Source organism: Marinomonas profundi (assembly GCF_020694005.1).
GTDB classification, from domain to species: Bacteria; Pseudomonadota; Gammaproteobacteria; order Pseudomonadales; family Marinomonadaceae; genus Marinomonas; species Marinomonas profundi.
Map to the genome: position 1 here is coordinate 519,044 of NZ_CP073013.1, position 115,343 is coordinate 634,386.

A 115,343-nucleotide genomic window follows, 5' to 3' on the forward strand; every position below is an offset into this window, starting at 1 on the left:
ATGTGATAGCTAAAAAGGGTCATGAATCGATTGAACATGTCGAAAAAGCCATTGAGAGCGTGAATGAAAGTATTAGCGAGCTTGTTGCAACAGTTGAAGCATTGAAACCCTAATTTTTATACCAACAATCCTTTATTTATTGGATTTGTTACCAGAGCGCTCCTGATTTGTTGGAAGGTGTTTTACTTCTTCATCAGATAGCGCTATTAACGATGAATGAAAAATGGACAGCTCACATCAAAACAAAAATCTAACAATTAAAAAACAATGCGTTTAAATAAAAATTTTTAACCTAACCATCCGCATAATTACCAGAGACTAAATAGAAAGCGTTCTTTTTCTTTTTTGCGATATACATAGCTTGGTCAGCTTTATTAATAATCTCATCTGAACTAAGTTTTTCGCCTTTATAAATGTAGGCTCCAATACTTGAAGTACAAATATAAGGTTCGGCCCCTAGATCGTAAGGATACCTTAGTCGTTCTCTTATTTTTTTGCCTATTTTTTTAACCCAAGCATCAGAAGAGAAAATTTGGTTGCGTCCAGAGAGCATAATTAAAAACTCGTCACCTCCAAACCGGCAAACCGTATCGCTATCACGAACAGATTCTATTAATCGATTTGATACGGCTTTAAGTAAATGATCTCCTGCCTCATGACCTTGAGTATCATTTAGTAACTTGAAATCGTCGAGATCTATATACATCAATGCAATAGGAAATTTATCTCTTTTAGCTGATAGTAGTAGTTGCCCTAATCGTTCTTGCAACAATCTTCTATTAGCAAGACCTGTTAACGAATCATAGAATGCAAGGCGCTTAATTTCTGCCTCTGCCGCTACAGCGGCACTAATATCTCTCGCTATCTTGGAAGCACCTATTACCTGCCCCTCAGAATTATATATCGGCGAAATACTCACTGATAAATCTATTAGTTGACCATTTTTGTGTTTGCGTTGCGTGACAAAATGATCTACTTTCTGTCCACTTGAAATTTTATTTAGAATTTCAGCCTCTTCGTATGACCTCTCACTTGGAATTATCAATGTCATTGATTGACCGATTATCTCCTCCTCTGAGTAGCCAAAAATCTTTTCAGCCCCTCTATTCCAACTTGCAATAATTCCATGACTATTCTTACTGATAATCGCATCGTCAGAAGATTCAACTATGGCTTTGAAATACGCAAGGTTTAGTTCTGCAAGTTTCCTTTGAGTTCTTGCTATCCAACTGATAACACTTTCCCGTGAATTTCCTTTAACTATAATTGGCGTTAAAAAATTCCCTTTCCCTAACTCATGTAAATGGCCTTCTAATTCAGGAATAGAACAGCCGATTATCTTACGAAGCTGCACGCCAATTTTAAAAATAAAAATAATCAGAAGTATCGAAAGTAAACATAGACTTCCTATAACTAGCATCAGCCTATTTTTTGCTATATTTACAGTGGATTGTGTCCTGTCAAAAACCATCTGTTCAGTTTCGATAATCGGTCGCATGATTTCTGCCTTTGTTGAGATAAAGAAATCATTTGCTAGCATTTCTAAAGCTTTTTCGCGTTTTTTAGGATCTGTCGGTACGTTTTCTTCAAAAAGGTCAATTGCTTTATTTTCTACCGCCACTAATAAGTCTGACTTTTCCTTAGAAAGCTTTAAATTTTGTAATTCAATTTCAGTAAAGCCAGCTCTTTGCATTAGTTCAATAATCGAAATTCCGTCACCGCTGGCGTCATGCTTCGACTCTGAAATATCGGGGGCTGCTCCATTAACATCCCAATAAGCAAGAGAATAATTCTTCGGTCGCGTTCTCAACCCGTCACGTATTTCAACGACAGTCTGAAACTGATGTTTATAAAGAGGGTTAGCAGTAATGATATAAGTTCTTACTAACCTTGCTAAATCGTTAGATGACTGGCGAAGCTCCGCAGCCAACTTAATAGACTTCTCTCTCGTATCAACAGCACTCTGATAACGTAATTGTTCAAAAACAAGTACAACGATACTCGTACCTAACAAGAAAACAATAGCTAGCATCGAATACAAATAAATTTTGAATGCTTTAGGTTGTTCCTTCCATTCCATGTGCTAATAAATCCTGTCTATAATTTTGATGTTAAGGTTAAAAAAATAACAAATTCAGAGATTAATCATACTGGAAACGCTTGAATATGTCGAAAAGTGAGTGTGAAATAATATTGTGTAGAGAGGTCCGTCTAATGCGTCAGACATAAGTCGCTAGCCTGATGGCACACTTTATTTATATGAAACGTTATCATGGTAAGCGTCCGGCAAACCACACATTTTAATTATCTTCAAACACCTTAAAGTCTGTTGTCTTTTAAATCAGAGCAACAGTCTCATGTTTACCGCGTCTTCCCAGCTTAACGTTACACTGATTTGTGGGCCTACCGACATGCGTAAAGCCATTGATGGACTTTGCAATATTGTCGCCTACGATCTTAAAAAAGAACCTTGTAGTGAGCACATTTTTGTCTTTTGTGGTCGAGCACGTGACAAGATCAAAATATTGCAGTGGTCTAATAATGGTTTTTGGTTGCATTACAAACGATTGGAAAAAGGGCGTTTCCAATGGCCTGGCATTGAGGATGAGCATTTATCGCTGCACATATCTCATCGACAACTGAATTGGTTGTTGGACGGCCTACCCATTTGTTCCCAAGGGGCACATCCGCATTTAACTTACCGATATCATGACGCATAGCCCATTAGGTTGGTATAATCCAACCTATGAAAATACTTCCAGAAGACTTACCCAATGACGTTGAAGCGCTTAAAGCACTATTGCTTGAGCAAGCTTTACTATTGGGTAAAAAAGACAGCCTTCTGAGTGAAAAAGACTCGCTGCTTGCGCAGTGGCAATCTAAATACACGTTCATTTTAGAGCAGTGGCGTTTGGCGCAGCAAAGTAAGCGTTCATTCTAGGGAGTCATTGACACTCAGAACAATGGCGATTTCAGAGGATTATCTGCGAACAGGTGTTTCCATCGTCTCGGTGTTAAGTCGGCGACGTCTTTGGCTGGATGCTGGCTGACGCGTTGCAGTACATCCGTCAGGTAGACGTTGGGATCGATGTCGTGCAGTTTGCACGTGCAGATCAGGCTTTGGATGAGGCCAACGTGCTCGGCCCCCAGTTCTGTCCAACAGAGTCGAGTCAGCAAGGGGGAGTTTCGCCCCCAAGCTGCTCACAGAACCGTACGTGACAGTCTCCCGTCATACGGCTCTTGGTCGCACATTTGATGCACGAAGTAATTCCCAATGAGCAAAGAGCGTTGGCATGCGTTTTCGTACTTGCTCAAGCTTTCGCTCCGCCTCTCGTGTTCCTATCTTCAACTTGCATCTTGCCCATTTAATCAACCTTGATTGAAAAACAGACCAGATACGATAACTGAAGTGTCGGTACCAAAACTTGCCATAGTAGTGTATCCACCCTCTTAACGAGGCATTGTACCTCTGCGCAAGCTCTTTCAATGTCGCTCCAGATGATCGATGTATTCGCCACGAAGTAATCGTTTTCGTGATTCGCTTCATGGCGGTCATTGAGGCACCCGCTGCACATTTTCTAAACAAACAACCGTCTTTTCTCCTAAGCGTTCTAACCTTAAAGTCATAGCCTAGGAACGTGAAGACTTTCTTTACGTTATGGCGTGGAAATGTATCTATATAGACCACATTCGATTTGGCCTCATTGATACTCAATCCCACTTCTTCCATTCGTCGTTGGATCGCTTCCTTTAGATTCACCGCCTCTGACATTCGACTACAGTGACATACAATGTCGTCTGCGTACCGTTCAAACGGCACATAACGCCAATGTTTGTCCATCCATCGATCAAAAGCATAGTGAAGAAATAAATTCGCCAAAATGGGCGAGATAACGCCGCCTTGCGGCGTACCACGCGCTCTCTTTGTTAGGGTATCAGCCTTGCTTGAGTCCGTCATGGGGGCTTCCATCCACCTACGACAGTACAATATTACCCAACGAGGCATATCATGGTGTTCTAACGCTTTCACCACCAAATCATGGTCAACATGATCAAAGAAGGCCTTGATATCTATCTCTAATACCCAACTTTTAAAACGACAGTTACGCTCACATTGCGTTAAAGCCATATGCGCTGATCTATTGGGACGATAACCAAATGAACTATTATGAAATAGCTTATCTAGTCGCGTTTCCAGATAGATCTTGACTGCCCCTTGCGCGATACGATCACTAATTGTTGGAATACCCAGTATTCTGTCTGAACCATCCGCTTTAGGAATTCGCTTTTCACGAACCGGTGGCGGCAGGTAACTGCCAGAACACAAACGGTTCCATATCTTGTAAAGATTACGGTCTCTGTTGTTATCAAATTGCTTCATTGTTTGGCCATCGCAGCCCGGCGCACCTTTATTGCGTTTGACCGATTTATACGATTGCCACACGAGAGACTTAGGAATCTCAAATGCTTTGCCTTGCATTAAAACGTCATCCTCTTAAAAAAAGTTGTGTTCTAACCAATTCGGCGACCCAGACCCCTTCGCTCCAGCACCATTACAGCGCATTCGACACTACTACGAGCCTGTCCGTCCCTACTGCACGATACGTGCTAGCAGTAGGTTCTCACGTTCCCTAAGCTGGCCTGTCTGGAAGTCCCGCTGCCTTAACACCGGATGCCATGTAGTCAGTAATCAGGTATCCTCTACACTTATCAGGGGGTGGCTGTACAACCCCTTTTTGACATCACCTAAGATTTCGATGCTTCTTCGAACAGTTCACTTTCGTTCGACTCTTCCAGACTTACTTGACGGTAGTATTTCCGCCTTTTCCTGAATCGCTCACTACCGAAGACCTTAGCCAACAGCAGCATCAGGTAGTTTGATCAGTGCGCCTGAACGCCCTGACCGGAGGGCCTTCCTCCATCCAACTTAGAGCATGGATTCATTATGCTGCAATCAGTTCTACTTCATAATGTCTCCTTCGTGACACACAGAGCCAGTTTTTCTTACCCATGGGGATGGGTCTTATCTCTCGCTCTAGGTGGTTGGTGTCCATGGCGACATCGGGATTTTCTAAGAAGACCATGAGTTGGCGTTTGCGCTTTAAGGTGTAGTTTAACGCTTTCATCCAGCTATCGTCTGGTAATAGGTCGGCCCGTTGACTTTGCTCTTCACAGAAGGCAAAAAACTGATTCACTAAGGGCTTGCTGTGTTGCGCTCGATAGTCTTGTTTTTTCTCATCTGACCAACCTTTTTGTTTGATGTGGCTTTCGTGTTGGTACAAGACGGCAATCAGGTTGAGGGCGTGTGTCACGGCCTCGGTTTCTTCTGCTTCGGCTTTCAATAGTTGACGACGCATATGCACCCAACACTGGGCATGAGTGATGTCCGGCGATTTTGCTTCGTAGCTGCTGTAAGCGGCATAGCCATCGGTCAGCAAGGTGCCTTGCCAAACATGGTCCAATAAGTCTTGGATGTGTTTCATGCCACGACTTTGAGAGAAGGTAAACACCACTTCGTCTTTGTCACCATACACCGGCCAAAAATACGCTTGTTTCATTTTGCCGGGTTTATTGCCTACCCCAGGCTGTCGAGTAACCTTTATCGGCGTTTCGTCCATGGCCAGTGTGTTGCTGTCCAGTACACTGATAAGTTGCTCTATCACGATGGGCCGTAGCAGTTCGATCCCTCGTTTGGTGAGATTGGTGAGGGTGGCTCGACTAAGGGTGATGCCAGCGGCACTAAGCTGTTGATGCTGGCGATAGAGCGGTAAGTGGTATAAGAACTTATTGACCAGCAACCCCACGATGAAGCTGACGTCCGCGAGTGAGCTATCAAAAATCACATCGGGCTGTGACGCGGTAATAAGCTGTTTGCTGATTTTGTGCTTCACTACCTGACGTTTGGTAATCACCACTTCATAGGCACTGGTTTTTTGCACGATGCGGCTGACTTCTTTGAAGCCCACTTCTTCGTATTCGTGCGCATTGGGGCCTTGTAGTTCGTCCGCTAGAATCACCTTTTCACGAACGGGTACGGATTCGTCAAAACGCAGTCCGGTGATATTGATTTCATTGCCTTTGCGGGACTTGGGGGCTTTGCCTCGAACACTGGAAGACTCAGATTTAATCGGCACAGATGATGAGGTTTCTTCTACTAACGCGGGGTTAGCTGGCATCGGGCCCACGATATCGGCGAGGGCTTGTTGTTCAGGAGTGAGTAAGCCTCGGCGTTCGCTTTTTGGTCCAAACAACTCACGTTTTAGCATCCACACTTCGGCTTCATATTGGCGGATTCTTGAGGACATGGCCTCGACTTCAGCGCGCAGTTTTTCGACCTCATTCGTGTGAAGCAAGTCGGTGTGTTCGAAGGGTAAAATAGGTCGGTAAGTCGTGTCATTCATGGGGTTGGATTATACTATCCACCCCCTTAAGATGCGCGTTTGTAGCGCTTAAATTGGCGATATTTTTCAACTTTTATGCCCGCCAACAGATGTTGTAACTCCATGGTGCTTAGAGCGTGTTTAGCCTTTTCTGATGACGCATAGTTGAACTGCCCCTGAGACAGTCGTTTGCACCAAAGGCAGTACCCAGAGGTTTCAAAATAGAGGATTTTCATCTGGGTTTTGCGTCGATTAATGAACACAAAATACCCGGTGAGTGGACTCTCTTTGATCTGTTGTTTGATAAGTCCCAACAGACCAGTATAAGACTTGCGCATATCAGTGGGTTGGGTATAGAGCCAAATTTTGGCATTGGGATCGGGCATAAACATCAGTCACGACTCAGTCGAAGCTCAACACCATCCCCTAGGCGCAGAGTAATGTTCCAGCGCCCAGAACCAGAGAGAGCAGGAACTTGGCTGAGATCGATGAAGTCTGAGTGCATGGAATCTGATGGTTTTTTGGTGCCTGAAAAATGCTGTCGCCATTTGCTAAAACTGGCGTAACTCACCTGATGCTGTTCACAGTATTGAGGAGCTGATAAACCAGACTCGGCTTGATCGCCAATGATTTGTTGCCATTCAGAGGAAGAACGACGAGCATAAGGTTTGGTCATTAGATGAACTCCGTTATGAAATAAAAACGAAGTTCAGTTTAGAGTGTGAATGGATTGGGGTGAATAACGGCGTAGAATGAACGCTTACCATTTAAAATCCGTCAGGAGCAAGCTCCCGAAGTACTAGCGACCTATAAAGCTTGGCTTGAGAAATCGGCTCAACAAGTGCCACCGAAATCTTTATTGGGTAAAGCCATCCAATACAATCTCAATCAATGGGACAAACTTACCGTTTACTTGACCGACTATCGCGTCAACATCGATAACAACCGAGCAGAACGCGCCATCAAACCCTTCGTGATTGGACGCAAAAACTGGCTGTTCTCGAATACGGGTAATGGTGCAAAATCCAGTGCAACGCTTTACAGTATAATAGAAACGGCCAAAGCCAATGGACTTATCCCGTATGATTACTTAGTAAGATTGTTTGAAGAGCTGCCGAGAAGAAAGGAAAACGATGTCATAAACGATTTATTGCCGTGGAATATCAAGCTGACTTAAGTTTGAGAATAAAGGGTGAGTCTTCCCGCTGCATCCATGCAGCCTTGAATCTTCCTGAAAAGTGACAGAGCCTCCGTCCTGGAGGCTCAGATAAATCCATTTACCCTCTGTCTAACCATAAATTATTACAATCACGTGTCAGATACAAGTTTTATGGCTATAAAAAATTAACGCTGCCTACGTGTGGTTTACCGCACGCTTACTAAGAACCTACCAATGAACAAAAGCTAAAACAACATTGGCAGAGACTGCATGAGGATGTTCGAGTTTGATACTGTCTAGTAAAATGAGGGAAGTCCACATCAACATAAGAAATAGATAAAAAATACCGGCAATTAGCCGGTATTTTAAGAAAGATGCCCCAACTATTAGCTAGGCATTTTTGTAGTACGTAAGTAAGGTAGCTTAACGTTTATTTCACCAAATTTTTCTTTCGCTTGTTCATCATTTAACGACAAAGAAACAATAACATCTTGTCCAACTTCCCAGTTTGCAGGCATTGCAATCGGCACACCGTAGCTTGCTTGTAATGCATCAAGCGCTCGTAACACCTCTGCAAAATTTCGGCCGACAGACATTGGATAAGTCATAGAAAGCTGCAGTGGTATGGACCCACTTTAATAGACATCTCATAGCTATATAATAATAGGTAAAAATGAGGTGAATTATGAGTGGAAAACGTTATACTGATGAGTTCAAAATTGAAGCCGTTAAACAAGTCACTGAGCGGGGCTATAAGATTGCAGAAGTGGCTGAGCGACTTGGCGTTAGTTACAAAAGTATGCATGATTGGATAGCCCGATACAGCAAGCCTGAAGCGAGCAGAAAAACGGAAGATTCAGCTCTGTCAGAGATCCAGCGGCTCAAAGCTGAACTTAAACGTGTGACCGAAGAGAGGGACATTCTAAAGGAGGCCGCCGTGTACTTTGCCGGGGAGTCAAAGAAAAGTACACGTTCATAAAATCACGGCTCCACGACTATTCTATTGTTGCCTTGTGTCGAACACTGCAAGTCCATAGGAGCGGTTTTTACGCTTGGCTGGACTGTCCAAAAAGTCGACGAGAGCAAGAAGATGATGAACTTGCCATCACCATTAAAACGCATTGGCTTGAGAGTGGTTGTGTTTACGGCTACCGCAATATCACCAAAGACCTAAAAGGAGAAGGTAAGTCTTGTGGGAAGAATCGAGTGCTAAGGGTGATGCGCCGAGAGGGCCTAAAAGCGCTAATAGGCTACAAACGCCACCCTGTTTTTTATCGTGGATCTGAACGTAATACAGCCCCCAATACACTAAATAGAGAGTTTATTGTCCCAGAACCAGATCAAGTATGGGTAACCGATTTTACGTACATCCGGACAAAAGAAGGCTGGCTTTATGTGACCGTCGTTGTTGATCTATTTTCTAGATTGGTCGTAGGATGGTCAATGAGATCAAGGGCGACAGCGGAGTCAGTTATTGATGCTTTACTCATGGCGATTTGGCGACGACGCCCCACAAAAAGAGTACTGGTACACTCAGATCAAGGCGCTCAATATACCTCGAAAGATTGGCAAACCTTCTTAAAAGATAATAATCTGGAAGCCAGTATGAGTCGACGTGGTAACTGTCACGATAATGCTGTTGCGGAAAGTTTTTTCTCGTTATTAAAAAAAGAAAGAGTTCGCAATCGGACCTATCAAACAAGAAGTGATGCTCGCTCAGAGATTTTTGATTATATCGAATGCTTTTATAATCCAAAGCGACACCATGGATCAAATGATGGATTATCGCCATTGCAATATGAGAGGCGATATTTTACGGAGCTAGAAACTGTCTAGGAAACTGGGTCCATACCACAGTCTTCTCCAGCATCGTCACAAGGGACGCTGTAACCGTGAGATACCTCATAACAACGAGGTGAAGCCTGAATCGAAACATCGCCAAATTCTTTTCTGTAATTTTGATTCGTAGCTAATATTTGATAATCCAGAGACACCAAGATCGCTGGGCAATCATAACCATCTAACATCTGAGCTAGGTGTTTATAAGAATAAGCATCAGTCGCAATAACCTGCATCATAAAACCGCCATTTTTGTCAAAACTTATGTCATTTATGTCAATTTCTGCGCTATCAGTCAATTCTAAATTCATAAATAACAGGAAATTAAAAAATAAAACACATATATCAATAACTTATATAGTTATATTAAATTGGCATACATCGTGCTATGTTTTAAACATGCAATATTTCTAATATTCAAATTAAAACCAGAGGAGATACTATGATGGACACTTCAAATAAACCGCATGTCGCTGCTTTTTTTGAAAAAGACTCAAATACTTTTTCATATGTCGTAAAGGATCCTAAATCAAATAACTGCGCAATCATTGATAGCGTACTTAACTTTGACTATGCCTCCGGTGGCACCTCGAACTCCAGTGCCAACGAAATCATCGCCTATGTAAATGAACATAATTTACATGTTGAATGGATCATCGAAACTCATGTGCATGCAGATCACCTTTCTGCCGCACCTTATTTAAAATCAAAACTTGGCGGAAAGATCGGTATTGGTAAACAGATAACCATCGTCCAAGAAACATTTGGCAAGGTGTTTAATGAAGGCACCGAATTTGAACTTGATGGTTCACAGTTTGATCACCTATTCCACGATGGCGAACAATATCAAGTTGGCGAATTACAATGTACTGCAATGCACACACCGGGACACACTCCGGCCTGCTTTACTCATGTGCTAGGTGATGCAGTTTTTGTTGGTGATACCTTGTTCATGCCAGATGCTGGAACAGCGAGAGCCGATTTTCCTGGCGGAGATGCGGGCGTGTTATACGACTCTATTCAAAAAATACTGGCTCTTCCTGAAGAGTATCGAGTCTTTATGTGCCATGACTATTGCCCTAATGGTCGCGAGTTGGAATACGAAACAACGATTGCATCACAAAAAAACGACAACATTCATGTGAAGAAAGACATTGAGAAAAGCGCCTTTGTTGAAATGCGCGGAAGTCGCGATAAAACCTTGTCGATGCCTCGCCTGATTCTGCCCTCTTTGCAAGTCAACATGCGAGCAGGGGATTTCCCAAAAGCTGAAGAAAATGGCTTGGTGTACCTAAAAGTTCCAGTTAACGCGTTCAAATAACGATAACAACGACAACAATAATCGAGAGGACAGCAACATGCTTCGCAAACAAATAACTGAGAATTTTTCTGTATCTGAACAAATCACCTTAAATGACGTTGAAACCCTTGCTCAAGCAGGGGTTTCTCTGATCATTTGTAATCGACCGGATAATGAAGAAGCAGGACAGCTTGCTTTTGCCGACGTGAAAGCATTTGCAGCCACTAAAAACATACAGGCCGTTCACATCCCTTTTTCTGCTGGTCAGATGCAAGACTCAGATGTTGCTCTGTTTAAACAAGCTATTAGAGAAAGCCATAACATACATGCGTATTGCCGAACGGGAAATCGTTCATCTATTATTTGGCAAGCTGCTCAGCAAACAGAAAACAGCGACAGTCAAACACAAAATGAAACCTTTGATGTGGTTATTGTAGGAGCAGGAACCGCAGGTATTGCAACGGCTGCAAGTATTCTCAAACGTCAATTGAATACTCGAATCTGTTTAATTGACCCTTCCACAAATCACTATTATCAGCCGGGTTGGACATTGGTTGGTGGCGGCGTTTTTAAAGCCAATACTACTCGCAGAAATATGTCTGACGTTATTCCCAAAAATACCAAGTGGCTACGAGAGTCCGTTGAGCATTTTCAACCTGAAAACAACACCGTCAGCCTAAGCAATGGAAAAACCATTGCTTACAAGCAACTCGTCGTCGCAGCCGGCATAAAATTAAACTGGGAGGCGATTGAGGGTCTGACGGATACCTTAGGTTATAACGGAGTTACGTCAAATTATCGCTATGATTTGGCTCCGTACACTTGGGAGCTAACCAATAATTTGAAGAGTGGTAAAGCCATTTTTACTCAACCACCTATGCCGATAAAATGCGCCGGAGCACCACAAAAAGCCATGTACTTATCCTGTGACCATTGGTTGAAAACAGGCAGATTAAACAAACTTAATGTGTCGTTTTACAATGCTGGGGCAGTTTTGTTTGGCGTTTCCGAATATGTTCCTGCTCTTATGGAATATATTGAGAAATACCAAGTCGATACACACTTTAAGCATGAGCTAGTAAAAGTAGATGGTCCTAATAAAAAAGCCTTCTTCTCCTGCGTTGATGAAGAAGGGAATACCAGTATTATCGAAGAAAGCTATGATATGCTTCATGTCTGCCCACCACAAACAACGCCAGATTTTATAAAAAACAGCCCTTTAGTTGACAATGCAGGCTGGGTCGATGTTGATAAAGAAACCATGCAACACAAGTCTTTCTCTAACATTTGGTCTCTTGGTGACGTATCAAATACGCCCAATGCAAAAACCATGGCGGCGGTTCGTAAACAAGCCCCTGTTGTCGCACAAAATATCGTTAATGCCTTACAGAGCAGACAAGAAATCGCTATTTATGATGGTTACGGCTCCTGCCCTCTAACGGTTGAAAAAGGCAAAATTGTCTTGGCAGAATTCGGATATGGCGGTGTTCTCATGCCAACCTTTCCGAATTGGTTAAACAAAGGGACCAAAGCAACCAAGTTGGCTTGGATTTTAAAAGAAGACCTTTTACCTTCTTTCTATTGGCATGGAATGCTTAAGGGCCATGAATGGTTTGTAAAACCTAAAATGCGTAAATAACGGAGAATATAGAATGTTTTTAAGCTTGCTCCCAATAACAGCTTGGTTAAAGAGTTATAACCACAGTAAGTTTGGTCAAGATGCCACGGCGGCGTTTATCGTCACCATGCTATTAATACCTCAGTCGTTAGCATATGCACTTGTCGCTGGCGTTCCGCCAGAAGTCGGCTTGTACTCCAGTATCTTACCTTTAATTCTGTATGCTATTTTTGGAACAAGCTCTTCATTATCCGTCGGTCCAGTGGCAGTCGCCTCTTTAATGACAGCCTCTTCCTTGGCTAACGTTGCAGAACAAGGCACCGCCAGCTATTTAACAGGAGCGATTACACTCGCACTGTTATCTGGCATCATATTACTTGGGATGGGAATGATGAAGTTAGGTAAAATTACTAACCTGCTTTCCCATCCTGTCATTTCAGGCTTTATCTCTGCCTCTGGCATCATCATCGCCTTAAGCCAGTTAAAGCATATCATGGGCATTAGTGCTCACGGAGATAATGTTGTTTCTCAGATTATCAGCATGTCTGAGAGCATTACTGAGATAAACCTTTATACTTTGGCGGTTGGTCTATCCGTTATCCTGTTTTTATTGCTCGCAAAACGCTATGCCAAGTCATTTTTTATGGCACTAAAGTTACCTGAAACATACGCTGCTCCTCTAGCCAAAACCGCACCTATTATGGGGGTTTTAGTCAGCATTATCGTGGTATACTTATTTGATTTGCAATCTCATGGTGTCGCGATAACAGGAAGTATTCCAGCAGGATTGCCTCAATTCGGTTTATCATTACCATCCTTGTCACTGTTACAAGAGCTTACTTTGCCAGCCCTGATGATTTCTATTATTGGCTATGTTGAATCCATTTCTGTTGGTAAAACACTGGGGGCAAAACGCGGCGAGAAAGTAAAACCAAATCAAGAGTTGATTGGTTTAGGAGCAGCAAACCTAGCATCGGGATTTTCTGGAGGCTTCCCTGTAACAGGCGGTTTTTCTCGTTCTGTGGTCAATTTTGATGCAGGAGCTGTGACCCAAATGGCGAGTGTCATGACGGCGATTGGAATCTTGATTGCTTCTCTTTTTCTAACCCCGATACTTTATTTTTTGCCAAAAGCTACTTTAGCAGCAACGATAATTGTTGCCGTATCTGGCTTAGTCGATTTTTCGATTCTAAAGAAAACTTGGCATTTCTCACGCAATGACTTCTATGCTGCTTTTTCTACCATTGCGATTACCTTATTGCTGGGTGTGGAAATAGGTGTGGCTTCTGGCGTCATTTTATCAATTTTATTGCGTTTATCTCATTCGTCTGAACCTCATATTGCCGAAGTTGGACTTATTGAAGGCACAGAGCACTTTAGAAACGTGCAGCGCCATACAGTAAAAACCTTTCCTCATTTATTGAGCTTGCGCCTTGATGAAAGTATTTTCTTTGCTAACTCGGCGTTTCTCGAAGAAAAAATTATGAGCACAGTTCAAAATAGGCCTGGAATCCAACACATTATTATTCAATGCAATTCAATCAGTGAAATTGATTATAGCGCACTTGAGATGCTCGAATCCCTTAACCAACAGCTCCTAGAGAAAAGCATCAAGCTTTCCTTATCTGAAGTGAAAGGCCCTGTCATGGACAAGCTAAAAGAAAGCGATTTTATTGAGCATCTAACTGGAGATGTTTACCTAACGCATTATCAAGCGTTCAAAACATTGTCTTGAATATCAATTAAATTATATGAAGACAGAAACTATAAGATTAAAAAAGTATCACCAACTCATAAAACAAGGCGATGCTTTAAAAAATCTTTTCATTTTAAAAAGCGGTTCAATAAAAGAAGTTAGCATTAATGAAGATGGTAGTAGTTTTATCACTAAATTTCATTTTAAAGGTGACGTTCTAGGCTTAAATTCAATCGACCTTGAGTATCACCCGACGTCATTTTTAACTTTAGAAGACACAATCGTTGAAAAATTTAATTTTCAAGAACTGCTATCGAACAGTGTGTCATTTCATTATTTTTTTACCAAGATGAGTGAGAGTGTTACCGAATATACAATAAGGAAAAGAGTTTTCACTCAAAAATCCGAAGGTAAAATATCTTCTTTACTGTTAGAGCTCTTTAATAAAAACCCAGATTCCCCCGACTACTTTAATATGTCAATGACAAGAGAGGATATAGCAAACCACCTAGGCCTAAGCGAATTTACCGTCAGCAGAATATTAAGCAAACTACAAAAAGAAAGCATAATTGAAATAAAAGCAAAAAGCAGAAGTATTAAACTCATTGACAAAAAGAAATTGGAAAATAGGAGTCTCTAACATGATCCCCAAAAAACACCTAAAAATTGTCACTCCATTACTGATGTCAATATTAATGGTAACCATAATGACGGCAACCATAACAATAATAAATACAGGTATCACAGAAGGTTTCTTAGAGAGATGGGGGAAAGCTTATTTGATTTCTTGGCCTATCGCATTCTGCATCATCTTTATTTTTGGGAAAAGAATACAAACGCTATCACAAAAAATCTGTAGTAAATAATCTATTAAATTAACTCAAGGATAAAATAATGAAATACACTGAAAAATTTCAAACTATGGCCACCTTCGCTCAGTCTCAAGTTGAAGGCATAACACCCGACTCTGTAGATGATCGCATTCTAGCAGGCGCTATTGCTCTAGACATTCGGGATTCTGATGAACATATCAATGGTCACATCAAAGGCTCAATGAATATTAGCCGAGGGAAGTTAGAAATGCTAATTGAAGATCAAATCCCAAATTTAAACACAGAAATTTTATGCTATTGCAATGCCAATAACCGAGGAGCACTGTCTGCGGCATCACTAAAATCAATGGGTTATAAAAATGCAAAATACATTGCTGGTGGATTGAACGCATATAAGAAACTAGCTTAAACTAAAGTCTTCTTTGTCGATGCAGTCAAATTAAACTCCATGCTTTGAGACTCTAAAAAGCTAAATACACGTCTATAATGCAGCTGAATTCTAAATTTTCTTCTACTAAACAAGATAATTAAACCTTGTTTAGTCGCTTTTAAAGCGGCTTTACTTTTGAAAAGCTTTCCTTTCGAAGAAAATGGGAAGGAACACGAGAAAGGCTTTTTAATCGCCCTTTTACGTTTTCCTATAATATAGTTTTGCGGCGCTAGGCAAAAGTTACCCGCTCAGCCTTTCCCAGAATTAAAAATCGGAAAAATGCTCCCTCACCAAAGCCAATCAGAGGAAACAAAAATCAGACACATAAAAAGTCTCGACCTTTTAAAAAGATCGAGGCTTTCAAATATGGTAGGACTAAGCAGATTCGAACTGTTGACTGAATGGCCATCTCTATGCACTTACACTAATCATTAAGCCCGAAAAAAAGAAACTCTTTAGTTGCCTTAAACCAAAATAGCAACTAATATGTTTCTATATATTAAAAAGCAACTTATTAGTTTCCTTATGATAAACCTACTACAGCAAATCAAAAATCGCCGTTTAGCACTGAAACTCAAGCAGAATGACATGATAATGCGTATTGGTATTTCTAGGCAGCAATACCAGCGGCTTGAAGCAAAGGGCAACCCAAGACTCGATACGCTTGAACTGATTGCTAAGGGCCTAAATAGCGACGTCATGCTGATTCCAAAAGAAAAGCTGAATGCTGTTTTAGCTGTTCTTGAAAATGATGGTAACAACACATCTTTACCAAATAAACAGCCAACTCATGCTGACGAACAAAAAAAACTATCGGATGATCCATGGAAAGGACTATTAGAAGATGGAGACGAATATGACAACGGAAATTAGTGTTCTTAAGTTGACGTTACATGGCCATCTAGTGGGATATTTGGCGGGGGCAAAAAATGGACGTAATCTTCTTCATTTTGCTGAAAGCTTTCAATCTAGTACAGCTCGCCCTACTTTTAGCTTAACCACCCATCCAAATTTTCCACGTGCCGATAAAATGCTATCTGAGCCATGGGCGACAAACCAACGTCTGCACCCTATTTTGTCCAATCTATTGCCTGAAGGTTCTTTGCGAGAACTGATCGCTCAAGGGCTCAAAACTCATGTTGATAATGAGTTCCATATTTTGTCTTATCTGGGTATGGATTTACCGGGTGCATTAGTCGCTGAACCGATGGAGCCTGAAGATGTTCCTGTCCATTTATTCTCATCTCATGGTCAAGTAAAAGCGGTTAAATTCGACAAACTCAGCCAAGAGAACAAGTTCTCCTTGGCAGGCGTTCAGATGAAGTTTTCCATGAAAGAAAAAGACGGTCGATATAATCTTTCGAAAGATAATGTGCTGGGTGATTGGATTGTGAAAACACCCTCCACTAAACACAAAGAAGTGCCCGCCAATGAGTTTACTGCCATGACTCTCGCTTCTCTCATTGGCGTGGATATTCCTGAAATAAAATTGGTCGAGATAGACCAATTAGACAACCTTCCTCAAATCAACCTTCCGGATGAAAAATTAGCTTTCGCCATAAAACGGTTTGATCGGCGTGACGACCAACGCATTCACATGGAAGACTTTGCTCAAGTTCTTGTGAAGTACCCACATGAAAAATACAGTTCTGGCAACTACGAACAAATAGCAAAAATCCTGTATCAGTTTTCTGGTAATGGTTTAAGTGATGTCCAGCAACTTGCTCGTCGTATACTCACCAACATCCTATTAGCAAACGGCGACGCCCATTTGAAAAACTGGAGCTTACTGTATACAGATCAAGTCACACCCAGACTTTCCCCTGCTTACGACATAGTCACCACCAGTGTTTATATTAAAAGTGAGCAACACTTTGCCCTTAATCTAGCTAAGACAAAAGCTTGGTACGATGTCTCATATAAGCACTTTGAACATTGGGCTACTAAATCAGATATTCCATGGCGAGCGATCAAACCGCATCTGGACGATGCGATGGAAAAAGCCAGAAGCCTTTGGCCTCAGGCTTTGCTCGACTTACCGATGAATGAAGAGCACAAACAACAGCTAAAAGCGCATTGGCAGAGACTTCATGAAGATTTTCGAGTTTAATACTGTATAGCAAAGTCTAATAAATCCAGATTAATCATATTCTTTATAGACATATAGATAGGGATATATACCGAAGTATGAGAATTGAACGTCTATTGTACTTAGACATAAAAAGACCCCCAGTAATTGGATAGTCCAACTATTGGGGGTCACTTCATAGCTCGGCTTTTTCCTTTCAGCTTGATAACCTGTTGGATTTGATGGATTTATCGTTTATCAATATTGTTGATAAACTGTCATCGTTCCTTTTTGGCTAAACTGAATCACATTAAAATCTTTGTATTGCTGACCTTTTGCAGCCATGCCAGGAGAATACCTTGGCATTCCAGGCACAGCCAACCCTGATACATTTTCAGGTTTCTCAAGTATTAAACGTGCCACATCTTGTTCTGGCACATGCCCTTCAATTAAGTAACCGTCGATTACAGCGGTGTGACACGATTGTAGTTGCATGGGCATACCCACATCTTTTTTTAAAGAGGACCAGTCTTCTGTGTGATGATAATTAACGGTATATCCCTCTGCCTTCATTAGCTCCCCCCATTTAACACAACAACCACATGTCGGAGACTTGTAGAGATCTATTATAGGTTGTGCAAACACGCTTGCACTGACTAACGTTAAGATTGAAGTTGCAATGCTTTTATTTATTACCTTCATATATTCACCTCTTTCAAAATTAGCTATTTACTATTAATTTGGCTATCTGATAATTTTACCGCCCGCAGCCTTAAAGCATTTAGTATGACACTCACCGAGGACAACGACATAGCTACAGCGGCAAAAATAGGCGATAAGAGAATACCTGTAAACGGATAAAGTACTCCTGCAGCAATCGGTACTCCTGCCATGTTATAAATGAATGCAAAGAACAGGTTCTGCCGAATATTACGCATGGTTGCCAGGGATAATCGCCGTGCCTCCACGATGCCCATCAGATCGCCACGTAATAGAGTAATACCCGCACTTTCGATAGCCACGTCGGTTCCTGTCCCCATGGCAATACCTACATCTGCGGTTGCCAAGGCTGGCGCATCATTAACACCATCACCAGCCATAACAACAACACGACCCTCATTTTTAAGCTGTTGAATAACATTGCCTTTATCTTCCGGCAATACTTCTGCCTTCACTTCATCAATGTGGAGTTTTCGAGCTACAGCTTCGGCAGAGGTACGATTATCTCCGGTCAGCATCACCACACGAATCCCTTCATTCTGCAGAGCGGCTATTGCCGCTTTAGTGGTGTCCTTGATCGGGTCTGCAATCGCCAGCAAACCACAAACCTTTCCATCAACTGCGGCAAAAATTACTGTTGCACCGTCCTCTCGAAGTTGATTGGCTTCTTCCTCAAAGGCGGATGTATCAACATTTTCTGACTGCATTAACAATCGATTACCAAGCAGAACCCTTTTTCCATCGACTTCACCAGTAACGCCTTTGCCGTTTGGAGAGTCGAAATCTATGGCGTCTGGTAATGTTAGGTTCATTGTTTTAGCTTTATCCAAAATAGCATGTGCCAAAGGGTGCTCGCTGCCCTTTTCAAGGCTACCGGAATAACGCATCAAGTCCTCATCGCTGAAACCGTTTGCCAAGACCAGTTTTGTCACCTGAGGCTTACCTTCGGTCAAGGTCCCGGTTTTATCCACTACCACTGTGTCTACTTTTTCCATCCGCTCCAACGCTTCAGCATCTCGGATCAAGACACCGATCTGAGCGCCACGACCAACACCGACCATGATCGACATAGGAGTCGCCAGACCCAAGGCACAGGGACAAGCAATAATCAGCACACTCACAGCTGCGATCAGACCAAAGGCCATGGGTGGCGTTGGACCGACGATAGACCAGACTCCGAATGCAATGATAGAAACCAACAGAACCACCGGAACGAACCAACCAGCCACTTTGTCAGCCATTCCCTGAATAGGTGCACGACTTCGCTGCGCACTGGCAACCATCTGGACGATCTGGGACAACATTGTGTCTCGTCCGACTTTGTCGGCTCGTAAAATAAAACTGCCTTGCTGATTAATGCTACCACCAATTACCTGATCTCCAGTCTTCTTAGTAATAGCCAAGGGTTCACCAGTGACCATGGATTCATCAACGTTGGAACGGCCTTCAAGCACTTCGCCATCTAGAGGTACCTTATCGCCTGGTCGAACTCGCAATCGATCGCCAACCTTAACTTGATCGAGCGCCACATCAGACTCACTGCCGTCATCGTCCAGTTTTCTTGCCGTGGCCGGAGCTAGATCCAATAGAGCTTTGATAGCGCCAGAGGTTTTTTCTCGAGCTCGGAGTTCAAGTACCTGACCTAACAACACCAGCACAACAATGACAGCGGCCGCCTCGAAATACACTGCGACTGAGCCATCGTCAGCGTGAAAAGCGTCAGGAAATTTCTGCGGAGCCAAGGTTGCGACAAAACTGTACAACAGAGAAACACCCGTACCGATGGCAATAAGTGTGAACATATTAAGGTTACGATTAAGTACAGATTTCCAACCACGCACAAAGAATGGTCCACCACACCAAACGACCACTGGAGTAGCTAAAGCCAACTGAATCCAATTGGATATTTGTGGCGACACAATATGGTCAATCTTAAAGAGATGGCCTCCCATTTCGATCAAAAAAACCGGAAGTGCCAGAGCCAGACCAATCCAGAATCGACGAGTCATGTCGGCGAGCTCTACTGAAGGGCCGTCGTCGAGGCTTACTTCCTCAGGTTCCAGCGACATGCCACAAATCGGGCAGTCACCGGGGCCTTGTTGACGGACTTCTGGATGCATAGGACAGGTAAACATGGTTCCGGCCGCAACCGGCTCTGTTTGCTCATTTTCTTCGCTGAGATACTTCTCTGGATTATTATCGAACTTCGACTGACAGCCGGAAGAACAGAAATACCAAGTTTTATCTACATGCTGACTACTATACTTTGCGGTTTGAGGATCTACCGACATTTTGCACACAGGGTCATGCACCCCATGGCTTTTATGTTCATGATGATTCGTGTGCTCACTCATATTGTGCTCCTTTTTTACTCGCGGGCCAGTCAGAAAAAGCAATGAAATATAACAAAGCCATATTGACCATTGGGACCAATATCAGCAGTCCCAGCCAGCCAGAATATCCAGCTCGCTTGCATATTCTATAGACAGGTATAACGACTAAGATCACAATCACTAACATCCACATCCAGTGTCCTACCCACATAGTGCTACCAAACATACTTTCGCTCATCATGGTATTGTCCTTTCTTTTATATCGTAGAAATTAATGGTGATGTTAGTGAGACTTTTATCTTTCATCTCACTGACATCCCTTTTACTTCTTGTAAAAAAATTAAAACCAAGCCGTTACGCCAATGACAAACTGAGAGTTGCTAATGCTATCTCCATTATCACGAGCAAGATCAGCCGTAGCACCGAGCTTTTTACTCCAGTCTATACCTATATAAGGTGCAAACTTACGTGTTATTTCATACTTTAGTCGAAGGCCTGCATTGATATCAGTAAGACCAGCACCCATGCTTAACTCGTCATCACTCTTACCATAGGCGTTCATTTCAAATTCAGGCGTTAATATCAGTTTTTGAGTGATTAACCATTCCTGTTCGATGCTTAAACGAATGGAGGTTTGCCCTTTTTCTCCAACAAAGAAAGCACCGTCAATGTCGAAAAAATACGGAGCCAAACCTTGGAAACCAAGCACCAACCAATCACGAGATGGGGACGGTTTAATATCTCGCCTTACGCCCATCTGCATATCCCAATACGGCGCTACGGCATGACTGTATAGAGCCTGTACTTCTAGGTCCTGGTCGTCACTATTCTGGTATTCACCTGACGTTTTAAGCCAGATTTTATCCATATCATAACCAACCCATGCTTGAAAACTAAAGCTGATTGGATCGTCTGACTCAAGGCCTTTTTCTAATTGGTCGATGGCGACATAACTTAATAAAGGGTCATCTTCCGCACCTGCATAAGACAAAGAGCTCATAACAGAAGCCGTTGCCATCACTAATGTAAAGCCTAGTGAATTAAAGTTTTTCATTTATTACTCTCCTTATTTGATGACCACTTTTCTAAACATGCCAGGCATGTGATATAGCAAATGGCAGTGATATGCCCATTGCCCCAAGGCGTCTGCGGTGACTAAATAGCTGATTTTTGAACCAGGCTGAACCATCACAGTATGCTTACGTGGAATGTAATCAGGGTCTCCTGTTTCTAACTCGCTCCATACACCATGTAGATGCATGGGATGAATCATCATGGTGTCGTTCACCAAGGTAATTCGCACTCTTTCGTTATACGCCAATTCAAGTGGAGCGGAATCAGCAAAATTGATTCCATTAATTGACCACATATAACGATTCATATTGCCCGTTAGATGCAGCTGGATTTCTCGAGTGGGTTGACGTTTATCATGAGTAGGATGCAAGCCTTTTAGGTCTGCGTAGGTCAGTACTTTACGGTTATAGTTCGCTTGATGATCCCTTAAGCCAATACCTGGGTCGTTAAGGCCGCTTTGAGGCATGCCTGATTGCATGTCTACTTGAGGACCATTTTCTGAATCTAGATGCTTAATCTCATTGTCACTGCCGTAACCTGCTAAACCTAAAGTAGGCATAACCATACTTGGCTGACTGAGATCCATCCCTTCCATGCCAGTCATTGAGCCTGAACCCATTGCCATTTTGCTGTGATCCATGCCTTCCATGCCAGCCATTGAGCCTGAACCCATTGCCATTTTGCTGTGATCCATGCCTTCCATGCCAGCCATTGAGCCTGAGCCCATTGCCATTTTGCTGTGGTCCATGCCTTCCATGCCCGACATAGAGTCTGAACCCATTGCCATTTTACTGTGGTCCATGCCTTCCATGCCCGACATAGAGTCCGAACCCATCGCCATTTTACTGTGGTCCATGCCTTCCATGCCCGACATAGAGTCCGAACCCATCGCCATTTTACTGTGGTCCATGCCCTCCATATTCATGCCCATATCGCCATGCCCTAAGATCGGCATAGGGTCCATATCAGGGATTTTGGCCGTGAACATTTCATCTGATGTGAAGTTACCAACGGTATAACCAGAACGGTCAATGCTCTGAACGAAAATACAATAAGCATCCTCCATCTTCGGCTCGACTATCACATCGTAAGTTTCCGCAACACCAATTCGAAATTCATCGATGGTAACAGGCTGAACATTTTGTCCATCACTCGCTACCACGGTCATTTTTAAACCTGGAATTCGCACATCAAATATCGTCATCGCAGAGCTATTAATAAAGCGAAGACGAACTTTTTCTCCTTGTTTAAAGAGTGCTTGCCAAGGTTGTGCCGGTGGGTTCCCATTCATTAAATACGTATAGGTGGCGCCCGTGACATCAGAAATATCTCGGTCACTCATACGTTCCTGATTCCACATGGAGCGTGCTCTCCATGTGTTCACCAACCCTTGTTTTTTGATATCAGAAAACAAATCAGACATCGTTCTTTCACTGTAATTGTAATAGTCTGATTGCTTCTTTAAATTCGCATATATCGTTTCAGGCGCCTCATCCGACCAGTCCGACAGCATGATGACATGCTCCCGATCAAACACAACAGGGTCTGCTTCTTTAGGGTCTATAACAATCGCGCCATACACTCCCGTTTGTTCTTGAAAACCTGAATGACTGTGATACCAATAGGTACCACTTTGCTTAACTGGAAATTTATATTCGAATGTTTCTCCCGGTTTGATGCCCGCAAAACTAAGGCCAGGAACGCCATCCATTTCTGTCGGTAAAATCATCCCATGCCAGTGCAAAGAGCTGTCATGATCAAGATTGTTTTTTACTCTTAGCGTGACCGTTTCACCTTCTTTCCAGCGTAACAAGGGTCCGGGAAACAGTTGATTAATGACCGTTGCTCTAGCAGGCGTTCCCGTAAAATTAACGGTTTTATAATCAATGCTTAAATCAAAAACTGTCCCAGATAACTGAGTTAAAGATTGGCCAATGGCACTTGCTAGTGCATTTTTTGAAAACGGAATGGTAGTTAAAGCCAGCATGGCAGAAGCACCAAATACAAACTGACGACGGCTAAGCACTGTACCGCTCGATGATTTGTTCTGCTCTTCGTGTGAAGGTTTGAATACTGTCATAAACTGAACTCCCTTAATCTAATTAAACCCACAACACCTGTTTGCAGGTGCAACCAAATAATGTAATGAATAAAAGACATAATTGTCTCCAACAATGTTCTTGAGAAGATCCAATACAGGCATTATCCCTGTAGTGGATAAAAGGTTAATAATAGAAAATAACGGTTAGTGACCTTGGAGCGTCCGACAAAACGACGGAATCATCCAAAGATTAAGAAAGTATCGGAGGGCGATATAAAGAAGAGCTATTCAACGGTAGCTCTTGTTGAACTAGATGAGTACTACTCTGACTCAGTTGAGAGCCGCAATAAATCCACTGACGATCAATGATCGCGGCCATCGACATGCAAACGCTCATCGGACACGAGCTTTTGTCTTTGCAACAATCTAACGCATTCGTGACCGGCAATATTTGAACATACTGATCTGTGTGTGTTTCAACAGACGCGTTGTGCAACGAAGCCTTATGATCGACCATCGAGCCATAAGTAGCAGTAGCAGTAAGTTGCATTGAGTGATATGCCATTGGACCAGCCACAGAAGTCATTGTCTGGCTAACAAACACGAGCAAAACAAATATAATGATAACGATTTTATTTTGTCTCATTATTCTTCCCCCAATCAACTTTCACCCCAAACAACATCACTTTAAATACACTTCTAATTAATGCATTGGAGGACCAACAAACGTCGTAAATATCGCCGTGACCACCAAAATAGAAGAAGCGATCATTTTTTCCATTAAAATAGATTTTTGAATAAGAAATGTATTACCGCGTTTCAGTATTAACGGCACAAGATGTAATTTATGGTATGCCGTCATCACCAGAATAACAACGACCAAAGCAAGTTTCACCAACAACCAGAAACCATAGTCTGACGAGAATAAGTCTTGCCATCCTGTCAGAACATAGCTCATCCATGCTCCACAGATAATCAAAATCAAAACAGCAACCGCTGCAAGTTCGCCAAAACGCTCTAAGATTCGATTAGATTCCTGGTGCGTGGATTTTCGCGCAACCAACCACAAAGGGAATAGCAACCCTAACCACCAAGCAGCAATCAAGATATGAGTAAAGAATATAATTTGATAATACCAAGCTTGCTCTGTCGCATGACCCGTGAATGAAAACGAATAAATCAAACTGGCTATGCCCAAGGAAGCGACCATTAATGCAAGGCGTGAAAATGGCCACAGACTGAAGGCACGATCCGACCCAAGGGTAAATGACGCTATGATCACCAAGCAATAACCAATCACATTAGCGATTAAGGTACTGCCCGCAGGCGAATCCCAATAGATAGAGACCATCATAGGGTCAAACATGAGCGATAGACTCTCTTCCATCGCCCCACCAACGAGGATAAAAAAATAAGCTATTGTCGCCGCTAAACCAATCAACGCACCTCCTCGTACGTACCTTTTTATACTACTCAATAAAGCAGACTGATGACGCAACAAACAAAATGCAAATAGCCCACCTACAACGCTTGATATACCAAAATACAATACCAACGTGTCAATAATTGCGCGATTTCCCAGTTCGTTAACATCATACAGCCCCTTTTTTATAAAATGGGGTAAGCGGATTAAATGGTTGATCTTACCTTTGCATGAGAGTGAGACAAACCGGCATCTCATCGGATTATCTGGTTGATGCTTCACCTACTGCTGGTGCATGTTTCCTTCGCTAATTCCAGCAAGAACCCCACACGCCTCAACTTCCCGGTCATCGTTGCAACTCGCTCTCAGTGAAACGAGTTGTTTCTCAAGCGCTTGCAGAGCGGTTATCTGCGACCGCACATGAGAGATGTGATCATCGAGCAAGGCGTTGACGGCGGTACAAGGCTGATGAGGGTCGTCCTGATAGCTCTGTAGTTCCTGAATCTCAGCCAGTGACAGGCCCAGGATTCTGCAGCGACGGATGAAGGCCAGCCCCTCACCATGCTTCTCGGTATAGACACGGTAACCGTTGTCCTGCCGATCAGGCGGCGGCAACAAGCCCTGCTGTTCATAGAAGCGGATCGTCTGTGTTTCGACCCCTACCAACTGCGCCAACTGACCAATGCGCATCAGCCTCCTCCCCAACGGATTCTTTACTCTATTGACCTTATAGTAGCTTTATAGTTTAAAATGGTACCACAACATTGTTCAAGTGGAGTAGTATCATGAGCAAATCCTGTGGTGGCGCCTGTGGCGCTGATGCAACGTCCGCAGCGGATACCGATATACAGGCCTCCTCCGAGGCGCCAGGGAGATGGGTCAGTGTTTATGCCGTGCCGAAGATGGACTGTCCATCAGAAGAACGAATGATTCGCCTAGCCCTGAACGGCTTTGAGGAGATTCGGGCGCTGTCCTTCGACTTGTCGAACCGCCGGCTGAAGGTCGTGCATGACGGCGAGGTCGAGCCCGTCACCTCGAAACTGAAGACCTTGGGGCTAGGCGCCTCGCTTCAGGAAACCGTCGCTGCAAATCCGGAGACCATCAAGGCCGCCGAGTTTTCGGCAGCTTCTGCTAAGCAAGAATCCGGGACCCTGCGCTGGTTGCTCGGCATCAATGCACTTCTGTTCGTGGTGGAAATGACTGCCGGTCTGATCGCCCAGTCCACCGGCCTGATTGGAGAATCCCTGGACAATTTTGCCGATGCGGCGGTGTACGGGCTTGCCCTTTATGCGGTTGGACATAGCGTGAAAATGCAGGTACGTGCCGCGCATCTTGCTGGTGTACTGCAACTGATCTTGGCTGTGGGCGTGCTCGTAGAGGTGGTGAGACGCTTTGTATTCGGTAGTGAGCCTGAATCGCTGGTGATGATGGCTATCGCATTCGTCGCATTGATTGCCAATACCAGTTGTCTGCTGCTCATATCCAAACATCGGGAAGGCGGGGCGCACATGAAGGCAAGCTGGATATTCTCGGCCAACGACGTGGTGATCAACCTGGGGGTCATCACCGCCGGCGCCCTGGTCGCGTGGACCGGTTCCAATTATCCGGATCTGATTATCGGCACCATCGCGGGGGGCATTGTACTTAACGGTGCCAGACGCATTTTGGCGTTGAAGGGTTAAATAATGCTCATTATTGGCAAAAAGCTCTCGCCGTATGCCCTATTGTCCATATCGGGCCTGCTGGCAGCGTCTGATCAGGCTGTAAAGTGGCTGGTGCAGCAATCAATGGCCTATGGCGAGTATGTTTCGGTGACCCCGTTCTTTAACTGGGTGCACCTATGGAACACCGGTGCCGCATTCAGTCTTTTTGCGAATGGTGGAGGCTGGCAGCGCTACTTTTTTATCGGAATCGCGGTAGTGGTCTCGATTTTTCTGATCAAGCTGATCCTTGAAAATCGTCATAAAGGAGAAGCCATCGCTTACAGTCTTATCCTCGGTGGCGCCATGGGCAACCTGATTGACCGGGTCTTTCGCGGCTATGTTGTGGATTCCTTTGATTTCTATTGGCGAGACTGGCATTGGCCGGCCTTCAACCTGGCTGATATTGCAATTGTCCTCGGTGCCTTACTTTTCGTTTCCAGCAGCTTGTTGGGTAAAAAAGCAAACACCAATGCCGAGCCGGATGGATCTGACTGACACCTACGCCTATACAACACCATGACCGAACTTCCCGACAACATCCTTCACCTGCCGCAATACCAAGTACTGGGCTGCAAATCAACCGACGACGAAATGCACTTCCAGGTGGACGTGCCCGATCCCATCGCCTGCGAGGAATGCGGTGTGCAGGGTGAGTTCGTACGGTTCGGCAAGCGTGACGTTCCCTATCGTGATCTGCCCATCCACGGCAAGCGGGTCACTCTCTGGGTGGTCCGCCGCCGATACACCTGCCGGGCCTGCAAGACAACATTCAGGCCCCAGCTACCGGAGATGGTGGACGGATTCCGTATGACACTGCGGCTGCATGAGTACGTGGAGAAGGAATCCTTCAACCACCCCTACACCTTTGTGGCGGCACAGACCGGCCTGGACGAGAAGACGGTGCGCGACATCTTCAACGCCCGCGCCGAGTTCCTGGGGCGCTGGCACCGCTTCGAGACGCCCCGCATCCTGGGCATTGACGAGCTATACCTGAACAAGCGCTACCGCTGCATTCTGACCAACATTGAGGAGCGAACCCTGCTCGACCTGCTGGCCACCCGCCGCCAGGACGTGGTGACCAACTACCTGATGAAGCTGAAAGACCGGCAGAAGGTCGAGATCGTCAGCATGGACATGTGGAACCCCTACCGGGCAGCGGTCAAGGCTGTGCTGCCCCAGGCCCGTATCGTGGTCGATAAGTTCCATGTGGTGCGCATGGCCAACGATGCCCTAGAGAGAGTGCGCAAGGGCCTCAGAAAGGAGCTGAAACCGTCCCAGAGCCGGACTCTCAAGGGAGACCGGAAAATCCTGCTGAAACGCGCTCACGAAGTCTCAGACCGGGAGCGCCTCATCATGGAGACCTGGACAGGCGCGTTCCCGCAACTGCTGGCCGCCTACGAGCACAAGGAGCGCTTCTACGGCATCTGGGACGCCACCACACGGCTCCAGGCAGAAGCCGCCCTGGACGAGTGGATAGCCACCATCCCGAAGGGCCAAAAGGAAGTCTGGAGCGATCTGGTCAGGGCAGCGGGAAACTGGCGCGAAGAGACCATGACCTACTTCGAGACGGACATGCCCGTCACCAACGCTTACACGGAGTCCATCAACCGACTGGCCAAGGACAAGAACCGTGAAGGGCGCGGTTACTCCTTCGAGGTGATGCGGGCACGAATGCTCTACACCACGAAGCACAAGAAGAAGGCACCGACTGCGAAGGTCTCTCCTTTCTACAAGAAAACCATCGGTTACGGACTGCCGGACTTCGCAGAGGAACTCAACTACGGAGTCGATCTATCAACCATCTGAGGGTGGTATCAGATTGATGGGGTGAAGGTGCCCCATCAACCATTAAGTCCGTATACCCAGAAAAAATACTTCCATGTTGAAGGGGCAAGACACTGGGTGTTTGCGATCTGATGATCGGATTAATGGCATAAGCCAACGGTTGCGGCTGTTTTCAGCATCGACCGTTCTGATCGTAAGGCACATTAAAATACGTAGTGCAGTGAATCCCTACAATCCGACATGGAACGCTTATTTGGAGCGCCGCCATCGATCGATTTCCCCATTGTGAAGCTCGGTCATATCAAGGCTGTTGAGAGGCTTGAGCCGTATGAGGGGTGACTCTCAAGTACGGTTCTTAGGGGAGGATGGTGTGGTAACACACTGTCCTTACCCGACTAAAAGCACATATTGGAGTCGATGCCAAACGTGGCTTGGTGCATAGTTTCACCACCACTTCTGCCAATGAACATGACCTAAACCAAATCACTGAGCTCATGCATGGCGATGAGACGTTTGTCTCTGCTGACTCAGGCTACCGTGGCGTGGAAAAACGTGAGGAAACCAAAGATAAGACGTTGGAGTGGTTGATTGCGGAGATGCCAAGCAAGGTTCGGGAATGGAAAAAGCATCCCCGTATTAATAAAATCCCCATCAATACTGAGTACATAAAAGCGAGCATCAGAGCAAAAGTAGAGCACCCGTTTCGGATACTGAAGTGCCAGTTTGGGTTCCGCAAAGTGGTCTATAAAGGTCTATCAAAAAATGACAATAAGCTCGCGGTGTTGTTTGCACTGGGAAACATACTGCGAGTGGATCAGATGATAAGGTCTGCACGGGGTTAATCCGTCTTGATGATGGTAGTTGGAGCTTTTAAGCCTCCAACTAGGGAATAGACACACTAAAAACCGAGGTTTTAAGTAAATTAAAGAGCGAATCAGGCCAGCTGCGACTTAGTGCTAATAATCTGACTTAATCGCACGTTCCCTAACGTTGGGTTGACATTTCACTACAGACCATGCTAAAAAATTAGAGTCGAAATTCCGAATCAAGGACTGATTTTCATGGAAAATATTCAAGCACTTTACTATTCTCTCGAGCTTATATCCTTTCAAGATCTTTCGAATATTCCTCATCAATCACAGGCAGAGTTAGCTATGAAAATCGAGGATCTTCAAGACCACTTAAAATTAGTCATAGATGAGCATCCACCCTCTTCATCAAAGCAGCAATTAGATTTACTCTAAAAGTAACATTACACCTATTTTTCACAATATATCTCACTGTTCAACTAGAGATTAAAACTAGCGACACTAAAGAATGTGTGACTGTTGTCACACTCAAAAGCAAGCTTGTACCCACTGTTAACCAAAATTCACGCGCCCACGCTGTTCACGATATCAGCATGAATGATTTACTCAATGTGCTATAACGAAGTGATATTTCGGATAAACTAAAGGCGCTACTCACTGGCCGCTCACTCGTCATTTTTAATTCTGTATACGACATTCGCCCGAATGATGATGCAAACCGAGAACGCGTTTTATAAACCCACTGAGTGGACAGCCGACATTAAAAGACATTGCGCCATAGAGATAGCCGCCCAAAAGTACGGTCCCACGAATAAGTGCGGCACGATCTCATTGATCAATGACGCAGCTCATGCTGGCGTGAAATGGAAAGGGTCGGCACACAGTGCGGTTGCAGACACACTGGCTTTGGTGGATTTAGTTAACACAATAGGGTGATTGACTATAAGTGATGTACAAACGGAGTATGAGGCTTATTGGGACTGCCCAAAATGCGCCCAGCACGCATCAGAACACGACAAAGCGGTTGACGATGATAGGGAACTTTTTTACGTTATATACCCATAGGAAGACGATATAGATGACGACGAACTCGAACAGTGCGGTCACGAATATAGAGTAAAAAAATAAGGACGAGCTATGTTTAAACGTATTTCTTTTGCGATCTTTCTCGCTGTTTTTGTTCATAATCTGGCTAATGCGGCCCCAGCCAATTTTGACCAAGCAAAAACCTTGCTACGCCAACACGTCTATTTCGATCAAAACACCCAGGGCGATTTGTATTGCCGCTGCCAATGGGATTGGCGAGGTCGATCAGGCGGGTCTATATCCAGCCAAAACGCGGCCGCGTGCGGACTGGATCAATCCTATCAGCCAACCCGTGCTCAACGCACTGAATGGGAGCATGTCTTTGCGGCAAGCAATGCCGCCAACCATTTTCCTTGTTGGCGCGAAGACGGTCGCAGCAATTGTCAAAAAACAAATCCCACATTCAATGCCATGGAAGCCGACATGCACAACCTCACCCCGGTCGTTGGGTCTTTAAATGCCGTTCGTAGCAATTACAAATGGGGATTGATACCGGGTGAGGCACGGGAGTTTGGACGTTGTGATTTTGAGGTTGATAGAGCTCAACGAGTGGCTGAACCGCCCGAATCCGCACGAGGAATGATTGCCAGAATTAAGCTGTACTTTGCAGATAGATACAACATTAGATTGTCTTCACAGCAGCGCCAGTTATTCCAGTCATGGAATGCAATACACCCTGTTACTGATTGGGAACTTGAACGCGATCGTCGAATCGCTAAATACCAGGGTTGGCACAATCCATACGTTCTAGAAAGAGCAAGGCTTGGCACCGTATCACCTTCTAATAACGTGCCTCAGTCAACGGACGTGCAAGCGCACCAGACCGCTCCACCCACTGATACTGAAGTAGTAAGAGGAAACCGTCGTAGTGGCGTCTACCATCTCGCTAGCGGGTGCCCTAGCTACCACTCAATAAGCAATGCCAATATTGTGGAGTTTGACAATGAGAGCAACGCAATAGAAGCAGGGTTTCGTAAAGCTGGCAATTGCCGATAGGTGCATTGAAAGTAAGCGTTCATTCTAGGGATTCATTGACTTTCAGAGCAATGGCGATTTAACGGATTATCTGCAAACAGGTATTTCCTTCGCCTTGGTGTTAAGTCGGCGACCTCTTTGGCTGGATTGCTGGCTAACGCGTTGCAGGACATCCGTCAGGTAGACGTTGGGGTCGATGTCATGCAGCTTACATGTGCAGATTAGGCTTTGGATGAGGCAAATGTGTTCGGCACCCAGTTCTGTCCAAAAGAAGAGCCCGTTTTTCTTACCCATAGGGATGGGTCTTATCTCTCGCTCTAGGTGGTTGGTGTCCATGGCGACATCGGGTTTTTCTAAGAAGACCATCAGTTGACGTTTGCGCTTTAAGGTGTAGTTCAGCGCTTTCATCCAGCTATCGTCTGGTAATAGGTCTGCCCGTTGTCTTTGCTCTTTGCAAAAGGCAAAAAACTGTTCCGCAAAGGGCTTGCTATGTTGTGCTCGATAATCTTTTTTTTCTCATTTGACCAACCTTTCTGCTTGATGTGGCTTTCGTGTTGTTTCAAGACGGCAATCAGGTTAAAGGCGTATGTCACGACCTCGATTTCTTCCTATTCGGCTTTGAGTAACTGACTGCGCATATGCACCCAGCACGTCAGACAGTTCTCAGCTATACTACATACCAGCAATCAATGATATTTTTGGGTAACAGACAATGGCCTTAATTAAGTTTACAAACATTTTTGAAGTAGTTACGGCAAACGAAGAGGAAGCTCTGAGTCTAAAGACTCAAGCAGACATAATTACTACGATTCGTGATATGGCTACTCAACATGGTTGGTCGCATGTCGAAGTCTGTGCTGAAGGAAACCATATTGTGATTAAACAGGCAAACAGTCGAATAAATCAAAATCGACTAAGTGAAGCAGAGCTAATTGAAGGGCTAGATTCCCATACAGCTCACGCAGATGAGCTGTTTCTTAATGTGGATCACGAACTCGCTGAAGCTCTAATAGATCAACTCAATGAGTTAGAGCTGCCTTTTATTGTTCGATCTCATAAAATCTCATAGGAAGCGAACAGAAATTGAAGTCAACCGTTCCAGGCAAAAGCTGCCCCCGATTTTATGACAGACCGAAGAGATATCGTTGAAAACGTTGGGGGGGGGGATCCAGATTGATTGAGCGGTTGTCTAGTCAATATCTAAGAACTAAATATCAACCCAGCCCCAATTAATCCTAGTAACCATAGGTAAATGAAATGTTAGTGACAAATGAAATAACACAAATGGCCAAAGCCATAGTAACCCAGTTGCCTATTCTGAATGGTATATCGAACTCTGATGAGCACCAACAAGCCCTCATACTTTTAGAAGACTTGATAGAACACTATGATGACAACCTGATCATCATTGAAGCCTTGAGCAATGTTATTGCTCGATATGAAGATGAGTCAGCCGAGTTTGATGCTTTCAATAAACGACAAATAGCTCTTAACTCAGCAGCTGAAAACTAAAATCATCTTAACCTTTGATATCAAATAGCTACACTGTTTATTTAAACTATAACCCCGTGGACGATTTTTCCCAAAAGGTCACTTACCCGCTGCATTCCTTCTTTAGTCCCCATCACTGATTCAGGCGATTGACCATTTAAGGCTAAGGCAGGTTTTTTCATCCATGACGTCCAACTGTCTTCGTCACCAAACAGCTTTAGACCCAATTGATGAACCCTTTCATTCAGCGCTCTCATTTCTGACGCTTCAACTGCCTCTAAAATAGCGGCATAAGTGTCAGCAGGAACACAGTAAAATACGGGGTTACCATCCTGCATTACAGCAACTGGGCTGCCTTTTGAATCATTCATAACAAGATCAAGACTGCTCTCAATATCATGAATATCAATGCATTTTTCGGCATAATTTTTTCGTTTATTGCTCATACATATCCCCTAACATGACTGATAAGTACAATGATGATCAACTGTCTAGGAAACTAGGTCCATACCAGCTATCAGGATAAATGAACCTATAGTTCTTCACTTATCTGCTGCATATGGTCATTCACAGAGCTATCAAAATAGCGTCCAGCCTCAATATCAGCCCTAGCTTCTAGCAAGGCAATCTCAAGCTCATACTCTCTGAACTTAGTGTATTTATGCAAATCCATCACTACATATGTATTTCTACCTCGGACAGATATAATCACTTCTTCATCTTCTAACAAACCGGCCTCAACAGCAGCCACACCCTTGGCTTTTAAGTCAGTAGCAGTAACACCCCTCATAAGCTCACCTCTTTTTTCTTACGAATAGTGCTATTAAAAGTACAGTCTGAACTTCCCAGACTTTACTAGACCACCAAAGTATGAACACCTAAAAAAACCACAAAAAAATGACTCATCATTGTTCTAGTACACCAATTATATGCAATTATATTTTTTCTTATAAATTATATGTTTTCTTATAATTGGGCACTTTTCACTAGAAGTATGACGACACTTCAGCAACAGGCGCATCTTTAGACTCACTCGACTCGATCAAGTTTTTTATAACATCACTCTGCTTTGAAAATAATTTCTTACCTTGAGAAAATCGTCAAGTGAAGGGTTCTCTAGCATAAACTCCCTGGCTGATTTGCCATTAAATGTCGGATGATGTATTGGCCTTTTGAAAAAATCATACTTAAAGCCAGGTGGTGAACTTAGGTGAATCATCTTGTATATACTTACCAGCATCGCCAGTATATCAATAGTGTCTTGGTCAACTTGAAGACTGTCATTAGTCTGTGCGGTCTCTTTCCATTGATTCCAAGTTGAAACCGTAATACCGCCTAGAAGAACACACATCTGTTCATCTGATAAATCCCAACGCCCTTGTGGACATTGTTCCTCTAGCCATAATACAACCGTTGCTATTATCTTGCCTGCTGTCTCTTTACTGACATTTTTATTGATACCTTCATCGTTCATGGAACACCCCTCCACCACTATCGTTTGAATTTTTCATTCGTCGCTGATTTCCATTTTCTACATTTCGAGTCAATACACTTTCGGTAACTCATCCCACCTGGTCGTATACGCTGGAGATAAGTGTTCTCTTTTCATTGACCATTGTGGTGACACGCCTTGAGAGGCAAAAAAAACCTTGCCGAGGCCGCTGTGGTTGATTTTGTCCACGACACTCATTAATGCTTTTGAGTTGATTTTTGTATTATCTGCTTGGAATAAATCTTGCTGAAAAGCGCCATGTTCATAAAAATCCGCCAACATTACACCGCCTTTGGCGTAGCGATAACCTGAACGATAGATGCGACGAAACAGCACGTCGGCCACTTCTAATAAGTCTCGCGTGTCGTCGGTTGGGTTAGGCAGTTCTGCAGAAAGGGTTTTCGAATACTGCGGTTCGTTTGGAATGAATGGACTGGTACGAACGAACACACTCACCACGCGACAAAAGCGTTTTTCACCGCGTAATTTCTCGGCGGCTCTGGTTGTGTACTTGGCAATTGCTTCCCGTAGTTCGCGCTTGTCTGTCACTTTATGGCCAAATGAGCGACTGCAAATGATTTGCTGCTTTGTTGGCCTGACCAATTCCAAATCCAAACAGGACACTCCATTTAATTCTCGAATGGTTCGCTCCAACACCACTGAGAACTCACTTCGAATCGATTTAGGGTCTGCATTCGCAAGATCCAAGGCGGTATGAATTCCCCTCGTCTTTAGCTTAGCCGTGGTGCGTCGACCAACACCCCACACGTCACTCACATCAACCAACGCTAATAAACGCTTTTGCCTGTCTGGGTCCATCAAATCCACCACGGATCCCGTGGCTGGATATTTCTTAGCAGCATGGTTAGCCAACTTCGCCAACGTTTTGGTTGGCGCAATGCCGACACCAACAGTAATGCCCGTCCACTGATCGACCTTGGCCTTTACTTGTTGGCCAAATGCCAGCAAATCCATCACATTATTAACACCGGTTAAATCCATGAAGGCCTCATCGATGGAGTACACTTCCAGCCTTGGCGCTTCCTCTTCTAAGATCGTCATCACACGATTGGATAAATCCGCATACAAGGCATAATTCGACGAAAAGCACACAATGCCATGTTCCTTTATCTCGTCCTGAATTTGAAACAGAGGCACACCCATTTTAATGCCTAGTGCTTTTGCCTCTTTGGAACGCGCAACGATACAGCCATCGTTATTTGACAGAACTACGACAGGCGTGTGTTTTAAATCTGGCCGAAACAACTTCTCGCAGCTGGCATAAAAGTTATTGCAATCGACCAAGGCAAAAACCGTCTTCATCAACCACGCTCGTACTTACGAACCACGCCCGTAACAACACCAAAGATTTCCAATTCGGACTCTTCGGTAATCAGAATCGCCTTATAGGCTTTATTCTTCGGTCGAAGCAACACATGTGGCTGAAGCTCCAACGTCTTCACCGTCATTTCCCCATGAATACAGGCAATCACAATATCCCCATGGCGAGCGGTTAACGAACGATCCACCACCAACACATCACCAGAGTGAATGCCCACATCGATCATCGAATCCCCTTGCGCACGCACATAAAACGTCGCGTTCGGGTGAGCGACACAAAACTCATTTAAGTCCAAGGATTTTTCAACAAAGTCCTGAGCAGGCGAAGGAAATCCCGCCGACACCGAATCCACATACAAAGGAATTCGTACGCTATTGGCCGCGATAAACGCCACCGACTCAGACACACCAAGATACGTCACACGCATAATTAGAACCCAAAAATACTGTATATACATACAGTATAGTTTTAAGCAGATCGAATGGCCAAATAAATTTTCAGAAGAAGGACATACAATATATGCATTGCACTCATCCTAGGGGTGTGACAGGAGTCACACCCTGTTTGCAGACCCAAGTTCTACCCAACTGCTTAGGGGGTGTGACAGGTGTCACACCCTGTTTGCAGACCCAAGTTCTACCCAACTGCTTAGGGGGTGTGACAGGTGTCACACCCTGTTTGCAGGCCCAAGTTCTACCCAACTGCTTAGAGGTGTGACTGTAGTCACACCTTGTTTGCAGAGCCAAGGTCTGCACTATCGCAATTAAATCTACCCATTACGCTTAGAGCCAGCCCATCAAAGAAATCGAATTAAATAAGGTTAAACTGAACATTAAAAATTCAGAATGATAGTAGATTATTAAGCATGCAAAAGAGACTTCAAGTGTGTCTTGGCCATAACGATAAAATAATATACAGAAAATGTTTGATCCATTTTATTAGGAATTTAATTGTTTACATTGATTAATGCGATCAATCTGTAATTTTTTTTCTGACACTAAACCTAATATTGTATTCCATGACATAGTCCGATGACATCGCACGTTGATATGATATGAAGTTAAAATGAAAAAATTATTGTAAGTAAATCGTAAAATATATTGACCCACATACCTTAATAAACAAATACTAATAAAAAACAGATTGAGCTTATTAAGTATGATTTTTGCTAATCCAACATTCACTACACTACTCAGTAAAACTGAATTTGATATAGAGCATATTAATGTAGGACATTTCTGCAAAGATTTTTCACATCTAAATACAGTTGACAAAGAAGTTTTTCTTGATAGAACCCCAATCCTATTCAATGATAGAGTAAAATATACATTACTCAACGATACTGATGAAACTTTAGTAAAATCGATCAAATCATTAAAATCAAATTGCAAAATACTATCAATCAAGGTAATTAAGACAGACTTAAATAGCAGTGAGTTGATAGATACTTTCAAATTACTCAACTTAAAAAATCAATCTCACAGACAATTAGAGAACAATATTAAAGATTTAATTATTAGCGGAAACTATGCGTTAAATTATCTCTGCAAATTAAGACAAAAACAGTTAGGGTACATCAACAAAAATCTGTTGACACAAAAATTTTCATCTCAGACTTTAGCTAGAATAAATAAAGAAATTGATTTAGAACTATGCAGAAAAAAAATAATTGAAAAAGAGTTATTTGAAATAAACGAAATCAACCTAATAGAGACATTAAAAAAATTAAAAAATATTAATCGAAAAATTTTTCTATCGGAAATAATAGAAAACTCAGCAGATTTAGAAATTGATTGTATTAATGACATCGCCCTAATATTTAATTATATTATAAAAAACAATTTGACTAAACCAATTCACATTTCTCTAATGAAAGAATTATTTTGCAATTTAAAAAATGAATTTAAATCACCTCCATCTGCAAAATTTTTATTTAAATTAATTTCAGAAGTAGAGAAAAAGAAAAAAGAAAAAATGGAAAACTATAATTTTCTCATCGATTCATGGGGTAATAGAAAAGAAAGACACACCATAATGAACTATTTTATAGAAAAAATGGGGATTCTTAATGAGCGATAGTAACCGGAATAAAACATTAGGCATCAACATGGCATTATGCGTAACGATAAATTACTGGGATGAGGTTGGTATTTGGAGTAAAAATAAGTCTATATTGAAAAAATTTTTAACATTACTTACTCCTCCTCCAAGCAAATCGGTACAAAGAAATTTGCTAAACAACATTATAAAATACTATCATGATGAGTTCATTATCACATTAGATGAACTAAAAACTTTACTTTCTATTATTGATAACATCTCTAATGTACAAACAACTAGTGTGGAATACAATGAAGGTGTTGATTATCCAATATCTTTTGGTATTAACAAACTCATCAACACTAAAAAAAACTTAGGACATGAATTTTTAACTCGCTTTATTTCAATATTCGTAACCTCTACTTACTCAAATCTAAAATCAATTAGTTATGAAGAAAGTGACAGAAAAATATATAATGCAATTTTAGGAACCAGAGAACTAGCACTCGTAAATATAATAAAAAAAATGCAATCTGAAAATAAACTACCCGATAAAATAAAACCTCATTATCAAAAGGATATTGACAGATATTACGATTACATTAACAATACTAAAACGTGCTACATTGATGACGAAAGCTTTTGGAGAGTATTTAATTATTCTCCGATAAAAACAGTTGACTCAAAACATATAAAAATCCAAGAGAAAAACAAAAAAACAAAACAAAAGAAAAATACAAATAACAAATCATCAACTTCTGATAATTATATCCCAAGAATAATAACAACAAAGAAAAAATCCTGGAACACAGCAAAGAAAGAAATAGAATCAAGCTTTGATTATTCTGCGTTATCTCTTCAATCCGTATTGAGTTTCATGACATTCGTAAACCAGAAAAAACCTGAATTATTAAAATTATTAATTTTGTGTTTTTTGACAGGATTAACTCTTAAAAAAGCCATTTCAGCTATACGTACTAGCACTCATGAAAAAACATTAAATGTATTTATTACTAACACTCCAACAAACTCAGATCTATGCTCGGAAATTAAACTTAAAATCTCACCCGAAAGCTTTTTTCAGATTGATGAAAAACAACTATCAATAGATAATCTAGTCGAAAAAATCGCAGACAAATTTGCTTATCTCACCAGACAATTTGCAGAATTTAACGGGGGAAACACTTTACACTTTGATCGGATTGCATCCAATTCCAACCGCCTACTAACATCTCATCACGATGATATAAGAATTCACTATTTAAGAGCAAAAATCGGTTTCTCTATGAGTGCCCCATTCTCTTATATTTCTACAACAAATGAAGAAATAGGGACTCTATACCAAGAAAGATTTAATTTTTTGTCAGAGCGCCTTGAAGATACATTAAAAAAAACACTGCAAGAAATTAAATGGGATTCAACGTTAAATTTGCAACATCTAGGTAGCCAACGTTTACCCAAATATCCTATTGAAAACTTCTTTAAAAGCATTTATTTAAAATGCCAAAAAACACATGAAAAATTCCTTTTATTAAGATCCGATCAACTTCGTATAGACCTTATTAATCTGCATGAAATCTATACATACTTCTTAGAACAAATCTTATTCTCAAACCGACCTAACGGAGAAAAATCAATCTCGATTTTATCCAATGTCTGTAAGCGCCCTTAAATCTGCATTCTTGCTGACCTTCTCGTAATATCAGAACCTAACACCTGTTTACTTTAACCATGAACAGGTGTCTTTATGAATACTTTTTCGGATCCTCAATCCCGTGCTGACTTTTGGCGGGCGCAAGTCACAGCTGCTGAGGCAGCGGCCATGTCCAGTGCTCGGTTCTGCAAAGAAAACGATCTCAATTATTCTCAATTCATGTATTGGCGGCAGAAATGTCAGACACCATCAGCCCCAATATCGGAGGACAAGTCGTCCAGTTTTATCAAAGTGGAACCTTCATTGGGCCAGTTAGGGTCAGGCTTGTCGGTGTCTTTGCCAAATGGCATGCAAATCCACGGTATTGATTCGACCAATGTGACCTTGGTTCGTCAGTTGTTGGAGTGGGCGTTATGACACGTTATTTTCGCCCGTCGGTCGACATGCCTAAGATCTATCTTTATCGTCAGCCAGTGGATTTTCGTAAAGCCGCTGTGGGGCTGGCAGCGATTGTGGAGCAGGAGTTGGCGCAGAATCCTTTTGATGGTGCTTTGTATGCGTTTACCAATCGGCACCGGAACAAAATTAAATGTTTATTTTGGGAGGACAATGGTTTTGTGCTGTATTACAAAACCCTTGCCGAGGACAAGTTTCGTTGGCCCAAAAAGGGTGACGAGGTGATCTCTCTTACTGGACAACAGATTAATTGGCTGCTGGATGGCTATGATATAACGGCGATGAAAGGCCATAAAAAATTGCATTATGAGTCTGTTTTTTAACGCGTTTTAGGGGCTGTTATGATAAAATAACGTACATGAAAACAGCCCCTAATACGCACAACATCTCGGTCAATTATGCGACTCTGTCACAGGCGGAGTTGTTGTCGTTGCTGGTCAAAAAAGACCAAGATCTCGTGCAAAAAGATCAGGTGTTAGCGCAAAGAGATCAGGTACTAGAGCTGAAAAATCAGCTCCTTGATGATCACCATCAGGTTATTCAGCATCAAAAAGCCTTGCTGGATGAAAGAGACCGTAAAATTGCACAGTTAGAGGAGCTCCTGCGCTTAGCCAAGGCTCAGAAGTTTGCGGCAAGCAGTGAAAAGTCCGTCTATCAAATCGATCTGTTTGATGAGGTGGAATTGGAAGCGGCCATTGCGGCTCTGATCGAACAACTGCCCGAAGACGTGCTTCCAGAAGCGGTTCGATCTCGTAAACGCCAACGTGGCTTCTCTGACAAACTGACTCGCGTACGGGTGGAACTGCGTTTGTCAGAAGAAGAAAAAGCCGGTGCCACGTCTACCTTTTTCAGCAAGGTCAAAGAAGAACTGGACATCATACCCGCCCAGGTTCGAGTGTTAGAGTACTGGCAGGAAAAAGCCGTCTTTAAAACACAAGAGGACCAAGCAGACCACATCGTTGTCGCCAAACGTCCTCTTCACCCACTCGGTAAATGTGCCATTAGCATCAGCGCGCTGGCTTACATCATCGCTGGAAAATATGCGGATGGCCTGCCCTTGTATCGCTTGGAAAAACAGATCGAACGTTACGGAGGGCATTATGACCGCACCAGCATGGCCCACCACGTCATCCTGCTGACTGACAGAGTCCAGTCCCTACTGAATCTTGCTTGGGAAACCCAATTGGAAGCGGGGTACCTACAGGGTGACGAAACCCGTATCCAAGTGCTCAAAGAAGACGGCAAAACCGCCCAATCGGATAAATGGATGTGGGTGATACGCGGCGGACCGCCAGACAAACCTATCGTGCGTTTTGAATACAACCCTTCCCGAAATGGGGAGGTACCCGTGCAGCTGCTCGATGGGTTTAAAGGTGTCCTGCAAGCCGATGGCTATGGCGGCTACAATGCCGTGTGCCAGAAATACAACCTAACTCGCATTGGTTGCTGGGATCACGTGCGCCGTAAATTTATTGAGGCCAGCAAAGGCGCTGACACCAAAAAGAAAAACAAAAACTCACCCCCTACCAAAGCCGAGGTGGCATTAAGCCATATCCGTAAACTCTACAGGATTGAAACACAGATAAAAGACCTGAGCGACGCTGAGAAACATCGCGTGCGCCAAGAGCAAAGCCTTCCGGCCCTCAACACCTTTAAAGAATGGCTCGGCAATAATGTCGATAAAACCCCAAAAGACCAGCTGACCTACAAGGCCATCCGCTACGCCCTCAACCAATGGGAGACACTCACGGGATACTGCGAGGATGGGCAATTGCACATCAGCAATGTCTTGGCTGAGAACGCCATCCGCCCCTTCGCAATTGGACGTAAGAATTGGTTATTCGCCGACACCTCACAAGGGGCCAAAGCCAGCGCGGCTTGGTACAGTCTTGTCGAAACCGCCAAAGCCAACGGCCTAGAGCCTCATGCGTATATTTTGCATATCCTGCAGCACATCGCTAGCGCCGACACCGTTGAAAAATTAGAAGCCTTATTGCCTTGGCGTGTTAAAGCGGCGCTGTAAAGGCACACGCCCATCAAGCAAACGGACACAACAGCAAAAAGCACGGGATAAAAAAGAAACGGGTAGGCGTAAAATAAAAAAGTAAAATAAAAAAATAGAAATCGTAAAAGCAAAGAAGAGAAATCAAAGAAAGGCTTTACCGCCGCATCCCTGCAGCCACTGAATCTTCCTGAAAAGAGACAGAGCCTCCCTCCTGGAGGCGTAGGCAAATCCGTTCGCCCTCTGTCTATATTTACCCTAGCCTTTTTTGACACCTGATGCAACCTCACGTATCAATTTACATTATCGATGGATGATCACTACAAGGTCATTTACAACAACACAAAACAAATTAAACGACAAGAATGCTGATTTAAGGGCGCTTACCAATGTCTTTATTAGAAAGGATAAAAATTCGATTAATTATATAGAATATAAAACACTTCCTATCCCTAATCTCTATTCTGAGCAAAAGAAGATAATTAACGATTTACGTATTAATGTTCACCGTCACTTCGACTATAACTATGGATCAGTTGATAGAAATTCATGCATGCTACATTCTGTTAAAAATGGAAAGTATCATCCAATATATCCAGCACTTAATCGACAAATTTTAGATATTTTGAAATCATTTAATATAGAATCCTTGTCAAATTCCAGTAATACATTGAGACATTTTTCCGGAAACTCTTTAAGACATGATCCAATTACATCAAGAATTTTGCTTGGTCATAACGAAGATGGCTTTTATTACTCCTCACCTGCTTCTTCATCAAATTTCGCAAGCAATCATCAAAATGTATTAGCATATCAGCATAGCCTTATTAAAAATTTTAACTTAAAGGTTTTAAAATATGATTTCAATTGACTTATTGAACAGGTGGCAAAATTTAGAGCAAGTTATATTTTTAGATAAAAAAAGTGCCACTCTAGCTGAGATAGTTTTAGAGGCAGTTGATGACAAGAAAATCATTACTAATTCGACTCTAATGTTGATCAAAAAAAACTTAGTTGAACATTACAAACTATTTGATGAGAAGCAACTTACTCGAACTCATCTAAAGGAAGTAAATAATGTCATCTCAAAATTGGAAGCTGTAATTTCTTCTGTTGTTTTTTTTGATTTAATAGATAAAGTGGTAAGGCCAACAGTTATTTCTCCTGATCTAGATCAATCAGAATTTAGAATAATAATACAGGAAATCGCATCAAGCACTCAAAGTATTTTTAAATCTAATACTTTTTATGAAAGTGAAGCTCTTTATATTTTGCTATTGATAGATGTAGCTATGACCACTGGACTTACGCTACCGAGAGCTGAGATATACATTAAAGGACTTCTAAGAAGTCCGTTTGAAGATAAAATACTTATTCCATCAGGTGAGTCAGAAAGGCCTGACAAATGTTTGCCTATCATTCCATCTAACATAACACGTTTTCTCTGTGTTTGTTTACGAAACAGAAACTATACTCCACCTAAAAAAACAAAGTACGAAAGACATATAATCTCTGTCATTAATAAAAGCACAAATATTGCAATAGAACCACCGAAAATTAAGATGAAGGCTTTCTACTCTGCTGCAACTAATTTTTTTACTATTAATGGAACAGAAGCAATTTTGTATAGCAGGCTGTCTGGGAGAACTTTGCCAGTAGCTCCCCCTTGGGGCGATGAAAAAAAATCTATTATCGGAAAGCCATCTACACATATTAATCATAGAAATCGAACTAAAAAGACATTAGTTCCAAGCGAGAAAAAAACAATAGTACAGAGAGATAAAGAGTTGAAATCTTATTCAGATGAATTTTTAGATGATGAAGAAATGCATAGAAGGTTTCTTGCTTGGCAAGAGATCGCGTATTTCTACCTCGGACACTTAAGGTATTGGATTAAGAACCAAACTCTAAAATTTAAAAGTCATGAAATTGAAATACCTAGATTAATTTCACATTTAAACAGGTCAAAAACTAAAACCTTGTTTAAAATGATAGCCAAAAAAACAAAATGTAATCCCGTGTACATTGAAAATTTGAATGATAAAATTGAAGACAAAGCTCATAAATCTCTCCATGCAGTTCTAATTAAAGGGTTCCCTTTAGATAAAGACGTATATCATTATAATGATAATGAAAGACCTTTTTGTGCTATAAGCTTAATGTTTTTATTTGTACATTATGAATTAGTAGTAAGAAAAAACAAAGTAAGCACAGTGTTATCAAAACTAACCAATTTATTCTCAAGAGGTCTTTTTGACTATGAACCATCAATAAATATAGAGGACTGGGATGAGGAGGATTCAAGCCTATTTATACATGAAATCTTAATCAACCCTGATTTGGCCGAAAATACCAACCATTCTAGGCTTTCTCAATTCTCTACGTTGTTGAACTTTAACCGCTCTAAACTAGACTTATGGACAGAGGTGTACTTTCCCGTATCTCAAAGCGGTGAACTCACAACTACGAACCGACATCAAGTCCTCGGACAGCAAGAATTCAACCTTTTTATGGACGCATTTACATGTCACCACAATGTTAAGTCTGATATCACTGTGTCGACAGTCATTTTTAAAATCCTTTTTTATGCAGGTCTTCGCCCTGGAGAGTTAGCGCGGCTAACGCTGGGCGACATCTCTGCAAATAGTGAGGAAGAAATACTCATCAGAGTGCGCCGATTTAAAACACCGGCATCAAGACGTACCATTCCATTGCATCTATTAGCGCCACCAGAGGTTTGTTTGGAGATCTTCGAATATATTTCTCAGCGCTTAAATCTATTCAGCAAACTAAAGATGACCAGAGCATTTGGCAAAGACAGGAAATCGAGTGAAGCAAGGGAAAGACTATTGGCAATTGCTGAAGTTAACGATGAGCAGGCACAGTTTTTAAGGACATTTCCACTTTTTAGCAATGCTGAAAAGGTCACAAGAATTGCTCGCGAAGAGATGAAGCTAATCTTAGGAGAAGGAGCGGACTTGTACCTTCTTAGGCACAGCTATGCCACACATATGTTCTTACGTTGGTATGCTATGCGCTACCCTGGTGTCATTAATGAGTTAAGGGATCGAAATGAATGGTTCTACTCTAATGAAGCCTTAGCGTTACAGCGTCATATTTATCGTCATGGAAGCTTGGTCAACCATTCAAAAGAGACGGACATGGTTCACCTTATGAAATCAATGGGGCATCGATTTGTCGACACTTTTTTCGCAGTCTATTGCCATTCTTATTTTGTTGTTTATAACCATGCCCAGAAGAAATATATGGCACAACGTGGATGGGAAAATTTGCCGGTGAGCACTGGTTTCATTCAGGCCAATATTCCTAAAATGAAGTCCAGAACAACGATCTCTCAAATAAAAGAAAAAAGTTTAGTTGGGGTACTGGAGTTCTTTCAATCTAAAGAAATCTGATGGTATTTAGGTGGTCAAACTACCCAGATTTGGCTTTACAACGCTTTCATGAGCCTCGAAGATTCATGCAAAAGGGCTTGTTTGAAAATCAAACAAGCCCTTTATAGGATTAAAAGATTCTACTTCTAAAAAAGAGCATAATTTTATTCAAATTATCCATGGAGTTGTCTAATAATAAGCTTTCCTTAGCCGATTTCCCTTCAAACGTTGGATGACTGATTGGTCTTTTAAAAAAATCATAAATTGCACCAGAAGGCGCACTCATAGCAATGCTCTCATGGATCTTCAACAGCAGAACCAACCTATCGATCACATCTTGATTTAGTTCAAACTGCTGTTTTCCCTTTGCCACTTCCTTCCACTCATGCCATGAAGATAAAGGAATGCCACCCAAAAATTGACACACTTCTTCATCAGATAATGCCCATTTTTCATCTGATGCTTGATCAGCCAACCAGCTAATGCAAAACGTGATCGCTTTTAAATACTGTGCGGTTTCATTAGTCATATTTTCAACCTCATTACACATTCATTTTTAATAAATAGTCCTGTTTAAATTATCTCAATAAGATAATGCGCCCCATTTTTAATGCCTTTTACGCATTGTATTGAGCCGCTTTTGACCTTCAAATGGCCTGAGCTTAATAAAACAGACAGCTCACCGCTCGCATCACAAATTTTAATGGGAGTTGTTTCGTTGAAAGCACTATTACCCAATCCTTCAAGGCGGTAACTTCCAATAAAAGCATTGTAAGACGGGATACTTTTCACGGATGGATATAAACCAATTACATTATTAAGATGCGGTGGTTTGAAAAAGGCCTTATTACCGTGTATCTCTAAATTCAGTCTCCCGAGAAGAAAGCTGAGCCCTACCATCTCCTCTTGTTCATTTAAGCTGTTTATATGCGTAGAGACCCAAGAGCTAAAAGCCAATTCATCAACAATGCCCAAACCTGTACCAAACTTTTCAACAACCTTTTTTAGTTCATCGTCGTTCAATGAGTGCAACAGGTCGAACATAACATCCTGGACTGAACGGTGGATCAGAGGTAATTCACTAACAATACTGCTCATAGTGCATCTCCACTTACTTCAAAACCACTGGACATCAAAAGTGTTTCAAACGCAGAACCATCACGACGAGTCAGGTTGGGGACATAGCGCGAATACACGGTAAATAACATTTGGGTGGTTGTATGACCCATTTGTCTAGCGATCCACTCTGGGTTCTCCCCTGCTGCTAACCATAATGTGGCGGCTGTGTGTCTTGTCTGATAGGGCTTTCTACTTTTGATGCCAATTTTTTCAAGTGTTGGATACCAAATACGCTGAGTAACATTTCGGTGTTCATAGCTACCACCTGCACGATTACAAAACACGAACTTAGAATGCCCAAACGAGACTTTCTTTTGTTCTAATAATGCCTCGTACACAGGTGGAGACATTTCAACTTCACGACGTGATTCAGGTGTTTTAGTCGTATCAATACGTCCCTGCACAACGGTTTCTCTCACTAAAATCTGTCGGTTTTCAAAATCAACGTACTGCCATTGCAGCCCATCTATTTCCCCAGTACGTAAACCCGTAAAAAAGCGAACAATGTAGTAATTACGAAAATCTGGACGTACATAGCGAATAATCTTCTTCACTTCATCCAGCGTAAAAGGCTCAATATCCACTCTAGGCACTTTTAGGGGTTTTAATCCAATAGCAGGCGACGTAAACTCGTATCGGTCGGCGGCATCATCTAAAATCATTCTTAGTGGCGTCATAATGTGGTTAATCCTATCGTTAGAAAGCTCACTGTCCCCTGTTTCGTGACTCACTTTGGCGAGGGATGCACGAAATTTCAGGATCATGGCTTTGGTTATGTTGCCGACTCTTTCTTCCCCAAAATATGGGATGAGACGGGTATCTAAAGTTCCTTTTATAGAAGTCCGGTAAGACCGTTTCCATCGTAAAACATTCTCTTCAAGCCACTCTTGTGAGAACTCAGAAAACAACGGCGTATCCGGTCGTTTTTGAACCTCAGTGACAATGTGCTGAACCACCTCCTTTTTTACTTTCGGTACTTTTTTACTGCCCGGAAAGAACTTCTCATAATCGAACTCTCCAGTTTTCAATGCTAATTCAATCTTCTTAACTGCCGCCTCCATACGCTTCATATTGGCAGGCGTATTTTCTAACTTCGTGTATTCTTTAAAACGCTTCCCCTCATAACGAAAGTTGAAATACAACTTTCCATCTTGCCGAACTCCAATACTAGCCACGGTAAACACCTCCTGAGGCCATTGGGATCAAATCATCAACTTCATTTTCTCTTGCACTTGTCATCATCTGCTCTTCGATTGCCTCCCATAAATAAAGAACCTTTCTTGCGTTGAAAGGGCGAATATAGTGCTTGCCTTCAATGAAAACGTTATCTCTAAGAACGTCATTGATGTACTTAGGGTGGTACTTAATACGGTTTCCTAGCTCTTGTGCCGTAAGATATGTCGCCATGTTTCCTCCAGTGAGTTTTATTGCTCATGAAGAAACTATATAGCAAATAAGTTTCCTGACAAGCACTTTTTAAACTTTTTTGCTTTTTAAACAGCATAAACGGTATTATTGCTGAAAATTAAAGAGACTATGCAGATGCTAAGATTCAGGCTGAAAGAGCTAATTCAGGATAAATCCTTCAAAGAAGGCAGAAGAGTGACACTAGGGGAAGTTTCTGAGGCTACAGGCATCCATAAGACGACCTTGTCGCGGTTGCAAAACCCAACAGGCTACAACACGACAACAGAGACGATAAATTTACTTTGTAAGTATTTTCAGTGTGAGGTTGGGGATTTAGTGGTGTATATAGAAGAATAAAAATTCAGTCTACTGAAACTGACTACAAGGAGACTGTAACTAATTTTGTAAAGTTAAAGTAACGTCTGGTTTGGCTAAATTAACTTGTTGTGCTTAGTGAGTTAATAGATAACAGACTGCGTTTTTAATATCAAAAGAGGCAAATGACTCGATATTTTTGCAAGGTTTTTACTCAGGCTTCTCTTTGAACTATTCGGAACTTTCAGATAGTTTCATTTTGTACAATGCTTGCCATTATTGGCCTTGAGTACCTGCTCATACAGTTTCAACCTCAACGGCCTCACCAACACTTCTCATTAATGAAGAAAACTGGTCATTATCTTGTTTGAGTCGCTCAATGATTTGTCTGGCGGCGGTTTGCATTTCTGGTACATCTACAGGTATCGAGCCACTTTCGAAGCACCCCTTTAAATGTGAAAACTCGTTATTGATTCTATCAACTAACACTGCTGGGATTTTTTCATCACCAAAAAACAGCTTTAACTTATCTTCATCAGATGTTTGATCGGGGTACTTATAGTAAAGATAAATCTCAAAAAATTTGCGCGCATTATTCGCAAAGTTATAAAACGAGTTGAAGTTTGCATCATTAACACTTTCGACATTGGCGCACTTGTAGATTTGATGAAAAAGATAATTGAACTCTGTGATGTATTTTTTTAGGTAATCAGGCATAGACTGAATTGTAGAAAATTTACCTTGCCTAATCACAACAAAGAAATCTTTCTGGTAGCTTTTTAACTTTCCAGAGCCTGCTGGATCGATATACTTGCCATTCAGCATTCTCAGATACTTCAAAAAATCAAGGTTGTGTGTTGAAACAAACAGTTGTGCAAATTTGCCCTTTTCGACCACTTCCGCATTCAACAAGCTATAAATAAAGAAAATATGATTACCATCGAGCGACGAGATAGGATCATCAATCCAAATAATGGGTTTTGAATCTTTGGTTGCGACATCATCTAACTTGGCTAAAAAGTAGCAGAATGCCAGCAAACTGCATTCCCCTTCACTAAGATGATAAGCTTTTTTACCATCACGGATCACTTCAAACCGAATACGTTTTGCCTCTTGCGTTGGCCCTTCATCCTTTTTAGCCTCCAACGTCAAAAACTGATGCCCGAAAAAATTATTCAGATATTCATTTACCTTTTTAGCCCCTTTTTCTTCGTCATTCAGTTCACGTTTCTTAGCCGTAACTTGTGCTTGTTTTTCGGTAATGTCCGCATTAATAGTCGCCTGCGCTTGTTGAGCCTCGTCTCTTTTTTGCTGTAAGGTTTCAATTGAATTGAGCTGTGTTTGGTAATCAATCGTAAGCAAATACTCAGCGACCTCTTTCAATCGCAAGTCGGCTTTAGCCTTGGTTTGTTCGTCGGCTAATGAGCTACTAAATAGCTCTGATTGAGCGCAAAGGTCACTATAATCCTGCCAGATTTGCGTTAGTTTCGCGGTACCATCAGCGGGGCTCTCATAGTCTTTAACGTTTAAAATATCACCTTTTCGCGCCTTCAGTTGCTTGGTTAGATTACCTAAAGCAAGCTGATAGTCTTTGGTTGCAGCTTTTAACCTTAAATTTAAGGCAGTTAGTTGTGAGTGAAACTTGGAATAAAAAGCAGATTGATCTATGGTGAGTGCGGATTGAATTGTTTGGTTTTCGGTTTCTATCTTAGCAAGTAACGCATCAATCGACTTTTCTAATTGCTCAGATTCTTCATCAAAGTGCTTATCAAGCTCTGCCCACCGCTCAGTCGAAATTTCATTGTCACAAAATGCGCATTTTTCATGCTTATTTCGATGATGAGAACGACCTTCATTGACCCAGCGGTTAAGTACAGCATCTTTTACTAACGCCTGAATTTTATCAGACTCACTGATGGGCTTGGTTACCAACGTTTCAACTTGTCGTGCCAAGCTTAAAAAACTTAGCTGAGGTGAAGAAAATTTAGGTATTGCAGGCAAAACCTTTTCATCAATCAGCTTTTCGTGCTCGCTCACTTGCTCTGATGTTAACGGCTGAAAATCAGGGCTACTAACAGTTGTGATATCGGCCTTTAATTTGGCAATGTTGTAGTTTTGGTCACCAAAACGCTCAGGCTTGTATTTAATACCGATGTCTTTATTAGTCGCTTTATCACCCAATTGTTTTTCTAGACTTTCATTCGATTGTTTATGAGAGGCAAAGGCATTGCTGTATGCAACTGCGGCCTGCTTTTTGTCGGCAAACAAACCGGATTCTTGCCCTTCAATACTAGAACCGAGTTCTGCCTCAAGAGCTTCAATCTCTTTTTCGATCTTATTATTGTCATCGCCTAAAATGGCAAATGGCTCAATGCTGTCGTCAGGATTAGTGATAAATCGAAGGTTATCTCTAATAAAGTCTTCATTGAAAACGCGAATGTTCTTGTCGTGGGTGGTTAAGGCCGCGAGTGTTACATCTGAGTTGTCAGCAAATTTTAGTTGAAACGAAGGCGCGCCATATTTGTCTGATAAAGTGCGTGTCTCTAGAGCACGAGCAATACGCGACAGTGTGGTCTTACCGGAATAGTTGCGCCCATAGATGATGTTGATATCAACAAAGTTCTGAACGGCGCCGCCTTTGTTTTTAACTTCACTATCCCAGCTAAAATCGTCAAACACACCAAGCTTTTTAATGTGCTGAATTTTCTTTAGCATTATAAACCTCCTTGTCGTTGTTCACTCGGTGGCAAGCTACCATCAATAATGCTCTTCTATATACCCATACGCCTTGGCGAACAGCTCTTTATCTTTACCCAAGCCAAACTGGGCAAGTGTTACCAGCAGCGCCTTTTGAATTTCACGCGGGCCGCTGTTGGAGTTTTGCCAACCTTCAAACCGGGTGGCTTTAACGATCTTGTCGATCTGCTCTACCACATCGCCGATTAACTTGGGCGTGGTTTCGGGGCGGGTTTCCAGGAAGAGTTTGGTTAAGGCCTGTTTGTTGTCTTCTTCAGTTACCACATGCTCGCCGGTTTCGCGCTCGGCTTGAACCGTGTCTTTTGCTGCATCTAACAGGCCTTTTAACCAGTCGATAGCTTTGATGACACCGGCTTCGTAGTCTTGGCGCAGTTTTTCTAAACGTTCACCCAGTTCGACAAACTTAGGGTCGTTGCTGCCGCGCAGGCGGCCCATCAGGTCAATTTCGAGGCGTTTCGCGCGCTGCTCTTGTTCTTTGTCGGTCAGCGTAAAAATGGCGTGCTCATCCATGATCAGCTCGTCGATATCGTCGCGAATGCGATTGATGTCGGTGTGTTCGTGGATCATCTTGATGGTTTCTGGGCCGAGGGCAGCCCACACCAAAGCGCCGGTTTGGCCGACTGGGCGCACTGATTCATAAATCTGTGCCAGCCATTTATAGTCTTTGCGATACGGGGCTAAGAAGGTGTCTGGGTTAATAGCTGACCATAGCTTGGCTAACACGCCAAAGCTGGCGGCAAATTCATCGCGCTTTTCATTGGTTGGCAGGCATTCTTGCGCCGCCATAATGCCTTCGAAACCTTCCAAGGTCCGGTCAACACCCGGGAAGAAGGACAAACATTTATCTAACTGGGCGGGTAATAATTCTTTAAAGGCTTCAATGCCTTCTACCACGCCATCGATTTCTTCCGGGTTGTAGGCCAGTGCGGTGCGCAGGTTTTCAAATACGCCAAGGTAATCAATGATCAGGCCCATGTCTTTGCGCACATCGTCTGTTTCGTACAAGCGGTTGGTGCGGCACATAGCCTGTAGCAGCGTGTGGTCGCGCAGCGGTTTATCTAAGTACATGCAGTAGCAGATTGGCGCGTCAAAGCCGGTGAGCAACTTGGCGGTGACGATGATCAGCTGCAACGGATGCTTGGGATCTTTAAAGCTTTCGATTAAGTCTTTCTGGGTTTGATCTTCGGCATCTATGTGCTGCCAACGCTCAAAATCTGCTTGTTTAATCGGCAGTTCTAAATCGTCGTGCCATTTACGCCAGTCTTTATTGAGCTTGTCTTTTTTACCGCCTTCTTCGGCTTTAACGGGTGCCTGGTCGACGTTCATCACCACTTCAACGGCATCAAAGCCAAGTTTTTCACCTAGCAAGCAGTACATCTGCACGCAGGCATCGCGGTCGTACACCACCACCATGCCTTTCATCTTTTTCGGCTTTACGTGGCTGGTAAAGTGCTCGGCAATATCATTGCTAACGGCAGCCATGCGCTTGGGGGCTTTGAGCATTACTGCCAATTTGCCCGCACGTTTTGATAGCGCGGCTTTTTCTTCGTCGTCGAGATTATTGTCTTTGGCAAGCTGCTCAAATTCTTGGTTGATGGCATCACGGTCTACCCGTAGTTCCGCCAAGCGTGGTTCAAACTTCACAGGGTTGGTAGCGCCATCGCGGATCGACTGCTTGTAGCTGTAGCGATTCATGTAGCGGCCGGGGTCTTCTTCGGCACCGAACAGTTTGAAGGTATTGCGGTCGATACCGGAAATCGGCGTACCGGTTAAACCATAGAAGTGCGCATTGGGAAGTGCCCAGCGCATTTTCTCGCCCAAGCCACCTTCCTGCGTGCGGTGGGCTTCGTCCACTAACACAATAATGTTGTCGCGGCTGTTAAGGCCGTTTGGGTTGCTATCGTCTATCTCGACATCTTTAAACTTAAAGATGGTAGTAATTAAAATGCCGCGGCTATCTTGCTCGATATGTTCGCCGAGCTTTTTGCAGCTTTGTACTTTGATAAGGTTTTTAACGTCGGCACCGCCAAAGGTCTCGCTAATTTGCGAGTCCAAGTCACGGCGGTCTACCACGATCAATACAGTAGGGTTTTTTAGGGCGTTATCGCTACGCAGCATTTTTGCGGCGTAGAGCATCAATAAGGATTTACCGGAGCCCTGGAAATGCCAGATCAGGCCTTTTTTCGGGTAGCCTTTGCGCACACGGTCAACAATCTGCTTGGCCGCTTCAAACTGTGGGTAACGCGGCAGAATTTTAATGCGCTTGGGTGGCGTGTTTTTACCGGTTTTAACCGTCGAAAACAGCGCGAAAGATTCCAGTAACTGCAATAAGGTTTGCGGGTTTAACAAGCCCTCACAGCTATCCAGTACCGATGCCAAGCCGGGTAGAATCTCATCACGCAGGTCGGTATTGTGCCAAGGGCCCCAATCTTTTACCCGGGCATTGATGGCGCCATAAGCAAAGGTTTTGCCTTCGCTGGCAAAACACAGCAGGTTGGGTACAAAGTAGGGTTCAACGTTCTTCCAGTAGTGTTTTTTTCCGCCCATAAAATCGGCGGCGCCATCTTGCCAGGTCACGCTCGGGCGGGTAGCGGTTTTCACTTCGCCCACCACTAAGGGAATACCGTTCACATAGAGCACAATATCAAAATAGACTTCGGTGGCCGCGATATAGTGCACCTGCTGCGACACCACAAAGTGATTGTTGTCGATATTGTCGAAATCAATCAGGTTAATGGTGATATGGTCGCCATTCTCACCAAAGGGTAAGGTTTTTTCGGCCATTAACCATTCGTGAAAGTTTTCATTGGCTTTTACTAGGCCGGTATGCCGCGCTTCCAGCACTACACCACGCAGCTTATAAATCACCTCATCGGCGTAATCCGGCTGTTTGGCAATATCGGGGTTTAACGAACACAACGCGTCTTTAAGCCACTCATCAACGAAGATATCCTGCGCTTGTTTAGGCAGGCTCTCACCGTGGCAGTAAGTCCACTTTACGCCGCTTAAACCCTTTAAGCGGTCGATAATTCCATTTTCTGTGACGGTTTGTTCGTTAAACATTAGATATCGCCTTTAATAAAAATTGACTGCTTTATACTTGCCATTTTTTTGTTTTTCTCAGAAATAACCAACTTCAAGCTTTCAATTGTTGCAATTGAACTAATTATCGCCTTTTGTTCGACCAAGCTTGGATAAGATACAGGAAGCTTGATTAGCTTTTCTCTTGGGATATGCGCAATTGTAGTTGCCATGCTTTGAGAGGAAAATTCACCCGAAATATTGAACATGTAATCCATGTATATGAGCATAAATTCTGGAATTATTGTTTCTTCGTCTAGCCGCCGTAAGCGGTGCAGAGCCTTTTGGTAGTAACACTCCTCAATATCTTCTGCCCAAACGGCAGACCTTCCTATCTCGCCTCCTTCGCAAACTAAAACATCCCCTTTTTTTAGTCTAAATTTGCTCATTTCTTTTTCGTTGAAGTCCATGACTTTGACTTCAGAAAAATCAAATCGTCCCCACTGCACATTGAAGTTGGCTAAGTACGGCTTTGGATTTATTCCCTGCCTAGCTTTTTGGGAAAGCATTTTCCCTAGTTGCACATCGAATAGATCACCCAGCGGCCTAGTCTTCCAATTATCATTTTTTGTTTTAAATAGCTGAGACAATAATGATTTCTTTGTTGCATCTAGTGAGGCGCTGCAAAAATATGATGTGTCATCAATTTTCTGTATGGATTTAAAAATAGTCAGCAAGGATTTTTGCAAGTTTATCGAAGGAAATTTGAAGCGCTGCTGTTCTAGGACCTTCCATTTAATTGTAGGAGATAAAGACCCTTCTGAAACAGAAATAGCCCTATTCATAAACACATCAGTTTGCATAAAGAACGGCAAGAATTCGGGCAATACATTTTCAGGATTCGCCTCAAGAACCATGGCATGTGCCGAACAAATGCAATCCCAGTCTGCCACGGCCACTTTGCGCTGATAGGCGCGACGCTTGCCAAAAATGATTTGCCCTTTCTTAACCAGTAATTTTTGCCCGGCTACATCACTAGGTACACCGTGACGCTTAATTTTCAAACTGTCTGGGTCCAAATGTTCCAGCCCGACATAGATTTCAAGGTCGGTTTCACTGGGCTCGACACGCTTGGAGATATGTTTGGCAATATCGCCAAACTTCACCATTTGCCAGCCTTCAGGTAATTGTTGCTCAGTCATTTACTGCTCCACCTTGCTTTCAACTTCGGTCGCTCCCGGCGTCCTGCCTTCCGCGACACTCATACTTCCTTGTATGTCGTATCCCAGCTCAGCAAGGCTGTGGAATAATTTATTGGTCTGCTTTTTCAATTGCACTCTACTGATCTTCCATGCCTCGATGGCATGTTCAATCTCGTGCACTTCGCCATTGGTTTGTGCCTGCACATAGAGCGGAATCGACAGGTTGTAGAGGTTCTCTTTGATGGTTTCGATATCGACCAACGCAGTAATGTCGCTTTGCTTTTCTGGCGTAAAGTAAGCCTCGCATAACACGGATAAATCCTCATCCGATAAGCGGCTATGGGCGCGTTCGCGGGTAACGTGTTCGACGCCATTAATAAACAACACCTTGTTTTTGCGCTCGGCGGGTTTATTGCAATTGAGCACCACCACACAGGATTCCATCGGCGAGTTGTAAAACAGGTTTGGCCCAAGGCCAATCACCGCTTCGATGATGTCGGACTCAATCACTTGTTTGCGAATGCTTTGCTCGGAATCACGGAACAAAACGCCGTGAGGCCAGAGCATAGCGGCGCGGCCGGTGTCGGGCTTCAGGCTTTTGATGATATGGGTGTAAAACGCATAGTCGGCGCAGCCTTGCGGTGGTACGCCGTAGAGGTTGCGGCCATAAGGGTCGGCGGCAAACTTATCGCGGTTCCACTTTTTGATAGAATAAGGCGGGTTTGCAAATATCACATCAAACTGCTTGAGCTGATCGTTTTCAATAAACTTGGGTTCAGCCAGGGTATCGCCGCGCAGCACATCGAATTCTTCAATGTCGTGCAGGAACATATTCATTCGGGCGATGGCTGAGGTGAGCAGGTTCACCTCTTGGCCATAGAGATGCACGGATCTCCATTGCTGTTGATCCGCTGAAGGCTCTCCCTGCGAACGTAAATCCATCACTGCATTTAGCAGCATTCCGCCGGTGCCGCAGGTTGGGTCATAAGCGGTTTCACCAGGCTTTAAGCCCATGATGCGGGTCATCAGATGCACGACGGTACGGTTAGTATAAAACTCGGCGGCGGTGTGGCCGGAGTCGTCGGCAAATTTTTTGATGAGGTACTCGTAAGCCTCACCCAGATCATCCTGAGCGACCGACTTAATGCCCAGCGGAATTTTACTGAAGTGCTCAATCAGATCGGACAACAGGTGATCGGGCAGGCGCTCTTTATTGGTCCACTGAGCATCACCAAACACCCCATGTAAGCGCGGGTTGTTGGCTTCAATTAAACGCAGTGCGTTTTGAATGGCTTCACCAATGTTTTTGCTGGTGTGGCGCACCTTTTCCCAGCGGGCTTCCTTGGGAATATCAAAACGGTGGAACATGGGCATGGCAGCGTATTCGGCATCGCCTTCATGGATCTCCAATGCTTCGGTGTATTCTTCCAAATACACATCCGACAGGCGCTTATAAAATAGCAGCGGGAATATGTACTGCTTGTAGTCTGAGGCGTCGATTTGGCCGCGCAAAAACTCGGCTGCACCCCAGAGTAAATCCTCTAATTTTTTCTTATTTAATGCGCTCATGATGTCTTCTTATCGCTTAGTTGCTGCTTTAGCTGCTGACCAAGCGCGGTTAAACGGTATTTTTGGTTACGGCTGGTTGGCTTGTCTGGAATGGTCATTTCTACCAAGGCTGGGGTGATCTCCAGTGCCGGTTTTAAGTAGTGTTTACGGAAATGCTCGGCGTTTTTCAGTGCCATTAATGCCATTAATTCGTCGCGGCTGTGCTCTTGGCTCATGAGGCTGATCATCCGTGCGACTCCCGTGGTGACTTCCGTGGTGACTTCCGTGGTGACTTCCGTGGTGACTTCCGTGGCGAACAGGGTCAAAGTCACGCCGGAGCTGCTATCGGAGTGCCATTTTGGCGCTGGTAGGCCCGCTGCTTTGCAAGCATCTTGGATCACCACACTGCCGCGGCCAAGCTTTTCCATATAGCCTTGCAGGTATAAGCCGTGGGCGATGTCGGGGTTACGCAGTACCGAGATATGGCCTTGCTGAATCTTGTGCTCGTCGATGCCTTGTGGAAACGCACCTGAGTTCCATATTTTCAGATGCGCTGGGCTAACTTCAACCTTAATGCCCCCGGCAAAGTTGCTGTAATCACGGTGGGCAAAGGCATTTACAATGGCTTCGCGTACCGCTTGTTCTGGGTACATCGGGATGTCTTCGCGCTGATTATTAGCGCTGCTAAAGCGTGCGCGCGATGGCGTATTGCGCATCACAAAGGTAATCAGCTGCTCTATTACCTCGGCCATTGGGCCATCGAGGTGCTGTAAATCCTGATATTCGTCGTCGGCCTTATGGCGATAACACACCGCACGCACGCGGGCTTGCGGATGGCGTTTACCCGGCGCACTGGCCAGTAATACATCGGCGGCATTGGTTAAGCGGCCGTATTTGGCCAGCGATAACAATTGCAATTGGTGCAGTAGGCCTTGTTCGGCTTGCGCGACTTCTTTGGGAATGCGTTTGGCGGATAGCAGTTTTTTACAAGCGCTGGCTGATAGACCTTGTTCGTCGAGTTCAGACGAGAACAAACGCTCCCAGCGGGTAGGTTCTACTTGCTTGCGCATGACCATGTCGCGGATGGTATCGACTTCGGCCTTTTGGGTTTGCTCGCCGGCACGTATGTAGATGTCACTGTTAAAGGCGTAAGGAATGTCTTTGCCGGCCGGCACTTCAACCACTAATAACTGTTTGTTTTCAACTTGCTGTACTTCTACCGAAAACAGTACTGGCGGTTGAATGGTCGATTTAAGCTGGCTTTCGAGCTGTTCAGCTACTTGTTCGGCATTTTTTACGCCCTTGATTTGGCCGTTATCATCGACTCCACAAAGCAGGTAACCGCCTTGGGTATTTAAAAAGGCGCAAACTTGCGGACCGCAATGTTTTAAGTCGCAGCTTGTAAGGTATTCAAGGGTTTGGTTTTCGCCCAGCGACAGTAGTTGCTTGAGTTGTGCGGCCGTTTTACTCATGGCTTGCTCCTACTGAGGCGCTCACTTGACTGACATTTTCAAAATGTTCGGTCAGGCGTTGCTCTACGTCTTGATAGCGAGAAAATTGCGCAACCACAAAAAGGTTGGCGTCGTCATCGCGATCGAATTTTTGTACCCAGTTGCCTTGGCGATCATCCATTGGCAGTTGTTCCATGGTGGCGTCTTCGTATAAGTCGATCACCTTAATATTCGAAATAGACGCAGCGCCTTTGCGCAGTGTTAATGCTGAGCGCTGTTCTTGGGTTTTGTAACCCAAGTCCATTAATAAGCGACGGGCAAACACAACTTGATCGTGCGCTAAAAACCAGCGAGGTTTATTGATCTCGATGGCTTTTTTCATCTCTTGGTGGGTAATGGACAGGCCAGTTGCATCAACGCCACTACCGTATTGTGGGGTAATGATGCCTAAAAATAGGTCGCATTTTTCTACAGATTTTAAGCAGCTTTCAAAGGCGGTTTCGTTAGACGATACCGGTACTGTGCCTTTATGCGACATCCAAACTTCATAACCAAAGGCGGTTAGTAGTGAATATACGCGGTCGAGCAGCTCTTCTACGCCATAAACGGTGGATGACACCATCACCGTGAGCTTTTTGCTCATAGTTCAAACCCTTCCTTGACCAACAGTGCTTCCAGTTCATTTTCGGCGTGCTCCAGGGCGGCCAGCTTTTGTTGGAAGTCTTTTAGCGCTTCTTCCACTGTGATGGTTTCTTCTTCCAGTGGTTTTTGTACATAACGTGCGATATTGAGGTTGAAGTCGTTTTCTTCAATCTCGGCTAACGCCACCCAGCGCGCAACGCCTTCGATTTCTTCAGCTTTAGGACCTAAGGTTTCTTGCTGACGATAGATGTTAAAAATGTCGTCGGCTTGATCATTAGACAAGGTATTTTGCGCACGGCCTTTGGTGAAGATTTCTTCTGCATTAATGATCAGCACGTGATCTTGATGGTCGGCTGGGCGTGATTTGCGCAGCACTAAAATACAGGCCGGAATACCTGTGCCATAGAACAGGTTTGACGCTACGCCGATGATGGCTTCGATGCGGTTTTCTTTTAACAACTGTGTACGGATCTTACCTTCAGCGGCGCCTCTAAATAACACACCATGCGGCAATACCACTGCCATGCGCCCTTGCTCGTTTAACGAGGCAAACATATGTTGCACCCAGGCAAAGTCACCGTTGGTTTTAGGCGCTAAACCATATTGCTTACGGCCATAAGGGTCGGCAGACCAGAGATCATAGCCCCACTCTTTGAGGCTGAATGGCGGGTTGGCAATTACGCAATCAAAGGTTTCTAAGCGATCATTCACCAAAAACTTCGGCTCGCGCAGCGTGTCGCCGCGAACGATGTCAAAATCTTCCTGGCCATGTAAAAACAGGTTCATGCGGGCAATGGCCTCGGTGGTGAGGTTCTTCTCCTGGCCTTTGATTTTGAGCAGGCGTGGGTCGCCACCGTTTTCTTTTACGTGATGGATGGTTTCAAGCAACATACCGCCCGTACCACAGGCTGGGTCGTAGACGCTTTCACCAGCTTGTGGGTTTAGGATGTTAACCATTAAACGAACAATGGTGCGCGGGGTGTAGAACTCACCGGCTTTTTTGTTGGCCTTATCGGCAAAGCGCTTGATGAGGTATTCGTAGGCTCGGCCCATATCATCGTCACGTACAGACGCTACACCCAGGTTCACTCTGTTGAAATGGTTAAGCAAAGTAGCTAAGAGTTCATCCGACAGGCGTTCTTTATTGGTCCAGCTGGCATCGCCGAATATACCGTGTAGCTTTGGGTTAGCCAGTTCAATACCGCGAAACGCATCTTTTAAGGCCTGGCCAATGTCTTTAGTTTCGGCAAAAACGTCTTTCCAGTGGCACTCTTGTGGAATTTGAATGCGGTGAAACATGTCGCCTTTGGCAAGCTCTTCATCGCCCACTTGTTCCATGGCGTCGATAAATTCCTCGTCGTACACATCGCAAATGCGCTTAAAAAAGAGGATCGGGAAAATATAAGTCTTGTAGTCCGATGCATCGATAGGCCCGGTAATAATGTGGGCTGCATGCCAGAGATGTGCTTCGAGGTCTTTAATGTTAATTAGGGTCATTTTTTATTCTCATTCACAGCGGAGGCCGCAGGCGATTTTTCGAGTAGTTCGTGTATATCGCAGTTAAATAAATCGCACAGCTTATCTAATGCTTCTAAGTCCACCTTAAGCGCAGTTTCTTTGTACAGTAGCGTGACGGTGGTACGGCTGAGGCCGGTTTCTCGCATCACGTCGCTAATGCGCATTTTTCTCTCACCCATTAATCGGGCTAGGTGGCAGCGGATCATGCTCTCTCCACGGTGTTTTCTTAACCATAAACTTGGGGATTTTTCACTGTTGCTTCCCCTACCACGATTATGGTTTTTCTCAACTTATTGAAGTTAAATCAAAAAAGTTTGAGAGAGACGGTAACATAGAGAAACATTTAGATAGATATTACTATCGAAAGTAATTAAAAGGCATATCCATCAATTACAATTACTGTAAAGGTCACCTACTTTACTACTTTTAATTGGCATGGGACACAAACGGGCCAAAGGTGGGGCAAAAATGGGCCAAAATTAGATACAAAAAAGCCGAACACTGGGTTCGGCTTTCGTAACTTACTGAGGAGTAAGTATAAATTTTGGTAGGACTAAGCAGATTCGAACTGCTGACCTCTACCATGTCAAGGTAGCGCTCTAACCAACTGAGCTATAGTCCTAAAAAGTGTTGGCTATTATACGCAGAGGCTGGCTTTTGACAAGCCCTAGCGCAAACTTTTTGAAGCCTTTGTTTTAAAACTGTTTATTCGTCCAATGGGACGAGCAGTTCATGACCGATCACTTCGTCTATTAAGGCGTATGGCACTTTGTATTTTTTGTCTTTGAACTTAACCAGTGCGTAGTCGTAGCACATTTCAATCACGGTGCAGTTGACGATCACGCCGTTGTCGATGACACGCACTATGTTGTAGTTTCTTAATGTAATGGCCATGTTTTTCTCGCTGTTAGGATTCACCGACGTCTTTTAATTTTCGTTGTAGCTGACGAATTTGATCTCGATAGCCCGCCGCCAATTCGAATTTAAGCTCTTCCGAGGCTTGAATCATTTCTTTTTGCAGTTGGATCATGGCTTTACGCACTTGCGCCACGTCTTCCATGCTCTCCACTTGGTAATCTTTTGCGGTCTCGGCCACTTTCTTGGTTTTGTTACCACGCTTGCCCGCACCTGGGTTGTAGGCTCCTTCCATGATGTCTTCAACCGACTTAGTGATACCAACCGGGGTGATGCCATGCTCTTCGTTGTGGGCTTTTTGTTTTTCACGACGACGATCGGTTTCGCTGATCGCGCGCTCCATGGAGCCAGTCATGCGGTCGGCGTACAAAATAGCCTTACCATTGACGTTACGGGCGGCACGACCAATGGTTTGAATCAGTGACTTTTCTGAACGTAAGAAGCCTTCTTTGTCGGCATCAAGAATCGCCACTAGGCTGACTTCTGGAATGTCCAAGCCTTCTCGTAATAAGTTGATACCCACTAAGACATCAAATTCACCCAGACGTAAATCGCGAATAATTTCCACGCGCTCAACGGTATCAATGTCGGAATGCAGGTAACGCACGCGAATGCCATGCTCACTTAGATAATCGCTTAGATCTTCCGCCATACGCTTAGTTAAAGTGGTGACCAACACACGCTCGCCAATCGGCGTGCGCAAATTGATTTCAGAAAGCAAGTCATCCACTTGAGTCGCCACCGGACGAACTTCTAAAATAGGATCGATCAAGCCCGTCGGCCGCACAATTTGCTCAACCACCCAATCTTGATGTTCTGCTTCGTATTTACCCGGCGTGGCCGATACAAAAATAGTCTGTGGTTTAATCTGCTCCCATTCCTCAAATCGCATAGGACGATTATCCAAGGCGGAGGGCAAACGGAAACCATACTCAACAAGGTTCTCTTTACGAGACCGATCACCCTTGTACATGGCGCCAATCTGCGACACGGTAACGTGGGATTCATCGATCACCAGCAAGGCGTTGGCAGGCAAATAGTCAAACAAGGTCGGCGGCGGCGAGCCTTCTTCTCGGCCGGATAAATAGCGCGAGTAGTTTTCGATACCGTTGCAATAGCCCAACTCTTGCATCATTTCTAAATCATAGCGAGTACGTTGATCAAGACGCTGCATTTCAACCAATTTATTCAGTGATTTTAGCTGCTCAAGACGCTGATCCAATTCCACTTTAATGCGCTCGATGGCCGCTTGTACGGTTTCTTTTGGTGTCACGTAGTGGGTTTTCGGATAAATGGTGACACGAGGCACTTTGCGAAGGGTTTTGTTGGTTAATGGGTCGATCATCGACAAAGTTTCAACTTCGTCGTCAAACAATTCGATACGAATCGCGGTGTCTTCTGAATCAGCCGGAAAGACTTCAATCACATCACCACGCACCCGGAAATTACCACGCTCCAGTACCAAATCGTTGCGGCTGTATTGCAGTTCAGCCAAACGACGTAACACATCACGCTGATCAATTCGATCACCACGGTCTAAGTGCAGCATCATTTTTAAATAGGCTTGCGGGTCGCCCAAACCATAAATCGCCGACACAGTCGCGACGATAATAACGTCTTCACGTTCTAACAAGGCTTTGGTAGCAGATAAGCGCATTTGCTCTATGTGTTCGTTGACGGAGGCGTCTTTCTCAATAAAAGTATCCGACGCGGCCACATAGGCTTCTGGCTGGTAATAATCGTAGTAGGAAACAAAGTATTCTACGGCGTTATTGGGGAAAAATTCTTTGAATTCGCCATACAGCTGTGCCGCTAAGGTTTTGTTGTGCGCCATTACAATGGTCGGGCGTTTTACTTGTGAAATCACATTGGCGATGGTGTAGGTCTTACCAGAACCGGTTACCCCAAGTAAGGTTTGATGGGCCAAGCCCGCTTCGACACCACGCACCAGCTTTTCAATGGCTTTTGGCTGATCGCCCGCGGGTGAATAAGATGAAACAACTTGAAACTCTTGCGACACGGGTTTTTCCCTTAGCTATACAATCGACGCAATAGGTTAGCAAATTTTGCAGAAAGCGTCTGGTATAATTTGCGCCCCCAAACAAGATCGACTAAGCACAAAAACAATAAAAAACTCAGCGCTGGACTTTATTAATCCCCACACCACATATAACATAAAGAAATATTCTTATAATCAAATAAACAATACATCTATCATGATCTAAGCGGGTGAAATGAATAAATTGGAAAAGTACTTTCCAGCACGGGTCTGGCTTAAAAGCTACTCACGAAACGACCTAAAAACCGATGCGGTCGCCAGTTTTATTGCCACGATTTTGCTCATCCCGCAAAGCATGGGGTACGCCATGCTCGCAGGGCTTCCCGCGGTGACTGGATTGTACGCCAGCATTCTGCCTGCGATTGCCTATTCACTGTTTGGCTCAAGCCGCACACTGGCGGTTGGACCTGCGGCCATTACGTCCATGATGACCGCCACGATTGCACTGCCCTTTGCCCTTCCTGAAAGCCAAGACTACGCGATGGTGGCCATTTTACTGGCCTTGCTGTCTGGTATGTTTTTGATGTTAATGGGCTTATTTAAAATGGGGTTTCTGTCTAACCTACTAAGCCATCCTGTCATTTCGGGTTTTATCAGCGCCTCGGCTATTTTAATTGCCTTGGGGCAATTCAAACATCTGCTGGGCATTGAAGCCCACGGCAATAACTTTCTTGAATTAACCCAAAGCATGATACGTAATCTTCATCAGACGAATTTACCAACGGTAATATTAAGTCTGGTATCAATCACATTTTTACTGCTCCTAAAAAAATACCTCACCACTCTTTTAATCGCATTAAAGTTGCCACTCAATCTATGTCAATTATTTGGCAAGGCTGGTCCTGTGTTAGTGGTCGCCACTACAACCAGCTGCGTGGCGATTTTTTCACTAGACGAATTAGGCATTAGAATTGTTGGCAACGTGTCTGAAAGCTTACCCAAGCTGAATTTGACCGGTATTGATTTTGATACCGTGACCGCACTGCTTCCAGGAGCCTTTTTAATCAGTATTGTGGGTTTTGTTAGTTCGGTTTCCGTGGCGCAATCGTTTGCGGCGAAACGCAAAGAAGACCTCAACCCCAACCAAGAGCTGGTGGGCCTCGGCATGGCAAATTTAACCGCAGCATTGAGCTTTTCCTTTCCGGTAACAGGAGGATTTTCTCGCTCTGTAATCAATGTCAGTGCCGGCAGCCGAACGCCCATGGCAGGTATATTAACTGGGTTACTGATGCTGCTTACCTTGCTGTTTTTAACCCCGCTTTTTTACTATTTACCCACGGCCGTGCTGGCCAGCAGTATTACCGTCGCCATTTTGCAATTAATCGATGTCAAAGACGCGATACGCCTTTATCGCTTTTCCAAGCAGGAAGCCATATCGCTTGCAGTGACTTTTTTTGTGGTGCTTTTTATTGGCATGGAAGCGGGTATTGTCGTCGGGGTTGCTTTGTCCTTACTGTTCTTTCTTTGGCACACCAGCCACCCTCATATTGCAGTGGTTGGTCGGCTACCAGGAACGGAAAACTTCCGTAACGTGAAGCGTTTTGATGTCGAAACAAACCCAGAAATAGTGACCATTCGAATTGACGAAAACCTTTTCTTTGCTAACGCCAGAGTATTGGAAGATTACGTATTAACGTTAGTTTCTCAGCACAGAGAAATGAAGCACCTTGTTCTCATGTGTAATGCGGTCAACCTGATCGACGCCAGTGCACTGGACAGCCTAGAAACCATCGATGATCGGTTGAAATCCGCAGGCGTCATACTGCATTTTTCCGAAATTAAAGGCCCCGTCATGGACAAATTAACGGATTCAAGTTTAATAAAAAACCTGCGGGGCAAGGTCTTTTTAACTCAACATCAAGCGATGAAAGCCTTAACAAAACAGCAAACGGACGAATAATCCGTTTGCTGTTGTCTTTAAAAGAACCGCTTGCAGAAAATCATTTGCTAAAGACCAAGATGCTAGTTTACCGAGCTCTCTTCATCCGTCGAGACCTGCAATAGACCCTTATTGCGCGACAGCAATACATCACCAATGCCCTTCACTTGCGACAATTGCTCGATAGACTCAAAACGTCCATTGGCTTCACGGTACGCAATAATCGCTTCTGCTTTTTTAGCACCAACCCCCGACATAACAGCAGAAAACTCCGCCGCTGTGGCCGTATTGATGTCCAAAGGCGTTGCAGCAAAAAGCGAGAAAGGCACAAAAGCGAATGAGATAACAAGAAGGGAGCGAGCAACACAAACACGGAAAATACGAGAAAAATTCATCATAGAAAAAGTCCTTTTCAAATTCATTTTAAAAACGAAAGATGGCATCTTGCCAATAAAAAACCACTTAATGCGTCGACATGAACATCAAAGCAAATAAGTGGTTTTAGAATAAAAGCTTTTTTATCAGACTTCAAGCGCCTTTTTTACCAGACCTTAAAGCTTTATAAAGACGATTTACGCTATCACGCCTAAATCCCTGTTTACCTGAGTCAAAACGGCAATAGGATCAATCGCTTGGGTGATAGGTCGCCCCATCACTAGATAATGACTACCGGCCGCCATAGCGTCAGCTGGCGTCATAATGCGCTTCTGGTCACCTTGATCAGAACCCGCAGGACGAATCCCCGGAGTCACTAACACAAAGTCTTTGCCCAGATCCGTCGACAACATGCTGGACTCTTGTGCAGAACACACCACACCATCCATACCAGAAGCTTTTGCCAAGGCAGCAAGACGCTTAACATGTTGCTCTGGGGTCGCATCAATCCCAATTTCAACTAAATCAGATTGATCCATGCTGGTTAGTACCGTCACTGCGATCAACAATGTTTTATGATCAGGCAACTGTTGCAGTGCATTCGCAGACGCTTCCATCATGCGACGACCGCCAGAAGCATGCACGTTTACCATCCACACGCCTGCTTTCGCAGCCACACTAACCGCATTAGCGACTGTATTAGGAATATCATGAAATTTAAGATCCAGAAAAATTTCAAAACCCAGTGCATGCAGTTCATCCAAAATCACTGGACCAGCGGTGGTAAACAGCTCCTTACCGACTTTCACTCGACACTGTTTAGGGTCAAGTCGTTTCGCCATCTCAATAGATTGCGCCATGGTTGGGTAATCTAGGGCAACCACTATAGGGGATTGGCAGCTCATTCAGTGTCCTCTTTGTTTCAGTTTCTACGTTTGTTTCGATTTCTATCGTTGATAAGATAAGTGTCACAATACTCAAAGGGTTTATTCGCCTTCCAAACCATGAATCGGCTTCACCACACCCCAATTTTTGCAGCTTGGACATTGCCAATGTAATTGATGACCAGGAAAGCCACATTGACGGCATTGATATTTGGGCTTCGCTTGCACCAGCTGATCAATCAACTCGAACAAAACCACCAAATGCTGTTGGTTATAACCTTGGGAATCGGCAAGCTGTAAGCTGATTAACTCTTTAAAGCCTTTAATCGTTGGATGCAGCCTCAGCTGCTCGACTAAAAACATTTCAGCGTAGTCTTTGTCCGTTTCCATATAATGCTGTACCAACGCCATGATCAAGGCAGTAGTCGGCTTTTTCTGGTTTTGTTCCTGCAAAAACTTGACATACCCACTGCTTCCCCAGACTTTCTGGTAGCACTCTCTAAGCTTGGGAATGATAATAGACACAAACTCTGGATCCTGATCCGCCGCATGCTTTAGCTCTTTGATGGCATCGCGATAACGAGCTTGGTTATTAAGCACATCCGCCGCCCCAATGCTGGCACGCACACAGCTAGAGTCGACATCCAATGCTAATTTATAATGCTGAAAAGCCAGCTTCCATTGCTCTTTCTTCTGAAACTCTTGCGCCATTTCACAATGAAAATGCGCCAGCCTTTTTATTTCTTTTTTCGTTGGCGCTTCTTTTATCAGCTCAGTACCAATCTGAATGGCTTTATCCCAGCTTTGTTCAAATTCATAAAGGTCTACAAGCAAGGCTAAAATCTTGGGTTGGAACTCTGTTTTTCGTGATGTTGATGCCATGTTGAGCAATAAACGCCCCGCCCGGTCTAACAAGCCTGCAGACATGAAATCACTGGCCAACTCCAGCTGCACCATACGCATTTCTCGTTGCGATATTTCTGGGCGCGCCAGTAATGTTTGGTGGATGTTTATCGCTTTTTGTATTTCGCCTTTTTTGCGAAACAAATTACCTAATGTAAGGTGAATATCGAAAGTATCAGAATTGACTTCTAAGGAATCAACAAAAGCATCAATCGCCTCAGAATGTTGATCGTTAAGCAGATGGTTAAGACCACGGAAATAATCGGTTGGGATACTTTTTTTGAAGGGTTTATTTTTTTTAGTCGGATTTTTTCGCCCCATTGCCCAGCCGACAAAAAGCGCGACAAAAAGCACCAAAAATAACCCGATTTCGGTCAACTCAATTACTCCTTCCCAACAGAAAGTTCTTGGGCAATAGAGGCTTTACGTAGAGCGTCCACATCTTCTAACGCTTTTTCATATTTTCGGGTCAGCACCCGAATCTGACGCTCGCTGCGCAAGTAAGCAACCGAGCTAACCAGAAGCGCCACACAGGCACCAACCGTGAAAGAAAGAATGGTATACAAGGCAACACTTAGCTCAGGACCTTGCCAAAAAACGAGATCAAGAGAAATAAGTTGTGGATTTCGTAAGGCAAAGAACACACCAACGGCGAGAAAAAACACAATGAGTATGGTGTATATCACTCTTTTAAGCCATTTAAGCATAAAACAACCTACCAAAAATAGAATGGCTATATTATGCCGTGATAGCTCAAAAATTTCGAGGCATAAGACGTAAATTAGTTCAGTTCGTTAATCTCATCGTTAGGTAAGTTAACCAACTCTCTCAATTCTTTACCGGGCTTGAAATGCGGTACGTATTTGGCGCTTAACGCTACGGACTCGCCTGTTTTCGGATTTCGCCCTATTCTAGGTGCTCGATAATGCAGAGAAAAACTACCAAAACCTCTTATCTCTATGCGCTCACCGTTCGCCAATGAATCAGACATATGTTCAAGCATCGCCTTGATTGCTTGCTCTACATCTTTCACTGGCAAATGGGATTGCTGATCGATTAGCAGTTCTATCAGCTCAGATTTTGTCATTACTGTCCTCGCGACTATAATTTGATCACTGTGTAAGACTAGCTAAATTTAGAAAGAAAGCAATAAGTTAACGCGATTTAGGGTGTTTTTTACGCGTTTTATTCTACCGAAATAGAGAATATTACGAATGGATGCGTTACACAACTAGCATAGAAGCAGTCTAGCTTTTATAATATTGCCCATATTCAACACATTGGAAGAAACTATAATGAGCTACAGCCATATTCCTGCAGGCAAAGATGCACCAAACGACATTAACGTCATCATTGAAATCCCAGCACAAGCCAATCCAGTAAAATACGAAATCGATAAAGACATGGATGCGCTTATTGTTGATCGCTTCATGACCGCGCCAATGTTTTACCCAGCCAACTACGGCTACGTAAACAACACCTTGGCGGATGACGGTGATCCAGTTGACGTTTTGGTAATCACACCTTACCCAGTAGTACCAGGTTCTGTCATTCGTTGTCGCCCAGTTGGCGTATTGAACATGTCAGACGAAGCCGGCATGGACGCTAAATTGGTCGCCGTTCCTCACGAGAAGCTAAGTAAAGAATACGGCCATATTCAAGATGTGAACGATATTCCACAATTGCTACGCGATCAGATCGAACATTTCTTCGAAAACTACAAAACCCTTGAAAAAGGCAAGTGGGTAAAAGTAGAAGGCTGGGCAAACGCAGCAGAAGCGAAAAAAGCCATCGTTGAAGGCATTGAAGCGTACAACGCTCAATAATTCATTTTAAACGAATTCTAATAGACATAAAAAAACCGATCCTAGGGTCGGTTTTTTCGTTTAAAATCTTGATTTAACAAAGGTTATGCTAAAAAATCACGCTAAAGAGTCTAGGTAACGCTCCGCATCCAGTGCCGCCATACAGCCTGTGCCTGCCGATGTAATCGCTTGACGATAAATGTGATCCGACACATCACCTGCAGCAAAAACGCCTTCTACACTCGTTTGAGTGGCGTTGCCATGCGTACCAGACTGAACCGTCAAGTAGCCGTCTTTCATATCTAGCTGACCTTGGAAGATGTCTGTATTTGGCTTATGCCCAATCGCCACAAACAAACCCGCAACCGCTAGGTCTTTTGTCTCGCCTGTTTGGCTATTTTTAATGCGCACACCCGTTACACCAGCAGCATCACCTAGCACTTCATCCAATTCAGAAAACCATTCGATTTTCACATTGCCGTTTTTGGCTTTTTCCATCAACTTGTCCGCAAGGATTTTTTCAGAACGGAACTTGTCACGACGGTGAATCACAGTAACGGTTTTGGCAATGTTAGCAAGATAAAGCGCTTCTTCAACGGCTGTGTTACCGCCACCAATTACCGCGACGTCTTGGTTACGATAAAAGAAACCATCACAGGTTGCACAAGCCGATACACCTTGGCCCATAAATTTTGTTTCACTTTCTAGACCTAGATACTGAGCACTAGCACCCGTAGAGATAATCAAGGCGTCACAGGTATAAACACCGCTGTCGCCTTCCAAGCGGAAAGGACGATTATTCAAATCGACTTTATTGACGTGATCAAAAATAATTTCGGTGTCGAAGCGCTCAGCGTGTTTGCGCATACGCTCCATCAATTCTGGGCCTTGTACACCTTGGTCATCGCCCGGCCAGTTATCCACGTCCGTGGTGGTGGTCAATTGACCGCCCATTTGCATGCCCGTTATCATCACAGGATTGAGGTTCGCACGCGCTGCATAAACCGCCGCCGTGTAGCCCGCTGGACCAGAACCTAAAATCATTAACTTAGCGTGTTTCACATCGCTCATACCATTGCTCCTGTAAATGAATACTTGCCTGACACCAAAAAACGGCCGGCTAAAAGATTGTGACGAATTCTAACGAAAATCCGCTAAAATTTTTAGAGAAAAATATTAATAACTAAAATAGGGATACTCTATCTGTTTTCAAGCACTTATTCTGTCATGGGAAAGCACCAACTTGACGGTAAAAGTACTTTTAAGCGCTAAGAGCACGCTAGACATTCTGCGTCAGACGTCAAACGCATTTCACGCCAGCGCCCTTCAAAGCCATCAAACAGCCTTAATACGCCGTGCTGAACATTACCGCAGCCGCTTGCCAACTTTAACCCTTCAAGCGCCTGAAAAACGCCTAACATCCCGACAACAGGCGCCACTACGCCGCTTTCATTACAGCTAAGCGGCTGCTCCGATAACGATGGGTACAAACACTCATAACAAGGAGAATCTTGCTGATGGAACAAAAAACTCACCAACTGTCCTTCCCAGCGAATCGCCGCGGCGCTAACCAATGGTTTTTTCAAGAGCAAACAGGCACGATTAATCGCCTGCCTTGCGGTAAAGTTATCGGTGCAATCCAGTACCACATCCGCTTCTTCAACAGCGTTTAACAGAGCGTCGCCCGACAGTTTTTGTGTGATGGTTTCAATGTTGACGGCTGAGTTTTTCAGAGCGATTTGCGCTGCCGCTGCCGCCACCTTGTCTAACCCCGTCTGGTTTTCGTTATACAGCACTTGGCGAGGCAAATTACTGTTTTCCAATTGGTCACCGTCCGCTAAAGTCAAATGCCCCACGCCAGAGGTCGCCAAATACGTCGCCGCAATGTTTCCCAATCCGCCCAAGCCAACAACCAAGACTCTCGCTTTAGCAAGTTTTAATTGCCCCTGAATATCGAAGTTAGGCAATAATAACTGACGACTATAACGATCTAATTCTGCTTCGTTCATTTTCACCTTACTTTCTGCTTATTCATCCTGCCCGACTGGTCAATTCTTTGCTAAACTCGTTTAATTACTTTATCCACGAGCATCCATATGAAGTTTCCCGGTCAACGCAAACTCAAACACTACTTCCCCGTTTCTCAACCCAAGCCCGCCTTACCGACATCAGAAGTTCGCCCTGATAAAGACAGCTATATTGTTGGCTTAGATGAAACCATTGTCGACGTGGTGGCCAATGTCTCGGATCAATTTCTTACCACATTTAACATACAAAAAGGGCTGTCCAACCTAGTGGACGCTGACACCGCCTCTGCCATCTACAAAGAATTGACGGCCAACGCCTGTATTTCCGATCATTTTGCCGGTGGCACCATTGGCAACACCATTCACAACTATTCTGTTTTGGCGGATGACAAATCCGTCTTACTGGGCGTCATGTCTGCCAACATCACCTTAGGTTCTCCAGCTTATCATTATATCTGCCACACCAGCAGTAAAGTCGATATGAATCACCTACAAGGTGTTCCCGGTGATATCGGTCGCGGCATCACTCTAATCACGCCCGATGGCGAACGTACCTTTGCTATTGCACCAGGTGATATGGACGAACTCAACATAGAACATATCCCAGAAAGCATTATTGCTGGCGCTGCGGCGCTGGTGACCTGCGCCTACCCCTTGCGCCACCAAGGCAAGCCCATTAAACAAGCCATGTTAAAAGCCTTGCAATACGCTCACCAACATCATATTCCTACCGTACTGACATTAGGCACAAAACACCTTGTGGAAGAATACAAAGATGAATTGCTTGAGTTAATCAAAAACTACGTCACCGTGCTCGCGATGAATGAACTAGAAGCCGAAGCACTCACCGGATTATCCGATCCACTGCAAGCCGCTGATGCCATTCTAGATTATGTCGATGTGGTCTTATTGACCGCAGGACCAGATGGCATGTATTTATGTGGCTACACAGACGATGAACTAAAGCGCGAAACCACTCACCCCATTAAATCAGGCAGTTTGGCCGACTTTAACCGCTGGGAATTCAGTCGCCCTATGCTAAAAACAGCCTGTCAGCGACCGGTGAAAATTTTCTCACACATTGACCCCTACATGGGTGGGCCAGAAAAAATACGCAATACCAATGGCGCGGGTGATGGCGCACTCTCAGCGTTATTGCACGACATCTCGGCAAACCGCTTTCATAAAGAAAGCATTCCTAATTCCAGTAAACATATGGCCCCTTTTCTGACCTATTCATCCTTTGCGCAAATCTGCAAATACGCCAATCGTGTCAGCTATGAAATACTCGCGCAAAATGCTTCGCGATTGTCTCGTGGCCTGCCCGAACGAGAAGACAGTTTAGAAGAAGCCTACTGGGAAAGATAAACCTAGACTGGGGGGTGCGTTTCACCCATAAAAAAACCATGCACATAGCATGGTTTTTTATTCGTCTGAAATCCATTTACTCTATATTCTAGTGTCGACTTAATGCATCGCTTCAATGCCAAGCGCTTCATTGCGCTCAAACATACGATTAAGCTCCAACAAAATAACCAGTTCGTCTTCTTTTTGATACACACCCTGAATGAATCGTAAAGCTTCATCATTACCAACACTAGGGCTTTGCTCAATTTCACCTTGATATAAATAGAACACTTCTTGTACCGCATCCACCAACAAACCTACTTGCTCACCATCATGTTCAATAATGATAATGCGGGTCTCATCAGTAATGGTACATTCTGGCAAACTGAAACGGACACGGGTATCCACCACAGTCACCACGTTACCACGCAAATTCACAATGCCGAGTACATAAGAAGGCGCACCAGGAACGGGAGCGATTTCGCTGTAACGTAACACCTCTTTAATCTGCATGACGTTAATACCATAGGTCTCATCAATCAGCTTAAAGGTTAGATACTGCAACAACTCGCCTTTCTTATCTTCAGATAAGGCTTTCCCATTTTCTTTAATCGGTGCTAATTCAGACATGGCTCACATCCATATTCAATTTAATTAAACTACTGTAAAACTCGTTACAGGTTTTGTCTAGCTTAAAAAAAGCTGTCTAGCTTAAACAAACGCTGTCTAATTTAAACAAACCGCAACGAGTCTACGAGCAAAGTTGAGTAACAATTAGTTGTCTTGTTCTATCCCAACGATTGTCCAATTAGCATTTGCATCAGACATGCTCTTTTCCAAATGCCAGATTTCCGTTGTTTCAGATGTTTGATCACCTTCTTTAATCCAACCAGAAAACTGTAAAGAAATAGACGCCGTAGAACCAATAAACTCACCACGAACCAAATCAACCATCAAGGAAATAACTTCGGTATCCGGTTTGTTGTCACCGTGTTTTGCACGCTCTTCCACCAACAAGTTATAAAGTTCAGGACTGACATAATCTAGAATTTCATTGAAGTCGTTGTCATCCCATGCTTTTTGCAACGCAATGTAATGGTTTTTGGCTTCCGCAACAAACGCTTGCTCATTAAAACCCGGTGGCAACTGAATGTTTGGCGTTGCGCCGAAACCACTCATTCCCGCCATTGGAGAAGGTTGCACGCTATCGCGAGTCGATTCTGGCATTTCACGAAACATACCATTAGTACCGGCTTGTTGAGCGGCCGCACGGCGTTTTGGCGCAATAAGAAACTTGTAAACCAAGAAGCCAATCACCGCAAATAACAAGATATCGCCAAACGAGATACCATCAAACGCACCACTACCAAGCAAGGCAGCAAAAATACCACCCGCTAATAAACCACCCAGCAGACCACCGCCCAAACCGCCAAGCAAGCCTGGTTTTTTAGCGCCCGCTGCCGCCGTTGTTGAATTGGTCGTACTGTTTGTCGCCGCTTTTGGCTTAGACACAGAAAAACTTTTCCCAAAACTCTTCCCACCGCCAAACTTTTTAGCATGAACATCGGCGCTGTAACCACCGGCGCCAATCGCCAATACAAACGCCAACAACATGGCATATACAGATGTTTTCACTGACTTTCTCCTATTATTTAAAATTCACTAGACCAACGGCATTGCGTAGGTCCGAAATCATTCCACGGGCACGAGCTCGTGCTTTTTCAGCCCCTGCTTGTAGTATTTCCTCTACATGAGCAGGATTTGCCATCAATTCGAGATACTTTTCACGCGGCTCGTTTAGTTGACCATTGACCAGAGTAAAAAGTTCCTTTTTTGCTTCCCCCCATGCAATACCATCGGCAAAATTCTGACGCATTTGCGCAGTTTGTTCTGGTGTTGCAAAGGCTTTGTAGATATCAAACACGGTAGAATCATCAGGGTCTTTCGCTTCCCCTGGCTCTAGCAAGTTTGTTTTGATCTTATTAATGCCTTTTTGTAGCTTTTTCTCGGTATCAAATAACGGAATCGTATTATTGTAACTCTTGCTCATTTTACGTCCGTCCAAGCCTTTTAGGATGGAACCTTCTTCGCCCACAACGGCTTGTGGTAAAACAAAATGCTCACCAAATAAATGGTTAAAACGACCCGCAATGTCGCGCGCCATTTCAATGTGCTGTATTTGGTCACGACCGACCGGCACTTTATGGGCATTAAACGCCAAAATATCCGCCGCCATTAATACTGGATAACAGAACAAGCCCATGGTAATACCAAAATCAGGATCTTGATCATTCGCTAGATTCTCGTCCACCGCGCCTTTATAAGCATGGGCGCGGTTCATCAAACCTTTTGCCGTGACGCAAGTCAGTAGCCAATTCAATTCCGCAATTTCAGGAATATCAGATTGACGGTAAAAAGTTGCTTTATCCGTATCTAAACCACACGCCAGCCAAGTCGCTGCGATTTCTAAGCGAGACTGTTTCACGCGCTCTGGATCCTGACACTTGATCAAGGCATGATAGTCCGCAAGGAAGAAGTAAGATTCCGTGTTTTCTTGACGGCTCGCTTCGATCGCAGGACGAATTGCCCCCACATAGTTGCCTAGGTGTGGAGTGCCTGTGGTGGTAACACCGGTTAAAACAATTTCTTTTGCCATTGTTGCTACTCTTTCCTACTTTACACAATGTTGAAATGCTGCTTACCCTATCATAAAAAAACCACCGCAAGAATCACGCATTACGATTATTTAATCTGATGTTTTACAAGCCTTTTTAAGTCATTTCAAAATAGTGGCGTCGAATGTTTAAATATCAATACCAAAGCTCGCTAATAAGGCCAGAATAGCGCTGTATGCGAGTACTGGCCGCACTGCGAATCAACCGACTCGATCCCCACAAAGTGAACGATTTTTTCGCCCGAGTAATGCCGGTGTAAAGCAACTCTTTGGTCAACACAGGCGAAGGCGTCATAGGCAGCAACAAGGCAACTCGATCAAACTCCGAGCCTTGGGATTTATGTACCGTCATCGCAAAGACCACCTCAAACTCACTTAATCGACTCGGCAGCAAGCCAGTAAAAGAACCATCAGGCTGCATAAACCACACCCGAAGACGCTGAAATTCATCAGGCATACAAAGACCAATATCACCGTTAAACAAGCCTAAAGCTGCATCGTTTCGGGTCAGCATCACGGCTTTTCCTGGATACCAAACATGGGGGTCTTTGACGCGTCCACGCTGATAAAAATAGTGCTCCAACTGAGCATTGACCTTCTCGACACCAAACTCACCTTGACGAACCGCGGTCAAAATCTGGTAACGAGAAAACACCGCATACAACTCGGCAATATCAAGTTTCTGTCGTACCGCGTCCCAATAATCATCATAGCCTTTTGCCAAGGTCGCAATATCAGCTTTGGTTTGGCCTTCTTCTGGCACTCGCCATGCCACATCCGCGTAATCAGATTGCAGACAACGCAATACGCCCTGATCATCGCCTGCGTTCATGGCTTTTGCCAAATGCCCGATGCCGCTATTGGCATCAAAGCGATAACTGGTGCGCAACAAGGTAAGCGCTCGACTGATGGCTGGTGCCGACGAATTACCAAACGGCACTAGATTTTCTCCCGTAAGACGACCTAGGTGCGCTGCCCATTCCGGTTGAAAATACACATTTTCAATTCCGTAGGATAAATCCCCCAGCACACTGCCCGCTTCTACCGAGGCCAACTGATCCTTATCGCCTAACAAAATCAACCTTGCGTGAGGTGGCATGGCATCAATCAATTTTGCCATCATCGGCAAGTCCACCATGGAGACTTCATCCACCAGCAACACATCTAAATGTAAGGGATTGTTTTTGTTGTGTTTAAAACGACTGCGGCCAAAATCACTGCCTAATAAGCGATGCAAGGTGCTGGCTTGCTCTGGAATGGCGAGTTTCACCTCGTCACTTAATGGCAAATCCGCTTTGGCTTTTGAAATGGATTCCGTCAAACGTGCCGCCGCCTTGCCTGTTGGCGCTGCCAGTTCAATGCGCAGCACTTTACCTTCCGCCATTGACTGTGCCACCAACAAGGCCAACAATTTAGTTACTGTGGTGGTTTTACCGGTTCCAGGGCCACCGCTGATCACCGAAAAAGGCAAGCTAGCGGCATTGGCCACGGCGACTTTTTGCCAATCCACCGCGTCGGCTTTCTTAGGAAACAGCGTCGCCAATAAACCCGCATCGACCGCAAAAGGCGCAACATCAAATTGCCCTTTGAGATAATTCAGCACTTGCTGCTCATAGTGATAATAACGGTACAAATACAAACGCGTGCCAGCCAACACCATGGGGCGTTCAACAACACTTTCTGCCGACGAAACCAGAGAGCTTGAACGCAAGACGTCGCACCAAGCAGACACACTGTTCACCCCACTGTGTTTAAGCTTGGTTTGCAGTTCCTCTGCAGCAATGCCTTCCGCCGGTCTTTGCCAGAGGATCGTTAAATCAATGCAAATATGTCCGGCCCCAAGATACGCACTGCACAAGGCACCCGCCATATAAAGGGCTGGATTGTCTTCCTTAGCATGTTGCGCCAGTTGCTCAATCCATTGACAGTCAATCGCTCGCAATACGTCTTTGGCTTGCCAAGCAGACAAACTGAATGGCGTCGTAGCAGATGAATTTTCCTCAAGCGTTTTTTCATTAAGCTTTTCATCAAGAGAGCCAAGCAAACCTAACTGATTAGAAAAGTCCATATTGCACCGCCTCGTGATTTTTTGGCTTATCGCTTTCACCACTAAACAGCTTGTCTAGCGCCGTGACATGCTCAAGGGTTAAACGGCTTTGAAAAATACCGGTTTGTTGCGTTGGCTGCATACCGCGGAGGAACAAATACACCACACCGCCCACATGCTTTCCATAGTCATAATTCGGCAAACGCTGCTTTAACAACCGATGCAAGGCCAAGGTGTAGAGCTGATATTGTAAATCGTATCTGTGTTCGGCGATGGCATGCACCAACTTGTCTGGCTGGTAATCGGCAAAGTCATCCCCCAAATAATTGGACTTATAATCCAACACGTAATAACGACCTTGATATTCAAACAACAAATCAATAAAACCTTTTAACATGCCTTTTAACGGGCGATCCTGAATCATAGGGGCCACTCGTGATACTTCATCGTATTCACGAGAAATTCGATCCAACCGCAAGGCGTTCATGCCCGTCACCGGAATAAAAAACTCCATCTCTTTGCGACAAGCCGATGGCGCCAACCCCCCCAGACTCATTCCCGCCATTAACTCGGTGTTGACAATATCGGGCAGCCACTCACTCAATACCTCTTGCCATTCATCGAAACCCTGACGCTGATAAAAATCGGCCATTAACTGATGATAGCTGTTTTTCAACAAGTCTTTAAAACTCGGATTGGCGGACACCGACTGCAGCGCTTTGCCTTCCAAGGTGTCATGCAAAAACGTCCCTGGCTTAGCGCCTTTTGGAAACGTAAAACGATTCTTTTCTGGCTCTTTTTGTTGTACTTCCAATAGCGACGCTGGCACTTCCACATCGTCTAGTAGCGGATCAACAAAACGCGTCATTTCATCCAAGCCCGGCACACTTTCGTCGTGATGCTCTTTGTCTTCCACTACCAAGGAGGAATAACTGCCCACCCACCAATCACGTTCAACACGTCCGGTAAAATCACGCGCACTGGGCTCGATCAATTCCTCCTGACCTTGGTTAAACGCCGTCATTTTAAATCTCGGTAAGCGCGGCGGTTCATCGGGCAACTCCAACAAGCACATTTGAGCGTTTTGGTAACGCTCACAAAGCCGTTCAATACTGGCATACAAATCCCCAGCCTCAATCGGCTCACCTTCACCAATCAAGGCCCCCACACCACTAAGATGCACATCCAACACAGCACCGCGCGTCTTATTAGACTTTTTCCCGACTTCCATGGTGCCAATAAAACACGCTTCTTTGGAACGGGTTAACGCCACATAGGCCAAACGAATTTCTGCCGCATACAATTCTTCTTTATGCTGTTCGGTTTGCGCTTCGTCTGGATCGATGGCAATCCACAATTGCTGCTGAGCGTCGTGATATAAAGCCGATTTGTCTTGATCTCGATAGGGCGTAAAAGCAAAGGGCAAATACACTATGGGGTATTCTAAGCCCTTACTTTTGTGAATCGTCACGATTCGAACCAGCTCTGCGTCGGTTTCAAGACGAATCTTTTGCTCGTCACTGTTGCCATTCGGATTTTGAATCGCCAAACGTAGGTAACGTAAAACACCTTCTTTGGAATCCAATTCAAGGGACTTTTGCTGTAACTTTTCGGTCAAATGTAGAAAATCGGTTAAACGTCGTTCGCCACCAGTATGACTTAACATATTCGCGGCCAAGGCCACGTCTTGCATAAATTCACGCAACATGGGCAACAAGCCCTGCTTGTCCCAGAGTTCTAAATAATCGCGGAACGCCTGCACCCATTTTTCATACACCACATCGTCGTGATTAAGCGTATCCAAGGCTTCCAATGACCAATCAACCAAGCTGGTTGCCAACGCCGAACGCAGTTTGCTTTCTTGTCCGTTGAATAAAATCGCCGTCAGTACGATCAATAACTCTCGTGCCTCGACCGTTTCAAACACCGAGCCCTTATCGCTCAAATACACACTGGCAATACCACGCTGACGCAGGGCATCTTTCAAAGCATTGGCTTGACTAAAATTGGTCACCAACAAGGCAACATCTTTTGGCCGCACGCCTTGCCCATCAATGAGTGCTATTCCTTGCTGCCCTTCCAGCCCCTGTCCTTCTAACAACAACGCATGAAGATGCGCCGCACAGGATTCCGCCATGGTCTGACGATACTCTTTGGCGGAAACTGGCTCATCACTGCGCTGATATAAAAATTGCAAGGCTGCTTGGGTTTGGCCTTGTCGAGAAAAGCCACTCGCCACGCCACGGTCTTGCACTTCCGCAAAGGGAATACCGGTGACGCGAAAGGGTTCGGCTTGGGTAGTAAACAGCCCATTGACCGATTGAATCATCGCCGCCGAAGAACGGTAATTGGTCGCCAAGGAATGCACACTGTCGACGCGTTTTTTGGCGGCCAAATAGGTGTAAATATCCGCACCACGAAAGGCATAAATTGCCTGCTTTGGATCACCGATCATGATCAAGCCTAAGGCATTTTGATGTTCTTTTGCTGGCGCATAAATGGTGGAGAAAATTCGATACTGCACCGCATCCGTGTCTTGGAATTCGTCGATCAACGCAATGGGATAAAGATGGCGAATCCGTTCCGCTAATTTACCCGCTTCGTCTTGCGTCAGCGCCACATCAAGCGAGGTTAACAAATCGGTGAAGGTCAGCGATTGTGTACTGCGCTTCCAGCGCTTCATACGCTCTTGTGTTTGTTGCCAAAGCTGAGTCAACAAGACCGCTTTTAAGCGCCCCGCGTCAGGGAAGCTTTCACGCAAGGCTTGCACCAAGGCAAAGAATTCGTGAGCGGGCAGATCACCGCCTTTGCTCAACCGGCTGGCATGTTCATTGGTATCAAATTTTTCTAGGCTTTTGTCTAGCTCAAAACGCGTCGAGTTCGCCCACTGCGTCATGGCCTCAATGTCTTTCGATGGATCTTTGCGCCAAAAAGTACGTTTAATACCGCTGCACTCAAGGGCGTCGATAATGTCTTGTGACTGAGCCAGCCACATGGCACGCACCGCTACCATGGTTTCTTGCGCCTGACTTAAAGCATTTTCCCAATCGTAATCTGGCACGGCGATTTTGGCGTCGGGTTGATTATTCAGTAAATACAAATCTTTCAGCAAGGCATCTGGATTCGACCAAATCGGCTGAATCAAGGCGGCCTTGGTGTCGTCCATCGGATAAAACACACTGCGCCACACATCTTTCACCGCCATGGATAAGGGCGCGAGTTCGTCCGTTTCAATGGTTTGTTGGAACAACATGCGACTTTCAAAGGCGTTCTGGCTCAGCATGCGCTGACAAAAACCATGAATAGTAAACACCGCCGCTTCGTCCATTTGCTTTTCGGCATAGAGCAATTTTTCAATCGCGCCTGCACGCTGCTCGCCTGACATTTGCGCTAGCCAATCCGCCAGAAACACATCACGGCTTTCCCCTTGCAACAGGGCTTTTCGCGCCGCCCGTATGCGTCCACGAATTCGGGCTTTTAACTCGGCAGTGGCGGCTTCGGTAAAGGTCACCACCAAGATTTGATCCACCGTCAGCGGTTTATCTAAATCGCCGTTATTTACAGATAAATGCGGCCCCGTTGGCACCAGCAAGCGTAAATACAAGTTCGCAATGGTGTAGGTTTTCCCAGTGCCTGCGCTGGCTTCAATTAAGCGCTTGCCAAATAACGGAAAGGTTAAGGCGTTTAGCGGCTCGGGAATCATCTTCAGCGCGTTCGTATTCATCACAACAGACTCGGAAGAAAGACTCATTCCATTTCCTCCAAATGACGGTGCATGGGCAACCAAATTTGCTCACATAGGGCAACGAATTGCGCTTTTTGGTGCTGTAAATCGGGGAAATAGCGCTGCCAATAGGCGTCATCCACCTCGCTGCGCGTAAAGGCACTGCTGTTGTCTTGATAACGTTTCAATGCTTGCTCCCACGCTATGTCTTCGTCTTCTGACGTTTTGCTTGAACAATAGCTTTTGCACCAAGCGTCAGCACTTTTGGCTGGCAAGGCAATCGGCTGACACAAGCCTTGCTGCAACAAGGCTAGCATATTGCTCAAGTACGCCTTGGCATCGTTCGGTTGCAAAAGGATAAAACTCTGCTGCAGCAACTTGCCCGTTTTGCTCAAATTAATCAGATGATGCTGCTTGGGCGTGCCTTGCGCGCACAAGGCTAAATGCTCAATCCACGCCTGCATTTTTTGATGGGCAGAGACATCGCCAATGCGATAAGACAAACGCGTCGTCGCCGTCGGCAAATCGAGCCAGGCTTGTAAAACAATACTGCCAAGGGCGAGATTCACTTCAATTGGCTCACACTCTTCCAATGCATAACCTTGCAACACAGATAGCAACTGACGACATTTGCCTTGGCTCTGCTGCAAAGACAAACGCCCTAGTGCGCCATAGGGCAAAGCGCCCATTAATCCTAAGCGCTCGACGAACAAATTTTCATCGCCTTTTAGCATGGCTTGCAACAAGCCTTCACGTAATTGATAACCCGCCAGACCATCCAACGCGAATGGCTCGTCTTCTTTTTCTTCCTCTTCTTGCAGACTCAAATAGGCTTTTAATCGGCGTTGTGTGAAGTAACGCGTCGGATGACTGATAAAACGCGATAACTCGTCGAGCGCAAGCTCTAACCTTGGCTGCTCCAAACCGTCCAACGGCGTGAATATCGGCAACACATCATCAACAGGCGTACTCAACAAGGCAGGCAGCCATTGCTCATCGTAACTGTATAGACGCTTATCAAAACCTGTGGGCTGAAAGTAATAGGCCGTATTAAAAGGCTGCAAAGGATGTTCGAGAATCAGCTTTTCTAACAAGGCTTGTTGGGCATCGTCGGGCGCTAATGCTTGATCCCCTGCAAACACACAACTCTGGCCTATGTATTCCAATAACTCGCTCACTAAAATCGAAGGATTCTTCTCGCTGTTGTCTTGAATGCTTCGCCCCACGTAACTGAGATAAAAGCAATCTCGTGCCGACATTAGCGCTTCAAGGAACAAGTACTTATCGTCTTCCCGTCGGCTTCGATCACCGCTGCGATATTGCCCAACCATCAGGTCAAAACCCATCGGCGCGACACTGCGCGGATAATCCCCTTCGTTTAAACCCAATACACAGATGACTTTAAACGGCACCGAGCGCATGGGCATCAAGGTACAAAAATTCACCCGCCCCGCTAAGAAACGCTGACCGCCTTGGGATTCTTGCAACAAAGGCGATAGCAACTGGCGTATCACTTGCTGATCCAATGGCGCATCAAAATGCGCTTGTTGCCATTGCAAGGTCAAGGCGTCGAGCTGCTTACTGAGCAGCACTTGAAACGCATCGTCTTCGTCGAGCAAAAAGAAACGCTGCGCCAAATAATACAAGGTCGAAATCCACTCTTTGGGCGCAAGAGATACCATCAATTTGGCTTGGGCGTCGTTAATCGCTACCAAAAATTCGGCCAACTTACCCGCCACAGACGCTTCTAACCCTTCGACATCGCCATAACTTAGCGTGTCCTGCCAAATATGATCATGTCCCATGGCGTAGCCCAATAACATGCGCCGCACGCCATTCAACCAAGTATGGGATTCTTGTATGGGTAAATCATGTTGCTGGGCGGTTTTGCCATCCAATCCCCAACGAATGCCCACTTCCGTTGACCACTGGCGAATACGTTCTAATTCATCGGCGGTTAATTCAAAACGCGCCAATACCGCAGGCACTTCTAATACGCTGATTAATTCTGACAAAGTAAAACGACTTTCCCCCAAGCCAAGCAAATACAAATAGGCATCGACAATGGGGTTTTCCATGCCGCCAGATTGGTCAATCAAGGCAAATGGAATCTGTTTTCTACTGTGCGCTTGGCCACTTTTTTTCTGCCCACCAAAAACCGCCTTCACAAACGGGCTGTAGGTGTTGACGTCGGGCAACATGACGATAATGTCTTTTGGCGTCAAGCTGGGATCGCTTTCGAATAGATGCAAAAGCTGGTCGTGCAACACTTCCACTTCACGCAGTGGGCTGTGGCAACGATGTACACGAATGCTTTGATCATCAATGGCAATAGGATGTCGATAGCTGGCGCTGGTAATGCTGGCGTCTCTTTCTTCTTTGCTGCCGTGGTTTTCTAGGGTCAACACATCTTGCTGTAACCATTGCAACAAGCCGCTTGATTGCTCGGTGCGACTTGATTGCTCGCTCAGATAGTCTTCAAACACTTCCAGCTCGTTGTCGGCCATTTCTTGCAGTTGTGCAATATAGTCTCGACCTAAACGCCCCCAGCTTGCTAACAACGGATTGGCATCCAGATGCAGGGTTTCTGTGCTTAATCCCGGCTTGAGGGTTTGACGTTTTATTTCTCGCCCCAAGTAATGTTTGTCGACCACATCGCCCCAATAAAAACGGCAAGGGTTTTGTAAAAATAGGTGTATGTCAATCCAGCCAGAAGCCGCTAACACTCGTAAAGATTCCAAGGTATTCGGCGGCAAGGAAGACACGCCAAAAATAAAGATTCGGGCAGGAACACCAGCGGGTCGAGCAGACGATTGCGTGGCATCGTGCAAGGCTTCAATCAGGTTACCACGATGATAAAGCGAGGTGCCTTGCTGGCTGACATCAGCCACCAAATCACGCCATAAAATCGCTTGCCAAGGTTGCTGCTCAAAGATGGCTTTCAGCTGAGGATCTTGTGCTTCGCCACCTTCCCAAGATTTGATCCAATCAGGTCGGTAAACCAAATATTGATCGTAAATATCGGCAATGCTACTGCATAACTGAAAGCGCCTAATTTGTGTATCGTCTTCTTCAAGATACCAACTCAGCGCCTGAAATTCTGGCTCACCAAGGCGAGAGTCCAGCAAACGCATCAAACGCCACACCAAGAAAGGCTTGTTAAATTCACTTTGCGCGGGAATGTCGTCTAGGGTTTGCGCAAAGGTTTGCCAAACAAAGGTAGAAGGCAGCGGAAAAGCCAATCCCGCCGCGATAGAATGCGACTCCGCCAAAAACATCTTTAACCATTGCGCCATACCGGGGTTTTGCACCAAAACATGTTCATCATCAAACGGATTGCTTGGTGGCGAAACGGCCAAAATCTTCGCAAGCAACACGGCCAAATCCTCTAGACGGTTACCTGTATAAAGTTGAAACATGCACAAATCCTAGGCAAATTAAAATGACAACAAGCCTAACCTTGGAAGAGAAAAAAAAGAAGGTCTTAGTGCTTTAAATAAAACAGGAGTTGAGTGATTTAATGGTGGAGCCTAGCGGGATCGAACCGCTGACCTGTTCGCTGCCAGCGAACCGCTCTCCCAGCTGAGCTAAGGCCCCACAAAACGCGTAGCGTCAGTGGACTGAATGTCCTGAGAATAGTGTTTTCAAATTGCTTTTTATGTAACCCATTCTTTACATTTAAAAAAGAATTGGTGGAGCCTAGCGGGATCGAACCGCTGACCTGTTCGCTGCCAGCGAACCGCTCTCCCAGCTGAGCTAAGGCCCCAAAAACAGGCGAGGATTTTAGGAGGGCTTACCAGCGCTGTCAACCTATAAAAGCAGACAAATAGCATTTTTTTTGCTTTCACGCTCAATCTAACGCTTTATTGATTGTGATCAGTAGTGCATATATTCATGATAAAACGTAGTATCTTGAGACCTCAGAAGAGCACCATTAAATAATAAGAGAGACATATGATCGAATTTCCTGCGGTTTTAGATGATCTAATGATGGCTCAACAACCCATACTCAAAAGAACCAAAGAAATTTTCGGCTATGAGCTTTTATTCCGAGAAAAAGACGCCCACAAAGCCAATGTCCGCGATGGCGAACTCGCAACCAGCCAAGTATTAGTCAACCTGTGCATTGGCATTACAAAGATGGAATCCCAGTTACGTAAACCTTTTTTTATCAACATGACCACTGAGCTCATGCTGTCAGACGCTTTTTTTCCTATCAGCCCAGACACCGTCTATATCGAGATACTTGAAAAGCAAAAACTCTCTGCCGAGTTCTTTGAGGCCATAAAAAAATGGCGTACAGCAGGCTATCGATTTGCCCTAGACGATTATCAATTTGATGCCGATTACCAAGCCTTATTGCCTTGGGTATCAATTGTAAAAATAGATGTTTTAGCGACACCACCAGAACAATACAGGGAGCAAATTAACGAACTTAAAAGTCGCGGCCTAATTCTACTCGCCGAAAAAGTCGAAGACGCCGCCATGTTTGAACTTTGTAAACAATTGGGTTTTGATTTATTCCAAGGCTACTTTTTACAACACCCAGAAATAATCAAGGGAAAACGCATCGATTCAGCCACACATGGCGCCCTCAAACTGCTCAATGCACTTCAAGACAAGGATATCGACATTGATACCGTGACCACATTGGTCGCTCAAAACCCTAAGCTGTCTTATCAATTACTGCGCATTCTTAATAGCCCCGTGTGCGGCATACCCAAAACCGTCGTATCCATTAAAGAAGCGGTGATTTTCTTAGGTCTGCTGCAATTAAAAAAATGGGCACTACTTATCACTCTCACCTCATCGACGAGTCAGCCACAAACCCTATTCAAAGTGCTACTGACTCGCGGGCGTTGCTGCCAATTACTAGCCGAAAGTAAAAAATCGACGCTTGCCGATTCCGCCTTCATGGTCGGTTTAATGTCTGGTATCGATGCCGTATTCAATGTTGAAAAATCGATCGCACTAGCACAAATCGCCCTAGACAAAAGTGCACATGCCGCCATCATGACGCAATCTGGCGAACTAGGTCACTATTTAACACAAACATTAAGTTGCGAAGAACAGAACTGGGACCGCATCCAATCCATGAGCCCAGACGACAGAACCACCTTAAACAGAGCATTTTTAGACGCCATGCTGTGGTCTGAAGAAGTGATGTTTTCAATAAATTGAGACCTCTGCACGACGACGGCGCTCGCCAATACTTTGTGCAAGGATCTCAAATTAAATTAAATTCATTTATTTTAGGTTAAACGATTGACACCTATACAAAAAACCATAAAATACGTTTCACCTTTTTCAAGGCCAGTATGGTGGAATTGGTAGACACGACGGATTCAAAATCCGTTGCCTTCGGGTGTGGCGGTTCGAGTCCGCCTACTGGTACCAACATTAAAAAAGCGCTTACTTCGGTAAGCGCTTTTTTTTGCTTTCACTTAATCAATGATCATCAAAGCCATGCAATACATAATCGGGTAAATCTTCTTCTTTCGGAATGGGGGTTGACGCACCGCTCTCATCTATCGCCACAAACTTAAACATCCCTTCCGTGACCTTTTCGCGCTGCCCAATACGACCACGACGAACCCAAGCTTCCACCAAAATATTCATAGACGTGCGACCAACCGACTCCACACGAGTATAAACACCCAAAATATCACCCACTTTTACCGGGCGAATAAAACTCATGCCATCCAAAGCCACGGTTACCACACGAGACTGCGCACGCTGTCCTGCGCATATTCCCGCCGCAATATCCATTTGCGACACCACCCAACCACCAAAAATATCGCCTGAAGGATTCGTATCCCCTGGCATAGCAACTGTCCTGGTCGTAAGACGACCTTTTGCCTTTTCTTCTAACCCTGACATAGCACTCTCTCATCGGTTTTTTTGAGCATTTATTTAAAAAATACGGAATCCAAAAATAATATCACAAGCCATCAAAATCACTTATAGCTTGTCAGCTAACAGTTCATCAAGAAGGTAAAATCACCTCTATTTCACAGGGTTCGACCCATAAAAAATAGCCGTCCCCTTCACCTCAGTCGTTGGGAATGAAAAACTTGAACCAATAGACGTTCCTATACCGCCGCCACTGCCAGCACTAATACCCACACCACTTCCTAAGCGCCTAAAAGACAACTGCGTCACTTCATCTAAAATCACCCCATTGGCACCAATCTTCGCCGCTTGCTCTTTCAACTCTAAAGTCGCTCTCTCTTTTCGAGAATCTTCCGTAAAGCCGTTGTCACTTGACGCAAACACAGTACCAACCACCTGATAGTCAAACGTCGGCGCTTCTTCAAATACCGTCACCTGCTCGACCTCAAGCTCTGGCAGCTGCTGCCCCGTCACCACATGAGAGCCAGAAGAACAGCCAAACAACAACACTGGCAACACCAAAACGGATAAGTATTTAATAGCATTCATCATGACACCACCCCACCTTTGAAGCTCAAATCATAACAGTGTTGCACAAAAAACCCGAAAACAGATCGACAAAAGTGTGGGTTTTCAAATAAAAAACAAAGAACAAAAATGACAAAAAACCCAACCCACAAGCCAAGAGCGCATTTATTGTCTATGCTCTAACGATAGCGGCCATAACAAAAAAGACGCAACGAAAGACATAAAGAGAGACGCAAAAAAAAGACAAGATAAAATAACAGAAGAGACACTTATGAACGAATTGATCGAAAAAGACATCTCCTGCCCTTACTGCGGCGAAAGCATCGAAGTCGTGATAGAAATCTTGGATGAAAGCCAAGAATACATAGAAGACTGCCAAGTCTGCTGCCGCCCCATCACCTTCAACATCGACACCGCCTTCGACGGTTCGACCGAGGTTTCGGTTCACTCGGAAAATGAGACCTATTGATTTAAAAACTCATGGGCGACGTAGTGTGCAAACGCACCTTCCCACAAGCAAGAAACGTCGGTGGATCAGAAAACCGCACCAACTGGCGTTGGGTCTACAGCGACGTAATGTTATGGGCGTTAGCCCAGAAAATGACGCATTGAGTTGACTTACAGACAAAAAACCGCCAAAGGGCGGTTATAAATAGAGCTAATCAGTAATGAGTTACCAATATTTTTTTGCGCTTTAATGCTTATACTGATCGTATTTCACCTAAAAGCTTATCCACCTCTACTTCTATAAGATCCTCTGGCCAGCTCCCTTTCATTTTTACATTTTTACATGCCTGATAGTACTTCGGCTTATTTTTCTTTATGTCTTCATAATGCATTTATCAAGCTCGATAAAACAACTTGTTTTCCATAATGTTTTTCAGATAAATCGATAGACTTACTGGGTATTGATCCCCAGCATTTATACATTGCAAGTATATCGAAAATATCTTTAAAAGGTGGCTGTAGCTTTCTATCACTGTTCGCTAACAACTTCGTGTAAAAACAGGACAGTCTATCAAGGAAGGGAACATTACATACATCCTTTTTATATTCATAAGAGAGCTCGTAATCATCAAAGCTCACAAATTCAAGTTTTATCGCTGTATCTTGGTGTTTTATTATAGTCCTCACGCCATCGCGATCTGCACGAATTTCTCTCACATATTCAAATTCTGTTTTTACTAGATCACCAAGACTTGAATTAGTAACATTACTTCTTACAGCCCTATAAGACTCTTTGTTCGGACAAAGAAAATCAATATCAATAGATTCTCTGAACTCGTCCAATTCAAGAGCTATACGAGTCCCTCCGCCAAAAATTATATTATTTTGACAAAAAAAATCAGCGTTAAAGTTACTTAACGCTGATGCTATTGTTTTATGATGAGCTAAGGTGTATTTAGTCATTTTGATTACATTGCTGGCATAAAATAACCATGACCAAATTTTTTCGTCAGCTTTCGAATAAGGCTCTGCTCTTTATCAGATAATTTATTCTGATCTACGTAAGCCCAACGTTTCTCATACAGTTCGAAAGCAGTTTGGGGATCGACAAATTTCTTGTGCATATCCCACAAAAGAAGATTTAGCTCATGGTATTCAGTTCTGTTGATATTTGGCATAGTTGCCTCCCATCACTCACTTAAACGGTTATCATATGGTACTAAGCTAACACAAAAAAGGTCGTAGAGCGCTGAATTTCGACAAAACCACAGTTGGCGCTGATCTCAAAAATTCTACATAAAAAAATATTAATTGTACACGCAGTAAACAAAAAATTAGTTACATCATTGCCTATTTAGCCCAACATCAATGAGATATCCCTCATATCTGGCGCAAAGTACACCACTGTAAAATTCTAAGATCAGTATGGCCTGATGTTTTCGCCGAGTTTAGCACATCTACTTTGTGTGACAAATAGCGTTAGCAGTTCCCGTCTTAGGTTGTCAAAGTGAAGACAGTTTATTAGGCACTTGCTAAAGTCCTTTCTAAGAAACGAGATCAAAAAAGAGTGTTAGCTAGAAAAGTATTTCAGAAGAGGATTTGGCGCTTTGACAAATTTCAGGCATAAAAAAAGGCACCATAAATGGTGCCCGGGACCGGAATCGAACCGGTACGCTTATTCAGCGCAAGATTTTAAGTCTTGTGTGTCTACCAATTTCACCACCCGGGCATATCTGATTTTGGAGGCCGGAGTCGGAATCGAACCGGCGTTCACGGAGTTGCAGTCCGCTGCATGACCACTCTGCCATCCGGCCTTCTATCAGATACATCTTTTGATTGGAGCGGGAAACGAGGCTCGAACTCGCGACCCCAACCTTGGCAAGGTTGTGCTCTACCACTGAGCTATTCCCGCGTCTCAAAAGACGGTGCCTATTCTATGTATTTGAGCTTTCACGTCAAGGAAAAAATCCAAATAAATAACTAACTTAGGCACTTTTTTAAAATCTGTTTAGTTTTTGTGCGACTCTTTAGACATTAGCTCAGGCCAGGCTGCTTTCAAGTAAACATACATGGACCAAAGCGTTAAAAGAGCCGCAGCGATCAACACCGCTTCTCCAACATGAGCTTCTAACGTGCCAGGTCGACTGCCTAATAAAATAAAAATCGCCAGCATTTGCATGGTGGTTTTCAGCTTGCCGATGTAAGACACGGCGACGCTAGCGCGCTTGCCCATTTCGGCCATCCATTCGCGCAGCGCTGAAATAACGATCTCTCGACCAACAATCACCGCACTGGCTAAGGTTAATAATGGATTCGAGTAGCTGGCCACGAGCAACACCAAGGCAATTGATACCATAAGCTTATCCGCCACTGGGTCGAAAAACGCCCCAAACGCGGTAGACTGATCCAGTTTTCTGGCCAAGAAACCATCTAACCAATCAGTGATAGCCGCAAGCGCAAAGATAATCGCGCAAGTGTAATAGCGCCCTTCCCACGGCAAATAATAAACCGCTACCAGGATCGGAATCATAAAGATCCGCACGGACGTTAATATATTCGGTATGTTCATGTTATTCCCAATTTTTAAAGCATTCCTAATTATGACGCCAAGCGCACCCTAGGCTTAGCTAAGCTTAACTTTTATGAAGGTAGAGGTAAATTTCTTCTGCCTTTTTTGCGCTAATTCCTTTTACCTTAGCAATATCATCCTGACTTGCTGATAACAATTCTTGATAACCGCCAAAAGCCGTTAGCAGCTCTTTACGGCGATTCGGCCCAATACCGGGAATATCCTCCAAGACAGAATGACGACGCTTCTTATCTCGTCTACGGCGATGGCTTTTAATGGCAAATCGATGCGCTTCATCCCGTATGTGCTGAATCAAATGTAAGGCTGCTGAATCGGGCGGCAATACCACTTCATCTTCTTTGGAACCGATATAAAGGGTTTCGAGGCCTGGTTTTCGGGTGTCGCCTTTGGCCACACCCAACAAGAAAATATTCACCAACCCCAGCTCTTTCAATACGTTTTCCGCTTGTGTTAGCTGCCCTTTACCGCCATCAATAAGCAGTACATCGGGCGCTTCTAGCTCGCCACTTTTAACGCGCCTATAGCGACGCGTTAAGGCTTGCTTCATCGCGCCATAATCATCGCCCGGCTCAACACCTTCAATATTAAAGGAGCGATAGCGTTTTTTGTCCGGTCCATCTGGCCCAAACACCACACAAGATGCCACGGTGGCTTCACCGCTAGAGTGACTAATATCAAAGCATTCCATGTGTGTTGGCGGCGCTGAAAAACCCAACAATTTTTGCAACGCAGTGACACGGCTAAAATGATTACGTTTATCGGATAGTCGCGCCTGTAAACCTTGCTCTGCGTTGAGTTTTGCCAGATCAAGCCAACGTGCCCGCTGGCCTCTAACATTACTCAATACCTCTATTTTCTTCTGTGTGGTTTCAAAAATACCTTCCACCAGCGCATCGCTGTCTTCTAGTTCATGGCTAATGATAAGCGTCTTAGGCAACTCTTGAATACCACCCAAGTAGAATTGCGCGATAAAAGACGATAATAATTCGCCTTCGGTGATTTCAATCGGCATTTTAGGGTAATGGCTTTTACTGCCCACCACTTTGCCTTTACGCACCATCATCACATGAACACACAAACCACCGGGCTGAATAATGGAAGCAATAACATCCGCTTCGCCTGTTTGCCCATAAACATGTTGCTGCTCTTGGATGTGTTTAAGCTGAATGATTTGATCGCGTAGCTCGGCGGCACGCTCAAACTCCATGTCTACCGCTGCGGCACTCATTTGGGTGGTGATTTCTGCGGTAAGTTCTTGGTCTTTACCCTGCAAGAACATCCGCGCATGGCGTACGTCTAATTCGTATTCTTCATCGCTAATTAGCCCCACACAAGGCCCCGAGCAGCGCTTAATCTGGTATTGCAGACAAGGCCGTGATCGATTCGAATACGTACTGTCTTCGCACTGGCGCACTTTGAAAACCTTTTGCATGGTATTCAAACTTTCTTTCACCGCACTACCGCTTGGAAAAGGCCCAAACAAGGTGCCTTTATCGACCTTATCGCCACGACGAAACAACAAAGCCGGATGGCGATGGTTCGATAAAAAAATGTAAGGGTAAGATTTATCGTCTCGCAGCAAAATATTGTATGGCGGACGATGCTGTTTGATCAACGTTTGCTCAAGCAGCAGCGCTTCTGTTTCGCTTTTAGTGACGGCAATTTCGATGCTGTGAATACGACTCACCAAGGCCATGGTTTTCGTCGTCAACCCTGTTACACGAAAATAACTCGCAACACGGTTTTTTAGATTTTTAGCTTTGCCAACATACAACAGCACACCTTTGCTATCGTACATACGATAAACGCCAGGCCGCGTGGTTAAATGGCTAACAAAGTGTTTAGGATCAAATTCTGACTGGCTCAAACAAACCTCGTTTTTTGCCTAACCCATACCAAGTACGCTGTAACGCACCGCCAAATGCATCAGCTCTACATCACTTTCAATGCTTAACTTAGTAAAAATACGAGTACGATAAGTACTGACTGTTTTAGGACTGACGCTGAGATACTCTGCAATTTCACTGGATTTTTTACAGTCTACAATCATCTGCGCCACTTGCAACTCACGATCAGACAATTGACCAAGAGGTGACCCTTGACTATCAAGAGAGAACTTCGACAGCGCGATTTTTTGAGCAATGGTTTTAGAAATGTAAGATTCGCCCTTCATCACCGTATCGATGGCTTCAAGCAACTCAGACGTGCTCGTTCCTTTGGTTAAATACCCAGATGCACCCGCTTCCAATAATTTTATGGGATACAAATTGTCGTCCAAAGCGGATAGCGCAATAATCTTGATTTTAGGCAAAATACGCTTAATTTCTTTGGTTGCTCCTAAGCCGCCAATGCCGGGCATATGAACGTCCATCAAAATAACATCAGGCAATAAACGCTTAGACTGAGTGACAGCGTCTTCACCACTGTGCACCACACCGACAACCTCAACCCCATTCACATCCTGTAGAACACGACTAATGCCCTGACTAACCACATCGTGGTCATCCACAATCAACACTTTTAACATAACAGCCTCACCAAACTTTCCTACGCTTCGTGTTGATTTCTATCCTACCTAGAATGAAACCAAGTCTATAACATCCGGCTAAATATAAAATCATGCCAGCTAGAACGATACACAAAATTCACCGTTACTCTGGAAGCTTTTCTTTGTAGCCCATTTTTAAAAGCTTTTGCTGACTTATTTCGCGGTAACGAAGACGTACACCAGAGCCATAGGTTTTTTGCGTGTAATACAGCAAAGGCGCGATTTGCTCTTCGGTGACGGTTTGCCCTGTGGTAACCGATAGGTCGCTGGCGATCTTACTTGCTAACGCGGCCACGCTCAATGTTTGTTTATTTTCGATCATAATGACTTTAGGAATGATCAAACGCTCACCTGCGATCACCCTATCGACTATTTTTAAATAGCTTTGCTCGAACAGCGGCCAAGTCACGCGCTCTTCTTCTGACTTTAATTTATACCAACCCACTTCCGATCCAGCAAAAAACACCGCAGGATGACGCCACTTATATTGCAAAGGGTCCGAACGACAGGCACACGCCTCAAGATACGCAGAACGAGGATCGGCTAAGCCGTAGGCTTTATACGCCGTACTAATTAACTTTAAAAATTCCGAGATGGTTGGCGGCCATGCATGCACTTCCTTTGTACGTTCCACCGCATAAGCCAGCAGAGGTTCCTGAAAACCTTTTAATGCAATGGCCCACTCACGCTTGGCTAATTTTACTTCGTCTGTCGTGCTGTAGGCCGAGGCAAATTTATGGGTATAAATGGCCTTAAAGCGCGCAAACAGCATATTCACTAGAACACGAGTCTGCTGCTCTGCCTCTGTTGGGCCCGATTCGCGACTGGTATTCCCCTTGCTATACTCTGGGTTGCCAGAGCCATACTCACCAGTCGGTGTCGTGGATGTTGTTGAGGGCGTCGCTAACTTGTTCTCTAGAGGTTTTAGTAAATTTTGAACTGCCTGAGGTTCCTTCATATGAAGACCTATCTGATTGTTTGTATTGCCACTGACGTTTTACGTATTTAAAAAACTCGCTGTTCCAAGTTCGAACATTTTTCCGCTGCTCTTTGATCCTTAGCAGAAACTCCGTTTGCAAAGACAAAGCAAAATCACGAGCAATGCCCGCTTGCGTTATTTGCTCCAACGTCGCCTCTTCAGGTTGCCATTGATCTGGCTGACGAGCGCGCTCTTTTTGCTCCAAATACAAATCAAAATCCGTCACACCGCGACGATCATTCACAACCGGAGGAGAAGACGGCACATCGTATTGTCGAACAGGTTGCTTAGCAGCATAACCTTTAGACTGTGGCTGCGGCGTGAATTCAGCATTTTGTGTTCGAGAAGCTTTATGCAAACGGTCCATTTTGCTCATTAATGGCTCGTCTTTTGGCAGTGGCTCAGCAACAGGCTTAACCACTTGCGCCATTTTCTGTGAAGACGCCAACTGAATATCGAGCACATCGTCGTTGCGCTGAAAGCTAATCAACTGACTCATTTGCAAATTGGTTAAAAAACGCATCAACATAGGCACAGTCCAAAACGGCAACTGCCCCCCTAACCGCGTCATTTCTATACGCAATACATCCGAATGAACAAGATACGCTTGTTGCTTCAAAAAAGTCAGCAACACCGTTTCTTCTAACCCTATCTGGGCCGCCATTGAAAATGATATCGGTAATGAATAATCGTTATCCAACATAAATCTCGCTTCACCTATTTAGCACGACAGTTTATCAAAAGCTTTCTTCATTAGCACGACAACCTTCAAGCGCCGACCATATCGATCTTTTGACAGAATACCAAAGCGCGCCTATGCTCAGTTAGTAGTGTTATTTTTCCACTCAACGTCCGTAAAACGTAGTTTTCAACCTCGTCATTTAATAACGCCACTCAAGAGGAAAAGTCGTATGTACACAACTAAAATTTCTGGACATCACATCGACATCACGCCCGCCATAACAGAACACATTAACGAAAAGCTTACCAAGGTATCTAAGCTGACCGACCAAATAACATCCGTTAACATCACCTTATTAAAAGACAGCAAGTGCCAAAAAGCCGAAGCAACATTGCATCTACCTGGCAAGGACCTATTTGCCGCAGCGTCTTCTGAAGACAGATTATTTTACGCCATAGACAATATGATCGATAAGCTGGCTCGACAAATAGACAAACATAAAACCAAGCAGGCCAGTACCCACCACAAGAGCATGGAAATTCATTAAGCCCCTCCCTTTATCGTTCGCCGTTAACCTCAAAAAACACCGATTTTCTCGGTGTTTTTTGAGGTTTTTTCTTCAATAACACAATCTCACTTGAAGTTTGGAACTTTCAACCGCATATTAAGTCTATTGATAGTATTAAACCTTAAAGGAGTTACTCCATGCGTTACAATGAAGCCCTCTCGTCGTCGACACACTCGTCACAAGCGGCCAACAAAACGCTCCGCAATACTTACGGACTGTTGTCGCTCACCTTATTGTTCAGCGCCTTCACTGCGGGCGTGAGCATGGCACTAAATCTACCTCATCCGGGTTTGATTATTACTTTAGTAGGCTTCTATGGCTTGCTGTTTTTAACGCATAAATGCCAAAACAGCGCACTTGGCCTGCTTTGCGTCTTCGCGTTAACGGGTTTTATGGGGATCACGCTAGGACCTATCCTAAGCATGTACCTTAGCCTACCCAACGGTGCCAGCTTAATTATGAGCGCACTCGGCATTACGGGGCTGTCGTTCCTTGGCTTATCTGCGTATGCCTTGGTATCAAAAAGAGACTTTAGTTTCTTAAACGGTTTCATCACAGTGGGCTTTTTTGTTTTGCTATTCGCTGTCATCGCTGGCTTTTTCGTACAAATGCCAGCGTTGCAAATTTTCATCTCCGCAGGCTTTGCGCTATTTTCTGCGGCCGTGATCTTGATGCAAACCAATCAAATTGTCCGTGGTGGTGAAACCAACTACATCATGGCGACAGTGACATTGTATGTGTCTCTATACAACATGTTCCTAAGCGTATTATCACTACTAGGTATGGCTCGCGACGAGTAATGCTAAGCAGTAATACGAAAAGGCCGCTGACTGCGGCCTTTTTTATGTGTAAAATTTGCCTCACCACTTACGAAGCTTGTTTTAAAAGGTCATTTTAATGCAATACACCCTGTTTATTACAGGTTCCCCATATCAAAGCAAAGCTTGCCACACGGCACTGCGCTTTATTCGAGCCGCCTTAAATACATACCCTAATAGCATCAAAGGGGTGTTTTTTTATGAAGATGCGGTGCTGATTGGCAACCAAACAGCGCAACCACCCAGAGACGAGATAAACCTGACGCACGCTTGGCAAGAGATCGCACAACAACACAATGTGCCCTTGTATTTGTGCATCGCCGCCGCGGTAAGACGAGGCATTATCAGCGAAAGTGAAAGTCGTCGTTATGAACTGGACCAACACACCCTAGCCGACCACTTTCAGCTTGAAGGTTTAGGCACACTGGTTGACCTAATGAACACCACCAACAACGTCATTCAGTTTAGGTAACGCCATGAAACACACCTTAATCCATCTAAACAGCAGCCCCTATTCTAGCTTGGCCTGCAAAGAGGGCCTTGACCTTGCTTTGGTTTTAGCCACCTTTGAGCAACCCGTCGATCTGTGCCTATCGGGAGCCGCTTTGGCGCTTTTAACCCTTAAGCAAAACCCCACAACCGAGCAAGGCAAGAATTTGCACAAGCTACTAGATGGCCTCGAATTTTACGACATTGAAAACGTCTTCATTCAAGCCAATCAACGGCTTGATCCCAATACCACGTGGCAAGGCATTCAACCGCTCAATGATGCAGAATGGCATGCCATGTTTTCCCACTACCCACAGGTTTTTCGGTTTTAATAATGCAACTTCACCAAATAAATCAACTCGACTACCCAGCAACACTGGAAACAACATGGCAAAATAGCCTACAAAGCGGCGACCAAATATTGCTGATTGAAGCCGGCATTTTGCGAATCATCCAACACGCCGATGCAATGCAAAAATTAATCGCAGAAAAAAACATTACACTCTATTATTTGCAAAGCGATGCAACGGCTTATGGCCTTTCACCCAATCTAGGAACAGCCTTATCAGATGAAAAATGGGTCGAATTAACCTTTGCCGCCAAAGCAAACATAAGTTGGTAAGCACAATGACAGACAAAAATTTAGCACTCGATGAAGAAGGTTACTTACTGAATTTACAAGACTGGACGCCCGAGCTTGCCAATCAACTAGCCCAAGAGCTTGAACTAGAATTAACAGACGCCCATTGGGAAATTATTACTTTATTGCGCGAATTTTACCAAGAATTTGAAGTGTCGCCCGCGATGCGCCCACTGGTCAAAGCCGTTAGCAAAAAGCTTGGGGCTGAAAAAGGTCGCAGTATTTATTTAATGACGCTTTTTCCCGGCAGCCCGCCTAAACTCGCGGCAAAAATTGCAGGCCTTCCCAAACCTGCGAATTGCCTTTAATTAACCCAATTGACCAATCGAATACCTGGCGCATTTTCAAATTGCTTTATATTATTGGTAACCACAATCAAACCCAGCGATCTAGCGTGACCCGCGATCATTTCATCATAAGGACCAATAGGACGACCTATTTTCTTCAACTCCGCTCTAAGCTGACCAGTATGAGTCGCTGCATCACTGCCATAAGGCAATACCTCTAAACGCGCAGCAAATCCCTCAATTTCTCGAAGATTTCGATCTACCGCAGCAGATGCCTCTGCACCGTAAATCAGCTCCATCAGTGTGATTATCGAAATACACATCTGACCATCATGGGCCTTGAATGCTTCGCGCACTTCCTTAGGCTTATTTTTGATAGTGTAAATAGCAATATTTGTATCAAGCATGTACTTCAACATTAAAAAGACTCTCGATCTTGATGAGCAGGCTCTTCCCGGCTAGACATAAAATCGGCTGACACACCTTCGCTATCGAACCAAGTATCCCACGACTCTCCGGCAGGCATAATAATGCGAGCTCGTCCTTGCACTACAATATCTACCTGCTTAACGGTATCAGGGTAAGCTACCAGCTTTGGAAGTCGCAGTGCCTGACTCTTGTTACTCTTAAAAATACTTGCTCGCTCCATTTTAACGCTCCTCTTTACGGTATATCCCTATAGTATATCCCTTCAATATTTTCCGTACCATTCTAATTTTTTATGCAAGGTCACCACTTCCCCAATGATCAATAATGCTGGGGATTTAGCGTCATTTGCTATCGATACCTCATACACATCTTGGATAGTGGAAGTGAACACTCGCTGTTCACTAGTGGTGCCTTTTTCCACAATCGCTACCGGCATAGATGGACTCATACCAAAGCGCATCAACGACTGAGTGATGTCTTTAAGGCCTGTTAAGCCCATATAAATGACCAAGGTCTGCGCTGGATGCACCAACTCCTCCCAAGGTAACTCTGTTGTGCCGTCTTTCAAATGACCTGTGAGGAATCGAACCGACTGAGCATAATCTCGATGGGTTAAAGGAATCCCCGCATAAGCCGCACAACCTGCTGCCGCAGTGACACCCGGAACCACTTCAAAAGGCACACCTTCTTCTATTAACTCCTCAAGCTCCTCTCCACCTCGCCCAAAGATAAAAGGATCGCCGCCTTTTAGGCGAACCACCATATGACCCTCTTTTGCCTTAGCGGCAAGCAGACTGTTAATCTCCTCTTGTGGAAGACTGTGCAGAGACTTAGCTTTTCCCACGTACATTTTTTCGGCTGACTCAGGAATGAGCGCAATAATGTCTTTGCCAACCAAGCGATCATACAAAACCACATCGGCCATTTTTAATAAACGATACGCTTTTAACGTCAACAACTCAGGATCACCTGGACCCGCACCAATCAAATAGACCTTGCCCGTCATAACTTTCTATTTCCACTTTTTAATTTGTACTTTTCAACTGGTGCTTAATGTAAAAAAAGCCTCTAGTGAGGCTTTTCATTTAAAAACACTAGCACTTGAAACGAATAGCGCTAGGCTTTTTTCAAAACCATTTTGCCGCCCATATAAGGTACCAATACATCAGGAACACGTACGCTGCCATCGGCATTCTGGTAGTTTTCCAATACCGCGACCAAAGTACGCCCCACGGCTAAACCTGAACCATTCAAAGTATGTGCCAACTCTGGACGACCGGTTTCAGGGTTGCGCCAGCGCGCTTGCATACGGCGAGCTTGGAAATCACACATGTTAGAACAAGAAGAAATCTCACGGTATTTGCCTTGCCCTGGCAACCACACTTCAATGTCATAGGTTTTGTGCGCAGAGAAACCCAGATCACCACCACACAAGATTACCGTGCGGTAAGGCAATTCTAGTTTTTTCAGAATCGCTTCCGCGTGACCCACCAACTCTTCCAGCACCTCTTCTGAGCGATCTGGACGGCAAACATGCACCAATTCGACTTTTTCAAATTGATGTTGACGAATCATACCACGCGTATCACGACCATAACTGCCCGCTTCACTGCGGAAACACGGCGTATGAGCAACAAACTTTTTATGCAAATCTGCATCATTAAGGATCTCATCACGCACCAAATTGGTGACCGGCACTTCTGCGGTGGGGATCAGATACAGATCATTGTTTCCGCTGTCTTTATCCACCGGCACTTTAAACAAATCGGCTTCAAACTTAGGCAGCTGCCCTGTACCTTTTAGGGAGTGAGCGTTTACCAAGTAAGGCACATAGACTTCAGTGTAACCATGCAAATCAGCATGCGTATTGATCATAAACTGCGTCAACGCACGGTGCAGGCGCGCCAAATCAGAATGCATCACCGCAAAGCGAGAGCCCGTAATCTTTACCGCCGCTTCGAAATCGAGCATTTCCAAGGCTTCGCCAAGGTCAACATGGTCTTTTGGTTCAAAATCAAATTGTTTAGGCTCACCCCAACGACGAATTTCAATGTTGTCGTCTTCAGATTTACCTTCCGGCACAGAAGCATGAGGAAGGTTTGGAATGCCCTCTAACAAGCTTTCCAACGCTTCTTGAACTTGCGTCAGTTGTGTTTTTGCCGCTTCAAGATCATCACCCAGCGTAGCGGTTTGGGCTTTTAATTGTGCCGCTTTGTCTTTATCGCCAGACTTCATCGCCTGACCAATTTCTTTGGATACCGAGTTGCGAGCTTGCTGCAGCTGTTCCGTTTCTACCTGAATGCTTTTACGGCGCTCTTCTAGGGAAGAAAAGGTCGCCACATCCAACTCGTAGCCTTTCTTTTTAAGTTGAGCCGCAATGGCTTCTGGGTCAGCGCGCAAAGCTTTAATGTCTAACATCTCGGCAACAATATCCTTTAAATAGTAGGGAAAAATACATTAGGCTGTTTTCAATAATAACCGCGATTAAAATACACGTGTTACCGCGATTCCAACCGCCAAACCAACAACACCTAAAATGCAACTCAATAATAAATAGCTTATGGCACTTAGCCAAGCCTGCATGTTAATAAGTGAGACAATTTCCAACGAAAAAGTCGAAAAAGTCGTAAACGCACCTAAAAAACCCACCATAACAAGCGGTCGATAAGGCTCAAGCGACGGCATACGCTCACTAACAATCACAAACGCAATGCCCATCAACACACAGCCCAAAACATTAACAAGCAGGGTCGCCAGCGGAAAATGGTGATGCCAAGTGGTGTTAATCCACCTTGTCATACCATAACGACTCAAGGCACCAAACGCTCCACCAAAAGCAATCATAAAATACATCATGTGTCTCTCACACCTCTTTTGTAATAAGGAACCAAGCAGTATAAAAAATCGACTAAGACTCATAACGCTGTTGCGGGCTTTGATCGTCTAAATCGGCTAACCAAGCCAACTTATCATTAATTTTTTTCTCTAAGCCGCGATCCGTCGGCTGATAAAAACGCCTATCAGCCAATTCTTCTGGCAGATAGTTCTCACCCGCCGCATAAGCGTGCTCTTCATTATGGGCATAGCGATATTCATCCCCATGTCCCATGCTTTTCGCCAACGAGGTCGGCGCATTACGCAAGTGAACCGGCACCTCATAACTGGGCTGTGCCGCAACATCAGACATCGCCTGATTAAAAGCTTTGTACACTGCGTTGCTCTTAGGCGCACACGCCATATACACCGCCGCTTGGGCAATCGCTCGATTACCCTCACCGGGCCCAACACGCTCAAACACATCCCATGCGTTTAAACCAATTTGCAAGGCACGCGGATCGGCATTACCAATGTCTTCTGAGGCAATAGCGAGCAAGCGGCGCGCAATATACAAAGGATCACAACCTCCGTCGAGCATGCGCGCCATCCAATACAAGGCACCATCAGGCGAAGAACCACGAACAGACTTATGAAACGCCGAAATTTGGTCGTAAAACACATCGCCTTTACGATCAAAACGCCGCACACTGCCGCCCAGCACATCTTCAAGTTGCGCCTGTGTCACCTGACTTCCAGGCTCCACCAGATCCGACAAAATTTCTAAAAAGTTGAGACCGCGACGAATATCCCCATCAGCGGCTTGCGCCAAAACAGACAAAAAATACTCGTCTATTTGAAGGCTATTTCCTTGAGAACCGTTGGCAATACCTTTTTCATCGCTCTGCAAGGCACGAACCAACGCCTGCTTAATGTCGTCGGCGGTTGGCGTTTTTAAGCGATAAACACGCGCTCTCGACAACAAAGCAGAATTCAATTCAAAGGCCGGATTTTCCGTAGTGGCACCAATAAACAAAAAGGTGCCATCTTCAATAAAAGGCAAAAACGCATCTTGCTGAGACTTATTGAAGCGATGCACTTCATCTACAAACAACACCGTCTGAGTGCCATTCATCATGCGCAATTGCTTGGCTTGATCAACCGCCGCACGAATCTCTTTTACCCCCGACATAACCGCCGATATCTCAATAAACTGCGCATCAAGCGCATGAGACAACAGCTTCGCAAAGGTGGTTTTACCCACGCCCGGCGGCCCCCACAGAATAAAAGAATGACAATGACCTGTTTCGACCATTCTGCGTAACGGCTTTCCCGGCCCCACCAAGTGCGATTGTCCGATATAATCATCCAAGCGGGTTGGTCGCATTCTGGCCGCCAGAGGCTGATACGCCTCTGTTGGTATGGCTGAAAAAAGATTGTCCGAGAAAAGGTCTTTCATTACTGACCTTCTACAATCACATCCACATTATCGGGCAAATCTAAAACAAAATTCTCTTTCGCCACGCCTTCATGTGTTTCAACATTTTTGAACTCAATCACCGTCGTCTGGCCTAGCGCGTCCAAAATACTCATGGCGCTAATCACTTTGTCACGGAATGATAAGGTCAAGGTTTGAAATAGGTCTTGGTCTTCTTTCGGCGCCAAACTGAATTTCTCTTTGCCTAACGCGGTTACCTCATAGTGCGGCAACACTTCTGCAGCAGGCTGCCCCAACAAGGCCGCTGGGGAATTCCCCACCGCACCAGACAAAGGCTTTTTGGTTGCTTGCTCTAAATCCACATCCCAGACGGTAATATATTTACCATCAGAAATAATCCGTTGCGCAAAGGGTGTCACACTGTCCCAAACAAACTGATTAGGCTTCGCCAGTAAGAAAATCCCTTCGCTGACTTGCAACTGCTTGCCTTTTTCATCGTAAGTCACTTGGCGAAATTCCCCTTCAATATTGCGGTTCATTTCCAACAAATTTTCAATGTTATTTATGGCGTCTTCAGCCTGTACGGTCACAGACTGAAACGCGAGAACAACCCCAAGCACCGTAATGGCGATCAATTTATTTAACAAAATATTTCTCCACAAAAAACAATATAAATCAGCCCATTGTAGGCTAAATAACGTCACACGCCTGATAACGGTCGTCCCTCCCTCATCAGGCCTACAAAATCATGCAACCACCAAAACGTAGGCCGGATGAATCGAGGTACGAAGATGTAATCCGGCGTTTAATGATGCCCTATGAAAACAAATCCGCACAAAACCACCGCCATCAACATCACACGGCACACGGCACACGACAAATCTCGTCTTGTCGGGCTAAAGCCACGACCTACAAAACCCTATGTAAATCAAACAATTGTAGGCTAAATAACGTCACACGCCTGATAACGATCGTCCCTCCCTCATCCGGCCTACAAAATCATGCAACCGCCACCAAAACCGCATAAACCAAAAACGTAGGCCGGATGAATCGGAAACCACCGCCATCAACGTCACACTGCACATTACGCTCCGCTCATGATGCCCTACAAAAAACTGATTCTGTTATTCAGGAATCAAAATATCGCGCTGTCCATTGGTGCCCATTGGGCCCACTAACCCCGCCGCTTCCATCGCTTCCACTAAGTTGGCCGCTCTGTTGTAGCCTATTTTAAGGCGACGCTGAATAGACGAGATAGACGCTTTACGCGTTTCAATGACAATTTTTACCGCTTCATCATACAGTGCATCTTTATCTTCATCGCCACCGTCCGTCATCAGGTCTTCAGGATTCATCACCACATCCTGAATGTAATCTGGCTCACCGCGCTGTTTCCATTCTTCCACCACGGCGTGCACTTCTTCATCGGACACAAACGCGCCATGCACACGAATAGGCGTCGGTAACCCAGCGGGCAGATACAACATATCCCCCATACCCAACAATTGATCGGCGCCACCTTGGTCGAGAATCGTCCGGGAATCGATTTTCGAAGACACCTGAAACGCCATACGCGTTGGAATATTGGCCTTGATTAAACCGGTAATAACGTCCACAGAAGGTCGCTGCGTCGCCAAAATCAAATGAATGCCAGCGGCGCGAGCTTTTTGCGCAATACGGGCAATCAGTTCTTCGACTTTTTTCCCCACTATCATCATCATGTCAGCGAATTCGTCAACAATGATAACGATATAAGGCAAAGGCTCTAAATGCGGCACGGTGCGCGCCACGCCCTCTTCTGAAAACATCGCCATTTCGGGCTGCCACAATGGATCTTGAATGGGTTTGCCTGCTTCGATTGCATCGCGTACTTTTTTGTTATAACCCGCAATGTTTCGCACGCCCAATTTAGACATCAGCTTGTAACGACGCTCCATCTCATCAACAGACCAACGCAAGCCATTGGCGGCGTCTTTCATGTCGGTAATCACTGGCGTCAACAGATGCGGAATGCCTTCATAGATCGATAATTCCAACATTTTGGGGTCAACCATGATCATCCGCACTTCGTCGGGTGTCGATTTTAACAACATGCTTAAAATCATCGCGTTCACCCCCACCGATTTACCCGAGCCCGTGGTACCGGCAACGAGCACGTGAGGCATTTTGGCCAAATCCACCACCACAGGCTCACCGGATATATCATGACCCAGCGACAACGTCAGCGGCGAAGAAGATCTATCATAAGCGTCGCAATTAATCACTTCGGCAAAATACACGGTATCGCGCACCTGATTGGGAATCTCTATCCCTATGGTGGATTTACCGGCAATCACTTCCACCACACGCACGCTCATCACGCTCAACGAGCGAGCAAGGTCTTTGGCTAAATTGGTAATTCGGGACACTTTTACACCGGGCGCCGGCTGAATTTCAAAACGGGTAATCACCGGCCCGGGATTCACTTCCACCACATCGGCTTTAACGCCAAAGTCTTGTAAGCGCTGCTCTAATAATTCTGACAAGGCCAACAATTCATCTTCCGAATAGCCGCCTTGCTTGGGTTTAGGGGTGGTTAATACTGAGCGGTCTGGCAAAGAATAGCTTTCTACTTTGCGATTGTTTTCCACTTCATCCGCATAAGGGCCACCCAGAGAATCGAGCTGTTTGGCTTCAGATAGAGTACGAAAGGCGGGTTTGTGCGCCGCCGGAATGCTTGCCAAATCGTCCTGTTGAAACAAGATCGCATCGGCTTGCTCTTTAGAGAGGCTAGTAGGCGCTACATTTTGCTCTTGTTGAACTGGCTTCGCCATGGCGGTCGGTTTAGTTTGAGTCGTTTTGTCTTCTACTCGGTCATCGCGCTTGGCTGACCAAGATTCCTCAATATAAAGCGTATCGCCAAAATCAACGTCTTTATCATCAAAGGATAAGCCATCGACAGACAAATCGTCCAAACCATCAAACGCGGGCTCTTCATGAACCATAGGTGAATCATCAGTGGACGCCTCGTTCTTCTTCATACGCTTTGAGCGGGAAAACAAGGCAGACAAACGGAACTTGGCTTTTTCGCCTTCTTCGTCACTCTCACCCTCATTCTCAGAAAGGGCATTTCCAGTATGAGCGTCTTCGAGTAAAGTTTTGTCCACTTTTGTCACTGGGGCGGTTGACGTCTCAGTCAGCGTATTTCGTCTTTTACGAACAATCGCTGGCTCTTGCACTTCATCGGCAAACAAGTCAGCTATGTCAGCCTGTTTATTGGCTTTTGCCGCGCGACGGTCGGCCCATTTTTGGCGCATAAACATTACCAACTTATAAGCGCTTTCGCCCAGACGATCCATCAGATTCAGCCAGTGTAACTGAGACAACAGCGTAAAGGACAAAATCACCAAGGCCAAGCTCACCAAGGTCGCGCCGTCATAGCCAATAAAGCCATACAACAATGCCCCCAAACCTTGGCCCAATATACCGCCTGTACCATACTGTAATGAAGGCTCGCCCACCGTGTGTAAAAAGCACAACACCGAACCAAAGGACAAATACAGTATACTGCCAATAGTGCAAAGCAAGGCGTTATTGAGAGGCAACAAGGAGTGCGGGTTACGCCAGATAATAATCGCCACCCAAAAAAACAACACAGGCAAAGAATAAAACAAAGAACCGAAAAAGCCAGACGTCAAATCGGCAATAATAGCGCCTATCGGCCCCATAGAATTTTGAACCGCGCCACCGCTACCAGAATAAAACCACCCTGCGTCGGCGGGGCTATAGCTATAAGTCGCTAAGGCGAAAAAGAATAAAATTAATAAAGCCGCAATAAATGCCGCTTGCTTGGCAAACAGTTCCCAAATTGGTGATCGTACCGACTCACTCATTTCTTCTGACAAAACACGCCTTCCTATTTTATGCTAATCAAACCACACCACGCTCCATCCAGCGGAGCCACAAGTTGGCTAAGCTTACCATAAAAAAAGCCAACCCAAAGGGCTGGCTTTCGCTTTAACTTGTAAAGGTGTTCTCATTTTCAGAGAATGCCTTTAGGGAAAATCTTAGAAGAAAGTTTTTACACCAACGATAGTACGTTCTTTAGCATCACCAACTAGATCACCATTGTAGTTTTTCACGTAGTAAGTCAAATCACCAGATACATATTCACCAATGAAGTAAGTGCCATCTTGCTCTTTTTCTAGCTCGTTAGAGTATTCTAGCGTTAGAGTCAAAGCATCAGTGGCCGCAAAAGCAAAAGAGGTTGTCATTTTCTCAACATCTGTTGTTGTACCTGAACCTTCTTCACCTACACCGTAGTTTAAAGACACAGTAAAAGGACCAGAAACTGTCTGCATACCTACGTTGATTGCATTAGCATCGCCTACAACACCACCAGAAATACCGGCTTTAATAACACCAAAATCTTTCACATAAGACGCAGCAAAACCAATATCAGAGTCTTCTGTAGTAGTTGATTGAGTAGCTTCTAGTGCAACAGTCAATTCTGGAGATACTTTATAACGAATACCTGTGTCATCTGTATCACTTGTTGAACTTAAGCCAACACCATCGAAAAGCTCATCCATACCGAAGAAAGAACCAGTTGCTACTGAACCATCAAAGCTACCGAAAGACACAGCACCTTGTTTCACATACAGTTTTTCCATAAGGATCTCTGTACTTTCACTACCGTTACTTCTTATTTCAAGCTCAGCGTAAACCACGCCCGTATCAACGTGAAGCTCAAGCTCACCTAGATCAGTACCATCAGCCGAATCGCTAGTATCATTAGTGTAGCTAACGTATTCAACACCAGCTTCACCTGTGATAACAGCTTCAGCAGCGAAAGTGGCAGTAGAAACAGCAGCCGCAACAGCAGATACTGCAAACACAGAAGCAAGTTTAATCGCTTTCATTCAAGATTCCCCTTTATATTATATTATGTGGCCTTGTAGACCTATTGACTGATTTTCGTCTAACCAAGAAACGTTGCAAAATCAACGACTCAAGTATCTTAAAACCGATCAGTTTCACTTTTATGACAACCGCCAAAAAAGCAAATCATCTTAGTTCCCAACACCGCATCCAATTTCATTTTCGAAATACCGTTTAGGACTGCATCGATTAAAACCAAGTTTTCCATTACTGGTCAAGCACTCCTTGCACTTTTTTTCTTTTTTTTTTCATTTTGCTCGCTTTTTTGAACAAAAAACACCCATTAAGGATGAAAAAGAACATTTTATTTAATTTATCCATGCACATTGCTAAGGATTGAGCACAACATTGTGTCAATAACTCGCAACACGAATGCTTTTTCGTCCTCATTGTGAATATCGGAAAGACTACCGATTTCTTTAATTTTTATAAACGCAAGCAGCAAAGTATTGTGTAAATTGTTTGTCTTTTTTCTGTCAGTTTTTCTCATTAGTAAGTTTTTAAAGAAAAAAGCCCTCATCAGCGTTAAAATAGCCAGCAAGAGTGCAGGCCAACAACACGATACCAAGCAGGAATAACAAGGAAATTACATCAATGCCCGACACCGCCCACGATTCGCAAGAACTGATTCTGCTTTCCGCATCGCCTTATGACACACCAGACCCACATAAAGCCCTGCAAGACCCTGAGGGATTGGCCGCCGTCGGTGGAGACCTTTCAACCACTCGATTAATTCACCTATACAGTAAAGGTTTTTTCCCTTGGTTTAGTGAGCTGGACCCCATTCTGTGGTGGCACCCAGAACAACGCTGCACACTCAAACCGTCCCATTTTCATGCTTCAAAATCGCTTAAAAAGGCCCTTAAAAAAACCACATGGCACTGCTCTGTCAACCAAGCATTTGAACGCGTCATTTATCATTGCTCCGCCTTGCGCGAGGACAAAGAAGGCACTTGGATTTCCTCGGACATCAAACGAGCCTACACCGCATTGCACAAACTTGGCTACGCACATTCGATTGAAGTTTGGCAAGATAATCAACTGGTTGGCGGCTTTTATGGCATCGCAATGGGCAACATGTTCTTCGGCGAATCTATGTTTTCGCTCGTTCCCAATGCTTCAAAAATAGCCCTACAACAATTTTGTGTTTTAGCTGAAAAATGCGATATAGAACTGATTGATTGCCAGGTCGAGTCCAAACACCTACTGTCGCTGGGTGCAGAATTAATGCCGCGAGCGCTATTTTCTGACACGCTATCTCGACTCATTCCCACGACAACGACCAATCCCACACTGCTTTCTATCGGGGAAAAAGCACAAAAGCAGCCGATTTAGCACAACAATAGACAAGATAAACCCACAACTAAATTTGCCTTACGCGATGTTTTTAGGCAAAATACGCTCGACTAAAATTCAGGCGTTGCTAGACGTAAGCATAATTTAGCATTTAACTGACAAAAGTAGCGCTTAATTTGCCGAAAGAGAAAATGCACTTCTCTTTATCTGCAGACCTCAGAGTCGGCGTTTACTAAATGCAAGCTAATACCATAGGACACATATTGTGGCAAAAGAAGAAGGCTTAGAAATGGAAGGCACTATCATTGATACGTTGCCTAATACCATGTTCCGTGTCGAATTAGAAAACGGACACGTCGTTATCGCACATATCTCTGGAAAAATGCGTAAAAACTATATTCGTATTTTGACTGGCGACAAGGTAAAAGTAGAGTTAACACCTTACGATCTTTCAAAAGGCCGTATCGTTTACCGCGCACGTTAATTTAAGTGGCTGATAAAACAGCTTAACTTAAAAAAATGACATAAAAAAACCGGACCCAGTCCGGTTTTTTTATGTCGCTAAACGACTTCTGTCGATCTACAAAACCCAATATAAATCAACCCATTGTAGGCTAAATAACGCCACACGCCTGATTACGGTCGTGCCTCCCTCATCAGGCCTACAAGACTTATCCAACCTTCGCTAAACGATTTCTGTCGATCTTGTAGGTCATGCTTTAGCGCGTCAAGGGTTTTGGTTTGGTGTTATCGGGCTTTTGTCGGGCTAAAGCCACGACCTACAAAACCCAATATAGATCAACCCATTGTAGGCTAAATGACGTAGGAGCAAGAATGTCACACTGACACCTTGCCCCTTGAGAAGAAGTGGTTTAATGAACCACTTCTTCTTTGATCACTTCAAATTTCAGTTCGTCGCTCTTCTCATTCAACGTCACTTTGACATGACCACCGTCGTGCAGATCGCCAAACAAGATCTGATCGGCCAGTGATTTCTTCAAATGCTCCTGAATGACTCGTGCCATCGGCCGCGCGCCCATTTGGCGGTCGTAGCCTTTGTTGGCTAACCAACCTCTGGCGGTGTCTGAGACTTCCAACAAGACGCCTTTCGGATCCAGCTGAGCCTGCAGTTCTACCAAGAACTTATCCACCACGTTAAAGATGATGCGTTCATCCAGTTGCTGGAACTGAATCACCGCATCTAGGCGGTTTCTAAACTCTGGGGTGAAAGTGCGATTAATCACTTCAATACCGTCAGTAGAGTTATCTTGGCTAGAGAAGCCAATAGAACGACGCGCTAGTTCTTCTGCTCCGGCGTTTGACGTCATCACTAGGATCACATTACGGAAATCTGCTTTGCGGCCATTGTTGTCTGTCAAAGTACCGTGGTCCATTACCTGCAAAAGCAGATTAAAAACTTCTGGATGGGCTTTTTCGATTTCATCCAGCAACACCACACTGTGTGGATTTTTCGTCACGGCTTCGGTCAATAAACCACCTTGATCAAACCCAACATAACCCGGCGGCGCACCGATCAAACGAGACACTGCATGACGCTCCATGTATTCCGACATATCAAAACGAATCAGCTCAAGCCCAAGCTGCTTAGCAAGCTGCTTGGTCACTTCGGTTTTACCCACGCCCGTTGGTCCCGCCATCAAGAAAGAACCAATCGGTTTTTGCTCTGCTTTAAGACCTGCACGAGACAATTTGATCGCCGAAGACAAAGAATCAATGGCTTTATCTTGCCCGAACACCACCATTTTCAAGTTACGCTCTAGGTTAGACAAAACCTGTCTGTCATCAGAGTTAACCGCTCTAACCGGGACTCTAGCAATTTTTGAAACGATATCTTCAATATCAGCAACGGTAATCACCGCCTTGCGTTTATCTTCTGGCTGCAGACGCTGATAAGCCCCCGCTTCATCCACCACATCAATCGCTTTGTCGGGCATATGACGATCTGTCACATAGCGCTGGGCAAGCTCTGCTGCAGCCAATAAAGCGGGCTCTTCGTATTTCACTTTATGATGCTCTTCGAACGCACCAATAATGCCTTTCAAAATTTGATAGGTGTCATCCACACTGGGTTCGTTCACATCAATTTTCTGAAAGCGACGGGCCAAGGCGTGGTCTTTTTCAAACACACCACGAAATTCTTGGAAGGTCGTTGAGCCAATGCAGCGCAAGCCGCCCGAACTCAATACAGGTTTAAGCAAGTTGGAGGCATCCATCACCCCACCCGATGCCGCACCTGCTCCAATGATGGTGTGAATTTCATCAATAAACAGAATAGCGTTAGGCAGTTTTTTCAAATCTCCCAACAGCTGTTTTAGACGCTTTTCAAAGTCGCCACGGTATTTTGTACCCGCTAATAAAGCCCCCAAATCCAACGAATACACCACGCCATCGGCAATCACATCGGGCACTTGGCCGTCTACAATGCGTTTGGCCAGACCTTCTGCAATCGCGGTTTTACCGACACCAGATTCACCAACGAGCAAGGGGTTGTTTTTACGACGTCGAGACAGCGTTTGGATGACGCGTTCTACTTCGTATTCACGACCAATGAGTTTGTCTATTTTGCCCGCTTTCGCTTCTTCGTTAAGGTTAGTGGCAAATTTTTGCAAGGGCGCCGCGCTGCTATCGTCGGCCTCTTCTTCATGATCTGCATCGTGTGAAGAGGAATCCCCCTGTTTGGCAATACCATGAGCCACATAATTAACCACATCAATGCGTGCCACGCCGTGACGCTTTAATAAATAAACCGTTTGGCTTTCTTGCTCACTAAAAATGGCCACCAACACATTGGCACCCGTTACTTCACGCTTACCAGACGATTGCACGTGAAAAACAGCACGTTGCAACACACGCTGAAAACCCAGCGTTGGCTGAACTTCGCGTTCATCATCATTTTCGGGAATAAGCGGTGTTGTGCTGTCAACAAATTCCTCAAGCTCACGGCTTAAGACGTCTAAATTCACACCACATGCTTCCAAGACGCTTGAAGCAGCGCCGTTATCAATAAGAGCGAGTAATAAATGCTCTACCGTCATGAATTCATGGCGCTTGTCGCGCGCCGCTTTAAAAGCCGCATTCAGGGTTTGTTCTAGTTCTTTATCTAACATTGCTATTCCCTCACTCTGAATCAATCGACCCTTTGTAGGTCGCACATTAAGGGGTGCTCATTTTGTTCCACGAACTGTTGTACCATTGCCACTTTGGTTTCAGCAATATCAAAAGGATAAACACCGCACACACCTTTCCCTTTCATATGTACTTCTAACATTACCTGATTTGCCTTCTCCCCATCCATATAAAAAAAGCGCTGTAACACAAATACGACAAAATCCATTGGCGTATAATCATCATTAAACAACACCACCTGGTACATGGATGGCGGCTTTAATTCGGTTTCTTCTGGCGCAATCGCGATACTGGTGTGACCGTGCTGCTCATCTTCTGATACTAGTCTAATTTGTTGATTTACAATCATCCCATGCCTCTGAGGCTACAATTTTTACGCAATTCACCAAGCCTTGGCTCATTACTGTTACGTTATACGATTCGTTTTGGATTAAAGATTACCACTTGAGTTTTACAAATCCCAAAAGGGCTTCTACGCTTTTATTGGGGCAACTAAATGTGCAATCAATGTTTATCGGTAAAATTTTAGCATTGATTCACCACAAACAAATTGCACCTATTTAGCAATCTACGCGATTCAACTTCTATTTTAAATGTACCTGAGGCAATTTTAACAATAGCCAAAGGATTGAGTGGATAAGGAGTAACTCATGCATCAAGGGTCAGTGAAGTGGTTTAACAATGCAAAAGGCTATGGTTTTATTGTTTCAGAGGAGTTTAATGAAGATTTGTTTATTCACTATTCTGCCATTAATGTCGAAGGCTACAAAACCCTCAAAGCAGGCCAGACAGTCACCTTCGATGTAGAGCCTGGAGAAAGAGGACTGCACGCCATAGAGATTAACCCCATTGCCACCCCCCAAAAGGATGCTCTCAAAAGCGACCAAGACACCCAAACAGCATAAGCTAAAACGTCATCGCTATCCTAAAACGAATTTGTTATCTTACTCCTTTTGATGAGGAGTAAGAGTTTCTTTTGGCTCTGCTGCTTCCTTTTTAACCTCACTCTAATCTGTTATAAAACCCATGCCTTCTAACTTAATAGTATTTAATAAACCGTTTCGCGTACTGAGCCAATTCTCTGCGGAAGGCGATAAAACCACGCTTGCCCACTACATTGACGCAGCCGATTTTTACCCTGCAGGGCGGTTAGACTTTGATTCTGAGGGACTCTTGCTGCTCACCAATCAAGGCGCGTTACAGCACATCATCGCTTCACCCGACTTTAAACTCCCCAAGACTTACTGGGTTCAGGTTGAAGGCGACATTTCAGACGCGGCGTTGGAAAAACTCAGACAAGGCGTTGAGTTAAAAGACGGCCTGACCAAACCCGCCCAAGCGGAGCGCATGACGAAACCAGACGTATGGGAAAGATCACCACCGGTGCGTTATCGGGAAGCCATTCCCACCAGCTGGCTATCGTTGCAAATCCGCGAAGGCAAAAATCGTCAAGTTCGTCGTATGACGGCCGCGGTTGGCTTTCCTACCCTTAGATTGATTCGCTATGCCATCGGCCCTTACACCCTAGACAATACACCTGTAGGACAATGGCACCACATAGAACCAACCGACCAATTACAACAAGAGGTTACCCAGTTTGAACAACAAAGAAAGAGCAAGACTGCCTCACCTCACCGTCGCCGCACTGGTCAAAAAAGACCACCATTTTCTGATGATAAAAGAGTGGCAGGACGGAATACTGGTGCTCAACCAACCAGCCGGCCACGTCGAAAATAATGAAAGCGTCATAGACGCCGTGATTCGAGAAACCAAAGAAGAAGCGGGCTGGATAGTAAACCCCATTGGCGTATTGGGTCTGTATGCTTTCACACCGTTTGACGGTGCCGACACTTACCATAGACTGTGTTTTTTATGCGAGGCCGTCAGTGAAACCCAAGAGCCACTTGATACGGACATAGTGTCTCGTCATTGGCTCAGCTATGAAGAAATAATGGCACTGCCTCATCGCAGCCCGTTAATTAAAACCTGCATTGAAGATTCATTTAATAACCCCATTATGCCTTTAAGCTTTTTATCCGATCAGTTTCTTCGGCCTACGCCGACACCAAGAAAGTGATACAATAACCAATATTACATTCATCTGAGGCCATGCCTCTTCGCTTTACTAAAATGACAGTCGAGAAACCACAGCACATGAAAGAAAGCCCTATTGCGAACACCGCAAACAGCTCAAAAAAAGTCATTGTCGGCATGTCCGGTGGTGTCGATTCCTCTGTCTCTGCGCTTATTTTAATGCAACAGGGTTATCAGGTTGAAGGTCTGTTCATGAAGAACTGGGACGAAGACGATGGCACTGAATATTGCACCGCCAAAGATGACCTAGCCGATGCGCAAGCCGTATCCGATAAGCTGGGCATTAAACTGCACACCGCTAACTTCGCGGCAGAATACTGGGACAATGTTTTTGAACATTTTCTTGCCGAATACAAAGCGGGCCGTACACCAAATCCTGACATTTTGTGCAATAAAGAAATCAAATTTAAAGCCTTTTTAGAATACGCTTTGGCACTCAACGCAGACTACATTGCCACAGGCCACTATGTCCGTCGTGGAGAAAAAGACGGTGAACCCTTGCTATTGAAAGGCTTAGATGGCAACAAAGACCAAAGCTATTTTCTCTACGCGGTCGGCAAAGACGAAATCGCCAAAACCCTCTTCCCTGTCGGTGAACTGGAAAAACCAGAAGTACGTCGCTTAGCCGAGGAGTTTGGCTTGGTCACGCACAACAAAAAAGACAGCACGGGAATTTGCTTCATCGGTGAGCGCCGCTTCAAAGACTTCTTAGAACAATATTTACCCGCCCAGCCTGGCGATATCGAAACCCTTGAAGGCGATAAAATTGGCCGTCACCATGGTTTGATGTATCACACTATTGGCCAACGCCAAGGCTTGGGCATTGGCGGCTTAGCCAATTATTCTGATGATGCATGGTATGTGGTGGAAAAAAACCTCGGGCGCAATGTATTAGTCGTTACCCAAGGTGGCCAGCATGAATCCTTGTTTAAAACACACTTGATTGCTGACAATTTCGATTGGGTAGCAAGAAAAAAACCAGCTTTCCCACTGACTTGCAAAGCCAAATGCCGTTACCGCCAACCAGACCAAGATTGCACCATCACAGAGCTTGCTGATGGCCGAGTCGAAGTCTCCTTTGTAGAACCACAACGCGCCATCACACCAGGACAATCTGTGGTGTTTTACCTAGGCGATATCTGCTTAGGCGGCGGCATCATCAATCTTGCTTTTAACCAATAATGTTAGCTTGCTTGTAACCTATCAATTAAGAGAGTGCAAAACGTGAGTAGTAGAGAAAAAGAGCAAACTATCGCCTTATCCGCGATATTCCAAGCGGCGGAACTGGTCTCCATCTTAGCCAAAACAGGGCAAGTGGATAACACCAAACTACAGCCCTTACTGGATAGCCTATTAATGGTTAACGCCACCTCTACAGAAGACATTTACGGCGGCCAATGGGATTACGCCAGCCACCTTGCATTAGGCAGAAAAATTTGCCGACAAGCCTTGGGCAAAGAGCGCAGCAGCGTCAACCCAGACACACTTAGATATGCCTTGAGCTTAATTCACCTGGAAAATAAGCTATCAAAAGCACCGGAGATGCTGTCGTCTATTGGTCAAAAAATCGCCCAGATAGAACAAAAGAAAGCCCATTACGACAGCGTCTTGCATGAAAACATGCTGGCCTCCATTTCAGGCATGTATCAAGACACCCTGAGCAAATTACCCTTTCGCATTCAAGTGCGTGGCGACAGCCGCTTTTTACAGCAACCACAAGTTGCCAACCAAGTGCGAGCCATCCTCATGGCCGGTATCCGCGCCGCCATGTTATGGCGACAACTCGGCGGCAAACGCTGGCATTTAATCTTTAAACGCAAAGCCTTATTAAACGCCCTAGAAGCGCGAAATTAACTCTCACACAAAACGACAACGTAACTATTCCCTCCCCTTATGTCTTCCAAGGGGAGGGCTAGGGTGGGGTTATCGTTTTGTGACGTCGCGCCTACAGAGATAACTGAAATCAATTCTGAG

The 115,343-nt window shown here is 44.5% G+C and carries 110 protein-coding genes, 7 tRNA genes and 5 pseudogenes (1 of these 122 cut by a window edge); 48 read left to right on the top strand and 74 right to left on the bottom strand.

What is annotated here, in order from left to right:
• Positions 1-113, top strand: the 3' end of a protein-coding gene (locus J8N69_RS17095; protein WP_168827619.1) for a methyl-accepting chemotaxis protein. Its footprint begins 1,177 nt before the window's first position; the window shows 113 of its 1,290 coding nt (coding positions 1,178-1,290); its start codon lies beyond the left edge, outside the window; its stop codon occupies positions 111-113.
• Positions 114-292: 179 nt separating this feature from the next.
• On the opposite strand, the gene J8N69_RS02315 is transcribed toward J8N69_RS17095, so the two are convergent.
• Positions 293-2,080 (bottom strand): diguanylate cyclase domain-containing protein, encoded by a 1,788-nt coding sequence (locus J8N69_RS02315; RefSeq protein ID WP_168827629.1) that lies wholly within the window; start codon positions 2,078-2,080, stop codon positions 293-295.
• Positions 2,081-2,357: 277 nt separating this feature from the next.
• Here J8N69_RS02315 and tnpB (J8N69_RS02320) point away from each other — a divergent pair, with 277 nt between their 5' ends.
• Positions 2,358-2,720 (top strand): IS66 family insertion sequence element accessory protein TnpB, encoded by a 363-nt coding sequence (tnpB, locus tag J8N69_RS02320; protein ID WP_227803952.1) that lies wholly within the window; start codon positions 2,358-2,360, stop codon positions 2,718-2,720.
• A 26-nt stretch (positions 2,721-2,746) separates the two neighbouring features.
• Positions 2,747-2,941 carry a hypothetical protein gene (locus J8N69_RS02325; RefSeq protein WP_227803953.1) on the top strand — a complete coding sequence of 65 codons (195 nt, stop codon included), beginning with the start codon at positions 2,747-2,749 and terminating at the stop codon, positions 2,939-2,941.
• Between the two features lie 14 nt (positions 2,942-2,955).
• On the opposite strand, the pseudogene J8N69_RS02330 reads toward J8N69_RS02325, so the two are convergent.
• The 5 genes and pseudogenes from J8N69_RS02330 to tnpA (J8N69_RS02350) form a co-directional block, all read right to left on the bottom strand.
• Positions 2,956-3,162, bottom strand: a pseudogene (locus J8N69_RS02330) (transposase domain-containing protein); the annotation flags it as partial.
• A 67-nt stretch (positions 3,163-3,229) separates the two neighbouring features.
• A complete protein-coding gene (gene ltrA, locus J8N69_RS02335) occupies positions 3,230-4,480 on the bottom strand; it encodes a group II intron reverse transcriptase/maturase (protein ID WP_168827679.1) in 1,251 nt (416 codons plus the stop codon).
• A gap of 463 nt (positions 4,481-4,943) precedes the next feature.
• Positions 4,944-6,401 (bottom strand): IS66 family transposase, encoded by a 1,458-nt coding sequence (tnpC, locus tag J8N69_RS02340; protein WP_168827671.1) that lies wholly within the window; start codon positions 6,399-6,401, stop codon positions 4,944-4,946.
• Positions 6,402-6,427: 26 nt separating this feature from the next.
• On the bottom strand, positions 6,428-6,772 hold the full coding sequence (gene tnpB, locus J8N69_RS02345; protein ID WP_168827669.1) for an IS66 family insertion sequence element accessory protein TnpB: 345 nt from the start codon (positions 6,770-6,772) through the stop codon (positions 6,428-6,430).
• Positions 6,772-7,056, bottom strand: coding sequence for an IS66 family insertion sequence element accessory protein TnpA (tnpA, locus tag J8N69_RS02350; RefSeq protein WP_168827667.1), 285 nt, complete (start codon positions 7,054-7,056; stop codon positions 6,772-6,774). Before tnpA (J8N69_RS02350) ends, tnpB (J8N69_RS02345) begins: the two co-directional genes overlap by 1 nt.
• Positions 7,057-7,155: 99 nt before the next feature.
• Here tnpA (J8N69_RS02350) and J8N69_RS02355 point away from each other — a divergent pair.
• Positions 7,156-7,557, top strand: a pseudogene (locus tag J8N69_RS02355) (IS66 family transposase); the annotation flags it as partial.
• A 368-nt stretch (positions 7,558-7,925) separates the two neighbouring features.
• Here the strand turns inward: J8N69_RS02355 and J8N69_RS02360 are convergent.
• The gene (locus J8N69_RS02360) at positions 7,926-8,147 is read right to left on the bottom strand and encodes a thioredoxin domain-containing protein (protein ID WP_227803954.1); all 222 of its coding nucleotides are present in this window, start codon (positions 8,145-8,147) and stop codon (positions 7,926-7,928) included.
• Positions 8,148-8,224: 77 nt separating this feature from the next.
• On the opposite strand from J8N69_RS02360, the gene J8N69_RS02365 reads away from it, so the two are divergent.
• A protein-coding gene (locus J8N69_RS02365) for an IS3 family transposase (protein ID WP_227803951.1) occupies positions 8,225-9,375 on the top strand; the annotation gives its coding sequence in 2 pieces (ribosomal slippage) (positions 8,225-8,462 and positions 8,462-9,375; 1,152 coding nt in all).
• On the opposite strand, the gene J8N69_RS02370 is transcribed toward J8N69_RS02365, so the two are convergent.
• Positions 9,372-9,617: a hypothetical protein gene (locus J8N69_RS02370; RefSeq protein WP_168827365.1), complete on the bottom strand. Its 246-nt coding sequence runs from the start codon at positions 9,615-9,617 to the stop codon at positions 9,372-9,374. The genes J8N69_RS02365 and J8N69_RS02370 overlap by 4 nt on opposite strands.
• A gap of 203 nt (positions 9,618-9,820) precedes the next feature.
• Between J8N69_RS02370 and J8N69_RS02375 the strand changes: the two genes are divergently transcribed.
• The 8 genes from J8N69_RS02375 (at position 9,821) to J8N69_RS02410 (ending at position 17,365) form a co-directional block, all read left to right on the top strand.
• Positions 9,821-10,699: an MBL fold metallo-hydrolase gene (locus J8N69_RS02375; RefSeq protein ID WP_168827367.1), complete on the top strand. Its 879-nt coding sequence runs from the start codon at positions 9,821-9,823 to the stop codon at positions 10,697-10,699.
• A 37-nt stretch (positions 10,700-10,736) separates the two neighbouring features.
• On the top strand, positions 10,737-12,317 hold the full coding sequence (locus tag J8N69_RS02380; protein WP_168827379.1) for a bifunctional protein tyrosine phosphatase family protein/NAD(P)/FAD-dependent oxidoreductase: 1,581 nt from the start codon (positions 10,737-10,739) through the stop codon (positions 12,315-12,317).
• A 13-nt stretch (positions 12,318-12,330) separates the two neighbouring features.
• Positions 12,331-14,031: a SulP family inorganic anion transporter gene (locus J8N69_RS02385; RefSeq protein ID WP_168827380.1), complete on the top strand. Its 1,701-nt coding sequence runs from the start codon at positions 12,331-12,333 to the stop codon at positions 14,029-14,031.
• 16 nt (positions 14,032-14,047) lie between these two features.
• Positions 14,048-14,632, top strand: coding sequence for a Crp/Fnr family transcriptional regulator (locus tag J8N69_RS02390; RefSeq protein ID WP_168827382.1), 585 nt, complete (start codon positions 14,048-14,050; stop codon positions 14,630-14,632).
• A gap of 43 nt (positions 14,633-14,675) precedes the next feature.
• Positions 14,676-14,858: a DUF2798 domain-containing protein gene (locus J8N69_RS02395; RefSeq protein WP_227804019.1), complete on the top strand. Its 183-nt coding sequence runs from the start codon at positions 14,676-14,678 to the stop codon at positions 14,856-14,858.
• A gap of 28 nt (positions 14,859-14,886) precedes the next feature.
• Positions 14,887-15,234 (top strand): rhodanese-like domain-containing protein, encoded by a 348-nt coding sequence (locus tag J8N69_RS02400; protein WP_168827386.1) that lies wholly within the window; start codon positions 14,887-14,889, stop codon positions 15,232-15,234.
• 507 nt (positions 15,235-15,741) lie between these two features.
• Complete coding sequence (locus J8N69_RS02405; RefSeq protein WP_211085200.1) at positions 15,742-16,128, top strand: helix-turn-helix domain-containing protein; 387 nt, start codon at positions 15,742-15,744, stop codon at positions 16,126-16,128.
• Complete coding sequence (locus tag J8N69_RS02410) at positions 16,112-17,365, top strand: type II toxin-antitoxin system HipA family toxin (protein ID WP_168827388.1); 1,254 nt, start codon at positions 16,112-16,114, stop codon at positions 17,363-17,365. Before J8N69_RS02405 ends, J8N69_RS02410 begins: the two co-directional genes overlap by 17 nt.
• A 216-nt stretch (positions 17,366-17,581) precedes the next feature.
• Here J8N69_RS02410 and J8N69_RS02415 read toward each other — a convergent pair whose 3' ends face one another.
• The 6 genes from J8N69_RS02415 to cadR form a co-directional block, all read right to left on the bottom strand.
• On the bottom strand, positions 17,582-18,025 hold the full coding sequence (locus J8N69_RS02415; protein ID WP_168827390.1) for a DUF411 domain-containing protein: 444 nt from the start codon (positions 18,023-18,025) through the stop codon (positions 17,582-17,584).
• A 23-nt stretch (positions 18,026-18,048) separates the two neighbouring features.
• The gene (locus J8N69_RS02420) at positions 18,049-20,397 is read right to left on the bottom strand and encodes a heavy metal translocating P-type ATPase (RefSeq protein WP_168827392.1); all 2,349 of its coding nucleotides are present in this window, start codon (positions 20,395-20,397) and stop codon (positions 18,049-18,051) included.
• 319 nt (positions 20,398-20,716) lie between these two features.
• The gene (locus J8N69_RS02425) at positions 20,717-21,430 is read right to left on the bottom strand and encodes a copper resistance protein B (RefSeq protein ID WP_024024987.1); all 714 of its coding nucleotides are present in this window, start codon (positions 21,428-21,430) and stop codon (positions 20,717-20,719) included.
• 12 nt (positions 21,431-21,442) lie between these two features.
• Positions 21,443-23,530, bottom strand: a complete 2,088-nt coding sequence (locus J8N69_RS02430) for a copper resistance system multicopper oxidase (protein WP_227803955.1) — start codon at positions 23,528-23,530, stop codon at positions 21,443-21,445.
• Between the two features lie 664 nt (positions 23,531-24,194).
• Positions 24,195-24,932 carry a copper resistance D family protein gene (locus J8N69_RS02435; protein WP_168827398.1) on the bottom strand — a complete coding sequence of 246 codons (738 nt, stop codon included), beginning with the start codon at positions 24,930-24,932 and terminating at the stop codon, positions 24,195-24,197.
• Between the two features lie 264 nt (positions 24,933-25,196).
• Entirely contained in the window at positions 25,197-25,604 is a 408-nt protein-coding gene (gene cadR, locus J8N69_RS02440) for a Cd(II)/Pb(II)-responsive transcriptional regulator (protein WP_068812297.1), read from the bottom strand.
• A 95-nt stretch (positions 25,605-25,699) separates the two neighbouring features.
• Here cadR and J8N69_RS02445 point away from each other — a divergent pair, with 95 nt between their 5' ends.
• From J8N69_RS02445 to J8N69_RS02470, 6 genes and pseudogenes are all read left to right on the top strand, one after another.
• A complete protein-coding gene (locus J8N69_RS02445; protein WP_068436864.1) occupies positions 25,700-26,596 on the top strand; it encodes a cation transporter in 897 nt (298 codons plus the stop codon).
• Positions 26,597-26,599: 3 nt separating this feature from the next.
• Positions 26,600-27,112 carry a signal peptidase II gene (gene lspA, locus J8N69_RS02450; RefSeq protein WP_004863699.1) on the top strand — a complete coding sequence of 171 codons (513 nt, stop codon included), beginning with the start codon at positions 26,600-26,602 and terminating at the stop codon, positions 27,110-27,112.
• 21 nt (positions 27,113-27,133) lie between these two features.
• Entirely contained in the window at positions 27,134-28,423 is a 1,290-nt protein-coding gene (locus tag J8N69_RS02455) for an ISL3-like element ISPpu12 family transposase (protein ID WP_168827400.1), read from the top strand.
• Between the two features lie 374 nt (positions 28,424-28,797).
• Positions 28,798-29,244 (top strand): annotated as a pseudogene (locus J8N69_RS02460) (IS5/IS1182 family transposase); the annotation flags it as partial.
• Positions 29,245-29,463: 219 nt separating this feature from the next.
• Positions 29,464-29,646, top strand: a complete 183-nt coding sequence (locus tag J8N69_RS02465; RefSeq protein WP_168827402.1) for a hypothetical protein — start codon at positions 29,464-29,466, stop codon at positions 29,644-29,646.
• A 702-nt stretch (positions 29,647-30,348) separates the two neighbouring features.
• On the top strand, positions 30,349-31,293 hold the full coding sequence (locus J8N69_RS02470; protein ID WP_168827404.1) for an endonuclease: 945 nt from the start codon (positions 30,349-30,351) through the stop codon (positions 31,291-31,293).
• Between the two features lie 66 nt (positions 31,294-31,359).
• On the opposite strand, the gene J8N69_RS02475 is transcribed toward J8N69_RS02470, so the two are convergent.
• Together J8N69_RS02475 and J8N69_RS17155 are read right to left on the bottom strand one after the other, a co-directional pair.
• Positions 31,360-31,530 carry a transposase domain-containing protein gene (locus J8N69_RS02475; RefSeq protein ID WP_227804020.1) on the bottom strand — a complete coding sequence of 57 codons (171 nt, stop codon included), beginning with the start codon at positions 31,528-31,530 and terminating at the stop codon, positions 31,360-31,362.
• Positions 31,531-31,773 (bottom strand): annotated as a pseudogene (locus J8N69_RS17155) (IS66 family transposase); the annotation flags it as partial. It abuts the gene before it with no gap.
• Between the two features lie 316 nt (positions 31,774-32,089).
• Between J8N69_RS17155 and J8N69_RS02485 the strand changes: the two are divergent.
• Positions 32,090-32,341: a hypothetical protein gene (locus J8N69_RS02485; protein ID WP_168827363.1), complete on the top strand. Its 252-nt coding sequence runs from the start codon at positions 32,090-32,092 to the stop codon at positions 32,339-32,341.
• A 188-nt stretch (positions 32,342-32,529) separates the two neighbouring features.
• On the top strand, positions 32,530-32,784 hold the full coding sequence (locus J8N69_RS02490; RefSeq protein WP_072841232.1) for a hypothetical protein: 255 nt from the start codon (positions 32,530-32,532) through the stop codon (positions 32,782-32,784).
• A gap of 41 nt (positions 32,785-32,825) precedes the next feature.
• Here the strand turns inward: J8N69_RS02490 and J8N69_RS02495 are convergent, their stop codons facing one another.
• The 5 genes from J8N69_RS02495 to umuD all read right to left on the bottom strand — a co-directional run bounded on the left by J8N69_RS02495 (position 32,826) and on the right by umuD (position 36,024).
• Complete coding sequence (locus J8N69_RS02495) at positions 32,826-33,209, bottom strand: MbcA/ParS/Xre antitoxin family protein (RefSeq protein WP_168827408.1); 384 nt, start codon at positions 33,207-33,209, stop codon at positions 32,826-32,828.
• An 86-nt stretch (positions 33,210-33,295) separates the two neighbouring features.
• Complete coding sequence (locus J8N69_RS02500) at positions 33,296-33,553, bottom strand: type II toxin-antitoxin system Phd/YefM family antitoxin (RefSeq protein WP_114413786.1); 258 nt, start codon at positions 33,551-33,553, stop codon at positions 33,296-33,298.
• A 261-nt stretch (positions 33,554-33,814) separates the two neighbouring features.
• Complete coding sequence (locus J8N69_RS02505; RefSeq protein WP_168827410.1) at positions 33,815-34,237, bottom strand: hypothetical protein; 423 nt, start codon at positions 34,235-34,237, stop codon at positions 33,815-33,817.
• 69 nt (positions 34,238-34,306) lie between these two features.
• Entirely contained in the window at positions 34,307-35,578 is a 1,272-nt protein-coding gene (umuC, locus tag J8N69_RS02510; protein WP_168827419.1) for a translesion error-prone DNA polymerase V subunit UmuC, read from the bottom strand.
• Positions 35,578-36,024, bottom strand: coding sequence for a translesion error-prone DNA polymerase V autoproteolytic subunit (gene umuD, locus J8N69_RS02515; RefSeq protein ID WP_168827421.1), 447 nt, complete (start codon positions 36,022-36,024; stop codon positions 35,578-35,580). The genes umuC and umuD overlap by 1 nt, the downstream gene beginning before the upstream one ends.
• 731 nt (positions 36,025-36,755) lie before the next feature.
• Between umuD and J8N69_RS02520 the strand changes: the two genes are divergently transcribed.
• The 7 genes and pseudogenes from J8N69_RS02520 to J8N69_RS02550 all read left to right on the top strand — a co-directional run bounded on the left by J8N69_RS02520 (position 36,756) and on the right by J8N69_RS02550 (position 45,165).
• Positions 36,756-37,676: a hypothetical protein gene (locus tag J8N69_RS02520; RefSeq protein ID WP_168827423.1), complete on the top strand. Its 921-nt coding sequence runs from the start codon at positions 36,756-36,758 to the stop codon at positions 37,674-37,676.
• Complete coding sequence (locus J8N69_RS02525) at positions 37,666-39,309, top strand: hypothetical protein (protein WP_168827425.1); 1,644 nt, start codon at positions 37,666-37,668, stop codon at positions 39,307-39,309. Before J8N69_RS02520 ends, J8N69_RS02525 begins: the two co-directional genes overlap by 11 nt.
• A gap of 75 nt (positions 39,310-39,384) precedes the next feature.
• Entirely contained in the window at positions 39,385-39,708 is a 324-nt protein-coding gene (tnpA, locus tag J8N69_RS02530) for an IS66 family insertion sequence element accessory protein TnpA (protein WP_168827677.1), read from the top strand.
• Positions 39,705-40,070 (top strand): IS66 family insertion sequence element accessory protein TnpB, encoded by a 366-nt coding sequence (gene tnpB, locus J8N69_RS02535; RefSeq protein ID WP_168827675.1) that lies wholly within the window; start codon positions 39,705-39,707, stop codon positions 40,068-40,070. The genes tnpA (J8N69_RS02530) and tnpB (J8N69_RS02535) overlap by 4 nt, the downstream gene beginning before the upstream one ends.
• Positions 40,071-40,288: 218 nt before the next feature.
• Positions 40,289-41,770 (top strand): annotated as a pseudogene (gene tnpC, locus J8N69_RS02540) (IS66 family transposase); the annotation flags it as partial.
• A 247-nt stretch (positions 41,771-42,017) separates the two neighbouring features.
• Complete coding sequence (locus tag J8N69_RS02545) at positions 42,018-42,620, top strand: hypothetical protein (RefSeq protein WP_227803956.1); 603 nt, start codon at positions 42,018-42,020, stop codon at positions 42,618-42,620.
• Complete coding sequence (locus tag J8N69_RS02550) at positions 42,607-45,165, top strand: site-specific integrase (protein WP_168822947.1); 2,559 nt, start codon at positions 42,607-42,609, stop codon at positions 45,163-45,165. The genes J8N69_RS02545 and J8N69_RS02550 overlap by 14 nt, the downstream gene beginning before the upstream one ends.
• Before the next feature lie 109 nt (positions 45,166-45,274).
• Here the strand turns inward: J8N69_RS02550 and J8N69_RS02555 are convergent, their stop codons facing one another.
• The 4 genes from J8N69_RS02555 to J8N69_RS02570 are packed head-to-tail and all read right to left on the bottom strand — an operon-like array spanning position 45,275 to position 47,670.
• Entirely contained in the window at positions 45,275-45,673 is a 399-nt protein-coding gene (locus J8N69_RS02555; protein WP_168822945.1) for a hypothetical protein, read from the bottom strand.
• Between the two features lie 44 nt (positions 45,674-45,717).
• The gene (locus tag J8N69_RS02560) at positions 45,718-46,242 is read right to left on the bottom strand and encodes a hypothetical protein (protein ID WP_168822944.1); all 525 of its coding nucleotides are present in this window, start codon (positions 46,240-46,242) and stop codon (positions 45,718-45,720) included.
• A complete protein-coding gene (locus tag J8N69_RS02565) occupies positions 46,239-47,438 on the bottom strand; it encodes a site-specific integrase (RefSeq protein ID WP_168822941.1) in 1,200 nt (399 codons plus the stop codon). The genes J8N69_RS02560 and J8N69_RS02565 overlap by 4 nt, the downstream gene beginning before the upstream one ends.
• Positions 47,431-47,670, bottom strand: coding sequence for a hypothetical protein (locus tag J8N69_RS02570; protein WP_168822939.1), 240 nt, complete (start codon positions 47,668-47,670; stop codon positions 47,431-47,433). The genes J8N69_RS02565 and J8N69_RS02570 overlap by 8 nt, the downstream gene beginning before the upstream one ends.
• Positions 47,671-47,805: 135 nt before the next feature.
• On the opposite strand from J8N69_RS02570, the gene J8N69_RS02575 reads away from it, so the two are divergent.
• Positions 47,806-48,027, top strand: a complete 222-nt coding sequence (locus J8N69_RS02575) for a helix-turn-helix domain-containing protein (RefSeq protein WP_168822937.1) — start codon at positions 47,806-47,808, stop codon at positions 48,025-48,027.
• A 255-nt stretch (positions 48,028-48,282) separates the two neighbouring features.
• Here J8N69_RS02575 and J8N69_RS02580 read toward each other — a convergent pair whose 3' ends face one another.
• From J8N69_RS02580 to uvrB, 11 genes are all read right to left on the bottom strand, one after another.
• Positions 48,283-50,700 (bottom strand): AAA family ATPase, encoded by a 2,418-nt coding sequence (locus J8N69_RS02580; protein WP_168822936.1) that lies wholly within the window; start codon positions 50,698-50,700, stop codon positions 48,283-48,285.
• A gap of 42 nt (positions 50,701-50,742) precedes the next feature.
• Entirely contained in the window at positions 50,743-53,805 is a 3,063-nt protein-coding gene (locus J8N69_RS02585) for a type I restriction endonuclease subunit R (RefSeq protein ID WP_168822934.1), read from the bottom strand.
• Complete coding sequence (locus J8N69_RS02590) at positions 53,805-54,965, bottom strand: restriction endonuclease subunit S (RefSeq protein WP_168822932.1); 1,161 nt, start codon at positions 54,963-54,965, stop codon at positions 53,805-53,807. The genes J8N69_RS02585 and J8N69_RS02590 overlap by 1 nt, the downstream gene beginning before the upstream one ends.
• Positions 54,966-56,534, bottom strand: coding sequence for a type I restriction-modification system subunit M (locus J8N69_RS02595; protein WP_168822930.1), 1,569 nt, complete (start codon positions 56,532-56,534; stop codon positions 54,966-54,968).
• Entirely contained in the window at positions 56,531-57,985 is a 1,455-nt protein-coding gene (locus J8N69_RS02600) for an RNA-binding domain-containing protein (RefSeq protein WP_168822928.1), read from the bottom strand. Before J8N69_RS02600 ends, J8N69_RS02595 begins: the two co-directional genes overlap by 4 nt.
• Positions 57,978-58,607, bottom strand: a complete 630-nt coding sequence (locus J8N69_RS02605; RefSeq protein WP_168822927.1) for a DUF4062 domain-containing protein — start codon at positions 58,605-58,607, stop codon at positions 57,978-57,980. The genes J8N69_RS02600 and J8N69_RS02605 overlap by 8 nt, the downstream gene beginning before the upstream one ends.
• Complete coding sequence (locus J8N69_RS02610) at positions 58,604-60,103, bottom strand: type I restriction-modification system subunit M (protein ID WP_168822925.1); 1,500 nt, start codon at positions 60,101-60,103, stop codon at positions 58,604-58,606. Before J8N69_RS02610 ends, J8N69_RS02605 begins: the two co-directional genes overlap by 4 nt.
• Positions 60,100-60,330 carry a helix-turn-helix domain-containing protein gene (locus tag J8N69_RS02615; protein WP_165565772.1) on the bottom strand — a complete coding sequence of 77 codons (231 nt, stop codon included), beginning with the start codon at positions 60,328-60,330 and terminating at the stop codon, positions 60,100-60,102. The genes J8N69_RS02610 and J8N69_RS02615 overlap by 4 nt, the downstream gene beginning before the upstream one ends.
• Before the next feature lie 339 nt (positions 60,331-60,669).
• A tRNA-Val gene (locus tag J8N69_RS02620) sits at positions 60,670-60,746 on the bottom strand.
• Between the two features lie 83 nt (positions 60,747-60,829).
• Positions 60,830-61,018, bottom strand: coding sequence for a hypothetical protein (locus tag J8N69_RS02625; RefSeq protein ID WP_168822923.1), 189 nt, complete (start codon positions 61,016-61,018; stop codon positions 60,830-60,832).
• A gap of 13 nt (positions 61,019-61,031) precedes the next feature.
• Complete coding sequence (uvrB, locus tag J8N69_RS02630) at positions 61,032-63,059, bottom strand: excinuclease ABC subunit UvrB (protein ID WP_168822921.1); 2,028 nt, start codon at positions 63,057-63,059, stop codon at positions 61,032-61,034.
• A gap of 214 nt (positions 63,060-63,273) precedes the next feature.
• Here uvrB and J8N69_RS02635 point away from each other — a divergent pair, with 214 nt between their 5' ends.
• Complete coding sequence (locus tag J8N69_RS02635) at positions 63,274-64,998, top strand: SulP family inorganic anion transporter (RefSeq protein WP_168822919.1); 1,725 nt, start codon at positions 63,274-63,276, stop codon at positions 64,996-64,998.
• A 62-nt stretch (positions 64,999-65,060) separates the two neighbouring features.
• Here J8N69_RS02635 and J8N69_RS02640 read toward each other — a convergent pair whose 3' ends face one another.
• The 5 genes from J8N69_RS02640 to ihfB all read right to left on the bottom strand — a co-directional run bounded on the left by J8N69_RS02640 (position 65,061) and on the right by ihfB (position 68,226).
• Complete coding sequence (locus tag J8N69_RS02640) at positions 65,061-65,375, bottom strand: ComEA family DNA-binding protein (protein WP_168822917.1); 315 nt, start codon at positions 65,373-65,375, stop codon at positions 65,061-65,063.
• A 174-nt stretch (positions 65,376-65,549) separates the two neighbouring features.
• Positions 65,550-66,257 carry an orotidine-5'-phosphate decarboxylase gene (pyrF, locus tag J8N69_RS02645; RefSeq protein WP_168822915.1) on the bottom strand — a complete coding sequence of 236 codons (708 nt, stop codon included), beginning with the start codon at positions 66,255-66,257 and terminating at the stop codon, positions 65,550-65,552.
• Between the two features lie 81 nt (positions 66,258-66,338).
• Positions 66,339-67,517 (bottom strand): lipopolysaccharide assembly protein LapB, encoded by a 1,179-nt coding sequence (gene lapB / locus J8N69_RS02650; protein WP_168822914.1) that lies wholly within the window; start codon positions 67,515-67,517, stop codon positions 66,339-66,341.
• Between the two features lie 5 nt (positions 67,518-67,522).
• On the bottom strand, positions 67,523-67,846 hold the full coding sequence (locus J8N69_RS02655) for a lipopolysaccharide assembly protein LapA domain-containing protein (RefSeq protein ID WP_168822912.1): 324 nt from the start codon (positions 67,844-67,846) through the stop codon (positions 67,523-67,525).
• Positions 67,847-67,920: 74 nt separating this feature from the next.
• A complete protein-coding gene (gene ihfB, locus J8N69_RS02660; RefSeq protein WP_168822910.1) occupies positions 67,921-68,226 on the bottom strand; it encodes an integration host factor subunit beta in 306 nt (101 codons plus the stop codon).
• A 208-nt stretch (positions 68,227-68,434) separates the two neighbouring features.
• Here ihfB and ppa point away from each other — a divergent pair, with 208 nt between their 5' ends.
• Positions 68,435-68,965: an inorganic diphosphatase gene (gene ppa / locus J8N69_RS02665; RefSeq protein ID WP_168822908.1), complete on the top strand. Its 531-nt coding sequence runs from the start codon at positions 68,435-68,437 to the stop codon at positions 68,963-68,965.
• A gap of 96 nt (positions 68,966-69,061) precedes the next feature.
• On the opposite strand, the gene trxB is transcribed toward ppa, so the two are convergent.
• A complete protein-coding gene (gene trxB / locus J8N69_RS02670) occupies positions 69,062-70,015 on the bottom strand; it encodes a thioredoxin-disulfide reductase (RefSeq protein ID WP_168822906.1) in 954 nt (317 codons plus the stop codon).
• Between the two features lie 197 nt (positions 70,016-70,212).
• Positions 70,213-70,953 carry a HesA/MoeB/ThiF family protein gene (locus J8N69_RS02675; RefSeq protein ID WP_168822904.1) on the bottom strand — a complete coding sequence of 247 codons (741 nt, stop codon included), beginning with the start codon at positions 70,951-70,953 and terminating at the stop codon, positions 70,213-70,215.
• An 87-nt stretch (positions 70,954-71,040) separates the two neighbouring features.
• Here J8N69_RS02675 and J8N69_RS02680 point away from each other — a divergent pair, with 87 nt between their 5' ends.
• Positions 71,041-72,339: an inosine/guanosine kinase gene (locus J8N69_RS02680; protein WP_168822902.1), complete on the top strand. Its 1,299-nt coding sequence runs from the start codon at positions 71,041-71,043 to the stop codon at positions 72,337-72,339.
• Positions 72,340-72,438: 99 nt separating this feature from the next.
• Here the strand turns inward: J8N69_RS02680 and J8N69_RS02685 are convergent, their stop codons facing one another.
• From J8N69_RS02685 to J8N69_RS02720, 8 genes are all read right to left on the bottom strand, one after another.
• A complete protein-coding gene (locus tag J8N69_RS02685; protein ID WP_227803957.1) occupies positions 72,439-72,948 on the bottom strand; it encodes a chemotaxis protein CheW in 510 nt (169 codons plus the stop codon).
• 144 nt (positions 72,949-73,092) lie between these two features.
• A complete protein-coding gene (locus J8N69_RS02690; protein WP_168822900.1) occupies positions 73,093-73,953 on the bottom strand; it encodes a Tim44 domain-containing protein in 861 nt (286 codons plus the stop codon).
• 13 nt (positions 73,954-73,966) lie between these two features.
• Positions 73,967-74,974, bottom strand: coding sequence for a tryptophan--tRNA ligase (locus tag J8N69_RS02695; protein ID WP_168822898.1), 1,008 nt, complete (start codon positions 74,972-74,974; stop codon positions 73,967-73,969).
• Between the two features lie 154 nt (positions 74,975-75,128).
• Positions 75,129-77,060 (bottom strand): exodeoxyribonuclease V subunit alpha, encoded by a 1,932-nt coding sequence (gene recD, locus J8N69_RS02700; RefSeq protein ID WP_168822896.1) that lies wholly within the window; start codon positions 77,058-77,060, stop codon positions 75,129-75,131.
• The gene (recB, locus tag J8N69_RS02705) at positions 77,047-80,790 is read right to left on the bottom strand and encodes an exodeoxyribonuclease V subunit beta (protein WP_168822895.1); all 3,744 of its coding nucleotides are present in this window, start codon (positions 80,788-80,790) and stop codon (positions 77,047-77,049) included. The genes recD and recB overlap by 14 nt, the downstream gene beginning before the upstream one ends.
• Entirely contained in the window at positions 80,787-84,182 is a 3,396-nt protein-coding gene (recC, locus tag J8N69_RS02710; RefSeq protein WP_168822894.1) for an exodeoxyribonuclease V subunit gamma, read from the bottom strand. The genes recB and recC overlap by 4 nt, the downstream gene beginning before the upstream one ends.
• A gap of 102 nt (positions 84,183-84,284) precedes the next feature.
• A tRNA-Ala gene (locus J8N69_RS02715) sits at positions 84,285-84,360 on the bottom strand.
• A gap of 93 nt (positions 84,361-84,453) precedes the next feature.
• Positions 84,454-84,529: transfer RNA gene (locus J8N69_RS02720), tRNA-Ala, on the bottom strand.
• A 188-nt stretch (positions 84,530-84,717) separates the two neighbouring features.
• On the opposite strand from J8N69_RS02720, the gene J8N69_RS02725 reads away from it, so the two are divergent.
• Positions 84,718-85,944 carry an EAL and HDOD domain-containing protein gene (locus J8N69_RS02725; protein ID WP_168822893.1) on the top strand — a complete coding sequence of 409 codons (1,227 nt, stop codon included), beginning with the start codon at positions 84,718-84,720 and terminating at the stop codon, positions 85,942-85,944.
• A gap of 131 nt (positions 85,945-86,075) precedes the next feature.
• Positions 86,076-86,160, top strand: a tRNA-Leu gene (locus J8N69_RS02730).
• 51 nt (positions 86,161-86,211) lie between these two features.
• Here J8N69_RS02730 and J8N69_RS02735 read toward each other — a convergent pair.
• Both J8N69_RS02735 and J8N69_RS02740 read right to left on the bottom strand, forming a co-directional pair.
• Entirely contained in the window at positions 86,212-86,643 is a 432-nt protein-coding gene (locus tag J8N69_RS02735; protein WP_168822892.1) for an acyl-CoA thioesterase, read from the bottom strand.
• Between the two features lie 126 nt (positions 86,644-86,769).
• Positions 86,770-87,207, bottom strand: coding sequence for a DUF4156 domain-containing protein (locus J8N69_RS02740; protein ID WP_168822891.1), 438 nt, complete (start codon positions 87,205-87,207; stop codon positions 86,770-86,772).
• Positions 87,208-87,454: 247 nt separating this feature from the next.
• On the opposite strand from J8N69_RS02740, the gene J8N69_RS02745 reads away from it, so the two are divergent.
• Entirely contained in the window at positions 87,455-87,652 is a 198-nt protein-coding gene (locus J8N69_RS02745) for a CPXCG motif-containing cysteine-rich protein (RefSeq protein WP_168822890.1), read from the top strand.
• Between the two features lie 359 nt (positions 87,653-88,011).
• Here the strand turns inward: J8N69_RS02745 and J8N69_RS02750 are convergent, their stop codons facing one another.
• The 10 genes from J8N69_RS02750 to J8N69_RS02795 all read right to left on the bottom strand — a co-directional run bounded on the left by J8N69_RS02750 (position 88,012) and on the right by J8N69_RS02795 (position 94,450).
• Positions 88,012-88,593, bottom strand: a complete 582-nt coding sequence (locus J8N69_RS02750; protein ID WP_211084856.1) for a nucleotidyl transferase AbiEii/AbiGii toxin family protein — start codon at positions 88,591-88,593, stop codon at positions 88,012-88,014.
• 5 nt (positions 88,594-88,598) lie between these two features.
• Entirely contained in the window at positions 88,599-88,808 is a 210-nt protein-coding gene (locus J8N69_RS02755; RefSeq protein WP_168822889.1) for a hypothetical protein, read from the bottom strand.
• A 465-nt stretch (positions 88,809-89,273) separates the two neighbouring features.
• Positions 89,274-89,359 (bottom strand) — tRNA-Leu (locus tag J8N69_RS02760).
• Positions 89,360-89,370: 11 nt separating this feature from the next.
• Positions 89,371-89,444 (bottom strand) — tRNA-Cys (locus tag J8N69_RS02765).
• 23 nt (positions 89,445-89,467) lie between these two features.
• A tRNA-Gly gene (locus tag J8N69_RS02770) sits at positions 89,468-89,542 on the bottom strand.
• Positions 89,543-89,638: 96 nt separating this feature from the next.
• Positions 89,639-90,199, bottom strand: a complete 561-nt coding sequence (pgsA, locus tag J8N69_RS02775; RefSeq protein ID WP_168822888.1) for a CDP-diacylglycerol--glycerol-3-phosphate 3-phosphatidyltransferase — start codon at positions 90,197-90,199, stop codon at positions 89,639-89,641.
• Between the two features lie 64 nt (positions 90,200-90,263).
• Positions 90,264-92,087: an excinuclease ABC subunit UvrC gene (gene uvrC, locus J8N69_RS02780; RefSeq protein WP_168822886.1), complete on the bottom strand. Its 1,824-nt coding sequence runs from the start codon at positions 92,085-92,087 to the stop codon at positions 90,264-90,266.
• Between the two features lie 18 nt (positions 92,088-92,105).
• A complete protein-coding gene (locus J8N69_RS02785) occupies positions 92,106-92,747 on the bottom strand; it encodes a response regulator (protein ID WP_168822884.1) in 642 nt (213 codons plus the stop codon).
• A gap of 124 nt (positions 92,748-92,871) precedes the next feature.
• Positions 92,872-93,726: a replication protein P gene (locus J8N69_RS02790; RefSeq protein ID WP_227803958.1), complete on the bottom strand. Its 855-nt coding sequence runs from the start codon at positions 93,724-93,726 to the stop codon at positions 92,872-92,874.
• Positions 93,635-94,450 (bottom strand): DnaT-like ssDNA-binding domain-containing protein, encoded by an 816-nt coding sequence (locus tag J8N69_RS02795; RefSeq protein ID WP_168822882.1) that lies wholly within the window; start codon positions 94,448-94,450, stop codon positions 93,635-93,637. Before J8N69_RS02795 ends, J8N69_RS02790 begins: the two co-directional genes overlap by 92 nt.
• Positions 94,451-94,658: 208 nt before the next feature.
• On the opposite strand from J8N69_RS02795, the gene hpf reads away from it, so the two are divergent.
• The 6 genes from hpf (at position 94,659) to J8N69_RS02825 (ending at position 97,252) form a co-directional block, all read left to right on the top strand.
• Positions 94,659-94,976, top strand: a complete 318-nt coding sequence (gene hpf, locus J8N69_RS02800) for a ribosome hibernation-promoting factor, HPF/YfiA family (protein ID WP_168822880.1) — start codon at positions 94,659-94,661, stop codon at positions 94,974-94,976.
• A 158-nt stretch (positions 94,977-95,134) separates the two neighbouring features.
• A complete protein-coding gene (locus J8N69_RS02805; RefSeq protein WP_168822878.1) occupies positions 95,135-95,797 on the top strand; it encodes a Bax inhibitor-1/YccA family protein in 663 nt (220 codons plus the stop codon).
• Between the two features lie 97 nt (positions 95,798-95,894).
• Complete coding sequence (gene tusD / locus J8N69_RS02810; RefSeq protein WP_168822876.1) at positions 95,895-96,287, top strand: sulfurtransferase complex subunit TusD; 393 nt, start codon at positions 95,895-95,897, stop codon at positions 96,285-96,287.
• A 4-nt stretch (positions 96,288-96,291) separates the two neighbouring features.
• Positions 96,292-96,636, top strand: coding sequence for a DsrE family protein (locus J8N69_RS02815; protein ID WP_168822874.1), 345 nt, complete (start codon positions 96,292-96,294; stop codon positions 96,634-96,636).
• A 2-nt stretch (positions 96,637-96,638) separates the two neighbouring features.
• Positions 96,639-96,926: a DsrH/TusB family sulfur metabolism protein gene (locus J8N69_RS02820; protein ID WP_168822872.1), complete on the top strand. Its 288-nt coding sequence runs from the start codon at positions 96,639-96,641 to the stop codon at positions 96,924-96,926.
• A gap of 5 nt (positions 96,927-96,931) precedes the next feature.
• Positions 96,932-97,252, top strand: a complete 321-nt coding sequence (locus J8N69_RS02825) for a TusE/DsrC/DsvC family sulfur relay protein (RefSeq protein WP_168822870.1) — start codon at positions 96,932-96,934, stop codon at positions 97,250-97,252.
• Here the strand turns inward: J8N69_RS02825 and vapC are convergent.
• The 9 genes from vapC to J8N69_RS02870 all read right to left on the bottom strand — a co-directional run bounded on the left by vapC (position 97,249) and on the right by J8N69_RS02870 (position 106,813).
• Positions 97,249-97,638, bottom strand: coding sequence for a type II toxin-antitoxin system tRNA(fMet)-specific endonuclease VapC (gene vapC / locus J8N69_RS02830; RefSeq protein WP_269751546.1), 390 nt, complete (start codon positions 97,636-97,638; stop codon positions 97,249-97,251). The genes J8N69_RS02825 and vapC overlap by 4 nt on opposite strands.
• Before the next feature lie 11 nt (positions 97,639-97,649).
• The gene (gene vapB, locus J8N69_RS02835) at positions 97,650-97,880 is read right to left on the bottom strand and encodes a type II toxin-antitoxin system VapB family antitoxin (protein ID WP_168822866.1); all 231 of its coding nucleotides are present in this window, start codon (positions 97,878-97,880) and stop codon (positions 97,650-97,652) included.
• Positions 97,881-97,922: 42 nt separating this feature from the next.
• Complete coding sequence (cobA, locus tag J8N69_RS02840; RefSeq protein WP_168822864.1) at positions 97,923-98,666, bottom strand: uroporphyrinogen-III C-methyltransferase; 744 nt, start codon at positions 98,664-98,666, stop codon at positions 97,923-97,925.
• A gap of 110 nt (positions 98,667-98,776) precedes the next feature.
• A complete protein-coding gene (serS, locus tag J8N69_RS02845; RefSeq protein WP_168822862.1) occupies positions 98,777-100,078 on the bottom strand; it encodes a serine--tRNA ligase in 1,302 nt (433 codons plus the stop codon).
• Positions 100,079-100,144: 66 nt separating this feature from the next.
• The gene (crcB, locus tag J8N69_RS02850) at positions 100,145-100,516 is read right to left on the bottom strand and encodes a fluoride efflux transporter CrcB (RefSeq protein WP_168822860.1); all 372 of its coding nucleotides are present in this window, start codon (positions 100,514-100,516) and stop codon (positions 100,145-100,147) included.
• Positions 100,517-100,568: 52 nt separating this feature from the next.
• Entirely contained in the window at positions 100,569-101,933 is a 1,365-nt protein-coding gene (locus tag J8N69_RS02855; RefSeq protein ID WP_168822858.1) for a replication-associated recombination protein A, read from the bottom strand.
• Positions 101,933-102,559 (bottom strand): outer membrane lipoprotein chaperone LolA, encoded by a 627-nt coding sequence (lolA, locus tag J8N69_RS02860; RefSeq protein WP_168822856.1) that lies wholly within the window; start codon positions 102,557-102,559, stop codon positions 101,933-101,935. The genes J8N69_RS02855 and lolA overlap by 1 nt, the downstream gene beginning before the upstream one ends.
• 477 nt (positions 102,560-103,036) lie before the next feature.
• Positions 103,037-105,784, bottom strand: coding sequence for a DNA translocase FtsK (locus J8N69_RS02865; RefSeq protein WP_168822969.1), 2,748 nt, complete (start codon positions 105,782-105,784; stop codon positions 103,037-103,039).
• Between the two features lie 174 nt (positions 105,785-105,958).
• Positions 105,959-106,813, bottom strand: coding sequence for a hypothetical protein (locus J8N69_RS02870; protein WP_168822854.1), 855 nt, complete (start codon positions 106,811-106,813; stop codon positions 105,959-105,961).
• A 613-nt stretch (positions 106,814-107,426) separates the two neighbouring features.
• On the opposite strand from J8N69_RS02870, the gene aat reads away from it, so the two are divergent.
• Together aat and infA are read left to right on the top strand one after the other, a co-directional pair.
• Complete coding sequence (gene aat, locus J8N69_RS02875) at positions 107,427-108,167, top strand: leucyl/phenylalanyl-tRNA--protein transferase (RefSeq protein ID WP_168822852.1); 741 nt, start codon at positions 107,427-107,429, stop codon at positions 108,165-108,167.
• Between the two features lie 226 nt (positions 108,168-108,393).
• Entirely contained in the window at positions 108,394-108,612 is a 219-nt protein-coding gene (infA, locus tag J8N69_RS02880; RefSeq protein WP_012070936.1) for a translation initiation factor IF-1, read from the top strand.
• Between the two features lie 388 nt (positions 108,613-109,000).
• Here infA and clpA read toward each other — a convergent pair whose 3' ends face one another.
• Together clpA and clpS are read right to left on the bottom strand one after the other, a co-directional pair.
• Complete coding sequence (gene clpA, locus J8N69_RS02885) at positions 109,001-111,256, bottom strand: ATP-dependent Clp protease ATP-binding subunit ClpA (protein ID WP_168822850.1); 2,256 nt, start codon at positions 111,254-111,256, stop codon at positions 109,001-109,003.
• Positions 111,257-111,276: 20 nt separating this feature from the next.
• Positions 111,277-111,624 carry an ATP-dependent Clp protease adapter ClpS gene (clpS, locus tag J8N69_RS02890; protein ID WP_168822848.1) on the bottom strand — a complete coding sequence of 116 codons (348 nt, stop codon included), beginning with the start codon at positions 111,622-111,624 and terminating at the stop codon, positions 111,277-111,279.
• Between the two features lie 301 nt (positions 111,625-111,925).
• Between clpS and J8N69_RS02895 the strand changes: the two genes are divergently transcribed.
• The 5 genes from J8N69_RS02895 to hflD all read left to right on the top strand — a co-directional run bounded on the left by J8N69_RS02895 (position 111,926) and on the right by hflD (position 115,223).
• Entirely contained in the window at positions 111,926-112,180 is a 255-nt protein-coding gene (locus J8N69_RS02895; protein ID WP_168822846.1) for a cold shock domain-containing protein, read from the top strand.
• A 121-nt stretch (positions 112,181-112,301) separates the two neighbouring features.
• On the top strand, positions 112,302-113,012 hold the full coding sequence (locus J8N69_RS02900) for a pseudouridine synthase (RefSeq protein WP_168822844.1): 711 nt from the start codon (positions 112,302-112,304) through the stop codon (positions 113,010-113,012).
• A complete protein-coding gene (locus tag J8N69_RS02905; protein ID WP_168822841.1) occupies positions 112,948-113,352 on the top strand; it encodes an NUDIX domain-containing protein in 405 nt (134 codons plus the stop codon). Before J8N69_RS02900 ends, J8N69_RS02905 begins: the two co-directional genes overlap by 65 nt.
• A 77-nt stretch (positions 113,353-113,429) precedes the next feature.
• Positions 113,430-114,551, top strand: a complete 1,122-nt coding sequence (mnmA, locus tag J8N69_RS02910; RefSeq protein WP_168822839.1) for a tRNA 2-thiouridine(34) synthase MnmA — start codon at positions 113,430-113,432, stop codon at positions 114,549-114,551.
• Positions 114,552-114,593: 42 nt separating this feature from the next.
• Positions 114,594-115,223: a high frequency lysogenization protein HflD gene (hflD, locus tag J8N69_RS02915; protein ID WP_168822837.1), complete on the top strand. Its 630-nt coding sequence runs from the start codon at positions 114,594-114,596 to the stop codon at positions 115,221-115,223.
• The last annotated feature ends 120 nt before the right edge of the window (positions 115,224-115,343 follow it).

What these genes read in the sequence shown, in the direction of transcription:
- J8N69_RS02400 (WP_168827386.1), top strand. Translation starts at nt 14,887, where the DNA reads ATGAAATACACTGAAAAATTTCAAACTATGGCCACCTTCGCTCAGTCT.
- trxB (WP_168822906.1), bottom strand. Translation starts at nt 70,015, where the DNA reads ATGAGCGATGTGAAACACGCTAAGTTAATGATTTTAGGTTCTGGTCCA.
- J8N69_RS02610 (WP_168822925.1), bottom strand. Translation starts at nt 60,103, where the DNA reads ATGACCCTAATTAACATTAAAGACCTCGAAGCACATCTCTGGCATGCA.
- J8N69_RS02465 (WP_168827402.1), top strand. Translation starts at nt 29,464, where the DNA reads ATGGAAAATATTCAAGCACTTTACTATTCTCTCGAGCTTATATCCTTT.
- tnpB (WP_168827675.1), top strand. Translation starts at nt 39,705, where the DNA reads ATGACACGTTATTTTCGCCCGTCGGTCGACATGCCTAAGATCTATCTT.
- mnmA (WP_168822839.1), top strand. Translation starts at nt 113,430, where the DNA reads ATGAAAGAAAGCCCTATTGCGAACACCGCAAACAGCTCAAAAAAAGTC.
- J8N69_RS02420 (WP_168827392.1), bottom strand. Translation starts at nt 20,397, where the DNA reads ATGAGTGAGCACACGAATCATCATGAACATAAAAGCCATGGGGTGCAT.
- hpf (WP_168822880.1), top strand. Translation starts at nt 94,659, where the DNA reads ATGTACACAACTAAAATTTCTGGACATCACATCGACATCACGCCCGCC.
- J8N69_RS02735 (WP_168822892.1), bottom strand. Translation starts at nt 86,643, where the DNA reads ATGTCAGGGTTAGAAGAAAAGGCAAAAGGTCGTCTTACGACCAGGACA.
- J8N69_RS02580 (WP_168822936.1), bottom strand. Translation starts at nt 50,700, where the DNA reads ATGCTAAAGAAAATTCAGCACATTAAAAAGCTTGGTGTGTTTGACGAT.
- J8N69_RS02750 (WP_211084856.1), bottom strand. Translation starts at nt 88,593, where the DNA reads ATGACTAAATACACCTTAGCTCATCATAAAACAATAGCATCAGCGTTA.
- J8N69_RS02795 (WP_168822882.1), bottom strand. Translation starts at nt 94,450, where the DNA reads ATGTTGGATAACGATTATTCATTACCGATATCATTTTCAATGGCGGCC.
- J8N69_RS02745 (WP_168822890.1), top strand. Translation starts at nt 87,455, where the DNA reads ATGAACGAATTGATCGAAAAAGACATCTCCTGCCCTTACTGCGGCGAA.
- J8N69_RS02815 (WP_168822874.1), top strand. Translation starts at nt 96,292, where the DNA reads ATGAAACACACCTTAATCCATCTAAACAGCAGCCCCTATTCTAGCTTG.
- J8N69_RS02370 (WP_168827365.1), bottom strand. Translation starts at nt 9,617, where the DNA reads ATGATGCAGGTTATTGCGACTGATGCTTATTCTTATAAACACCTAGCT.
- J8N69_RS02410 (WP_168827388.1), top strand. Translation starts at nt 16,112, where the DNA reads ATGACAACGGAAATTAGTGTTCTTAAGTTGACGTTACATGGCCATCTA.
- aat (WP_168822852.1), top strand. Translation starts at nt 107,427, where the DNA reads ATGCCCGACACCGCCCACGATTCGCAAGAACTGATTCTGCTTTCCGCA.
- vapB (WP_168822866.1), bottom strand. Translation starts at nt 97,880, where the DNA reads ATGGAGCGAGCAAGTATTTTTAAGAGTAACAAGAGTCAGGCACTGCGA.
- J8N69_RS02755 (WP_168822889.1), bottom strand. Translation starts at nt 88,808, where the DNA reads ATGCCAAATATCAACAGAACTGAATACCATGAGCTAAATCTTCTTTTG.
- serS (WP_168822862.1), bottom strand. Translation starts at nt 100,078, where the DNA reads ATGTTAGACATTAAAGCTTTGCGCGCTGACCCAGAAGCCATTGCGGCT.
- J8N69_RS02500 (WP_114413786.1), bottom strand. Translation starts at nt 33,553, where the DNA reads ATGAGGGGTGTTACTGCTACTGACTTAAAAGCCAAGGGTGTGGCTGCT.
- ppa (WP_168822908.1), top strand. Translation starts at nt 68,435, where the DNA reads ATGAGCTACAGCCATATTCCTGCAGGCAAAGATGCACCAAACGACATT.
- J8N69_RS02470 (WP_168827404.1), top strand. Translation starts at nt 30,349, where the DNA reads ATGTTTAAACGTATTTCTTTTGCGATCTTTCTCGCTGTTTTTGTTCAT.
- recC (WP_168822894.1), bottom strand. Translation starts at nt 84,182, where the DNA reads ATGTTTCAACTTTATACAGGTAACCGTCTAGAGGATTTGGCCGTGTTG.
- ihfB (WP_168822910.1), bottom strand. Translation starts at nt 68,226, where the DNA reads ATGACAAAATCTGAGCTGATAGAACTGCTAATCGATCAGCAATCCCAT.
- J8N69_RS02360 (WP_227803954.1), bottom strand. Translation starts at nt 8,147, where the DNA reads ATGACTTATCCAATGTCTGTCGGCCGAAATTTTGCAGAGGTGTTACGA.
- J8N69_RS02655 (WP_168822912.1), bottom strand. Translation starts at nt 67,846, where the DNA reads ATGCTTAAATGGCTTAAAAGAGTGATATACACCATACTCATTGTGTTT.
- tnpB (WP_227803952.1), top strand. Translation starts at nt 2,358, where the DNA reads ATGTTTACCGCGTCTTCCCAGCTTAACGTTACACTGATTTGTGGGCCT.
- cobA (WP_168822864.1), bottom strand. Translation starts at nt 98,666, where the DNA reads ATGACGGGCAAGGTCTATTTGATTGGTGCGGGTCCAGGTGATCCTGAG.
- tnpC (WP_168827671.1), bottom strand. Translation starts at nt 6,401, where the DNA reads ATGAATGACACGACTTACCGACCTATTTTACCCTTCGAACACACCGAC.
- J8N69_RS02405 (WP_211085200.1), top strand. Translation starts at nt 15,742, where the DNA reads ATGTTTCTATATATTAAAAAGCAACTTATTAGTTTCCTTATGATAAAC.
- J8N69_RS02605 (WP_168822927.1), bottom strand. Translation starts at nt 58,607, where the DNA reads ATGAGCAAAAAGCTCACGGTGATGGTGTCATCCACCGTTTATGGCGTA.
- cadR (WP_068812297.1), bottom strand. Translation starts at nt 25,604, where the DNA reads ATGCGCATTGGTCAGTTGGCGCAGTTGGTAGGGGTCGAAACACAGACG.
- J8N69_RS02495 (WP_168827408.1), bottom strand. Translation starts at nt 33,209, where the DNA reads ATGAGCAATAAACGAAAAAATTATGCCGAAAAATGCATTGATATTCAT.
- J8N69_RS02570 (WP_168822939.1), bottom strand. Translation starts at nt 47,670, where the DNA reads ATGGCGACATATCTTACGGCACAAGAGCTAGGAAACCGTATTAAGTAC.
- tnpB (WP_168827669.1), bottom strand. Translation starts at nt 6,772, where the DNA reads ATGTTTATGCCCGATCCCAATGCCAAAATTTGGCTCTATACCCAACCC.
- J8N69_RS02555 (WP_168822945.1), bottom strand. Translation starts at nt 45,673, where the DNA reads ATGACTAATGAAACCGCACAGTATTTAAAAGCGATCACGTTTTGCATT.
- J8N69_RS02585 (WP_168822934.1), bottom strand. Translation starts at nt 53,805, where the DNA reads ATGTTTAACGAACAAACCGTCACAGAAAATGGAATTATCGACCGCTTA.
- J8N69_RS02790 (WP_227803958.1), bottom strand. Translation starts at nt 93,726, where the DNA reads ATGAAGGAACCTCAGGCAGTTCAAAATTTACTAAAACCTCTAGAGAAC.
- J8N69_RS02635 (WP_168822919.1), top strand. Translation starts at nt 63,274, where the DNA reads ATGAATAAATTGGAAAAGTACTTTCCAGCACGGGTCTGGCTTAAAAGC.
- J8N69_RS02445 (WP_068436864.1), top strand. Translation starts at nt 25,700, where the DNA reads ATGAGCAAATCCTGTGGTGGCGCCTGTGGCGCTGATGCAACGTCCGCA.
- pyrF (WP_168822915.1), bottom strand. Translation starts at nt 66,257, where the DNA reads ATGAGCTGCCAATCCCCTATAGTGGTTGCCCTAGATTACCCAACCATG.
- J8N69_RS02325 (WP_227803953.1), top strand. Translation starts at nt 2,747, where the DNA reads ATGAAAATACTTCCAGAAGACTTACCCAATGACGTTGAAGCGCTTAAA.
- J8N69_RS02595 (WP_168822930.1), bottom strand. Translation starts at nt 56,534, where the DNA reads ATGAGCGCATTAAATAAGAAAAAATTAGAGGATTTACTCTGGGGTGCA.
- vapC (WP_269751546.1), bottom strand. Translation starts at nt 97,638, where the DNA reads ATGCTTGATACAAATATTGCTATTTACACTATCAAAAATAAGCCTAAG.
- J8N69_RS02550 (WP_168822947.1), top strand. Translation starts at nt 42,607, where the DNA reads ATGATTTCAATTGACTTATTGAACAGGTGGCAAAATTTAGAGCAAGTT.
- J8N69_RS02490 (WP_072841232.1), top strand. Translation starts at nt 32,530, where the DNA reads ATGTTAGTGACAAATGAAATAACACAAATGGCCAAAGCCATAGTAACC.
- J8N69_RS02680 (WP_168822902.1), top strand. Translation starts at nt 71,041, where the DNA reads ATGAAGTTTCCCGGTCAACGCAAACTCAAACACTACTTCCCCGTTTCT.
- J8N69_RS02385 (WP_168827380.1), top strand. Translation starts at nt 12,331, where the DNA reads ATGTTTTTAAGCTTGCTCCCAATAACAGCTTGGTTAAAGAGTTATAAC.
- tnpA (WP_168827667.1), bottom strand. Translation starts at nt 7,056, where the DNA reads ATGACCAAACCTTATGCTCGTCGTTCTTCCTCTGAATGGCAACAAATC.
- J8N69_RS02740 (WP_168822891.1), bottom strand. Translation starts at nt 87,207, where the DNA reads ATGATGAATGCTATTAAATACTTATCCGTTTTGGTGTTGCCAGTGTTG.
- J8N69_RS02855 (WP_168822858.1), bottom strand. Translation starts at nt 101,933, where the DNA reads ATGAAAGACCTTTTCTCGGACAATCTTTTTTCAGCCATACCAACAGAG.
- clpS (WP_168822848.1), bottom strand. Translation starts at nt 111,624, where the DNA reads ATGATTGTAAATCAACAAATTAGACTAGTATCAGAAGATGAGCAGCAC.
- J8N69_RS02865 (WP_168822969.1), bottom strand. Translation starts at nt 105,784, where the DNA reads ATGAGTGAGTCGGTACGATCACCAATTTGGGAACTGTTTGCCAAGCAA.
- J8N69_RS02455 (WP_168827400.1), top strand. Translation starts at nt 27,134, where the DNA reads ATGACCGAACTTCCCGACAACATCCTTCACCTGCCGCAATACCAAGTA.
- J8N69_RS02395 (WP_227804019.1), top strand. Translation starts at nt 14,676, where the DNA reads ATGTCAATATTAATGGTAACCATAATGACGGCAACCATAACAATAATA.
- lspA (WP_004863699.1), top strand. Translation starts at nt 26,600, where the DNA reads ATGCTCATTATTGGCAAAAAGCTCTCGCCGTATGCCCTATTGTCCATA.
- J8N69_RS02805 (WP_168822878.1), top strand. Translation starts at nt 95,135, where the DNA reads ATGCGTTACAATGAAGCCCTCTCGTCGTCGACACACTCGTCACAAGCG.
- clpA (WP_168822850.1), bottom strand. Translation starts at nt 111,256, where the DNA reads ATGTTAGATAAAGAACTAGAACAAACCCTGAATGCGGCTTTTAAAGCG.
- J8N69_RS02505 (WP_168827410.1), bottom strand. Translation starts at nt 34,237, where the DNA reads ATGAACGATGAAGGTATCAATAAAAATGTCAGTAAAGAGACAGCAGGC.
- J8N69_RS02615 (WP_165565772.1), bottom strand. Translation starts at nt 60,330, where the DNA reads ATGATCCGCTGCCACCTAGCCCGATTAATGGGTGAGAGAAAAATGCGC.
- J8N69_RS02590 (WP_168822932.1), bottom strand. Translation starts at nt 54,965, where the DNA reads ATGACTGAGCAACAATTACCTGAAGGCTGGCAAATGGTGAAGTTTGGC.
- J8N69_RS02390 (WP_168827382.1), top strand. Translation starts at nt 14,048, where the DNA reads ATGAAGACAGAAACTATAAGATTAAAAAAGTATCACCAACTCATAAAA.
- J8N69_RS02600 (WP_168822928.1), bottom strand. Translation starts at nt 57,985, where the DNA reads ATGAGTAAAACGGCCGCACAACTCAAGCAACTACTGTCGCTGGGCGAA.
- J8N69_RS02375 (WP_168827367.1), top strand. Translation starts at nt 9,821, where the DNA reads ATGATGGACACTTCAAATAAACCGCATGTCGCTGCTTTTTTTGAAAAA.
- J8N69_RS02625 (WP_168822923.1), bottom strand. Translation starts at nt 61,018, where the DNA reads ATGGCCATTACATTAAGAAACTACAACATAGTGCGTGTCATCGACAAC.
- J8N69_RS02820 (WP_168822872.1), top strand. Translation starts at nt 96,639, where the DNA reads ATGCAACTTCACCAAATAAATCAACTCGACTACCCAGCAACACTGGAA.
- pgsA (WP_168822888.1), bottom strand. Translation starts at nt 90,199, where the DNA reads ATGAACATACCGAATATATTAACGTCCGTGCGGATCTTTATGATTCCG.
- J8N69_RS02785 (WP_168822884.1), bottom strand. Translation starts at nt 92,747, where the DNA reads ATGTTAAAAGTGTTGATTGTGGATGACCACGATGTGGTTAGTCAGGGC.
- J8N69_RS02525 (WP_168827425.1), top strand. Translation starts at nt 37,666, where the DNA reads ATGAGCGATAGTAACCGGAATAAAACATTAGGCATCAACATGGCATTA.
- ltrA (WP_168827679.1), bottom strand. Translation starts at nt 4,480, where the DNA reads ATGCAAGGCAAAGCATTTGAGATTCCTAAGTCTCTCGTGTGGCAATCG.
- J8N69_RS02485 (WP_168827363.1), top strand. Translation starts at nt 32,090, where the DNA reads ATGGCTACTCAACATGGTTGGTCGCATGTCGAAGTCTGTGCTGAAGGA.
- J8N69_RS02640 (WP_168822917.1), bottom strand. Translation starts at nt 65,375, where the DNA reads ATGATGAATTTTTCTCGTATTTTCCGTGTTTGTGTTGCTCGCTCCCTT.
- J8N69_RS02560 (WP_168822944.1), bottom strand. Translation starts at nt 46,242, where the DNA reads ATGAGCAGTATTGTTAGTGAATTACCTCTGATCCACCGTTCAGTCCAG.
- J8N69_RS02675 (WP_168822904.1), bottom strand. Translation starts at nt 70,953, where the DNA reads ATGAACGAAGCAGAATTAGATCGTTATAGTCGTCAGTTATTATTGCCT.
- J8N69_RS02315 (WP_168827629.1), bottom strand. Translation starts at nt 2,080, where the DNA reads ATGGAATGGAAGGAACAACCTAAAGCATTCAAAATTTATTTGTATTCG.
- J8N69_RS02825 (WP_168822870.1), top strand. Translation starts at nt 96,932, where the DNA reads ATGACAGACAAAAATTTAGCACTCGATGAAGAAGGTTACTTACTGAAT.
- J8N69_RS02685 (WP_227803957.1), bottom strand. Translation starts at nt 72,948, where the DNA reads ATGTCTGAATTAGCACCGATTAAAGAAAATGGGAAAGCCTTATCTGAA.
- J8N69_RS02415 (WP_168827390.1), bottom strand. Translation starts at nt 18,025, where the DNA reads ATGAAGGTAATAAATAAAAGCATTGCAACTTCAATCTTAACGTTAGTC.
- J8N69_RS02430 (WP_227803955.1), bottom strand. Translation starts at nt 23,530, where the DNA reads ATGACAGTATTCAAACCTTCACACGAAGAGCAGAACAAATCATCGAGC.
- J8N69_RS02725 (WP_168822893.1), top strand. Translation starts at nt 84,718, where the DNA reads ATGATCGAATTTCCTGCGGTTTTAGATGATCTAATGATGGCTCAACAA.
- recD (WP_168822896.1), bottom strand. Translation starts at nt 77,060, where the DNA reads ATGGACTTTTCTAATCAGTTAGGTTTGCTTGGCTCTCTTGATGAAAAG.
- J8N69_RS02895 (WP_168822846.1), top strand. Translation starts at nt 111,926, where the DNA reads ATGCATCAAGGGTCAGTGAAGTGGTTTAACAATGCAAAAGGCTATGGT.
- umuC (WP_168827419.1), bottom strand. Translation starts at nt 35,578, where the DNA reads ATGAAGACGGTTTTTGCCTTGGTCGATTGCAATAACTTTTATGCCAGC.
- J8N69_RS02870 (WP_168822854.1), bottom strand. Translation starts at nt 106,813, where the DNA reads ATGAAAGCGATTAAACTTGCTTCTGTGTTTGCAGTATCTGCTGTTGCG.
- J8N69_RS02575 (WP_168822937.1), top strand. Translation starts at nt 47,806, where the DNA reads ATGCTAAGATTCAGGCTGAAAGAGCTAATTCAGGATAAATCCTTCAAA.
- J8N69_RS02425 (WP_024024987.1), bottom strand. Translation starts at nt 21,430, where the DNA reads ATGAAAAACTTTAATTCACTAGGCTTTACATTAGTGATGGCAACGGCT.
- umuD (WP_168827421.1), bottom strand. Translation starts at nt 36,024, where the DNA reads ATGCGTGTGACGTATCTTGGTGTGTCTGAGTCGGTGGCGTTTATCGCG.
- crcB (WP_168822860.1), bottom strand. Translation starts at nt 100,516, where the DNA reads ATGATGTATTTTATGATTGCTTTTGGTGGAGCGTTTGGTGCCTTGAGT.
- J8N69_RS02900 (WP_168822844.1), top strand. Translation starts at nt 112,302, where the DNA reads ATGCCTTCTAACTTAATAGTATTTAATAAACCGTTTCGCGTACTGAGC.
- J8N69_RS02905 (WP_168822841.1), top strand. Translation starts at nt 112,948, where the DNA reads ATGATAAAAGAGTGGCAGGACGGAATACTGGTGCTCAACCAACCAGCC.
- J8N69_RS02520 (WP_168827423.1), top strand. Translation starts at nt 36,756, where the DNA reads ATGATTTTTGCTAATCCAACATTCACTACACTACTCAGTAAAACTGAA.
- tusD (WP_168822876.1), top strand. Translation starts at nt 95,895, where the DNA reads ATGCAATACACCCTGTTTATTACAGGTTCCCCATATCAAAGCAAAGCT.
- J8N69_RS02695 (WP_168822898.1), bottom strand. Translation starts at nt 74,974, where the DNA reads ATGGCAAAAGAAATTGTTTTAACCGGTGTTACCACCACAGGCACTCCA.
- recB (WP_168822895.1), bottom strand. Translation starts at nt 80,790, where the DNA reads ATGAGTCTTTCTTCCGAGTCTGTTGTGATGAATACGAACGCGCTGAAG.
- J8N69_RS02380 (WP_168827379.1), top strand. Translation starts at nt 10,737, where the DNA reads ATGCTTCGCAAACAAATAACTGAGAATTTTTCTGTATCTGAACAAATC.
- tnpA (WP_168827677.1), top strand. Translation starts at nt 39,385, where the DNA reads ATGAATACTTTTTCGGATCCTCAATCCCGTGCTGACTTTTGGCGGGCG.